General features: G+C 59.0%; 146 protein-coding genes and 4 tRNA genes (1 of these 150 only partly in view). 63 read left to right on the top strand and 87 right to left on the bottom strand.

Annotated features, from left to right (window positions below; all coding sequences use genetic code 11):
* The 5 genes in view from MUO32_RS26675 to MUO32_RS26655 are tightly spaced (at most 7 nt apart) and all read right to left on the bottom strand, a layout consistent with a single transcriptional unit that may run on beyond the window.
* Window positions 1–1,138: the 5' end (the start) of a DUF1983 domain-containing protein gene (locus MUO32_RS26675; RefSeq protein ID WP_257951401.1), read on the bottom strand. It extends 3,455 nt beyond the left edge of the window; 1,138 of the gene's 4,593 nt are visible here — the first part of the coding sequence; it begins with the start codon at window positions 1,136–1,138; its stop codon lies beyond the left edge, outside the window.
* 6 nt (window positions 1,139–1,144) lie between these two features.
* Complete coding sequence (locus MUO32_RS26670; protein ID WP_257951400.1) at window positions 1,145–1,558, bottom strand: hypothetical protein; 414 nt, start codon at window positions 1,556–1,558, stop codon at window positions 1,145–1,147.
* Between the two features lie 7 nt (window positions 1,559–1,565).
* Complete coding sequence (locus tag MUO32_RS26665) at window positions 1,566–2,156, bottom strand: DUF2163 domain-containing protein (protein WP_257951399.1); 591 nt, start codon at window positions 2,154–2,156, stop codon at window positions 1,566–1,568.
* Window positions 2,153–2,806, bottom strand: coding sequence for a hypothetical protein (locus MUO32_RS26660; protein WP_257951398.1), 654 nt, complete (start codon window positions 2,804–2,806; stop codon window positions 2,153–2,155). Before MUO32_RS26660 ends, MUO32_RS26665 begins: the two co-directional genes overlap by 4 nt.
* Complete coding sequence (locus tag MUO32_RS26655; RefSeq protein WP_257951397.1) at window positions 2,799–4,622, bottom strand: hypothetical protein; 1,824 nt, start codon at window positions 4,620–4,622, stop codon at window positions 2,799–2,801. Before MUO32_RS26655 ends, MUO32_RS26660 begins: the two co-directional genes overlap by 8 nt.
* A gap of 57 nt (window positions 4,623–4,679) precedes the next feature.
* Between MUO32_RS26655 and MUO32_RS26650 the strand changes: the two genes are divergently transcribed.
* Complete coding sequence (locus MUO32_RS26650) at window positions 4,680–4,997, top strand: hypothetical protein (RefSeq protein ID WP_257951396.1); 318 nt, start codon at window positions 4,680–4,682, stop codon at window positions 4,995–4,997.
* 89 nt (window positions 4,998–5,086) lie between these two features.
* A complete protein-coding gene (locus MUO32_RS26645; protein WP_257951395.1) occupies window positions 5,087–5,260 on the top strand; it encodes a hypothetical protein in 174 nt (57 codons plus the stop codon).
* A 22-nt stretch (window positions 5,261–5,282) separates the two neighbouring features.
* Here the strand turns inward: MUO32_RS26645 and MUO32_RS26640 are convergent, their stop codons facing one another.
* Window positions 5,283–6,338 carry a DUF2806 domain-containing protein gene (locus tag MUO32_RS26640; protein ID WP_257951394.1) on the bottom strand — a complete coding sequence of 352 codons (1,056 nt, stop codon included), beginning with the start codon at window positions 6,336–6,338 and terminating at the stop codon, window positions 5,283–5,285.
* A 24-nt stretch (window positions 6,339–6,362) separates the two neighbouring features.
* Here MUO32_RS26640 and MUO32_RS26635 point away from each other — a divergent pair, with 24 nt between their 5' ends.
* Window positions 6,363–6,836, top strand: coding sequence for a hypothetical protein (locus MUO32_RS26635; protein WP_257951393.1), 474 nt, complete (start codon window positions 6,363–6,365; stop codon window positions 6,834–6,836).
* Here MUO32_RS26635 and MUO32_RS26630 read toward each other — a convergent pair.
* From MUO32_RS26630 to MUO32_RS26600, 7 genes are all read right to left on the bottom strand, one after another.
* Window positions 6,820–7,074, bottom strand: a complete 255-nt coding sequence (locus MUO32_RS26630) for a hypothetical protein (protein ID WP_257951392.1) — start codon at window positions 7,072–7,074, stop codon at window positions 6,820–6,822. The genes MUO32_RS26635 and MUO32_RS26630 overlap by 17 nt on opposite strands.
* Before the next feature lie 98 nt (window positions 7,075–7,172).
* Complete coding sequence (locus tag MUO32_RS26625) at window positions 7,173–7,637, bottom strand: hypothetical protein (RefSeq protein ID WP_257951391.1); 465 nt, start codon at window positions 7,635–7,637, stop codon at window positions 7,173–7,175.
* Between the two features lie 8 nt (window positions 7,638–7,645).
* On the bottom strand, window positions 7,646–8,110 hold the full coding sequence (locus MUO32_RS26620) for a hypothetical protein (protein ID WP_257951390.1): 465 nt from the start codon (window positions 8,108–8,110) through the stop codon (window positions 7,646–7,648).
* Window positions 8,111–8,133: 23 nt separating this feature from the next.
* A complete protein-coding gene (locus tag MUO32_RS26615; protein ID WP_257951389.1) occupies window positions 8,134–8,565 on the bottom strand; it encodes a DUF4128 domain-containing protein in 432 nt (143 codons plus the stop codon).
* Window positions 8,566–8,765: 200 nt separating this feature from the next.
* Entirely contained in the window at window positions 8,766–9,188 is a 423-nt protein-coding gene (locus MUO32_RS26610; protein ID WP_257951388.1) for a hypothetical protein, read from the bottom strand.
* Window positions 9,189–9,277: 89 nt separating this feature from the next.
* Window positions 9,278–10,315 carry a phage head morphogenesis protein gene (locus tag MUO32_RS26605; RefSeq protein WP_257951387.1) on the bottom strand — a complete coding sequence of 346 codons (1,038 nt, stop codon included), beginning with the start codon at window positions 10,313–10,315 and terminating at the stop codon, window positions 9,278–9,280.
* Window positions 10,315–10,671 carry a hypothetical protein gene (locus MUO32_RS26600; protein ID WP_257951386.1) on the bottom strand — a complete coding sequence of 119 codons (357 nt, stop codon included), beginning with the start codon at window positions 10,669–10,671 and terminating at the stop codon, window positions 10,315–10,317. Before MUO32_RS26600 ends, MUO32_RS26605 begins: the two co-directional genes overlap by 1 nt.
* Window positions 10,672–10,758: 87 nt before the next feature.
* On the opposite strand from MUO32_RS26600, the gene MUO32_RS26595 reads away from it, so the two are divergent.
* A complete protein-coding gene (locus MUO32_RS26595) occupies window positions 10,759–10,926 on the top strand; it encodes a Thivi_2564 family membrane protein (protein ID WP_257951385.1) in 168 nt (55 codons plus the stop codon).
* Here MUO32_RS26595 and MUO32_RS26590 read toward each other — a convergent pair.
* From MUO32_RS26590 to MUO32_RS26550, 9 genes are read right to left on the bottom strand one after another with little or no spacing between them, the layout of a single operon-like run.
* Complete coding sequence (locus MUO32_RS26590) at window positions 10,923–11,417, bottom strand: DnaT-like ssDNA-binding protein (RefSeq protein ID WP_257951384.1); 495 nt, start codon at window positions 11,415–11,417, stop codon at window positions 10,923–10,925. The genes MUO32_RS26595 and MUO32_RS26590 overlap by 4 nt on opposite strands.
* A 48-nt stretch (window positions 11,418–11,465) precedes the next feature.
* Window positions 11,466–11,831 (bottom strand): hypothetical protein, encoded by a 366-nt coding sequence (locus MUO32_RS26585; protein ID WP_257951383.1) that lies wholly within the window; start codon window positions 11,829–11,831, stop codon window positions 11,466–11,468.
* Between the two features lie 11 nt (window positions 11,832–11,842).
* Window positions 11,843–12,781: a DUF2184 domain-containing protein gene (locus MUO32_RS26580; protein ID WP_257951382.1), complete on the bottom strand. Its 939-nt coding sequence runs from the start codon at window positions 12,779–12,781 to the stop codon at window positions 11,843–11,845.
* Between the two features lie 12 nt (window positions 12,782–12,793).
* On the bottom strand, window positions 12,794–13,258 hold the full coding sequence (locus MUO32_RS26575) for a hypothetical protein (RefSeq protein ID WP_257951381.1): 465 nt from the start codon (window positions 13,256–13,258) through the stop codon (window positions 12,794–12,796).
* Complete coding sequence (locus tag MUO32_RS26570) at window positions 13,258–14,403, bottom strand: DUF2213 domain-containing protein (RefSeq protein ID WP_257951380.1); 1,146 nt, start codon at window positions 14,401–14,403, stop codon at window positions 13,258–13,260. The genes MUO32_RS26575 and MUO32_RS26570 overlap by 1 nt, the downstream gene beginning before the upstream one ends.
* Before the next feature lie 2 nt (window positions 14,404–14,405).
* Window positions 14,406–16,235: an anti-CBASS protein Acb1 family protein gene (locus MUO32_RS26565; protein ID WP_257951379.1), complete on the bottom strand. Its 1,830-nt coding sequence runs from the start codon at window positions 16,233–16,235 to the stop codon at window positions 14,406–14,408.
* 7 nt (window positions 16,236–16,242) lie between these two features.
* Window positions 16,243–17,631, bottom strand: a complete 1,389-nt coding sequence (gene terL / locus MUO32_RS26560) for a phage terminase large subunit (protein WP_257951378.1) — start codon at window positions 17,629–17,631, stop codon at window positions 16,243–16,245.
* Window positions 17,618–18,082, bottom strand: coding sequence for a DUF2280 domain-containing protein (locus tag MUO32_RS26555; RefSeq protein WP_257951377.1), 465 nt, complete (start codon window positions 18,080–18,082; stop codon window positions 17,618–17,620). The genes terL and MUO32_RS26555 overlap by 14 nt, the downstream gene beginning before the upstream one ends.
* 24 nt (window positions 18,083–18,106) lie before the next feature.
* Window positions 18,107–18,700 (bottom strand): putative metallopeptidase, encoded by a 594-nt coding sequence (locus MUO32_RS26550; protein ID WP_257951376.1) that lies wholly within the window; start codon window positions 18,698–18,700, stop codon window positions 18,107–18,109.
* Window positions 18,701–18,826: 126 nt separating this feature from the next.
* Here MUO32_RS26550 and MUO32_RS26545 point away from each other — a divergent pair, with 126 nt between their 5' ends.
* Both MUO32_RS26545 and MUO32_RS26540 read left to right on the top strand, forming a co-directional pair.
* Window positions 18,827–19,057, top strand: coding sequence for a hypothetical protein (locus MUO32_RS26545; protein ID WP_257951375.1), 231 nt, complete (start codon window positions 18,827–18,829; stop codon window positions 19,055–19,057).
* Between the two features lie 134 nt (window positions 19,058–19,191).
* Window positions 19,192–19,500 (top strand): hypothetical protein, encoded by a 309-nt coding sequence (locus MUO32_RS26540; RefSeq protein WP_257951374.1) that lies wholly within the window; start codon window positions 19,192–19,194, stop codon window positions 19,498–19,500.
* Window positions 19,501–19,872: 372 nt separating this feature from the next.
* Here the strand turns inward: MUO32_RS26540 and MUO32_RS26535 are convergent, their stop codons facing one another.
* On the bottom strand, window positions 19,873–20,091 hold the full coding sequence (locus MUO32_RS26535) for a hypothetical protein (protein ID WP_257951373.1): 219 nt from the start codon (window positions 20,089–20,091) through the stop codon (window positions 19,873–19,875).
* Between the two features lie 280 nt (window positions 20,092–20,371).
* Here MUO32_RS26535 and MUO32_RS26530 point away from each other — a divergent pair, with 280 nt between their 5' ends.
* Entirely contained in the window at window positions 20,372–20,533 is a 162-nt protein-coding gene (locus MUO32_RS26530) for a hypothetical protein (protein ID WP_257951372.1), read from the top strand.
* A 153-nt stretch (window positions 20,534–20,686) separates the two neighbouring features.
* Here the strand turns inward: MUO32_RS26530 and MUO32_RS26525 are convergent, their stop codons facing one another.
* Genes MUO32_RS26525 through MUO32_RS26490 form a run of 8 tightly spaced genes read right to left on the bottom strand, consistent with a single transcriptional unit; the run spans window position 20,687 to window position 24,704 of the window.
* On the bottom strand, window positions 20,687–21,307 hold the full coding sequence (locus MUO32_RS26525; protein ID WP_257951371.1) for a transcription termination/antitermination protein NusG: 621 nt from the start codon (window positions 21,305–21,307) through the stop codon (window positions 20,687–20,689).
* A 26-nt stretch (window positions 21,308–21,333) separates the two neighbouring features.
* Entirely contained in the window at window positions 21,334–21,603 is a 270-nt protein-coding gene (locus MUO32_RS26520) for a hypothetical protein (RefSeq protein WP_257951370.1), read from the bottom strand.
* Between the two features lie 2 nt (window positions 21,604–21,605).
* On the bottom strand, window positions 21,606–22,145 hold the full coding sequence (locus MUO32_RS26515) for a hypothetical protein (protein ID WP_257951369.1): 540 nt from the start codon (window positions 22,143–22,145) through the stop codon (window positions 21,606–21,608).
* A complete protein-coding gene (locus tag MUO32_RS26510; protein WP_257951368.1) occupies window positions 22,142–22,747 on the bottom strand; it encodes a hypothetical protein in 606 nt (201 codons plus the stop codon). The genes MUO32_RS26515 and MUO32_RS26510 overlap by 4 nt, the downstream gene beginning before the upstream one ends.
* A complete protein-coding gene (locus MUO32_RS26505; RefSeq protein WP_257951367.1) occupies window positions 22,689–23,543 on the bottom strand; it encodes a YdaU family protein in 855 nt (284 codons plus the stop codon). The genes MUO32_RS26510 and MUO32_RS26505 overlap by 59 nt, the downstream gene beginning before the upstream one ends.
* Window positions 23,540–23,926: a RusA family crossover junction endodeoxyribonuclease gene (locus tag MUO32_RS26500; RefSeq protein WP_257951366.1), complete on the bottom strand. Its 387-nt coding sequence runs from the start codon at window positions 23,924–23,926 to the stop codon at window positions 23,540–23,542. Before MUO32_RS26500 ends, MUO32_RS26505 begins: the two co-directional genes overlap by 4 nt.
* Window positions 23,923–24,141: a hypothetical protein gene (locus tag MUO32_RS26495; RefSeq protein ID WP_257951365.1), complete on the bottom strand. Its 219-nt coding sequence runs from the start codon at window positions 24,139–24,141 to the stop codon at window positions 23,923–23,925. Before MUO32_RS26495 ends, MUO32_RS26500 begins: the two co-directional genes overlap by 4 nt.
* Window positions 24,138–24,704, bottom strand: a complete 567-nt coding sequence (locus tag MUO32_RS26490; protein ID WP_257951364.1) for an MT-A70 family methyltransferase — start codon at window positions 24,702–24,704, stop codon at window positions 24,138–24,140. The genes MUO32_RS26495 and MUO32_RS26490 overlap by 4 nt, the downstream gene beginning before the upstream one ends.
* Before the next feature lie 62 nt (window positions 24,705–24,766).
* Between MUO32_RS26490 and MUO32_RS26485 the strand changes: the two genes are divergently transcribed.
* A complete protein-coding gene (locus MUO32_RS26485) occupies window positions 24,767–24,949 on the top strand; it encodes a hypothetical protein (protein WP_050743133.1) in 183 nt (60 codons plus the stop codon).
* A 2-nt stretch (window positions 24,950–24,951) separates the two neighbouring features.
* On the opposite strand, the gene MUO32_RS26480 is transcribed toward MUO32_RS26485, so the two are convergent.
* Window positions 24,952–25,137, bottom strand: a complete 186-nt coding sequence (locus tag MUO32_RS26480) for a hypothetical protein (RefSeq protein WP_257951363.1) — start codon at window positions 25,135–25,137, stop codon at window positions 24,952–24,954.
* A 92-nt stretch (window positions 25,138–25,229) separates the two neighbouring features.
* Here MUO32_RS26480 and MUO32_RS26475 point away from each other — a divergent pair, with 92 nt between their 5' ends.
* The gene (locus tag MUO32_RS26475) at window positions 25,230–25,478 is read left to right on the top strand and encodes a DUF982 domain-containing protein (protein WP_257951362.1); all 249 of its coding nucleotides are present in this window, start codon (window positions 25,230–25,232) and stop codon (window positions 25,476–25,478) included.
* Between the two features lie 8 nt (window positions 25,479–25,486).
* Here MUO32_RS26475 and MUO32_RS26470 read toward each other — a convergent pair whose 3' ends face one another.
* The 9 genes from MUO32_RS26470 to MUO32_RS26430 all read right to left on the bottom strand — a co-directional run bounded on the left by MUO32_RS26470 (window position 25,487) and on the right by MUO32_RS26430 (window position 30,916).
* Window positions 25,487–25,870: a hypothetical protein gene (locus tag MUO32_RS26470; RefSeq protein ID WP_257951361.1), complete on the bottom strand. Its 384-nt coding sequence runs from the start codon at window positions 25,868–25,870 to the stop codon at window positions 25,487–25,489.
* A complete protein-coding gene (locus tag MUO32_RS26465) occupies window positions 25,870–26,535 on the bottom strand; it encodes an HNH endonuclease (RefSeq protein WP_257951360.1) in 666 nt (221 codons plus the stop codon). Before MUO32_RS26465 ends, MUO32_RS26470 begins: the two co-directional genes overlap by 1 nt.
* Window positions 26,532–26,810 carry a hypothetical protein gene (locus MUO32_RS26460; RefSeq protein WP_257951359.1) on the bottom strand — a complete coding sequence of 93 codons (279 nt, stop codon included), beginning with the start codon at window positions 26,808–26,810 and terminating at the stop codon, window positions 26,532–26,534. The genes MUO32_RS26465 and MUO32_RS26460 overlap by 4 nt, the downstream gene beginning before the upstream one ends.
* A gap of 63 nt (window positions 26,811–26,873) precedes the next feature.
* Window positions 26,874–27,266, bottom strand: a complete 393-nt coding sequence (locus MUO32_RS26455) for a hypothetical protein (RefSeq protein WP_257951358.1) — start codon at window positions 27,264–27,266, stop codon at window positions 26,874–26,876.
* A 343-nt stretch (window positions 27,267–27,609) separates the two neighbouring features.
* Window positions 27,610–27,771 (bottom strand): hypothetical protein, encoded by a 162-nt coding sequence (locus MUO32_RS26450; RefSeq protein WP_257951357.1) that lies wholly within the window; start codon window positions 27,769–27,771, stop codon window positions 27,610–27,612.
* Complete coding sequence (locus tag MUO32_RS26445; protein ID WP_257951356.1) at window positions 27,768–28,133, bottom strand: hypothetical protein; 366 nt, start codon at window positions 28,131–28,133, stop codon at window positions 27,768–27,770. Before MUO32_RS26445 ends, MUO32_RS26450 begins: the two co-directional genes overlap by 4 nt.
* Window positions 28,130–29,365, bottom strand: coding sequence for a GapR family DNA-binding domain-containing protein (locus MUO32_RS29435; protein ID WP_374708727.1), 1,236 nt, complete (start codon window positions 29,363–29,365; stop codon window positions 28,130–28,132). Before MUO32_RS29435 ends, MUO32_RS26445 begins: the two co-directional genes overlap by 4 nt.
* A 3-nt stretch (window positions 29,366–29,368) precedes the next feature.
* Window positions 29,369–29,701 (bottom strand): hypothetical protein, encoded by a 333-nt coding sequence (locus MUO32_RS26435; protein ID WP_257951355.1) that lies wholly within the window; start codon window positions 29,699–29,701, stop codon window positions 29,369–29,371.
* A gap of 966 nt (window positions 29,702–30,667) precedes the next feature.
* Window positions 30,668–30,916 (bottom strand): hypothetical protein, encoded by a 249-nt coding sequence (locus MUO32_RS26430; RefSeq protein ID WP_257951354.1) that lies wholly within the window; start codon window positions 30,914–30,916, stop codon window positions 30,668–30,670.
* Window positions 30,917–31,082: 166 nt separating this feature from the next.
* Between MUO32_RS26430 and MUO32_RS26425 the strand changes: the two genes are divergently transcribed.
* From MUO32_RS26425 to MUO32_RS26405, 5 genes are all read left to right on the top strand, one after another.
* Window positions 31,083–31,313, top strand: coding sequence for a hypothetical protein (locus MUO32_RS26425; protein ID WP_257951353.1), 231 nt, complete (start codon window positions 31,083–31,085; stop codon window positions 31,311–31,313).
* A gap of 88 nt (window positions 31,314–31,401) precedes the next feature.
* On the top strand, window positions 31,402–31,719 hold the full coding sequence (locus MUO32_RS26420) for a hypothetical protein (RefSeq protein WP_257951352.1): 318 nt from the start codon (window positions 31,402–31,404) through the stop codon (window positions 31,717–31,719).
* Window positions 31,720–31,756: 37 nt separating this feature from the next.
* Complete coding sequence (locus MUO32_RS26415) at window positions 31,757–32,065, top strand: hypothetical protein (RefSeq protein WP_257951351.1); 309 nt, start codon at window positions 31,757–31,759, stop codon at window positions 32,063–32,065.
* A gap of 183 nt (window positions 32,066–32,248) precedes the next feature.
* The gene (locus tag MUO32_RS26410) at window positions 32,249–33,070 is read left to right on the top strand and encodes a hypothetical protein (RefSeq protein ID WP_257951350.1); all 822 of its coding nucleotides are present in this window, start codon (window positions 32,249–32,251) and stop codon (window positions 33,068–33,070) included.
* Window positions 33,048–33,659 (top strand): hypothetical protein, encoded by a 612-nt coding sequence (locus MUO32_RS26405; RefSeq protein WP_257951349.1) that lies wholly within the window; start codon window positions 33,048–33,050, stop codon window positions 33,657–33,659. The genes MUO32_RS26410 and MUO32_RS26405 overlap by 23 nt, the downstream gene beginning before the upstream one ends.
* Before the next feature lie 186 nt (window positions 33,660–33,845).
* Here MUO32_RS26405 and MUO32_RS26400 read toward each other — a convergent pair whose 3' ends face one another.
* A complete protein-coding gene (locus tag MUO32_RS26400; RefSeq protein ID WP_257951348.1) occupies window positions 33,846–34,163 on the bottom strand; it encodes a hypothetical protein in 318 nt (105 codons plus the stop codon).
* Between the two features lie 108 nt (window positions 34,164–34,271).
* Window positions 34,272–34,751, bottom strand: coding sequence for a thermonuclease family protein (locus MUO32_RS26395; RefSeq protein WP_257951347.1), 480 nt, complete (start codon window positions 34,749–34,751; stop codon window positions 34,272–34,274).
* A gap of 508 nt (window positions 34,752–35,259) precedes the next feature.
* On the opposite strand from MUO32_RS26395, the gene MUO32_RS26390 reads away from it, so the two are divergent.
* From MUO32_RS26390 to MUO32_RS26360, 7 genes are read left to right on the top strand one after another with little or no spacing between them, the layout of a single operon-like run.
* Window positions 35,260–35,658, top strand: a complete 399-nt coding sequence (locus tag MUO32_RS26390; RefSeq protein ID WP_257951346.1) for a hypothetical protein — start codon at window positions 35,260–35,262, stop codon at window positions 35,656–35,658.
* A gap of 17 nt (window positions 35,659–35,675) precedes the next feature.
* Window positions 35,676–36,197 (top strand): siphovirus Gp157 family protein, encoded by a 522-nt coding sequence (locus MUO32_RS26385; RefSeq protein WP_257951345.1) that lies wholly within the window; start codon window positions 35,676–35,678, stop codon window positions 36,195–36,197.
* 2 nt (window positions 36,198–36,199) lie between these two features.
* Window positions 36,200–37,123, top strand: coding sequence for a phage recombination protein Bet (bet, locus tag MUO32_RS26380; RefSeq protein WP_257951344.1), 924 nt, complete (start codon window positions 36,200–36,202; stop codon window positions 37,121–37,123).
* A 2-nt stretch (window positions 37,124–37,125) separates the two neighbouring features.
* Complete coding sequence (locus MUO32_RS26375) at window positions 37,126–37,566, top strand: recombination protein NinB (protein WP_257951343.1); 441 nt, start codon at window positions 37,126–37,128, stop codon at window positions 37,564–37,566.
* Complete coding sequence (locus MUO32_RS26370; RefSeq protein ID WP_257951342.1) at window positions 37,563–37,736, top strand: hypothetical protein; 174 nt, start codon at window positions 37,563–37,565, stop codon at window positions 37,734–37,736. The genes MUO32_RS26375 and MUO32_RS26370 overlap by 4 nt, the downstream gene beginning before the upstream one ends.
* The gene (locus MUO32_RS26365) at window positions 37,733–37,918 is read left to right on the top strand and encodes a hypothetical protein (protein ID WP_257951341.1); all 186 of its coding nucleotides are present in this window, start codon (window positions 37,733–37,735) and stop codon (window positions 37,916–37,918) included. The genes MUO32_RS26370 and MUO32_RS26365 overlap by 4 nt, the downstream gene beginning before the upstream one ends.
* A complete protein-coding gene (locus MUO32_RS26360) occupies window positions 37,918–38,346 on the top strand; it encodes a DUF968 domain-containing protein (RefSeq protein WP_257951340.1) in 429 nt (142 codons plus the stop codon). Before MUO32_RS26365 ends, MUO32_RS26360 begins: the two co-directional genes overlap by 1 nt.
* Window positions 38,347–38,375: 29 nt before the next feature.
* On the opposite strand, the gene MUO32_RS26355 is transcribed toward MUO32_RS26360, so the two are convergent.
* A complete protein-coding gene (locus MUO32_RS26355) occupies window positions 38,376–38,510 on the bottom strand; it encodes a hypothetical protein (RefSeq protein ID WP_257951339.1) in 135 nt (44 codons plus the stop codon).
* 119 nt (window positions 38,511–38,629) lie between these two features.
* Here MUO32_RS26355 and MUO32_RS26350 point away from each other — a divergent pair, with 119 nt between their 5' ends.
* From MUO32_RS26350 to MUO32_RS26315, 8 genes are read left to right on the top strand one after another with little or no spacing between them, the layout of a single operon-like run.
* Window positions 38,630–38,995 carry a hypothetical protein gene (locus tag MUO32_RS26350; protein WP_257951338.1) on the top strand — a complete coding sequence of 122 codons (366 nt, stop codon included), beginning with the start codon at window positions 38,630–38,632 and terminating at the stop codon, window positions 38,993–38,995.
* The gene (locus MUO32_RS26345; protein ID WP_257951337.1) at window positions 38,992–39,708 is read left to right on the top strand and encodes a Lar family restriction alleviation protein; all 717 of its coding nucleotides are present in this window, start codon (window positions 38,992–38,994) and stop codon (window positions 39,706–39,708) included. The genes MUO32_RS26350 and MUO32_RS26345 overlap by 4 nt, the downstream gene beginning before the upstream one ends.
* On the top strand, window positions 39,701–39,940 hold the full coding sequence (locus tag MUO32_RS26340; protein WP_257951336.1) for a hypothetical protein: 240 nt from the start codon (window positions 39,701–39,703) through the stop codon (window positions 39,938–39,940). Before MUO32_RS26345 ends, MUO32_RS26340 begins: the two co-directional genes overlap by 8 nt.
* A 36-nt stretch (window positions 39,941–39,976) precedes the next feature.
* The gene (locus tag MUO32_RS26335) at window positions 39,977–40,612 is read left to right on the top strand and encodes a hypothetical protein (RefSeq protein ID WP_257951335.1); all 636 of its coding nucleotides are present in this window, start codon (window positions 39,977–39,979) and stop codon (window positions 40,610–40,612) included.
* Window positions 40,605–40,787, top strand: coding sequence for a hypothetical protein (locus MUO32_RS26330; RefSeq protein ID WP_257951334.1), 183 nt, complete (start codon window positions 40,605–40,607; stop codon window positions 40,785–40,787). Before MUO32_RS26335 ends, MUO32_RS26330 begins: the two co-directional genes overlap by 8 nt.
* Complete coding sequence (locus MUO32_RS26325; RefSeq protein WP_257951333.1) at window positions 40,784–41,044, top strand: hypothetical protein; 261 nt, start codon at window positions 40,784–40,786, stop codon at window positions 41,042–41,044. Before MUO32_RS26330 ends, MUO32_RS26325 begins: the two co-directional genes overlap by 4 nt.
* Entirely contained in the window at window positions 41,041–41,274 is a 234-nt protein-coding gene (locus MUO32_RS26320; RefSeq protein ID WP_257951332.1) for a hypothetical protein, read from the top strand. Before MUO32_RS26325 ends, MUO32_RS26320 begins: the two co-directional genes overlap by 4 nt.
* Complete coding sequence (locus MUO32_RS26315; RefSeq protein WP_257951331.1) at window positions 41,267–41,956, top strand: hypothetical protein; 690 nt, start codon at window positions 41,267–41,269, stop codon at window positions 41,954–41,956. The genes MUO32_RS26320 and MUO32_RS26315 overlap by 8 nt, the downstream gene beginning before the upstream one ends.
* A 233-nt stretch (window positions 41,957–42,189) precedes the next feature.
* Here the strand turns inward: MUO32_RS26315 and MUO32_RS26310 are convergent, their stop codons facing one another.
* Window positions 42,190–42,423, bottom strand: coding sequence for a DUF982 domain-containing protein (locus tag MUO32_RS26310; protein WP_257951416.1), 234 nt, complete (start codon window positions 42,421–42,423; stop codon window positions 42,190–42,192).
* Between the two features lie 129 nt (window positions 42,424–42,552).
* Window positions 42,553–42,789 carry a hypothetical protein gene (locus MUO32_RS26305; RefSeq protein WP_257951330.1) on the bottom strand — a complete coding sequence of 79 codons (237 nt, stop codon included), beginning with the start codon at window positions 42,787–42,789 and terminating at the stop codon, window positions 42,553–42,555.
* A gap of 181 nt (window positions 42,790–42,970) precedes the next feature.
* On the opposite strand from MUO32_RS26305, the gene MUO32_RS26300 reads away from it, so the two are divergent.
* The 3 genes from MUO32_RS26300 to MUO32_RS26295 are packed head-to-tail and all read left to right on the top strand — an operon-like array spanning window position 42,971 to window position 44,521.
* On the top strand, window positions 42,971–43,201 hold the full coding sequence (locus MUO32_RS26300) for a hypothetical protein (protein ID WP_257951329.1): 231 nt from the start codon (window positions 42,971–42,973) through the stop codon (window positions 43,199–43,201).
* Window positions 43,149–43,505 carry a helix-turn-helix domain-containing protein gene (locus tag MUO32_RS29430; protein ID WP_374708726.1) on the top strand — a complete coding sequence of 119 codons (357 nt, stop codon included), beginning with the start codon at window positions 43,149–43,151 and terminating at the stop codon, window positions 43,503–43,505. The genes MUO32_RS26300 and MUO32_RS29430 overlap by 53 nt, the downstream gene beginning before the upstream one ends.
* A complete protein-coding gene (locus MUO32_RS26295; protein ID WP_257951328.1) occupies window positions 43,391–44,521 on the top strand; it encodes a tyrosine-type recombinase/integrase in 1,131 nt (376 codons plus the stop codon). Before MUO32_RS29430 ends, MUO32_RS26295 begins: the two co-directional genes overlap by 115 nt.
* 124 nt (window positions 44,522–44,645) lie before the next feature.
* Here the strand turns inward: MUO32_RS26295 and MUO32_RS26290 are convergent.
* The 9 genes from MUO32_RS26290 to MUO32_RS26250 all read right to left on the bottom strand — a co-directional run bounded on the left by MUO32_RS26290 (window position 44,646) and on the right by MUO32_RS26250 (window position 50,729).
* Window positions 44,646–44,722 (bottom strand) — tRNA-Arg (locus MUO32_RS26290).
* A gap of 9 nt (window positions 44,723–44,731) precedes the next feature.
* The gene (locus MUO32_RS26285) at window positions 44,732–45,037 is read right to left on the bottom strand and encodes an ETC complex I subunit (RefSeq protein WP_257951327.1); all 306 of its coding nucleotides are present in this window, start codon (window positions 45,035–45,037) and stop codon (window positions 44,732–44,734) included.
* A 336-nt stretch (window positions 45,038–45,373) separates the two neighbouring features.
* Window positions 45,374–45,739 (bottom strand): hypothetical protein, encoded by a 366-nt coding sequence (locus MUO32_RS26280; protein WP_257951326.1) that lies wholly within the window; start codon window positions 45,737–45,739, stop codon window positions 45,374–45,376.
* Window positions 45,732–46,973 (bottom strand): hypothetical protein, encoded by a 1,242-nt coding sequence (locus MUO32_RS26275; RefSeq protein WP_257951325.1) that lies wholly within the window; start codon window positions 46,971–46,973, stop codon window positions 45,732–45,734. Before MUO32_RS26275 ends, MUO32_RS26280 begins: the two co-directional genes overlap by 8 nt.
* Before the next feature lie 622 nt (window positions 46,974–47,595).
* Window positions 47,596–47,865, bottom strand: coding sequence for a hypothetical protein (locus MUO32_RS26270; RefSeq protein ID WP_257951324.1), 270 nt, complete (start codon window positions 47,863–47,865; stop codon window positions 47,596–47,598).
* Window positions 47,855–48,274: a hypothetical protein gene (locus MUO32_RS26265; protein WP_257951323.1), complete on the bottom strand. Its 420-nt coding sequence runs from the start codon at window positions 48,272–48,274 to the stop codon at window positions 47,855–47,857. The genes MUO32_RS26270 and MUO32_RS26265 overlap by 11 nt, the downstream gene beginning before the upstream one ends.
* 11 nt (window positions 48,275–48,285) lie before the next feature.
* Window positions 48,286–48,588 carry a hypothetical protein gene (locus tag MUO32_RS26260; RefSeq protein ID WP_257951322.1) on the bottom strand — a complete coding sequence of 101 codons (303 nt, stop codon included), beginning with the start codon at window positions 48,586–48,588 and terminating at the stop codon, window positions 48,286–48,288.
* On the bottom strand, window positions 48,588–49,127 hold the full coding sequence (locus tag MUO32_RS26255; protein WP_257951321.1) for a metallophosphoesterase: 540 nt from the start codon (window positions 49,125–49,127) through the stop codon (window positions 48,588–48,590). The genes MUO32_RS26260 and MUO32_RS26255 overlap by 1 nt, the downstream gene beginning before the upstream one ends.
* 177 nt (window positions 49,128–49,304) lie before the next feature.
* Window positions 49,305–50,729 (bottom strand): hypothetical protein, encoded by a 1,425-nt coding sequence (locus tag MUO32_RS26250; protein WP_257951320.1) that lies wholly within the window; start codon window positions 50,727–50,729, stop codon window positions 49,305–49,307.
* Between the two features lie 593 nt (window positions 50,730–51,322).
* Between MUO32_RS26250 and MUO32_RS26245 the strand changes: the two genes are divergently transcribed.
* The 7 genes from MUO32_RS26245 (at window position 51,323) to MUO32_RS26215 (ending at window position 55,583) form a co-directional block, all read left to right on the top strand.
* Window positions 51,323–51,763 carry a hypothetical protein gene (locus tag MUO32_RS26245; protein ID WP_257951319.1) on the top strand — a complete coding sequence of 147 codons (441 nt, stop codon included), beginning with the start codon at window positions 51,323–51,325 and terminating at the stop codon, window positions 51,761–51,763.
* Between the two features lie 31 nt (window positions 51,764–51,794).
* Window positions 51,795–52,211 carry a hypothetical protein gene (locus tag MUO32_RS26240; protein ID WP_257951318.1) on the top strand — a complete coding sequence of 139 codons (417 nt, stop codon included), beginning with the start codon at window positions 51,795–51,797 and terminating at the stop codon, window positions 52,209–52,211.
* Between the two features lie 359 nt (window positions 52,212–52,570).
* Window positions 52,571–53,536 (top strand): nucleotidyl transferase AbiEii/AbiGii toxin family protein, encoded by a 966-nt coding sequence (locus MUO32_RS26235; protein WP_257951317.1) that lies wholly within the window; start codon window positions 52,571–52,573, stop codon window positions 53,534–53,536.
* Window positions 53,537–53,644: 108 nt separating this feature from the next.
* Window positions 53,645–54,040: a hypothetical protein gene (locus MUO32_RS26230; RefSeq protein WP_257951316.1), complete on the top strand. Its 396-nt coding sequence runs from the start codon at window positions 53,645–53,647 to the stop codon at window positions 54,038–54,040.
* Window positions 54,041–54,154: 114 nt separating this feature from the next.
* Window positions 54,155–54,994, top strand: a complete 840-nt coding sequence (locus tag MUO32_RS26225) for a hypothetical protein (protein ID WP_257951315.1) — start codon at window positions 54,155–54,157, stop codon at window positions 54,992–54,994.
* A 63-nt stretch (window positions 54,995–55,057) separates the two neighbouring features.
* Complete coding sequence (locus MUO32_RS26220; protein ID WP_257951314.1) at window positions 55,058–55,366, top strand: hypothetical protein; 309 nt, start codon at window positions 55,058–55,060, stop codon at window positions 55,364–55,366.
* Between the two features lie 10 nt (window positions 55,367–55,376).
* Window positions 55,377–55,583 carry a hypothetical protein gene (locus MUO32_RS26215; protein ID WP_257951313.1) on the top strand — a complete coding sequence of 69 codons (207 nt, stop codon included), beginning with the start codon at window positions 55,377–55,379 and terminating at the stop codon, window positions 55,581–55,583.
* Window positions 55,584–55,604: 21 nt separating this feature from the next.
* Here MUO32_RS26215 and MUO32_RS26210 read toward each other — a convergent pair whose 3' ends face one another.
* From MUO32_RS26210 to MUO32_RS26185, 6 genes are all read right to left on the bottom strand, one after another.
* Window positions 55,605–56,207 carry a hypothetical protein gene (locus tag MUO32_RS26210; RefSeq protein ID WP_257951312.1) on the bottom strand — a complete coding sequence of 201 codons (603 nt, stop codon included), beginning with the start codon at window positions 56,205–56,207 and terminating at the stop codon, window positions 55,605–55,607.
* 25 nt (window positions 56,208–56,232) lie between these two features.
* Window positions 56,233–56,709: a hypothetical protein gene (locus MUO32_RS26205; RefSeq protein ID WP_257951311.1), complete on the bottom strand. Its 477-nt coding sequence runs from the start codon at window positions 56,707–56,709 to the stop codon at window positions 56,233–56,235.
* A gap of 208 nt (window positions 56,710–56,917) precedes the next feature.
* Window positions 56,918–57,202, bottom strand: a complete 285-nt coding sequence (locus tag MUO32_RS29350) for a hypothetical protein (protein ID WP_308311339.1) — start codon at window positions 57,200–57,202, stop codon at window positions 56,918–56,920.
* A 192-nt stretch (window positions 57,203–57,394) separates the two neighbouring features.
* Window positions 57,395–57,796, bottom strand: a complete 402-nt coding sequence (locus MUO32_RS26195) for a helix-turn-helix domain-containing protein (protein WP_257951310.1) — start codon at window positions 57,794–57,796, stop codon at window positions 57,395–57,397.
* A 68-nt stretch (window positions 57,797–57,864) separates the two neighbouring features.
* Complete coding sequence (locus tag MUO32_RS26190; protein ID WP_257951309.1) at window positions 57,865–58,134, bottom strand: hypothetical protein; 270 nt, start codon at window positions 58,132–58,134, stop codon at window positions 57,865–57,867.
* A 5-nt stretch (window positions 58,135–58,139) separates the two neighbouring features.
* Complete coding sequence (locus tag MUO32_RS26185; protein WP_257951308.1) at window positions 58,140–58,844, bottom strand: hypothetical protein; 705 nt, start codon at window positions 58,842–58,844, stop codon at window positions 58,140–58,142.
* Window positions 58,845–59,340: 496 nt separating this feature from the next.
* Between MUO32_RS26185 and MUO32_RS26180 the strand changes: the two genes are divergently transcribed.
* The gene (locus MUO32_RS26180; protein ID WP_257951307.1) at window positions 59,341–59,838 is read left to right on the top strand and encodes a hypothetical protein; all 498 of its coding nucleotides are present in this window, start codon (window positions 59,341–59,343) and stop codon (window positions 59,836–59,838) included.
* A gap of 124 nt (window positions 59,839–59,962) precedes the next feature.
* On the opposite strand, the gene MUO32_RS26175 is transcribed toward MUO32_RS26180, so the two are convergent.
* Both MUO32_RS26175 and MUO32_RS26170 read right to left on the bottom strand, forming a co-directional pair.
* A complete protein-coding gene (locus MUO32_RS26175) occupies window positions 59,963–61,915 on the bottom strand; it encodes a DEAD/DEAH box helicase (protein WP_257951306.1) in 1,953 nt (650 codons plus the stop codon).
* A 137-nt stretch (window positions 61,916–62,052) separates the two neighbouring features.
* A complete protein-coding gene (locus MUO32_RS26170; RefSeq protein ID WP_257951305.1) occupies window positions 62,053–62,976 on the bottom strand; it encodes a DUF1837 domain-containing protein in 924 nt (307 codons plus the stop codon).
* Window positions 62,977–63,293: 317 nt separating this feature from the next.
* On the opposite strand from MUO32_RS26170, the gene MUO32_RS26165 reads away from it, so the two are divergent.
* Window positions 63,294–64,253 (top strand): hypothetical protein, encoded by a 960-nt coding sequence (locus tag MUO32_RS26165; RefSeq protein ID WP_257951304.1) that lies wholly within the window; start codon window positions 63,294–63,296, stop codon window positions 64,251–64,253.
* 121 nt (window positions 64,254–64,374) lie between these two features.
* Here the strand turns inward: MUO32_RS26165 and MUO32_RS26160 are convergent, their stop codons facing one another.
* From MUO32_RS26160 to MUO32_RS26145, 4 genes are all read right to left on the bottom strand, one after another.
* Window positions 64,375–65,007, bottom strand: a complete 633-nt coding sequence (locus MUO32_RS26160; RefSeq protein WP_257951303.1) for an enoyl-CoA hydratase/isomerase family protein — start codon at window positions 65,005–65,007, stop codon at window positions 64,375–64,377.
* A gap of 120 nt (window positions 65,008–65,127) precedes the next feature.
* Window positions 65,128–65,346, bottom strand: coding sequence for a hypothetical protein (locus MUO32_RS26155; protein WP_257951302.1), 219 nt, complete (start codon window positions 65,344–65,346; stop codon window positions 65,128–65,130).
* The gene (gene xth, locus MUO32_RS26150) at window positions 65,336–66,142 is read right to left on the bottom strand and encodes an exodeoxyribonuclease III (protein WP_257951301.1); all 807 of its coding nucleotides are present in this window, start codon (window positions 66,140–66,142) and stop codon (window positions 65,336–65,338) included. The genes MUO32_RS26155 and xth overlap by 11 nt, the downstream gene beginning before the upstream one ends.
* A 3-nt stretch (window positions 66,143–66,145) precedes the next feature.
* A complete protein-coding gene (locus tag MUO32_RS26145) occupies window positions 66,146–66,322 on the bottom strand; it encodes a hypothetical protein (protein WP_257951300.1) in 177 nt (58 codons plus the stop codon).
* Between the two features lie 197 nt (window positions 66,323–66,519).
* On the opposite strand from MUO32_RS26145, the gene MUO32_RS26140 reads away from it, so the two are divergent.
* The 4 genes from MUO32_RS26140 to MUO32_RS26125 all read left to right on the top strand — a co-directional run bounded on the left by MUO32_RS26140 (window position 66,520) and on the right by MUO32_RS26125 (window position 69,133).
* On the top strand, window positions 66,520–66,840 hold the full coding sequence (locus MUO32_RS26140) for a hypothetical protein (protein ID WP_257951299.1): 321 nt from the start codon (window positions 66,520–66,522) through the stop codon (window positions 66,838–66,840).
* A 31-nt stretch (window positions 66,841–66,871) separates the two neighbouring features.
* Window positions 66,872–67,498, top strand: a complete 627-nt coding sequence (locus tag MUO32_RS26135) for a hypothetical protein (protein ID WP_257951415.1) — start codon at window positions 66,872–66,874, stop codon at window positions 67,496–67,498.
* Between the two features lie 232 nt (window positions 67,499–67,730).
* Window positions 67,731–68,225, top strand: a complete 495-nt coding sequence (locus tag MUO32_RS26130; RefSeq protein WP_257951298.1) for a GyrI-like domain-containing protein — start codon at window positions 67,731–67,733, stop codon at window positions 68,223–68,225.
* Between the two features lie 125 nt (window positions 68,226–68,350).
* Window positions 68,351–69,133 carry an aminoglycoside adenylyltransferase family protein gene (locus MUO32_RS26125; RefSeq protein ID WP_257951297.1) on the top strand — a complete coding sequence of 261 codons (783 nt, stop codon included), beginning with the start codon at window positions 68,351–68,353 and terminating at the stop codon, window positions 69,131–69,133.
* A gap of 15 nt (window positions 69,134–69,148) precedes the next feature.
* Here the strand turns inward: MUO32_RS26125 and MUO32_RS26120 are convergent, their stop codons facing one another.
* The 4 genes from MUO32_RS26120 to MUO32_RS26105 form a co-directional block, all read right to left on the bottom strand.
* Window positions 69,149–72,409: an error-prone DNA polymerase gene (locus tag MUO32_RS26120; protein WP_257951296.1), complete on the bottom strand. Its 3,261-nt coding sequence runs from the start codon at window positions 72,407–72,409 to the stop codon at window positions 69,149–69,151.
* Window positions 72,406–73,920 carry a DNA polymerase Y family protein gene (locus tag MUO32_RS26115; protein WP_257951295.1) on the bottom strand — a complete coding sequence of 505 codons (1,515 nt, stop codon included), beginning with the start codon at window positions 73,918–73,920 and terminating at the stop codon, window positions 72,406–72,408. Before MUO32_RS26115 ends, MUO32_RS26120 begins: the two co-directional genes overlap by 4 nt.
* Entirely contained in the window at window positions 73,838–74,596 is a 759-nt protein-coding gene (locus MUO32_RS26110; RefSeq protein WP_257951294.1) for an ImuA family protein, read from the bottom strand. Before MUO32_RS26110 ends, MUO32_RS26115 begins: the two co-directional genes overlap by 83 nt.
* A 619-nt stretch (window positions 74,597–75,215) precedes the next feature.
* Entirely contained in the window at window positions 75,216–75,368 is a 153-nt protein-coding gene (locus tag MUO32_RS26105; protein ID WP_257951293.1) for a hypothetical protein, read from the bottom strand.
* Window positions 75,369–75,382: 14 nt separating this feature from the next.
* Between MUO32_RS26105 and MUO32_RS26100 the strand changes: the two genes are divergently transcribed.
* A complete protein-coding gene (locus tag MUO32_RS26100) occupies window positions 75,383–75,829 on the top strand; it encodes an acetyltransferase (protein ID WP_257951292.1) in 447 nt (148 codons plus the stop codon).
* Window positions 75,830–75,931: 102 nt separating this feature from the next.
* Here the strand turns inward: MUO32_RS26100 and MUO32_RS26095 are convergent, their stop codons facing one another.
* The 3 genes from MUO32_RS26095 to MUO32_RS26085 form a co-directional block, all read right to left on the bottom strand.
* A complete protein-coding gene (locus MUO32_RS26095; protein WP_257951291.1) occupies window positions 75,932–76,696 on the bottom strand; it encodes an alpha/beta hydrolase in 765 nt (254 codons plus the stop codon).
* Between the two features lie 195 nt (window positions 76,697–76,891).
* On the bottom strand, window positions 76,892–77,341 hold the full coding sequence (locus MUO32_RS26090; RefSeq protein WP_160857096.1) for a DUF892 family protein: 450 nt from the start codon (window positions 77,339–77,341) through the stop codon (window positions 76,892–76,894).
* A gap of 86 nt (window positions 77,342–77,427) precedes the next feature.
* The gene (locus tag MUO32_RS26085; protein WP_257951290.1) at window positions 77,428–77,904 is read right to left on the bottom strand and encodes a DUF3833 domain-containing protein; all 477 of its coding nucleotides are present in this window, start codon (window positions 77,902–77,904) and stop codon (window positions 77,428–77,430) included.
* Window positions 77,905–78,176: 272 nt separating this feature from the next.
* Between MUO32_RS26085 and MUO32_RS26080 the strand changes: the two genes are divergently transcribed.
* From MUO32_RS26080 to MUO32_RS26070, 3 genes are read left to right on the top strand one after another with little or no spacing between them, the layout of a single operon-like run.
* Entirely contained in the window at window positions 78,177–79,082 is a 906-nt protein-coding gene (locus tag MUO32_RS26080) for a Ku protein (protein ID WP_257951289.1), read from the top strand.
* An 11-nt stretch (window positions 79,083–79,093) separates the two neighbouring features.
* Window positions 79,094–79,906: a Ku protein gene (locus MUO32_RS26075; protein WP_257951288.1), complete on the top strand. Its 813-nt coding sequence runs from the start codon at window positions 79,094–79,096 to the stop codon at window positions 79,904–79,906.
* Window position 79,907: 1 nt separating this feature from the next.
* A complete protein-coding gene (locus MUO32_RS26070) occupies window positions 79,908–80,174 on the top strand; it encodes a hypothetical protein (RefSeq protein WP_160857100.1) in 267 nt (88 codons plus the stop codon).
* A 68-nt stretch (window positions 80,175–80,242) separates the two neighbouring features.
* On the opposite strand, the gene MUO32_RS26065 is transcribed toward MUO32_RS26070, so the two are convergent.
* Genes MUO32_RS26065 through MUO32_RS26050 form a run of 4 tightly spaced genes read right to left on the bottom strand, consistent with a single transcriptional unit; the run spans window position 80,243 to window position 82,534 of the window.
* Window positions 80,243–80,452 carry a DUF2945 domain-containing protein gene (locus MUO32_RS26065; protein WP_160857101.1) on the bottom strand — a complete coding sequence of 70 codons (210 nt, stop codon included), beginning with the start codon at window positions 80,450–80,452 and terminating at the stop codon, window positions 80,243–80,245.
* A gap of 13 nt (window positions 80,453–80,465) precedes the next feature.
* A complete protein-coding gene (locus MUO32_RS26060) occupies window positions 80,466–80,708 on the bottom strand; it encodes a DUF2934 domain-containing protein (protein WP_160857102.1) in 243 nt (80 codons plus the stop codon).
* 48 nt (window positions 80,709–80,756) lie between these two features.
* Window positions 80,757–81,326, bottom strand: coding sequence for a type 1 glutamine amidotransferase domain-containing protein (locus MUO32_RS26055; protein ID WP_160857103.1), 570 nt, complete (start codon window positions 81,324–81,326; stop codon window positions 80,757–80,759).
* 44 nt (window positions 81,327–81,370) lie between these two features.
* Window positions 81,371–82,534, bottom strand: a complete 1,164-nt coding sequence (locus MUO32_RS26050) for a zinc-dependent alcohol dehydrogenase (protein WP_160857104.1) — start codon at window positions 82,532–82,534, stop codon at window positions 81,371–81,373.
* Window positions 82,535–82,806: 272 nt separating this feature from the next.
* Between MUO32_RS26050 and MUO32_RS26045 the strand changes: the two genes are divergently transcribed.
* The 3 genes from MUO32_RS26045 to MUO32_RS26035 all read left to right on the top strand — a co-directional run bounded on the left by MUO32_RS26045 (window position 82,807) and on the right by MUO32_RS26035 (window position 83,823).
* Window positions 82,807–83,016, top strand: a complete 210-nt coding sequence (locus MUO32_RS26045; protein ID WP_202402476.1) for a hypothetical protein — start codon at window positions 82,807–82,809, stop codon at window positions 83,014–83,016.
* Window positions 83,009–83,203, top strand: a complete 195-nt coding sequence (locus tag MUO32_RS26040; RefSeq protein ID WP_257951287.1) for a hypothetical protein — start codon at window positions 83,009–83,011, stop codon at window positions 83,201–83,203. The genes MUO32_RS26045 and MUO32_RS26040 overlap by 8 nt, the downstream gene beginning before the upstream one ends.
* Before the next feature lie 287 nt (window positions 83,204–83,490).
* Entirely contained in the window at window positions 83,491–83,823 is a 333-nt protein-coding gene (locus tag MUO32_RS26035; protein ID WP_160857106.1) for a hypothetical protein, read from the top strand.
* A gap of 27 nt (window positions 83,824–83,850) precedes the next feature.
* Here MUO32_RS26035 and MUO32_RS26030 read toward each other — a convergent pair whose 3' ends face one another.
* The gene (locus MUO32_RS26030) at window positions 83,851–84,879 is read right to left on the bottom strand and encodes a hypothetical protein (protein WP_257951286.1); all 1,029 of its coding nucleotides are present in this window, start codon (window positions 84,877–84,879) and stop codon (window positions 83,851–83,853) included.
* Window positions 84,880–84,915: 36 nt separating this feature from the next.
* Window positions 84,916–87,297 (bottom strand): hypothetical protein, encoded by a 2,382-nt coding sequence (locus tag MUO32_RS26025; protein ID WP_257951285.1) that lies wholly within the window; start codon window positions 87,295–87,297, stop codon window positions 84,916–84,918.
* A gap of 1,010 nt (window positions 87,298–88,307) precedes the next feature.
* Here MUO32_RS26025 and MUO32_RS26020 point away from each other — a divergent pair.
* The 4 genes from MUO32_RS26020 to MUO32_RS26005 all read left to right on the top strand — a co-directional run bounded on the left by MUO32_RS26020 (window position 88,308) and on the right by MUO32_RS26005 (window position 91,296).
* Window positions 88,308–88,754: a hypothetical protein gene (locus MUO32_RS26020; RefSeq protein ID WP_257951284.1), complete on the top strand. Its 447-nt coding sequence runs from the start codon at window positions 88,308–88,310 to the stop codon at window positions 88,752–88,754.
* Between the two features lie 379 nt (window positions 88,755–89,133).
* Entirely contained in the window at window positions 89,134–89,796 is a 663-nt protein-coding gene (locus MUO32_RS26015; protein WP_257951283.1) for a hypothetical protein, read from the top strand.
* A gap of 124 nt (window positions 89,797–89,920) precedes the next feature.
* Window positions 89,921–90,130: a glycosyl hydrolase 108 family protein gene (locus MUO32_RS26010; protein ID WP_257951282.1), complete on the top strand. Its 210-nt coding sequence runs from the start codon at window positions 89,921–89,923 to the stop codon at window positions 90,128–90,130.
* Window positions 90,131–90,744: 614 nt separating this feature from the next.
* Entirely contained in the window at window positions 90,745–91,296 is a 552-nt protein-coding gene (locus MUO32_RS26005; protein WP_257951281.1) for a hypothetical protein, read from the top strand.
* 163 nt (window positions 91,297–91,459) lie between these two features.
* Here MUO32_RS26005 and MUO32_RS26000 read toward each other — a convergent pair whose 3' ends face one another.
* Entirely contained in the window at window positions 91,460–91,768 is a 309-nt protein-coding gene (locus MUO32_RS26000; protein WP_257951280.1) for a hypothetical protein, read from the bottom strand.
* Window positions 91,769–92,491: 723 nt separating this feature from the next.
* Between MUO32_RS26000 and MUO32_RS25995 the strand changes: the two genes are divergently transcribed.
* Window positions 92,492–92,770: a hypothetical protein gene (locus MUO32_RS25995; protein ID WP_257951279.1), complete on the top strand. Its 279-nt coding sequence runs from the start codon at window positions 92,492–92,494 to the stop codon at window positions 92,768–92,770.
* Window positions 92,771–93,014: 244 nt separating this feature from the next.
* Here MUO32_RS25995 and MUO32_RS25990 read toward each other — a convergent pair whose 3' ends face one another.
* Complete coding sequence (locus MUO32_RS25990; RefSeq protein WP_257951278.1) at window positions 93,015–93,353, bottom strand: hypothetical protein; 339 nt, start codon at window positions 93,351–93,353, stop codon at window positions 93,015–93,017.
* 223 nt (window positions 93,354–93,576) lie between these two features.
* Between MUO32_RS25990 and MUO32_RS25985 the strand changes: the two genes are divergently transcribed.
* The gene (locus MUO32_RS25985) at window positions 93,577–94,395 is read left to right on the top strand and encodes a hypothetical protein (RefSeq protein WP_257951277.1); all 819 of its coding nucleotides are present in this window, start codon (window positions 93,577–93,579) and stop codon (window positions 94,393–94,395) included.
* A gap of 15 nt (window positions 94,396–94,410) precedes the next feature.
* Here MUO32_RS25985 and MUO32_RS25980 read toward each other — a convergent pair whose 3' ends face one another.
* The 5 genes from MUO32_RS25980 to MUO32_RS25960 form a co-directional block, all read right to left on the bottom strand.
* Entirely contained in the window at window positions 94,411–95,505 is a 1,095-nt protein-coding gene (locus MUO32_RS25980; RefSeq protein ID WP_257951276.1) for a hypothetical protein, read from the bottom strand.
* Window positions 95,506–95,610: 105 nt separating this feature from the next.
* Window positions 95,611–96,216: a hypothetical protein gene (locus tag MUO32_RS25975; protein WP_257951275.1), complete on the bottom strand. Its 606-nt coding sequence runs from the start codon at window positions 96,214–96,216 to the stop codon at window positions 95,611–95,613.
* A gap of 664 nt (window positions 96,217–96,880) precedes the next feature.
* Window positions 96,881–96,957, bottom strand: a tRNA-Pro gene (locus MUO32_RS25970).
* Between the two features lie 92 nt (window positions 96,958–97,049).
* Entirely contained in the window at window positions 97,050–97,547 is a 498-nt protein-coding gene (locus MUO32_RS25965) for a DUF192 domain-containing protein (protein ID WP_257951274.1), read from the bottom strand.
* The gene (locus tag MUO32_RS25960) at window positions 97,547–98,125 is read right to left on the bottom strand and encodes a cold-shock protein (protein ID WP_257951273.1); all 579 of its coding nucleotides are present in this window, start codon (window positions 98,123–98,125) and stop codon (window positions 97,547–97,549) included. The genes MUO32_RS25965 and MUO32_RS25960 overlap by 1 nt, the downstream gene beginning before the upstream one ends.
* Window positions 98,126–98,320: 195 nt before the next feature.
* Between MUO32_RS25960 and gloA the strand changes: the two genes are divergently transcribed.
* The 5 genes from gloA to MUO32_RS25935 all read left to right on the top strand — a co-directional run bounded on the left by gloA (window position 98,321) and on the right by MUO32_RS25935 (window position 102,085).
* A complete protein-coding gene (gene gloA, locus MUO32_RS25955; RefSeq protein WP_257951272.1) occupies window positions 98,321–98,761 on the top strand; it encodes a lactoylglutathione lyase in 441 nt (146 codons plus the stop codon).
* 345 nt (window positions 98,762–99,106) lie between these two features.
* Entirely contained in the window at window positions 99,107–100,438 is a 1,332-nt protein-coding gene (locus tag MUO32_RS25950; protein ID WP_257951414.1) for a YcbK family protein, read from the top strand.
* Between the two features lie 141 nt (window positions 100,439–100,579).
* Window positions 100,580–100,654, top strand: a tRNA-Glu gene (locus MUO32_RS25945).
* 134 nt (window positions 100,655–100,788) lie between these two features.
* Window positions 100,789–100,863 (top strand) — tRNA-Glu (locus tag MUO32_RS25940).
* A gap of 400 nt (window positions 100,864–101,263) precedes the next feature.
* Complete coding sequence (locus MUO32_RS25935; protein WP_257951271.1) at window positions 101,264–102,085, top strand: Hint domain-containing protein; 822 nt, start codon at window positions 101,264–101,266, stop codon at window positions 102,083–102,085.
* The last annotated feature ends 422 nt before the right edge of the window (window positions 102,086–102,507 follow it).

Raw genomic sequence — 102,507 nt, 5'->3', positions numbered from 1 at the left:
GGTTCCACATCGCCTCGATCGAGGTGAACTGGCCCGACATGTGATTATAGAGCTCGAACGCCGATTTCCGGTATTGCACCTGCTTGGCGCGATCGGCAGGGATATCGTCGGCGGTGATTTCCATGACCGGGATCTGAGGCGCCCCGGCAATAACACCCGAGAGGCCGCGCCGGTTGAGGCCATAGCCAGCCATGGCGTCGTCGAACTCGCGCAGGATCTCGGTATGGTCATCCTCGCCACCGACGACGAGCGAACACTGATAGGTCGGCTTGTCGTCAAGGCGCAGCGTGTCGCAAACGTTCATCGCCACGAAATAGGTGGCAAGGTCCAGCTGCCCGATGCTCTTGCCTTCACCGATCAGCGTGCGCCCGGAGACCAGCGCGCGCAGGCCGAGCTGATAGTTGAACCTATGGACGGCCGGATTAAGCGTGTGGACCCAGGTCGCGGGATCGTCGAGGCGCTGCGGTCCCGAGCCGCCGGCCACCGTCGAATCCTTGCGAGGATCGTATTCGCGCAGGCCGCGCACCACGAACTCGATATCCGGCTTGCCCTTGTCGAACTGCTCCGGCTTGAAGATCCGCTCCACGACGACATAGGCGATGCCGGCATTGACGCTGGTCGATTTCCACGTCGGGCCGAGGGCTGCGGTGTCATCGACGAGCTTCTGGTCTACGAGCTGATCGGGACGGCCATCGTAGAAGCGGATCGAGAACAGGTGATTGCCACCGGCAAGGAAGCCCTCGACGCCGTAGTGCGCCACCTCGTTGCCAATGATCGGGCGCTCAACCAGCGTCTGCTTCTGGCCGTAGAAATAGACATAAGGCTCCAGGCCGTCACACCAGCCGTTCGCCAGCAGGAAGACCTCGGCATTGCACTTGTTGCCCGCCCCCCACTTCCCATAGAACGTCCGCTGCCCCTTGGTCTTCGACGTGCCGTAGATCGTGCCGACCGGCACGTCGCCGCCGAACTGCGTCTCGGCCTGTACCGCCGAATAGGAGCGCTTCTTCGGCCGATTGAGATACGACAGGCCGATCCGCGCCGCGAAGGCGAGACCGCCGGCAATGACGGACGCGGCCAGCGTGGAGCCAGCAAAAAGCGCGCCGGCAATAGCCGTGCCAAGAAAGCTGAAAATCGCCATTCAGGATTATCCGATGTGAAAGGCTGCGACGACGGTGTCGAGCGGGTAGTCCCGCGCGCCGTCAGGGGTCTTGGTGCGGAACCGCGTGCCGAGGCACACGCCGACATGTTCGGCGCCGTCAGCGAGGAGCAGGATCACCAGATCGCCGAAACGCGCTTCAGCGCCACCAAGCACCAGCCTGCCGAGTTCCGTGGCGAGGAATGACACGAGTGAAGAATGGCCCCGGCGACGAAGCGCACGCTGCGCACCGGCAAGCGTCTTGTAGCTGCCGGCGTACTTCCGGGCGCGTTGCGACCCCTCCAGCGCATCAACGAGCGCCAGCCCCATGAAGAAGCAGTCGGACTGCGCGGGGTTGCCATAGGCATACGGCTTCGCCAGCTCCGCGGTGAGCGTAGCCTCGACTTTTCGGAAACGGTTCATGATGCGATCAGCCTGACCTTTGTCCCCATTCCTCGGGGATCGTGGCATTGGTAGCGACGTATTCGAGACCAGTATCTGTGGCGAGATTGTCGAACTGGTGCTCGGCAAGGCTGCGCTTGACGCCGGTGGAGCCCCGAGCCGACCGACCCGGCGGCTGGAGATCGATCGAGAGCGTCAGGGAACGCTCGGCGCCGGTGACGGCACCTTCGTTGAACCGCACCTGGTCGATCTCGTAGATGGATGAGGCCAAAATGCCGACGACTTCATTCGTCTCGGGCACGCCGGCAAGATGAGCGATGATGACCGGGGCATTCTGATAGCTGTACGTCTCAATCTCTGCGACGGCGTCGCCGGGATCACTCACCGGGATGTTCGAGAACACGATCGTTCGGGTGGTGACGGCCACGCCTACCGCGCTCGTCATACTGCCCATCTCCAGAAATCTGTTGGGCAGATAAACCAAACCATTGTGCGTGTAGGGGCGGCCGCCACGGTGATAGCCGACGGTCTTGCCGGGTAGATCGAAGCGGATGAGGTCAAGCCGCGCCAACCGACCAGCATCGACGAGCGCCTCTACAGCGGGATCAAGCGCGCTCATGAAAAGAATACCTCGGTCGCGGAGAACGATGCCTCGCGATTGCCAAGCGACTTCGGCGCCTGCACGCTTCCCGGATCAATCATCATTACAGTGGACGCCTTCTCCAGATGTACGGTTGCCCCGGTCGTGAAGTTCTCCGTGTCCAGCGCGTACATGAATTCGATCGTCGCCACCCCGCCGGAAGTGGCCGTGGCATTCTCCGCCACTCGGTGGAGCGATCGAATGAGCGGCGTCATGCGAAATTCCATGTAGTCGCCGGGAAGGAATTTGAACGCCGCTGGCAGGCCTGAGATTTGGACGGTGCGGCTATCGAGAATATCGTCCAGGGCAGCCTCTCCGATAAACGAGCCACCGCCGGCCTTGCTGCCCGACAGCGGAACACCCTTGTCCATAGCAATCGGCCGAGGCCGTCCCGGATCGTAGGCGAGAAACGGCACGCCGCGCGCATCCGCTTTCATGATGAAGGCATCAAACAATCCCGACTGCACCGGCAGGAGCGAGCTGGTTGAGTATGAGGCCACCCAGTATGGCGTCATGCTCGCCATCATCTCCGAACGGCGACCCTCCATCATGCTTACGTCTGCCGGGCTAACAGGCATGAAGCTCACTTGTGCCCATGGCACGGTCGGTAGATGGATCGGATTAGCCATAGGCGTTATCACCGTTCGTGTAAGCTTCTTGCCGGTTCTTGTTGTTTTGCTTGACGATTTCGACCGCGTTTCTTGACGTATTTCGCATGATGCGGGACTCAACATCCGCCGACATGCGAACCTCGATGACGGTGCGGCCTTCGCGTTCAGAGACAGAGCTTCCGCCTGATTTCGTATGGTCGATAACCGTCTCATCAGGGTGGAGGAGCGCCATGAAACCGCCCTTCCCGTCCATGCCGCCCGAGCGCGAACGCTTGCCGGTATAGCCACCGCCATCGAAGGAGGTGACGCGCATGCCGGCCCAAGGGTCGGCAGAAGCCCCGCCTCCACCACCAAACAGGCTGAAGAGCCCACTGAGAAACCCGCCGCCGCTGGCCGTCCCGCTGTTTAGGTTCACCATGGCGTCGACAAGGTCATCCTCGATTTTGTCGATCACCTTGTCGAGCACGCCCATGGCGATGTCGCCGAACTCCTCCCAGGAGATCTTGCCGTCGTCTAGGGCGTCGCGTAGATCGCCGAAGATGCCGTGCAAGACATCCTTCTGGAACTCCATCGCTTCGGAGGCTTGGCGGGTCTCCTCCTCGACGCGGGCCATGGTTTCGGCCAGCGTCGTCAGTTGCTCACGTTGCGGTCCAGAGAGGTCGATCCCCTTCTGCTGCGCATCGTTGAACAGATCGGTGGTGTAGAGCAGCCTGGCGGCCGCCTCATCGGTCAGGCCTATAGCGTCTTTTTCCGCTTCGAGGCTGGTGATCCGGCGATTCGCAGCGGCGACGATGTCGTCGTAGAGCTGCGTCTGGGATTTCCCGCCTTTTCGACCCTTGCGCCCCTTCCTGCCGAATTCACCGGGGAGGCCATCGAGTTCGATCAGTGGGCGGCGATTGGGTGTCGGGATTTCAACTGTTGGATCCGGAACGTCTGGGTTCTCGTACCCTAGCGGCGCGTTGAGCCCTCGAATGTTGGAAAGCGTCTGCGCAACGCTCATTTGTTTGACGAGCGTTTCCACATTGCCGGCTGCTGTTAATGCAGCATTCCCAAAGCTGTAGAGCGAGCTAGAGAAGGAATCAATTGCTGGTATTCCAGAGGACTTCGCGGCGTCGGCGAGAGCCGTCTGAAGGTTTTTAAGTTCGTCGGTGGGATCGCTGTTGCTTTCAACAGCCTCTTGCAGCGCCTGAAACGCTCTCTCGAGCTCACCGATATTCTCTTGCTCCTCGCCGGCCAGCCTCAGTTTTGAGGTGAGATCGTCGAACCCAACGATCAGATCAGGAAGCGCTTCTCGCGCCGATCGAAACTGTTCATCGGCGAACACCTGTTGAGCAGCGGCATCCTCAGCAGCGGTTTTAGCGCGATCCAAGGTGTCAATATAGGCCTGAAGAGCGGGCGCGGCTTCGCCCCACCGATCGGCCACCTGGCGGATCAGCTCCTCTTGCTCCTTCAATATCTGGTTTGCATCGTCTCCATCATTAAAGGATGCAAAGTAAGCAAGAACTGCACCAGCGGCGGCGCCGGCCGCGATACCGATTGGGCCGAAGCCGAGTGCGAGATCAGGTAGCTGAATGGCTAGCGCTTGCAGCCAATTCCCCGTTGCCGACGCTTGTTGGGCCACTTGGCTTAGCTGCATAGCCATCATGCGCGAATTCTGTGCCGCATAGACACTCTGCTTCCCGACCTGTTCGGCAGCCTTCCCCACATCCCCGAGAGATTTCGCCGTACGCCTTTCTGTCTTTTCCGCAGTCGTCGCCAGACGATCCAGTGCCTCCTCGCCAGTTACGAGACCACGGCTATCGGCCGCTAGTACAAGCGTAGCGAAATCGGTCATGGCTTTACCTTTGGTGGAATCGCGCAGTATCGTCGCGGCAACTAGGAGGATTACGGCATGGATGGTTGGCTAAAGGGACTGATCGCGACGGCGTGCGTGGTCGTTATCGCCGGCGGCGGATATTTTGCTTTCTCGGAGTACCGGAGATCCCAGGAACACGAAGTGGCCAAGGCGGCCGCTGATCGTCGGTCCCTTATCGTTGCCTGTAAGCAAATGATAAGAGACCTCTCAAAGAACGAAACGAAAGACTACAAAGGCGGTTACATCGCTACTTGCATCAACGACGGCTACGTGACCGAACAGGAATTTAAGGACGCTGGCGCTGGTGGCTACCTCGACCCGGTTCGAAGCCTGATAAGATCCGCCGCCCAATAGAAAAGGCGCCCCGAAGAGCGCGTTGCACATCCTGGAAACAATCTCCGCCTCGCAGGCGTTTCAGCGTTTCTTTGGCACAGGACACCCCCATGACTCTCACCCCCGCAATCGAAGAAGCCCTCGACCGCTTTGCCCTTGAGCAGAACATCACCCGAGAGGAAGCCCTCGCGGTCATCGCTGAGGATTGGCTGGTCGGGCACGGCTACCTGCCGGCGGAGAAAGACACCGACCCGGAAGGCGGCGGTGACCCGTTCGGCATTTAATCAGCGTTGGAGACCACTGGGTTTAACTTACCGGGAATTCTTTTCGAAGAACTTCCTCGAAATTGCCCTCAGCATTTTTTCGAAGCAATCGACACCAACGGGCATCCACTAACGCCGGTAACTCTCCAACAATTACATCAAAAAGCTTACCGGCAACAGCTCCATAGTTTGAGGGAAGTATTTCCGATATAGCCGCCGCTTCCGCCGTCAAGATGTACACGGGGACGCCCAACGATTCGTCGCCCGCTCGAACAAGACCGCGTACTTTCTCGTCGAAAAGCGTTAGCTTTCCTCGAACGACATAAGACGACATCTCAAACACCCAGTCACCCCAACGCGCGTAGTGGCTCGGGGATCCGATAGCATCCGCCTGGGCTAGTTTAGTTACGTGCCCCTCGATCCCAGGATCAATAAGCAAACCGGCACCCACCAGTGCTTTCCTTGTCCTGAAATCGATCTCACCACTGATGCAAATCGGCACGGTGTGTTCGAGGCGATGTTTGCAGAGCTCCTCAAATGTTGCAGCGGTTTCGGCATTTAACTCGTCTACAAGCCGCATCATCTTCGGAGAAAACGTTCCCGGTTTACGCACCTCTGACGCCAAAATCCGCCCCCAGCGCTGCCGAAGCTCCTCAGTAGTCGCCCCCGAAGCGTACGTCTCAAAGCGGTCAAGGAATTCTTCCGTCAGTTGCTTCTCGTCATTGCTTTCAGCTTCCGAGGGCGGGCTGAGCCTGAGCTGTTCTGCAGCCTCCTGTACAACCGCGTCGAGATTGCTCTGATCACTAAGCACCTTGCGGAAGTGCCGCTTGAACGCGCGCTCCGCGTAAGCGGGGTCTGCTCCCAGCTTCTGGACTCCATACTGGGTCACAGCTTCGATCAACTGGGTCTCTCCCTTGGTCTTGGCCTTACGCAGTTCTGTTCGGGCTTCCATATGCGCCGCGCCCCATTCCGCGACACTGCCAAATAGTCGGTCAACCGCTGCGACAAAACGACTCTTTGCCTTTGCCTCAATCCCGGTCTCCGTAATGGCCACCGAAACTGAGGTCTCAAGACTGTTTTTATCCGAATCCTCTGACATACCCACCCCTGTGCGTTTTCACGCATGAAAGCAGGATTCGCAGAAAAGTGGAGTCCCACTCGACTCTCGGTTGCCGCCGTGCTGTTTTTGTGGGATTACGTGATGATTTCTGCCGTTGCAGTCGTATTACTATTTGGTCTGGGTATCCCTGCCTTCCTTATTTTTAATTGGGGTTTGGGTGCCGATTCTGAGAGCGCGATAGTCCGCGCCATTGTTTCCATGCCCGGCGGTGCTTTTGTGTCCGGATTTATCGGGTTCATTATCGCCGCATTAACCGAAACCAAGGATGCGATGGGCGAGGTGGTCGGCGATCCCTGGATGGTCTGGGGAGTGATAACGGCTCTCGGAACTATGCTTTTTGCGGTCGGTGGCTATGTCCAGGGACAAAATAAGGCGCATGAGCGTGCCTCACTACTCGTCAGACCTGAAGCCGAAATAGATCCAGAAGAAGCGGAGATCGAGCGGATCAAGTGGGAAATCTCTATGGGCCGCCGATAGACCGTTCTATCGGCGGTATGCAGAACGGGTCTTTGCCCGCATTGAACTCCCGAAGATAGGCGCTGCACATCCTGCGGACCAGGCGGTATTCCCACGGCTCCAGCGCAAGGCCGCAAGCATTGCCGAATGCTGCCAGTTCCTGCCAGTCGGGGATCGTCAGGCCCATTCCTGTGTTTCGGATTGGCCCGAGCTGTTGCAAGGTGTCGAGCAGATAATCGCCGCCGACGAGCTCCACCAACGGAAGCGGTCGCCCAGCGTCGACAAAGCGCTGCGCGCGCGTCTTGCTCTCGTTTTTGACCGTGGATGCCAGCCAGCCCAGTTGCTCGGCGGCAAGGACTAACTGGCGTTCCCTTCCCCCAGGATCGCGGCCCGATCGGTTGCGAAGGAACGAACCTGCTCAGCAAAGGAAAGCTGGGTGCGGCTGCCGTTGACCATCTGGAGCGTCAAGAACCACTCGACATCGGCCGGCGCCGTAGCTGCCTTGCTGCCACGGTTCACATTCTCGAAACCGACGATCAGCGGGGCAATCTCCTTCACGATCTGGTCGTGAACGTTGGAGATGGTGACGGGCTCGCCGGCCGGGCGCTCCTGCTTTATGCGGGCACGCTGACTTTCGAGGATGGCGCTCTGGCCCGTTTCGCCCTCGATGCCGAGCACGAGCACGCGGCAGGGCTTTGCCTCGTCGGGGTTGCCCTTCGCGTCTACGCCGTCATAGAGCAGCTTTCCCGTGCCGGGATGCTTGAGGTGGAGCGCACGCGGCATCTCGGATGCCTTGCGGCTATCGAACTGACCGAAATCCATGGATCACCTCACGGCGCTTCAGCGACGACGCTGTCGCTGTTGGCGCGGATGGAGAAGGTGAAGCCGGCATAGCTCGTCGTGGAGCGCTCGTTGCGCTGCCAGTTGTAGACGATGCCAGTGATGTACTCCACCTCGCCCGAGGCGTCAGGCTCGACGATCTTGAAGCTGTAGAGCTTGTGTTCGCCCTCAACCGCAGCAGCTTTCACCGCCGTCTGACCGGCGTCGCCCTTGATCTCGCGCAGCGCGATTGCGGTTTCAGAGCCGGTCTTGGCGCCCTTGGCCACCATCACCCAGCCGCTCTCGAGGTCGGGAATGTCGATCACGGCATTCGTGCCGCCAACCGGGCCGATCGACACGACGCCGTTGATCTTGATGGGCGAGGTGGTGAAGAGCGTTTCATAGGCGGCCTCGGTGAACGCCGTCGGCGCCCCGGCCTTCATGTAGATGACGTGGCCGATGTCGGAAGTGGACATGCCTTGATCCTTTCAGGTTTCGGTTAACGTTCTGGCCCGAGGGCTCGGTAATCTATCGTGACCGGAGTGTTGGTCCGGTCGACGGTTTGAATTGGTGGTGCAGACCAAGGCTCACCTACGATGGCGATGCGAACGCCGGACGCGACGAAGCGAGCATTGTTGAAATGGGAGATGATCCGCCCCGCGACATCGAGCGGCTTTATCAGGCCCTCATTCGCTCCCCAGAATACGGAGATTTGCAGCATCCCGTTCTTGAGCTGCGGCTCGTCGCCGAGCGTCAGCCGCTCCGTCTTGTTGGGTATGAATGTCACCGCCAGATAGTTCCTTGGCAGCACCTGCCCTGCTAGCGGGAACGGAACCCCAGGATGCGCAATTGGCAATGCCGGACTCAAGACGAGCGTTTCGAGGTGATGGAGAAGTGCGCTGAGGATGATTGCGTCCTCGCTGGTCGCCATATATCAATCCTCCATGCCAAAGCCGCCACTCACGAACGACGAAGTCTATGAACGCCTGCATGTGGCGCTTCTCGCCTTGGGCACTGACGGCGCCGCCACTGATCTGGGAAACACGACCTTGAAGACTGCCCGGCGGGCGATGGCGACGTTGCAAGCTGGCTTCCTCGCCGCCTCGGACAGGGCGGAAGATCGAAATCCGGCTATAATCGACCCTTCGAAGGGGAGCGAGCCTTCGCTTCGGCCACCGCCTCGGCCACGTTAGCCTTCCAGTTCGCTGAAGCTGCACGCGTCCAGCCGACCGGGGCTTGATTGTAATGTCTGCCGAGAGCGTCGACCCCGACGAACCCGTACTCAAGGCGCCGTGCATACTCCATCGTGTAGGCCGCGACGATGCGGTCACCAGCCACCGCGCCCGCGATCTGCAATTGCATGTAAGCGTCGGTGTACTTCCCCATCCCGTCCTTTTCTTCACGGTTAGCGACGGGAGGAGCCTCATTAACCAGAACAACCAGCGAGGCGCGCAAGAACCCGTCCTGATAGGGTACGGTGCGCTGCATCTGCGTGATCGTCTTCTGTGTCGCGAGCCGGAAAACAGCGTTCATCCGCTTCAAAGTTTGCTGCACCCAGGCATCGACTTCGCTTGCGAAGCGAGCCCTCCCCTGAGAGGCGCGGCCAGCGCGGGTGAATATGCCGGTAGTTGGCCCTCGCGCCATCAGTCGATGTCCGCGAGGAAGTCGATCTTCGTTTCCATCCAGCACCGGCAGTTTACTATTTCGCTTGGGCCGCCGGCCGGGTCTCCGGGATGGAGCATCTGCGCGCCCGAAATGGATTGGAACAGGTCTTTGAACCCAACCTGCTTTTGGTTCAGGTTGAGGTGCGTGTCGCGCGTGCGCTTATCGACGAAGGCATGCCAGACCTTAACGACCAGAGACTCGCTGACCCTGCCTTCGTTGATGGCTTGCTGCATAGCCGCCATCTGCCCCTTATTGAATGCGGTCATCGTTTCGGTGCGCGCGATGGTCTCGCCTCGCAGAAGAAGCAGGCTATCGGCGTAACGGGCCGTCATCTTTTCGATCATCTCCGCCGGGATTTTTTGCCCCGTCTCGATGGCCTTAATAATTGTCCTGTCGAACCGCTTGTCGCGGCGGGACATGCCGAAGACCTTTTCCAGCGACTTAGGATCCCCGGACGACAAGCGAAGCCGCAGGCTTTCGACATAGCGCGATTGTGGGGTGGTCAGCCCGACAATCCCACCTTCGCGTCGGCCAGTTACGCGGTTGATACGCCCAACGATATCAAGCGCCGTTCTACGAGGAGCGCGTCCGGCAGCAATCCCGTTGGCCAAGGCTTCGCGGATCGCCTGCCGCTGATCTTCGACGATGTTAGTGATCAGCGTAGAACTATAGAGCCGCAGCTCTTGCGCTGCGGTCGGATGCTCGACGTCAAACCTGAACAGCGCAGTCGAACCGTTGTTTTGGCTGACGCGCGGCACTCTCCTCGCCGCCTCGTTACCGCCTGCTTCAAACGTCTCGTCCAGCTCCTTTTTCAGGGGGCGAAAGGTCGATGCTTCGATGCCGAGTGTTTGAATGGCTCCCTCAATATCCTTTGCTTCAAGTCGGTCAACGATTTCAGCCAGACGGACGCCCGCTTTCAAGTTGTCGATGCTCTTTTCGAACGCTTTCCGAAGCTCAGGCTCCAATCCGTCGAGCAGCCCCCGAATGTGGTTGCCCTGAGATGGTCGTTTTGCCATTAGGCCCTGCCCTGAACTTCGTAGTAGACCACCAGCCCAGCCGGGTTGATCTGCTTAACGTTCTTGATAGCGAAGGTCTGCTCACCGACGCTGATGGTGTCAGCGCGATCGGGGGCTATGCTGAGGCCCTGCGTGCTGACATAGAGCAGCTTGTCGGTGCGAAGGATCAGCGTGCCGTCAATGGCGCGATCCTCGTAATCCATCACGACCAGCATGCACGGGTAGTCCGTTGGCGTCTGCACCGGGTCATACGACGGCCCGGACTGCACGAGGCGCGTCACGGTGCCCTGCTGGCCGAACTTGGCGATGAGGCGCTGCGCAGTGGCCTGCAGGCGAGTGTAGAGCGGGTTTGCCATTTTGCCTCGCCGCCCTTTCCTTTTGTATTCAACGCCATAGTTACGCCTTCACGGTGCAATTCAGCACCGACTTAAGGAGTTGGGGCATTGGCTACATCTGTTCTCATCAGCATTCTGATCACCTTCCTGGTAATCGTGCTGGTTCTCTATCTCATCGGTCGTCTGCCGCTCGACGGCCGCGCAAAGCAGATTGCTCAGGTGGTGGTCATCATCATCGGCATTATCGCGCTGCTGAAATACATCGCAGTGTTCTAAACGACGGCTATGCCCGGGAGGATTGGGCATAGGAAGGGCCACAGCAGCCCCTCAATGACAGTCACGACGGGCGTTGCCATGGCCACCATGTCAGCAACGCTCGTCGACGATGACGCTGCGTATTCGACCTCAAGCTGGCCGACCTTCTCGCGCTTGACCGTCGATGAGCCCGTGACCACCGGCGAAAGGCTACCGGGGTTGGTGAGCTCGAGGAATGCCGCCTCATAAGAGGCGTTCACGATAGCGACCGGAATGGTATCGGCCGGGATCGCCTCACCGTAGTAGGTGGTGGCACCAGTGCGAGGCCATGCCCGCTCCTGGGCAAAGCCGCTAGTGCGGCGCCCGCTAAACCGTGCTTCATACCGATCAATCACCAGAGAACCGCGCTGCATCGCCGCGTCCTTTTGGGCATCGGTCGTTCCATCGGGGAAGACATAGCCGGCCGCGGTCGCGTAGGTCGTGAAATCCGCTCTCGTACCGTATCCGGCCATGTCGTTCTCCTGGGGTGGTCACCCGGCGGTCGCGCGCCGGGCAAAATGTTAGGGCTGGGTTGCCAGTTCTTCGAGAGCGGCGATCATCTCGTCCTTCTTCGTCGGGGTCTTGTCGCCGAGGAGCTTCGTGGCCGCCGACTTAAAGGTCATGAACTGGACCGTCGGGTCATTGGCCATCGCAAGGACCTCCAGTGCCGTCTTGGGCTTGTCGGAACTGTCGGGCGCCGCCTTGGCGGTCCGCACTCCTTCGACCGTGAGGTGGCCAGCGTCCACCCATGCCCTTACGACGGGATGGTCCTCGACGGTTTCCCAGTCGGCCTGATCGACCTCAAGGGAAGCGCCGGCCTCGATGACGGGACCGCCCGGGATGCCGAAGCCACCGGGACGGGTATTCTTGATCGTGAGCTTGCTCATGAGCGTTCTCCTTAAATCCCGTCAAGGTAGCGAGCCGCACCCGGCCGGCGCCATTCAACGCCGCCGAAGCGGAAGATGCCCGGAACTTCGTACTTGAGAAGGCGCTGTTCCGCCTGGAGCCAGCGGAGCGGCATGGGAATGTGCACCTTCACCACGTCCGGCGTGCGGCGGTAGGCGACCATACGCTGGGTATTGCCGGCGCCGGCCGTCTCCAGACCGAAGACGGCGCGGATTTTGAGCGGCTGGCCGGTGCGGATGGTGTAGATGTTGACGCGCTGGATGTGCTCCAGAATCGTGGTGGTCTGGGTCGAGTCGAGGCGACGGGTCGCGATATAGGCATAGCGATCCTGGCTCAGCAGGAGCGTGTCGGCCTGCTCGATGCCGTTGGAGGCAGTGAACACGACGCCGAGCACGTCGTTGACGTCTTTAACGATCTCGTCGACCGTTTTCGTGGGCCACGTTGCCGTGCCACCTGCACCGTTGGGGGCAGTGAGCGCGGTTACTGAGGTCGAGTTCAGCAGGCCGGTGAGGCCGAGCTTGGAGCGGCCGAGGAAGCACAGGTTGTCGACGAACTGCTCGTACTTGCGGCGAGCAGCATCGGCGCGGGTACCGTCCAGGCGAATGCCGTACGCCTGAGCGTGGGCGAGTTCCTGGAGATTGTAGCGGTAACCGATGCCGGCCATGTAGACGCGGCTGTCGCCCTTATCGAGCTTGAAATCGACGAACGGAATGTCGTCGCCATCCGGCGCGAATTCGCGGGCCTGGCCGACATCATCACCCATTGAGAAGAAGTCGATATGCGTCGTCCAATCGGGTGCCGAATTGTCGACCGGCACCAATTCCCGGTACTGGAAGTCCGGATACTGGCGGGCGTAGATACCCGGCTCGATGTAATTCTGCGCGGTGCGCAGGAAGTTGAGCGCCAGAGCGGGCGCGTCGGTAGTGAACATGCTCGTTCTCCTTTACTTGGTGACGCCAAGGCGGAGACGTGCGAGCTGGTTCGTGGTGCTCGTGACGCTTGCCCATTCGGCATTTTCGATGAGTTGGTTCGCCGACGAGTTGGAGACGTTCGTGAACGTACCGGTCGGGGTCATATAGGCGGGGTCGCCCTGCGCGACGGCGACGAGAGCCGTGACCCAGATCGAGCCGGTCTTCATGACGCTGATCTGATCCAACGGCTTGTAGACCTCGCCGTTGGCGAACGGCAGCGTCCGGTCGACGACAGCGACACCGGCGAACTTGCCGATCGCTGCCGGCAGCGCGACGGTGTCCTCGGCGGTCGCGTAGATCACGCCGCGGCCGAAGGGGATATCACCAGACGACGCGCCGACGATCATCGACGTGATGAAGTGTGGCTCGGTGGTGGCGATCATGCCGGGATAACCGGCCGGCGTGTCGCGCGAGTAGGAGACGGTCGGGAACGCCATTATGCGGACTCCTTCTGGTTGCCCTGCCAGGCGTTGCGATCACGCTGCAGCATGGCTTCGTAGGCCTTGCAGGCATCCGTGATGGTGGCCGGGGTGGTGACGCCGTCGGCGACGGCGCGCGCGAACGGATCCGGGTTCTTGTTCGCGTCTTCGGCAAGGATGTCGAAGCGCGCATTGATGTAGGCGTCGGCCTTGCCGGCAATCGCGGCGTCGCCGAGCTTGGCGGAAACGACCGCCTTGCGGATGGCAGCGTCGGTCAGGCCTTCGGTCTTGACGTCCTTGGCAATCGACTTGGCGACGGTGATGAGATCCGCGCGGGCCTGCACCTTTTCGTCGAGAGCCTTTTCGTCGAGAACCTTGGCCTTGAGGGCGTCGATCTCGGCGTCTTTCTTGGCGAGGTCGGCGTCCTTGGCGGCGATGGCCGTCTGGTGCGCTTTCTCGGCGTCGGCGAACTTCGTGTTGGCATCCGCAAGCCGCGACTGCAGCGTGCTGATCACCGTGGCGCCCTGGTCGGTTACTTCGACCGGGATACCATCGACGGTAACCGTCTTCAGGGTCATGATCTTTTCCTTTTCGGGTTGCTGATCATTGGTGACAGGGGCGGCGCCCCACGCGATCGCACCGTCACCGATGCGAGCTTTGGAACCAGCCCGCGCCCGATCCACGATCGCGAGGTGGTTGATCTTGATGTTCGTCTGGGTGGCGTTGAACGCCTCACCGGTGGGCGTCACGCCGTCACCGAATACGAGCTCGCAGGTGTAGCCGGCCGAGAGTTCGCGCTTGCCCGTTTCAACCGCCTGGATGGCCGCAGCGTCCTTCAGGATCAATGGCAGGTGCACCCACTCGCCGTCCTTCTTGGCGGCCGTGCTGACCTCGCCGACGGCAAACTGCTTCCAGTTGTCGGCCGTCACGGCCTCTACCGGGTGATCCATCGTCACCGGGGCATGCGTGAAGCTCTGTAGGCTGGAATCGGCGAAGACCTGATCAGCGGGGCGGTAGACCCGAACGACGGACAGTTCCGGCTTGCCGACCTCGATGCCCGCGTAAAGCTGAATGCCCGTGCGGACAGAGCGAGCCTCGGCAATCAGATAGCCGTCTTCAGTCCGACGCGTTCCCGCGACGGTTACAGCGTCGGTGAATTGCATGGTCAGTCCCCGCGAAGCTCTTCGAAGATTTCCGGGCCGAGTTCGATCTTGCCGCGGAAAGGCTCGACGCTGTTCAAGTCAGGCCCACCAGCGGCGTAGCTGATGGTGATGTGCGGCTGGTAGTCTTCGCGATCGGAGGAAGCGCCGTTGCGCTTCATGTCCTCGTGCCGCCATGACAGGGCGCTTGACGCGAAGGAAAGTACCTTGGCCTCCCCGTTCTCGCCGAACGCTTCCATGAGCCGAGGACCGCCGGCCGGGATGGTCAAGCCACCCTTGCCGTTGTCCGACCAGTTGTCGCCCATCTTCATCCAATCGACAGGGGCGCGGCTGTAGGTGATGGTGACGTGCAGATCCGGGACGATGTCAATGAACCCCTGCGCTTTCGCCCATTTGACGATCTCAGCGGCGTTCAGGACGTCGCGACGAACATAGAGCGTGCGAGGCGCGGCGTCTGCCATGGGTGTCGTTGCCGGCTTGGCGGCTGCCTGTGCCGCGGCTGATGCTGCAAGCTCCTCGTCTGAGGGCTCCTGCTCGCTCAGCTTCCCATATTCCTCGATGGCCGCATCGAGGCCAGGCAGGACCCCATCCTCGACGAGGCGATTGACCAGAGCGTCCGATACGGCCTCGCGCGGGATGATCTCCTGCCCTGCCGTGGTGCCCACCAGCTGGCGGGCGGCGTCGGCCGTGGTCTTGAAGATGTCGGCCCGCTCCTTCTCGCTCATCTGCTCCAGCGGAGCCCAGCGATAGTGGACATCGGGATCAACGACACCGGCCGATCGCTCGATGCACTCGTCGAGGCCGGCCATGGCCGGCTGAAGCTCCAGTTCCTGCATCGACTGGATGCGGTCGTGGTAGTTCTTCATGTCCGAGGTGCCGGTCGAGTTCATGCCGGCGGGTGACTGACCCAGGAGGCGTGTAACCGGAATGTCTGCGGCGCCGGACACGATCTGCATGAAGGCCATGAGAATATCGGTCAGCCCGGCGAGCGACGCGCTCTTGGTGTCGTACTCCTCTTCCTTGTCGAGCAGCAGCGTTCCGTTGATGCCCTTTGACATATTGGCGAGGGTGTAACGCTCAATGATTTTCGAGCGATACACCTCGTTGTTCAATGAAGCCATGAAGTCGGGAATGCGGATGATATCGACCTTCGCCTCGAATACAAGAGACGCGATATTGCCGGCCGTGCTGTCCGCGTTCTTGATGGCGTCGAGCGTGGACTGGAGGACGCTGTCGCCCCAACCCTGCCATGCGTTCGTCGAGATCTCATCGTCGGCCGGCATCGCGCCGGAGAACAGCACCAGGCGCGACGGGTGGATGACGACCTGCTGGCCGTTGTTGCCTGAGAGGGTGTAGTCCCGCGGCTTGCCGTACCATTCCGATTCTGGATCGCGCTCAATCTCGCCCGCGCTCAGCTTGCGACGCGTGATGAGGTTGAGGTAGCGAATGCCACCCTTGCCAATGCGCTCGACCTCCAGCGGCTTCGACGGATCGCCGTCGCCCGTACCGATGTAAATCGCCGCGCCGCCGAAGAGCCGGGCCTTCTTCATGGCCTCCAGCACCTTGCCCTTAACGTTCAGGCGCTTCTCTTCGTTCTCGATTGCTTCAATCTGCGGCTTCTTCGCCTGCCAGTCGCGCCATTTGCGGCAGGCGTCAAGTGCAGGAATGTCCACGATCTTCCTCGGAAGCCATGCGGTGCTGTAGGCGGCGATCAGCTGATCGTCGGTCAACACCGTGTGGGCATAGAAGGTCGTCGCGGACTTGTCTCGGTCGGTGCCCATGCGGGACACCAGGCTCGTGAGGCTATCACGAGCGAAGGCGAGGATATTCCCCATGGGTGCCTCAGAGGTTGGCGAGCGTGAAGGTGCTCGCGTTCAGGAGCGCATTAAAAGCCCGGCTGGTGCTGTCTGCGTCGTCGTCATGCTTCGCCTCTGGGAAGCTCTCCAGCGCCGAGAACCAAGCGTTATTCCATGGCGCGCGCAGCACGAGGATGTTTCCGGCTTCGGCCTGCGCCGAGAACGGTGAGAAGCGCGTGACCTTGTCGCCGGATTCCGGTGTGGCCCGCACGTTGTAGCCGGCCAGCATCTTCGTCAGGCTCGTGACCTGCGATTTACCCGCCTGCCCCGGATCCTGCGGCAGCGATATCTGCGTTTCCTGTCCGTCCTGCGCGGCCGTGTTCTTGATCAGCGTCTCGACACCGCTTGGTGACAGGAAGTCGGTGACGTGGTGAGCCACGATGTACCGCCCGTCGGGCAACCTGCCGATCTTCGTCCCCGCCGTGGCGTCCGGGTCATTTCCTTCAACCTTTGGCGTGGAGGCCAAGTCCCAGCCACGCATCCAGCGCGCGCCGGCCGGAACCGCGTCGACCACCTCGCACCACCCGCGCTGAAACAGAAGCCCGGCCGCCGGCCTGATCTTCCAGTTGCCACCAAGTAGACGTTCCCGTTCGACCGTCGGCTGCGCCATGAGATTCGCAAGATAGCCGGGGTCTGCGACCATGAGCAGAGCGTTATCGCTGAGCTTGGCAGGGATGAAGGTAACCGACTTTGGCGGGATTGGCTCGCCGTTGAGGGGGTTGACGTGGTGAGCAAGCTCCTCTGGGCTGTCAGCCCAAACGATGGAATCCCCGATGCGGATGAACCAGCGAAGGACGCCGGCCCGTTCCGGGATCGAGAACCCGGTCTCCTGATCGATCCACCAGGCTATGAACTCAGCGACCCAGCTATCCGCATCGGGGTTGCAAGTCGCCCGAACGTAAGGACGGACGCCGCACATCGAGCGGTTTCGGCTGAGCATGTACCAGAACTGCTTCGCGCTGAAATGCGTCAGCTCGTCGAAGCAGATGAGCGGGATCTGAGACCCCTGCCAATTGTAGATCGTCTTCTCGTGTTCAAGGTGGGCGAACGCCACCCCTGCCCCGGAAGGAAACGTCCAGCTGAGATCTGGCGCCGATCGCGGGTTCGCGCTCAGGTGTGGATAGAGCTTCTCGCTTTCATCCCAGAGCCCGCCTTCGTTGCGGACCTGTGTCAGGTTGCGGCGAAAGAAGACCGCGCCGAATGCGGGATTGCCCACATGGCGCAAGGGCTCCATGAGAAGCGCCCATGTCTTCCCGCCACCCGCTGCCCCACCATAGATCGCGATATCTGCCGGCGACGAAAGAAAGGTTGTCTGTGGCCCTGGTTGCGGCCGGATGACCGTCTGGGCTGCCGCGCCCTTCTCATCCCCTGCCATTGTCGGGCAACTGGAAGATCGTCACCGGAGACACTGGCACCGGCAAATCCTTTCCGTCCTTCCCTGTCAGCTCGCGGCGATTGGTGTAACTGCCGCCGACTTCCTCGGCTGCCTGCTTGAGCAGCGACGAGGCGAGCACCATGTTGCCTTGCGTCTCTGCCTTATCGGCCATGCGCTGGAGCGCGCGCAGGCGGACGGCGCGGTGACTGATGGCAATCGACGCGGTATCCTCAAGGAAGGTCTTGCGGGTTTCCTCGAACAGTGCCTTCCAGCGGGCGGCGACATTGCGGCCCGCCTTCTTCGTCGGGTCATATGTCTCGACGAGCTGCGGGCTTAGTGTGACGCCGAAATCCTTCTTGACCGAGGCGACGACGACAGACGGCGTATCGAAGCATGCGAGCGCTTGAACCACGTAGGTTTGCTGTTCGCGCGTGAGTTTCGGTTTTACCATCGGTCTATCAAGGTGCCTTCAAGGTCAGGCGACGCGCAGGTTACAGGTCCCGCATGCATGCTCGATGTGAGCGCGGGCAACCTCGGGCGGTCGGCTGGCGGCGTCGATGAGTTCGCGCACACCAGCGGCGTCTGCCCCATAGCGACGAACCACACCGATGAACTGCTCCACGTCATGCCCGCGAATGGTGAAGACCGGGCGACCAGTCATGCTGTTGAACTTCGGGGCGCCGAAACTGTCGACGTCCTGGGCCGCGTGATAGAGCTCATGCTCGACCAGCGCCATGAACTCGGCGTCGCCACAGGCGGCGCAATAGGTGGCATCGAGCGTGATGATGAAGTCCGGAACGAAGCCGAACCATTCCGTGATCTGTTGTTCGATGCGGGCCTTTGCCCACTTTCCCATGGCGCCTTGTGGCGTTCCGGTCTCGCACTGGCCTATGACGCGTTTGCCCTTTCGGGTGTTCTCGACAGCGGCCCAGAGATAGCCGATGTGGGCGTCGGCCAGGTGAGCGTGCTCAGGGTTGGCGACCAGCGAGGCTTCGTCGAGGAATGTGACCTGCACCCACTCCGGCATGTCGGGCGCGGGCGTGAATGGCGTGCCGCCTACCCCGAACATGCTCTCTTCAGGTTGTGGGCGCTCAATCATGGCTTGCTTTCGGATCAGCGCTGCGCGAACTTCTCATGCCGGGCATTTTTCAGGACTGGCATGGGTCAACCTTGGGGGTATGGAATGGATACCGGGATGCAAGCTACCTACCAGGCAGCCCTTAACTCGTTCGCCGAACAGTTCCGCAGTGACCACATCAATGATGTCACTCGCGCTGAAAAACACCTTGACGAAATTGTCGAGCACTTCGGCTTGACGGACGACCCATTCGAGCAGGCCCGTGCAGTACTTCGAGGCGAGGCAACACGAGTTAAGCACCCCAGCGGGTTCGTCTTCGTTGGCAATGGGTTTCTTCCCTTGCCCTAGCCTAAATGGTCGCCTGAAGAGCGAAATGGCCCTGTCTCTACCCTCCACCGAGGGTACAGAGAGAAGCTTCTCTTTCAAATCGACCCTCGCGACCATGCGTTGTATTCTCAATGATAGCCGAGAGGAGGAATGCCATGACATCGATGGATGCAGAGTCCTATGTCGACAACGTCTTTGCACTGATCGAAGAGACTACGCTTCGCAATGTTGCCATTAGCGCCGTCTGCTCTGCATTGCTTGCCGAGTTATGCATAAGAGACAACGTCCCTTCCGACATAATGCTGACGAAAATTTTGTCCGGCGCCATAGACCTAACCAAAGCCAATGAAGCACATCTTGGTCATGTCGACGACACACCAGCAATGCGCGAAATTCGTGACATTCAACGAGCCGCGAACAAGATCATGAAAGTTCGAGCCCTGAAGAGCCCTTCTAGCAGGTAGACGAAAAGCCTGACCCTGAGCCCGGCTCTCGTTTCATGCATGCGGGGTTTAGGAGATACTTCGGTCGGAGAGAATGGGCATCTGGCTCTGGCGATGAAATGTGATCTCCTGGCGGGCTCTCTGGCGCTTATCGCTAGTTTCTAATGTTTGGGCGAACAGTCGCGGAACGATCAATGATCGGTTTACGAACCGGCGCGGTGCACTACACCATTTGGATGATGACGGCTCCAGCGATGTCGCCCGCCACGGTCTTGCCGCTGTGTGCACCAGCGCGGCAATCTGCTTGACCGGCCCGAAGGCTAACGTCTCCCGCCGAGGCGGGTTTTGTTACGGCTGTCCGTGTGGGGTCGGAAACCCGCAGCGGCTTGTGAGCTACCTAGCGGCAATCACATATCTGACGCCGCGGCCAATGCCATAAAGCGCGGCGGCGATAACGAAAAACACGACAACCTTTTCCAAGTCCCGCGAGCCGCTGCCCAACACAAGGCCAAGCGCCCCCATAGCGGCGGAAAGGATCGCGAGGCCAGTAAAGCCCCAGCAAACCACGTTTGCGAGGCGGGTCATCATGGGCGACGCGGTAGGCTCAGACATGGCAAGCTCCAATTGGGACGTTGCCTTATCGCCTACACCAGAAATCCTAACCGGATTGCAAACCCGGAGTTGCTTGCTGGGCTACCCTCCCGGCTTGGGCGCTGGAGCCGGGCGGCTTCATCCCCCAAGTGGCCACGGCTCCGAATGGTGCGGGGCGCAGTGGCTTCTCCTGGGTTTTCAGCTGGTTGCTATGTGAGCCTTGAGATCCTACATAGGGCCTATCGGCTTAGGCGCGCCTGGTGGCGCTCATGCCTTGCCGCAATCCCCTAGGAGAACCATCATGGCACAATCGAAAGACGCCTCGGCGTCTGCCCAGAATTATGATGCCAAGACACTGGCAAAGAAGCACCGGATTTCCGTTGAGGATGCCGGGAAGATCCTTGCAGACCATGGCTCTAATCGCAAAGCGGCAGACAAGGCCGCAAGACGTATAGCCGTCTAAATTGAATGCGGCGCGCTCAACAAAACGAGGCGCGCCGCTTCCTGCTGCCTGAATTTGGGCAATAGTTTTCAAGATGGTGGGGCGCCGAACTTCCCACGTGGGACCGGCGATACCGCTCTGAACATCCCATAAATCAGCCTTGTGGAACCACTTCTACACTGCTTCGGAAAACTCCGCAATATCAAGCTCTACGGGGATCAGCCCGTTCAACGTTTCAATCACAGCTTTTATGGTGTTGCGGCCGGTGGCGTCCGTGACGAAACCGCTCATGCCGGCAAGATATCCATTGCCGCCGACGGTGATGCGCCGCTTCTTCGGGAAAAGCGCCCTCGCCTCGCGGCGGGTCAGCTTCCGATTAAGCTGCTTTTCCTTCTGGATGCGGGCCAGCCGGCGGCGCTCCATCTGCTCGACCTCGCGCTCTTCAGCTTCGCGGATGGATTCGACCGATTCCGCGTTGATCCGCATCGGCATCCCGGCGACCCCGAGGATCGCGGAAACGCCTTCCACCTCGCCGAGGTCGTAGAAGCTGCGCGGCTTGTTCACGAACGAATAGCCGACCAAGAGCGGAAAGCGCTTCACGATGAACTCCTCTGTCTTGTGGTGGCGGATCTCGCGATAGGTCGACGGCATGAAAATGTCGAAGCCCGCGTCCCGCAGATTGCGCTCGATGATGAACTCGCCTTTGCGGTCGGCCGCCTCGCCTACCCTCGGCTTGGCCTGGCGCTGCGTTCCGGGACGGGTCTTCACAGCGTACCAACGTTCATTGCTTGCCATGGTCATGTTCCTCGTGTTGCCGCCGTTCAATTCGTAGTCAGTGCGTCGTCGATCATCGCCCGCCAGATGTCTTCGACTTCCTCGAGCGTAAGTTCGATGTCATCGCGCTCGCTTCGTACAAGCCCTTTCAGGATCATGTTCGTGGTCGGCTCCCGCAGCCCCGCAATCGCAACTCGCGCCATGGCGTGATAGTCGTCCTTGCGGTCCTGGTAGGCTTCCTCGCCGGTCATGCCGTAGTCGCCGCCCTCGTGGACGTGATTGGCGAGAGCCTTCGCTACTTCCTCGATCTTGCTCATCCTCACCCCTCCCCGCGGCAGAGGATCGAAACCCGCGGCATGGTGTGAACCTCGCCGGTGATGTGCGTCCGCTTGACGTGGTGTATGACGATGTCGTCTCCGAGAGTGGTTTCGCCTCGCAGCGCTCTCACTGGATCCGGCAGCCGGTGTTCGGGAAACAGATCGGGCCGCGTTGCAATGCGGGTGTACGCGGTGCTCGGCTTGACGCCGGTGATTTCAGCGATCTTGTTCGCGTTGGCGCCGCCCATCCAGAGACCTGCAGCCTGCTTGAGCCAATATTCCGGCACCTCGACATAGCTGCCGTCTTCCGACTTCTTGCCTGGGTTAAGCCGGCTCGGGAAACGGTCACGAAATTTGCTGGCGACGGCCGAGACACTTCCGCGCGCCACGCCAAGCCGCTCGGCAATGGCAGGGCCGGTGAATCCCTCTCCCCACATCTTCGCCGCAAGCGCGATCTTTTCTTCCGTCCATTCAAACGTGATCCGCTTCGCGGGGACGCCCTTCTTGGTGATATAGGTCTCGAGCTTGGACTCGACGTTCATGCGGCAACCCTCCCTGTGTCCTGCGCCCCCGGCGGCGCCCAGATTTCACCGATGGCCCAGAGAAAAATCGCGCCGGTCGGCAGCCCCTTCTTGACCCGGCCGACCCAGCTTTCTTGCGACGAGCAGTTTTCGACGAGATACCAACCGAGAAGAGAAAGCTCTTCGGCCCGCAACCGGGCGTCGGTCGTGATGTTCTTGAGGAGCTTGTGTTTGCCTGCCTTGATGCCAAGGGCGGCGTTCTCGCGGACCATCCTCGCCCGTTCGGACATGCGAGCCCTGTCGGCGCGCAGCGATTCCGCTTCGGCATTGGCGAGCGCCGCCAGTTCGGACGGGTTGGGCAAGAACGTGACGTGCTTCGAGTACCCGCCGCGCTTGAGCTTGATGAACGCTTTGCGCAGACCGTCGATCGGCGTTGCGGACAGCGCCTCGCGGTAGAGGTCGATCGCGTCATTCTCGCTAACGGCCGACGGGATCATTAGCCCAGCGTCGAGAAGCGCGTTGATGCACCGTGCCACCTCGTCCGGTCCGGACGGGGCGAGCTTTTCAGTGAGGGCGGTAATCTCGCTCTGGAAGGTCGATGACAGGGCCGGCATCGTCTGCATTTTCATCACCGTAGATTTCGCGTTTGACGTTCTGGCGGATGCGCTCATGGCGCTGCATCGCCGCGCTGGGCGGCTTGCCGGGCGGCGGCGCCTGGCCTCGGTGTTCCCATGTGCCGGCGGCCTTGCGCTTATCCATCGCGTCCTGAATGGCCGGGACGAAATAGTCCCAGGATCGCGCTGGACGGCCGAGGCGGGCGGCGACGGAGCGGACGGTCGGAAGGACGTCGAGGTCGATGTCAGCGCCTTGTCGGATGAGTTCCATCACCGGGCCGACGACGAAGCCGGCATGCGGCTGCATCTTGTCGCCGGCTGCGTCCCGCAATTTGCTTTCGAGGGATTGAGGATCGAGGTCAGGCCCAGCGCAGGATGCTGCTGCTTCGTTAGAAGCAGTAGCAGATAGGTTATCGGTTAAAGGTGGCACGCCCGTATCAGTGCTTTTGCTTTGCACATGCATTGCATTTGCATCTCGGGTTTGCTTTTTCCCCTTGCCGTGCCGTGCTTCTGCGGCCGAGCGGCGCTTCTCGATAATCTCGTCGGCTTTCGAGAGCTCCGCGTCGATGCGCTTGTGCGACCAGTCCGGGCCGAAGAGCATCGCGAGGATATCGCGGCTCTCCTCCCACTGCTCGACGGTGAGCTTGGCGATACGCGCAATGACGCGCTCGTTCGCCGGCAGACTGCCGTTCTGCCAGTAGTGCATGATCATGAGCAGGTAGGCGCCATGCTCGGTTGCCGTCAGGTGGCCGGTATCAGCGAGGTAGTCGGCGATGTGAAGCGGCATCCATGCGCGGTTGCTCATGACCCCACCTCAACCGCTTCCAGCATCGCAACAACGGCCGGTCCGCCGAGATTATCGTCCCACTTCGCCCTCACCTCTTCGGCGAGGCTGTCGTCAGACACGACGCCCGCCGCGACCAACGCGTCGGAGACGGGCTTGATGATGTTGTCGATGTCGCGCGCGCGCTTGGTGCACCAGTCGCGCTGGACGGCGATGTAGAGCCGATACGGGCCTTCGATCCTTCCCGGCCGAGCACCAGCAATTTCCCACGAAGCTGCTTTCTTCCAGGCGGCATAGGCCTTGCTCTTTGTGCTCTTGACCTTGCCGTCGTCGACAAAGTGCGAGCGCATGGCGTTGGCCGAGGGCGGCATATCGGTGATGGGGATGCGGATTGCGCCGGTCATCTTGCCCCGCCAATCTGCTGCCGCGCGCGCCGCAGGGTCTCGGCGACGACACGGTCACACCACCGGTTGACGAACAGCTTTTGCTCGTGGTCGAGCGGCTTGTTGTCCATCATCCAGTTCTTGAGCATGTCGGCGTCGGGGTGTGAAATCCCGAGCGCTGAAGCAAGTTCAGGTACATCGGGGCCGTGGGCGCGGAAAGCTGCGGTGAACGTCATGCCGCCACCTCGTCGAACTTGGTCGCCTCGTTGCCGAAGCTGTGCCAGCCGTCGCGGCTTTCACGCGCGAAGACGTCGGCCCGACGGGCATGAGGCATTACCCGATCGCAGAGGGCATAGAACTCATCCGGCTTGCGGCTATGCTCTCGAGCGATTCCGTCAAAGATCGTCTGCGGAATGCTGGCCTGCTTCGGGTTGCCGAGCGTGGCAACCACAACGACCTCGCCAGTCGTGCGGACGCGATAGCCAGTGCCCATGCGGACCTTGCCGGCGGGCGTGGTCTTTCGCCATACGAGAACAGACTTATACTCGAAGCCCCATGCCTTCACGCAGTCGATTGCCAAGGGGAGCTGCGGTGCGGTGGCCCAGCAATACAGAAGGCAATTCATGGAGGCGAGAGAGCCAACGGGCAGCTGCCGCACGTCGTCGTCGCGCATCAGCTCGTATTTCGCGAGCGCCGACTTCTTCGCACCTTCCTTGCTATAGAGGTCGAAACCCCACGGTGGGTCGATGACGATGTGCTCGTAGTGAAGCGGGAGCAGCGGATCGAAGAACCACGTCATGCCGCCACCTCGTGGAACATTTGCCGGCCTGCGCCGGTTGCGTATCCGTAGAGGAGAGCGATATGGCCAATGACCCAAACGATCCGAAGAAGCCCCTGGAAGTTCCTCCGGAAGAGACTCCAGACGATCTGCCGGACATTCCGGAGCGTCCGATTGAAGAACCGGGACCCGATGTCGTTCCGGAAGAGGCACCGGATGTCACGCCCATACCGGGAGAGGAGATTCCGTCGAAGATGATCCGTTAAGGTCATGCGCTCGCCCTCCTGTTCTCAAGGGCGGCGACTTCGGCCTTGAGCCGGCCCAGCGTGCGGCTCAGCGTCTCAATCCGTTTGCGCTTCACGCCGTTGTCGGCGCGGTTCATCGAGTTCCGGAGACGGAAGATTTCCTGCTCCTGCTCTTTGATCTCTTCCTTGAGGAGGTCGACTTCGGTCATGCCGCAAACCTCATAAAAATTTCATAGAATTGACACGGAACCACCCGCACACGATCTGCATTCTTGGCCCCGAACAAACAGGGAAATACGAAATGCTTTCTGTGACTTGGGACCGCGCTCTTGCTATTCTCCTTCCGGGTATGCCCCGTGCGATGACGATCAGTTGCGCTCGAAACGCCATGTTCGTTCTGGCCGAGAAATGGCCGGTGACCTACGGCCGCGCGTTCCAGCGGGCTCTTGCGTTCTGCGCCCGCGCCATGGAAGGCAAATGCTCCCCGTCGCGTGCTCGACTGGCGTTCCTTGCCGCTGCTCGCGAAGCGAATGTGGTTGTAGAGGCGTGAGACCAGGGTCATTGGAACGCCCTCGCGTCATCCTTGAGAGAGACAACCCACTTGCGGATGAGAGCAACATCGGTCGTGTCTCGATCGCCGAGGCCGCGTTCTAGCTCTTCGCAAGCATAGAACAGCGCGTCCTCGCGGGTTTCAGCGAACTTGCCCCACTTTGCGCCTACTCGATAAGCGCCGCCGCCCATGTCAGCGTTGTAGCTGGTCGACCACATCCAAAGCCCATTGCTGTGACGGTGGATCTCGATCTCGGCCCGGTCCCAGGCCATGCGCGGGTGCGGCAGGCGGAACGTGAAGTCGGGATCATCGCGAACGACAGGTCCGTCGGAATCGACGGCGATGCGAACCGGTGGCCGTCGGAGAGCGTCGAATAGGCCAAGCTGGTGCATCACACGGCTCCGCCACGCCTGCGGCCCAGCTCGCTCGCCTTTTGGTCCAAGCGTGCCATGGTCATCAGGACTGGCTTAAGCTCTTCAGGCGCCGTGTCGTAAGCCATCACTCGGGTCGCGCGCCCGCCGTTGAGCCTCGGAAGGACACCCCGTGGAACTGCGATCCAGTTTGTGGGATCGGTATTGAGCCGATCGCCGTCCAAGCACTTCAGGCAATGCCCATCCGGAACGGAGCCGTTGAGCTTTTCCCAAAGATGGAGGTGCTTTAGAGCATAGCGGCGCTCGTATCCGGTGTGAGGGTTTTGCTCGTCGACACTGATCTCAACGTAACCGTCCTTCGACACACGCTCATGACCGAGGAACTTCGTGTTGTGCGGCAACTGGCCAGATTTAAACTGGGTGCGCTGGGCGTTCGGGTGCCGGCCGCCTTTCCCAGGCGAGCATTTCTTACCCTTGTTGAAGGGCTCCTGCCCTTTCGAGAAGCAGCCAGTTCTTCCAGTCTTCCAGCTCCGGCGCTTGCGCAGCGCATGGAGGTTCGCAGCGGTGACGTCATCGCGGCCGAACTCTTTCACAAACTCCGCGTGATAGTCACCGATGACGAGGGCTTTGTTCTCTTCGAGCCAAGCCATTTCAGCATCACTATAGAGGATGTAGCGGCCCTTCATTTTTCGCTCCCGTCGGCGATGGCTTTTCCCTCTAGCGTGTCGGGCTGGCGGAAGATCGTCGGGAGCATCGGCTTGAACCGGTCGCCGTGATTGGCGACGAGAGTTGCAGCCTTAAGCGAAAGGTCCGAGTTGCGGATCAGCTGTTCGCTCACCGCCACGATTGCATCGGTCCGCTTCACCTCAGTCTCGATTTGCTCAGCCGTCAGGTTCTCCTCGGAAAGACGCTCGAGCTGAGAAAAGAGATGATTGTTGAGGTCGATCAGCCTGTTCTTCATTTTCCATCCTCCTGGTTGTCGCAAAGCTCCGGGCAAATCCACTCGGCGGCCCAAGCGGCCTTGTCACGAAGCCACATCGCAATCGTGTGTCTGCGCTCGAAGCTGAGCCATCTGGCGAAGGCGGGAGGTCTTGGCGATGTATTCTGCATGTTCATTCCTCGCTGCCCGCAGTGCCTCGGCTGTCTCGTAAAGCTCGACCATCTGGAAGTGCTCGACCACCTTGCTTTCCTTGTAGCGCCAGGCCTTCAGCCGTCGCTCCGTCCATCTGTTTTCGGGGTCGTCGCGGTGCGGGAAGCGCTTCGAAAGCTCACGGAACGCAGTAAGGAGCATGTCACCGACGGGGCGCCTGCGTCCTCCGATCTGCTCGACAAGAAAATTTGCCGTGGTTACGTCAGCCATTTTCGTTGCATTTCCCTGTTTCAACTTTTCCGATTTTCCGGACAACTTTTCCGACATTCCCGAATTCCTTTCGTTCATCTTGTCCTTGTCGAAAGGAGCTTCCGATGAACTTCAGGAGCACTCACAATGGTGACGGGGAAGGTCTATCGCTTGCCGGCGATGTGTTGCCTTTCCCGTCTCCGGCCCGCCGCGCTGGGCAAACCGCTAATTCAACATCCCCTGGCTCTTCCGCCGCATCTGCCGGGGATCAGGAGGGCGCCGGGGTATCCTCGGCTTCGGTGCCCTCACTTTTCATTCCGGTCGGGATGGCCGCGCACGCTGTCGTGATGAAGCTGCAGGGCGGCTTTCCGAAAATCAGGGTGAGCGGGCAGCTGGGAGGGGGAAGCCGCCCGCTCGATGATCAGCGGGAGGGGGAAGACCGCTGACCAAAGTGGCGCTGGTCGCCTTCGACGGCGCCAGACTGCTCGTTCCGCTCGTCGTCGCGGCCAGCCCAGATAAAGAGCAAGGCACAGGCGCCGGAGAGGATGGTGAAGGCGATGATCAGCCAGACGATCCAGCTCATGCCGCCCTCCTCTTCAGAGGCTCAAGACCGTCTTTCTGGCGCAGCCCATCAACGAACTCGATCACCTTCGACCAGCCGATCGACTTCGGACGACCGCGCTGGCCCGGGGCTTTGATGATGTAGGTTGAGGCTCTGCCGTAAGTGGTGAGCGTGTAGTCCCGCTCTGCGAGGAAGGTCTTCACGGCGAGGTAGTCGCCTGACGTTCCGGCATCGAAGCGGCGAACACCGTTGCGCGCCACGTAGGCTTTCACGATTTCCGAGACTTCGGCGCGGGCGGCCTGCTTGCGCCCGATGCCGTCGGTGCCTTCGACGATACGCTGCGCTACAGCGTCATATCCGGTTGAGAAACGAATTGCCCTCACGCTACGTCCTCCAGAGCTTCGGCCAGCCCGAAAGCGGCCATGATGTCGTCGGCACGGTGCGGGGATTCCTTCGCCAGTTCGGCGGCGATCTTCTTTTCCTGCGCCGGGGTGAAATTGCGGGCGGCGCGCTGCCACTCGATCAGGTCGAGGAGCAGGTCATTCCCGGTGTATTCCTGGACCGGGTACGCGAAGCCGTATTTGCGGGCGATAGCGTAGCGAGCAAAGCCGTCAATGATCACGTTGCCCTGACGGATGATCGGCTGGCGCACTCGGCTGGCGGCGATGTCCTTCTCAAGACGCTCGTACTCAGCCTTGGAATGATCCGGGAAGCAGCTTGCGAACGGCAGGCGCTTCATACCGGTCGGCGGCACGTATTCCATGACGATGCCGTCGGCGGGGAGAGCGGTATTGGCAGCGCCCTCCCCTGTGTTCGAGGTCGGGTCCGCAAGACCTGCGCGCGGTGCGCTGCTCTCTACATCGGTGCCTCCTGTGTTGGCGGCGGCGCGATCTCGTTCTACCGCCTCATCAAGGTCGGTCTCGCGCTCGTCGCTGGTTGGTTCCGTCGCTTCGCCTTGAGTGGCGACGGTGGCTTTCTCGGAAATGGCGACGGTTCCGCTCTCGGTACCGACAACTGTCACGCACTCGTTTTGCACTGTTGCCTGAGCATTCGCGCCCTCATGCTGGGAGTGTACGTTAACCCGCTGCTCCGTTGCCGTTTCCGGCGAATGGGGTACGACGCTTTCTTCGGCCTCGCGCGTCGTCAGCGAGGAAGGAGCGGAGGGGGAGCCGCCCGAACTGGTGATCGCTTCCGCCTCTTCACGGTCGGTCATGATGTTGATGACGGTCAGGAGCGCGGCACGGCCGGCTTCGGTCTGCGTGCCGTCGACAACCTGCTTGATCAGGCGCGGGTTGGCGTCTTCATCATCGACGAACTCACCCGTGATCGGGTCGAAATCTTCCTCATGCGTGTGCGTGGCAACGGGCGTGCCAGATGCGCGGTGATAAGCCGACAGGTAGGTTTCAAAGATGGATTCGGCTTCATCAACTGCGTCAGCGCCGGACTTCGCGACCTTGCGCAAATGGGCGACGAGCTTGCCCATGACGGTCTTGTCGTAGCCTTCGCCCTTAGCCTCGGCGTAGACTTCGCGGATATCGTCACCGATCGTGTCCTGCTCTTCCTTGAGGCGGAGGACGCGGTCGATGTAGGCCTTGAGTTTCTTGTCGGCGCTCATGTCTCAGCCCTCCGCTTTCGGAGCGGCGGTGAATTGCCCCTCCAGAACGCTCAGGAACTGGTTGAGCGCGTTGTGGCCGGTACGGCGCGGGTCGAAACGGATTTCAACCTTGCTGTCATCGATGCTGTGGGGAAAATCGACCAGCGCCTCGATGATCTTTTTGCGCGTCGTCTGAGTCTTATTCTCCCTCTCCGCCATCACGGCGTCGTTGATCGCCTTGGAAAGGAAGATCGCCTTCTCGCGGCCTGTCGTGCCCTGCATTTGACGCAGCTCGACGACCAGCAGCAAGGCTCGTTGAATTTCTTCTTCGTGGATGGTGTGGGTCTCGGTGCTCATGCGGCGGTCTCCTCAGTGCGTGGGAGGAAATCGTCAGCGCAGAGTTCAAGGCCACGCTCACGGGCTGCAGCAATAAGAAGGGGAAGGTGCTTAAATGGGATTATCCCACCAGTTCCACCGTCCTCCTTCTTGCGAGCCCAGTTCGATACGCGCGTGCGGTGGACACCCGCGATGTCCGCGACCTTGTTTGGTCCACCAAGTCTGTCGATGATGCTACGTGCAGGTTCCATGCCCTTTTGTAGCCATTATCGCTACATCATGCAAGCTGTTTTGTAGCGATGTTCGCCACAGACTTGTACGAGAGGACCCGTTACACATCTCGCATGATCTCAACTTGGCTCTTGGAAGCGATGGCCCATAAAGGGTGGACGCAATCGGAATTGGCCCGACGGCTGACCGAGAGGTATCCCGCTTGGTCGAATGACCGCTCCAAGATATACAAGGCCACCAAAGAAAAGCGGAAGCTGTCAGCCGAAGAACTTTATCAGATCGCTGACGTAACCGGACATCCGATTCCAGACTCGGTCATCTCTCTCGCCGGCCCAAATCCCGAAGCTTCTTTGGCGAACGCCCTAGAAGAAGCGCGGTCAGCCGCGACGCCACGGCTGAAGAAAAACGCACCATCCGATCGCGTTCGTGGACGGGCCGCAATCCTGGCGTTGATATCCAGAATTGACGGCCTCACTCCTCGGAACATCGACATTATAATGTCGACCATCATAACGCAGTTGGAAACTAATCCAGCGACCAAATCATCACAGTCCGATGCTGATGATCAACCTTCGACCTCCACTCTCCGCCGTGAATCTTCGTCATCTCGGCGACAATCCTAGCCGCAGCTCTGTCTATGGCGGTTGCCGGCTCTAGTTGAGGACCACCTGCGAGATCGCGAAGCTTTGCGACCGTATCCTCATTTCGAACAGGCGGCGCGGTGGCGTACCGTATCGCCATGATGCACGAGCCCTCCTAGATCGGCTGCATGTTGCTGACTTCCTCCGGCTTTTCGGCGCCATGGAAATAGATAAGCTTAGGCTCTCCGAAGTCGCCGCTTTCCGGGTCCCCCTCCATCACGGTCGCGAACACCATGGGCTTGGTCAGCGCCAGGCGCTCGGCCATCCGCTTCGCATGCATCACGCTATTTACCTGGACTGCGATATCGGCCTTCATGCCGCGCTTAGCCGGTGAGAAGGATTGAACCACGAAAAACTCTGCCATGTTCATGCCCCTTGTGCTTTTTGAACTGGGCGCAACATGCATTGAAAACCAGAACGGAACAAGAACATAATTAGGAAAATAGTCATACTCGTCAACGGCTACCAGATGTTACGACTGCACGCATGGGGAGTCGCTTTTTCTTGTCCGCGAACGGAATCGCGCTATCGTGAAATTGCATCCGGGGGGAAGAGCGATTTCTGAAAAGCGCAAACAGCAAAATCGTTTCGCGACGCGCGACGATGGCACGGGCAGCCTCGCGGTCTACGACATATTCACTGGCTTCACAGCCCAGGTGAACGGAATTCCGCTAGATGGACTTGACGAGACGGTGGCGATCGATGTGTCGAAGCTGCTGAACGCCGAATACATCGCCAGACGCAAGGGGACGACGCATTGAGGGTACTTTACTCATCCCCTCGCCGATGGCTCGCCGTGGGCGTCATTCTCGCCATCCTGCTCGCCACTGGTCTTACCGTTGGCCTGCCATGAGCAAGCATCCTGAATTCATCACTGAGCTCATCCGTGCGGCGAACAAGATCGGTGAGCTCGAGAAAGGTGAAATACTCCGCCTGCTAGGTCGCGCCTACGTGACCATCCTTGAAGGTCGAGAGCAAGCCGGCATCCCTCCCAGCGGTGGCAACCGTGACGCGGCGATCGATGCTAAAACCGCAACTGGCCTCGTTGAGACGCTTTCCGATAACGAGGTCAGGGTACTGCTGCTCGACGCGGCGGAAATGATCCGGACCCTCAAGATCGTACTCGACGCCAAGGATGAGGTTTTGAACGAGGAGAAAGAGACGTGAACGCCGAGTACATCGCCAGACGTAAGGGAACAACGCATTGATCAAGACCATAGCCATTACCGGCATCCTGATATCCGGCCTGTCACTGCCAGCTTCGGCGGCGCTCTCCGGATTTTACGACAGCGGGAAGCAGATCTCGACGATCCTGACGAGCGAGGCCGTAGGGAATGCGCTGCGCCAGGCCCCGATTGGCTCTGTCTCCAACACCGGCACACGCGAGGACGGCGCACACGAATGGGAAGTGCGAACCCAGGAATGCGACCTGAAGGTTTACCTCGTGCCGAACGAGCCGGTGGGGGTCGGAAAGGTGACGTACACGGTCGAAGTACCGCAGGCTTGCGAATAGCGAGACGCAAGGGGACGACGCATTGAGCGGCGTGTTCGATGCTGCGCGAGAGTTGATTGAGGTTCATCTACGCCCGGATGGAGTCGGATGATTCGTTTGAAAACACCCCTCCGCTCAACCGACTGTAACGAAGCCTTTACCAAGCCACATTACCAATGTAGCCTCCTGGAAGGAGGCTAAGCGATGGATGAGCCGCTTCGCAATTGCGAAATCCGACTGATTATCAAGCCTGCTGACGCGCCGGCTGATTCGTCGCGCCTAATTCCAGCGAGAGTTCTGCATCGAACGTTTACGTCGGTACTTAACGCACTGAAGTCAGCTGACGCCGAGCTTCACGGACGGAAGCACCGAAGTGAGTTCTTCATCTCCAATCTAGCCATGTCGTCCAACATACTGGAGATGCGAGAGCACGCGAGAACTAACGGGAGCGCAGTCGAACTGCTGCGAAATGTGGCCGGCTCTGTCTACCGCAGCGAGTTCGGTCGCGCGACGGAGTACCGGAAGCTTGCACAGTCGATAGTCTCGCTTGGGAAAGCGATCGATCCGGCATACCCGGCTGTCGCGGTGTTCGAGACGGACGTGATCCCGTTTGATGAGTTTTTCGCACGCCAAGCTGAGCGACTCGGCAAAGCAATGTCGCCAGATTCGCTGAAAAGTCGGTTCCATGTTGGCGGGGTGCTGGGATCATTCGACGGGACGCTTGGGAACATTGATTACCGAGGCACGACGTGGGTGGGTCACCTGGTTCTACCAGGCGGTGGCGCGCAGATTGAATGCGTCTTCGACAGATCAAAAGGGGAAGACGCGTTCAATCCATACGGCAACAAGCGCGTTACAGTTAGGGGCCGCGCGATTTACACAGGCGATAGCCAACTCCCCGAACGCATGGAGGTTTTTAGCGTCGAGGAAGTGCCGCTGGCGCGAGAAGCGAGCGATATTCGGGGATCACTTGAGGGGAAGCGCTTTCTTGGCGCGATAAACATTGGCAACACGAACATCCAATAGCACCGATCATTTCATCGATACGAACGTGCTCTTAGTTCATGCAAACAATGCCTCGGGCGAGTTTGCAGGCGACATCGCAAAGATCCTATCTGACGCGACGGGTATGAACCCGTCTCGAAGGCTCTGGGTGAGCAGCGTGCTGTTTGCTGAACTGAGACCAAGCAGCTTTGTGCCGGGCACGTTTGCCACCCTTGATGATCTTGTCCGATACATTCGGTCCATCGCTACCGTCGTGAACCCCGACCCCTACACGATGCTTCGCGCCGCCCAACTTCGCGACTTTAAATGGTCGCGGTCGCCATCGAAACGAGCCAAGGATGAGAAGACGCGATGCATGACGCTTGGTGACGCCATCCATTTATCCTCCGCGTTGTACGTGAAAGAGGCAATGAACGTTCCCGACTTGGAATTTCTGACTTTCGACAATAGCGCGGACAAAAGTGTCGAAACCGACCCCGACACAAAGTCGCTTCCTCTATTGGCCCTTGACGAATACACCCACGATATTAGCAGCGATCCAGATGTGTACGCTGTGGTAAGCTTACCTCGCATACGGCCCATGTTGCGACAAAGCACGCTATCAATCTGAATACGACTGCCACCCATCCTTTAGCCCGCCCTCACCGGCGGGCTTTTCCGTGGGCTTGGAGAGAAAGCGGGCGGCCGCTCGCGATATTCCTATCAGCGCAGGCGGCCGCCCCTCCCCGCGAAGCTGTGTGCCGCTTACGAAAAAGGCCCCCTCGCAGGGGCCTCCTCATCTCGAATGTGGTTCGCCTTAGTTGTTGCCGGCCCAATCACAGATACGGGTATCCCCCTCACTGCGGGGCGTCGCGCCGTTCGTCGAGCAATCGGCCTTCATCTTCGCCCGCTGCTCATCTTTCAGCCCAGCCCAGTTCTTGCTCCACTCCGCTTCGGGGCGGAAGGTGCGGGCCTTCGCATCGCTATAGAAAACGTTGGCCGTCGGCTCATCCATCTGCATAGCCTGGTCCATGGCGTTCGTCGTCGAGCCGGCGTTTGACGATGAATCCTGCGCGAAAGCAGTGAAACTTACGAGGGTGGCGGCGGCGGTAATCGTAGCGAGCTTGGTGAACATATTCTTCTCCTCATAGGCGGAATATTCCGCGTGGTGACAGAACACGAAATGGCGCCCAAGGTTCCTCGCTAATTGAGACGGCACTTATGCGGGCGTTTTCGTGGGCGCTCAGCACCAAGGCTCTCGCCTGCCACTCCAGGTCCTGGCCAACCCTTCTGCCACGAGTTGGTCGCCAAGCGACCGCCCATCTCGCACGACAACGCGGAGCTTGCGACCGTACTTGTCTTCGTCTCGCCCCGACGCTACGAGCTCAAATGGGCCGGTATTCAGCAACTCTCGCAGCCTATCCTTAGCGCGATGGCCAAGGGCTCGTTCGCTCTCGCATTTGGGCTCGCCGATTTCAGGTGTGTCGATATCGGCTATGCGGATCTTCACGCCTTCGATCCAGATCGTGTCGCCATCCACGACACACGTTGTGCGGACAGTGCCGACGCAGATTGGAATGTTACCAATCGACTGAAGCGCCGTTGCCGACAGTGGCGCACTCGCTTCAGCACTGAATTTGCCCCAAGCAAGCACACCGGCAAATACAGCACCGCATGTCCCACCGACGATCCACAGGAACAGTCCAGTTGACATCTCGCGCATCAGCGCCCCCCCGGAAGTTGCTTCAATCGCGTGTACACTTCCGCTTGGATGCGCTGACCGTGCCGTTGTGGCAGAGGAATTTCCCATCGCTGGTGCACGACTTGATCCCACCCTTCTTGCCGGAACACGGTTGATTTTTGGCCTCAACAGCCGGTGCTGTGGCAAAGGCCAACGCAACAGCAGCGACGATGACGTGGCGAATCCTCATAGCTCCCCTTCCCTTGGTTGTGGTGGATACTATCCGGACGCTACGTGAAGTCGAGAGCTGGCCCATCAAAAGGGCTCTTCTCAGATCAAGCCGTCTGCCGTGACCGGCGGACTTATTCGTTTCTGCCCCCTCACCGGCCGGACGATCCAGCCGGTTTTTCGTGTGGTGATTCTAGCAGGTTAGAATCGGCCGTCAAAGTTTGTAGCCACTGTCGCTACATTTTTTCTTGCATAATGTAGCTATATTCGCTACAAAACCCTCATCACCTCCCGACCACCGGGAAAGACGAGGAAGCCACCCATGCAGACCGAAGCAGACCGCATTGCCACCCGCGTCGCTCAGGAACTGAGCAAGCCACATGGCTACATGGTCACCCGTCTCTGGGTGATGGACGCCGCCGGCCTCTACTATGCCGGTAAGGGCGAATTCTCTTACGAGCAGGATGACGCGATCCAGTTCGAGGATGAGGCGGAGGCCGAGGAGGCTTCCGAGCGTCACCCCGGCACGACAGTTGAGCGCTTCGAGCGCTGGTCTCGGTATCCAGATCTCGTTGCGGACCCGAAGGATCGCGCCCTCTCTGAAGCCCTCAACTTCGTCCAGCACTGGCGCCGTGACCGAGACGTCAACCTCGCGCCGACGCTCGAGAGCCTTAACCACGTCGAGACTGTTCTGCGGAACGCGATCGCTTCCGCCGCCTGAGACTGTTGGAGCTTCCTATGTCTGCCGCAGAACACTCCATCGCCCGCCAAACTGAATATGCCAAGCGCCTTCTGGCCGATCTGCGCGCCAGCGGAGACGACGGCGACGCCGAACTGGTCGCCGACACCATTGAAGGCGAGACCGGCCTTCATGAAGCAATCGAAGCGGCCCTTGCCGAGATTGACGAGTGCGACGTCATGGTCGCAGGCCTCAAGGCCAAGGAAGCCGAGTTCGCCAGCCGGCGCGCCGCCGCTGAATCGCGGATTGAACGCGTCCGCGCCATGATCGAACAGGCGATGCTGGCGACGGAACAGACATCGTTCCGACTGACCACAGGCACCGTCACGCTGACCAAGCGTGCCGCCGGCCTGATCGTCACCAACGAGGCGGACATCCCCGGAGAGTTCTGGGTCGAGCAGGAGCGCCCCGCACCCAAGCTCGACAAGAAGGCCCTGCTCCGCGCCCTCAATGACAAGCGAACCGTTCCAGGCGCTGGCCTCGACAACGGCAGTTTCAGCCTTTCCGTCCGGAGGAAGTGATCATGAACGCAATCACGAAATTCGACCTGACCGCCCGCCAAGTTTCGTTGGTCAAGGATACCGTTGCGAAGGATTGCAACGCCGACGAGTTCAACCTGTTCATGGAAGTGGCGCGCGCCAAGGGGCTCGACCCGTTCCTCGCCCAGATCATCCCCATGGTCTTCTCCAAGGGAAATGCCGCTAGGCGGAAAATGACGATCATCGTCAGTCGCGACGGCCAGCGCGTTATTGCGCAGCGCTGCGGCGACTACCGACCGGCGTCCAAGCCCCCGCTGTACGAAGCCGACAAAAGCATGATTTCTCCCCTGAACCCGCAGGGCATCATTTCGGCAACGGTCTATCTCTGGAAGCAGGACCCGAAGACCAGCGACTGGTACGAGGTCGCCGGTCAGGCGTTCTGGGAAGAGTTCGCGCCGGTCAAGGACGAATGGTCCGAGGGGCAGGACGGCCGCAACCACAAGACCGGAAAGCAAAAGCTGGACGATTCCGGCAACTGGTGCCGCATGCCACGGCTGATGATTTCGAAGTGCGCCGAGATGCAGGCGCTGCGCGCCGGCTGGCCTGAACAGTTCACCGGCCTCTACGATGAAGCCGAGATGGATCGCGCCAAGGTGCTGGACTTGTCCGCAACTGAGATCGTCGAGCACGACAAGCAGGAAGGCCGTCTCAAAGCCGTCGGCGCCAAAGATGCAATAACCGTAACCTGGGGCGACGGCTGGACGCTCGAAAACGTTCCGCTCGGCCAGTTCGCCGACCGCGCGCTGGAGTTCGTCAAGAACGAGACCCCGGATACCGTCGCCAAGTGGCGCGACGCAAACCGTGAACCGCTCCGAGAGTTCTGGGCACGCAGCCCCGGCGACGCGGTTTCGGTGAAGAAGGCGATTGAGGCCAAGATCGCCGGCAATCACGTTCTGATGGCTGGCTGACCATGGAAAAGCAGCGCTTCACCCTCATCAACGACAAGGTGCGCCGCAACGCGGTCAATGCCGTCATCCAGGCAGCAGAAGGTTGCTCTGTTGCCATCGGCCCGATCACGCGCAGCGGCGGGCAGAATGCGTTCTTTCACGCGATCTGCACTGACCTCGCCCGCTCAAGCCTGACTTGGGACGGGAAGCGTCGAAAGGCTGACGAGTGGAAGGTCTTGCTGGTGTCAGCCCACACCGTGGCGACTGACGGCGAAGTCGATCTCGTGACGGGCCTTGAAGGTGAGCCGGTCAACATCCGCGAGAGCACCGCCCGCATGTCGGTGAAGCGGGCCGCCAGCCTCATCACCTACGCGATTGCCTTCTGCGACGCGAATGGCGTCCACCTGACCGAGACCATTCGTGGCGGCTTCCACGAGGCTGCGAACGATAGGAGAGTGGCATGATCGCCTCCCTCATCGCCTACGCGCTGAGCGCTCTGTGCGTTTTCTTATCGACCGCCAGCTTGGTCTTGTCGTTCACCCGCACGGGCACCGAAAGCATTGTCGCCCTCGGCTGCGTCTTTGTCTTCGGCATCGTCGCCTGGGGCTTCGCTTTCCTAGGGAGCGTCACATGACCGAAGAACAGCGCCGCATGCTCGCCGCCATGGTCAAGAAGCACCCCGATATGCGGGTGAAGACCCTGATGGGCAAGATCGAAACACAGATCAAGGTCACCCAGCTCCGCAACGAGATCGGCTGCCGCCCCGAGCGCGCAGAAGCGCAGAAGGAAATGCTTTCCGGACTGGAGTGGATGTGATGGCTATGCGCATAAACACCGCGGCATTCCGCACCGAGCCCGAGCCGCCGAAGCGCCGGCCGAAGAAGCGCAGCGACTATCTCGCGTTCCTCCACGAGCTGCCGTGCGTCGTCACCGGTCGCATGGGTGTTCAGGCTGCCCACCTCTCCTACGCCAATCTTTTCCATGGCCATTTCGGTCGGGGCAAGCAGACCAAGGCGCCGGATCGTTTCGCCCTGCCCCTCTGCCCCGAAGAGCACGCCGCGCAGCACGCCATGAACGAGCGAACCTACTGGGAAAGCAAGGGCATCGAGCCGCACGCGCTGGCAAACACGCTGTTCGGGCTCTGGAACGACTACGACGAGCCCGAGGCCCTCACCTATTGCACAAACCGCATCATGCAGGGGCTTGCGATTGCCGGTCGGCTGTCAGCTAGGGGGCCAGCATGACCGAGGTGCAGAACAGCTTGGCCGGTAGATCAGGCGCGAGAGTTGGTCGCGAGGTACTTCGCGATGATCAACTGCTCAACCCGCACCGTGGCGCGATGGAATGTGACCGCGAACGCCACAGCCTTCTTGATGAACCAGCCGGTGATCCGATTTCGAACTTTCATCTGGCTACCTCCATCGCATTTTGCGGACAATCTGCGGAAGAAATGCCGGGGGGTGAATTTTGTTCCCACTCAACTTGTGGTGACGCATGAACTCCCCCTCAGAGACCATAGAGAAGGCAATGGAAGGCGTGACACATCCCGACGCGCCGGAGTGGATCGCTGTTGCTCAGGACGGCAACGGCCCGAACGGCGGGTTCTGGACCTGTGCCGCCGCGACCACCGAAAGCCCCCGCTATATCCGCGCCGATATCTACGCCGCCCTCGCCCTCAAGCTAGAGGCGATGCAGCGGGAGACGGCGGAACTGCGTTCGCTTCTATCCCGAGCTGAGGAATACATCATCGACGGCGTCACCAATGCGAAGGCCGACGCCGAGATGAATGCGGCATACCCCACCAGAGCCACACGATACAACGCAGCGCTTGAGGAAGTGCGTCAGCTTCACGCCGATGTTTCCCGCACCCTCATCCAGGGAGAGAAGCCATGAAGATCGAACTGAAGCCGTGCCCGTTTTGCGGCGGCACCAACATCTGCCCGAGCAGTTGGGATATCCAGTGCTACGATTGCAAAGCCACGGTACCCGGCGAATTCCATCTATCTGCGCCATTCTGGAACCGTCGCGCCGCTCTTGCTGAACAGACGCAGCAGGGGGTGGATGAAGCCGCGATCATGAAGGCGTACAACGCTGGTTTTGAGGCGTCGTCATCCGGGTTCAACTTTGAGTATTGCGAAGACTATGAGCAGAGCAACGAGTTCACGGCAGAACGCGCAGGAACCGTTCGTGAAATCGCCGCCGCCCTTGTCGATGTCCCGGCGGTAGAGAGCGAGCCGGTGGCGTGGCAGCCAAAATATAAGCAGGATGTGATTGATCATCACCGGATCATTGGTGACGGCCTGTGGGAATACGCAATGACCGTCTATCCGACCAAGGCACAAGCCGAAGGTTATGGATACGGTGGTCACGAAGCTCGCCCCCTCTACGCCCACCCTCCCCGTTCCCTCTCCAACGAGGGACGCGAGACAATCAATCTGACCGTCAAAGAAGCCGAGAACCTGGCGGCGCGTCTCGAATTCGAAGCCTTATGGGATAAATGCGACGGCTACCACTCCATCAAGAACCAGCTTCTAGCCCTCTCCACCCGTAAGGGCTCCGCAGGGGATGGTTCCGCCACAGGTACGACCGGAGGCGACCATGGCTGAAAAGCACACCGTGCATTGCCGCGCTGGCGGCAAAGTCGTGATCGACGGCGACCGTGTCGAGATCCACCTTCCGGGTCCGATCGTGGTTCGCCGGCAATCATGGACCATCCATCTGTCGCCTGCCGAAGAGGCGCGCCGATCCATTTCCCACAACACCATAAGCCAGCCTGAAAAGATGCTCGAAGAGGCATTCCAGGCCGTGCCGCAAGTCGTTCACCACGAGGAGGACTGACCATGGCCACCATCGACGCGACCGGGGGCCAGGACAATGGCTGATCGTCCCATCCTTTTCAGCGCGCCGATGGTCCTTGCGCTGCTCGACGGCCGCAAGACCCAGACTAGGCGCATCGTAAAGCCCCAGCCTGATCAGCTGCTGGAGGGGCAGTTGCCGAAGCAGCTGCGAATTACTGTCGACGATCGCCTTTGGGTGAAGGAGAACCACGCCATCGTGCCCCGCACCGCTTATCGGATGAGCGAAGGCGTGCAGCAAACATTGCGCCCTGACGATGACCACGACGCAGCCGTCTACGCTGCGGATTGGGAACGTTCAAAGCCGGGCCGCTGGCGCCCGTCGATCCATATGCCGCGCTGGGCATCCCGTCTGACGCTGACCGTCACCGACGTCCGCGTCGAGCGGTTGCAGAGTATCAGCGAGGTAGATGCTGTCGCTGAAGGTTGTTTCAAAGGAAAAGCGTCAGGCCGCGTCTTCAACAATTCAGCGGCTATGCACCTAGGCGGGGACGAGTGGGCGACCGCGCGCGATTGGTACGCCGATCTTTGGGAGAGCATCAACGGCGACGGTACGTGGGACGCAAACCCGTGGGTTGCCGCCTACACCTTCACCGTCGAGCGCCGGAACATCTATGCGCCCGCCCTCTCAGCGAAGGACGCCGACCATGGTTGATCTCGTGAGCATCCCGCACGACCCCACTCCAGAAATGGAGACGGTCGGCGCCGGCGAACTGGCCCGGCTCGCCGAGTCCGGCCTTGATGACCGGGAGATCTGCGACGTCATCTATCGCGCCATGGTCGATGAGTTTCTGTACCCCACCACAGCAGCGAAAGGCGGTGCGGAATGATCCTCACGAAGGAGATGGTCCTTTCAGCCGTCGACAAGGCGTGCAGCCCATCCACAAACTACATCCGCGACCAGCTTCGCAGGGAGAACCAAACCGGGTTTTCGCCCGCTCTCGTTCTCTCCAGGCTGAAAGCTCTTGAGGCCGACAAGCTCTTGACCCGCTCCCGATATCCCAACGGCTATTACGGATACACTTGGAAGTTCACGGAAGCCGGCCGCGCCGCCATCAACGCCAAATCTGGAAAGGATCAGCCATGACCATGGCTTACATCCGCAACGCCTATCGCGTACCGGCGAAGCGCGGAGGCCGGGTGGAATACACCGGCAACAAATCCGGTTCACGCCTCGGCACGATCATCGGCACCTATAGTGCCAAGCTCAAAATCCGTCTGGACGGCGAGAAGCACGGCGGAAGCTACCATCCGACTTGGAAGCTCCGCTATCTCGATGCGGCCGGCGACGTGCTGCCAGGAGGCGACCATGGTTGATCAGCTGCAGTATCGCCCGTTCGATTATGACGACTGGGGCATGATCCGGAACGGCGATGGTTCTATGCATGCCACTGTGCGCCGGCCGGAAGCATTCGAAGGCGAATTCGATCAGCACCGCACAGAGCAAACGGACCCGTTCGCTGACCTCGCACGGCGCATCATCTTTTTTGACCAGCTGGAACAAGAGAACGCCGAACTGCGCACCGGCATCAAGCGTCTGTCTGATGAGGAGGAGCTTTGCGCCGAGACCACAGGAAACGATCCGTTTTCCATGGTCTACCTCGCCGCGAAGCTCGCGAAAGCCGAGGCCGAGGTAAAGGCACTCCAGATCGACGCCAGCAATCATGCTGCCGACGCCGAAACCGTGCGCCGGGAGCGCGATGCTCTGATCCTCGCCAAGGGCTTTGAAAAGATCGGCTACGTCACCGCTGGCGAGCTTGCCCACCTTCGCCTCGGCGTTTCGTGCATCGACCTCTTCGGCGAAATCGCTCCTGCCGGCTTCGAGATGGTGCCTGTCTTCGTCCCGGCCGCCCTCAATGCAAATGGTCCGGCAAGCGTTGGAGCGCTTCCGGACCGCGGTTCAATCTCACATAGGGATATGGATACGGAAATGAACGAGGCAACGAATACCACGGCCATGAAGGCCGCGCCAGATGTATGCGGAGGTGTGAACCAATGAACGACAACCTCGCTATTCTGGGGCGTCGACGGGCTCTGACGGCGTCGCTCGGTTACCGGACGACGGACGCTGCAGACGAGCTTCCTTCAGTTTACGTGTCTTCTCGTCCCGCGCTTTCTTTTCCGCTTCTGCGATCTCCCGGGCAACGCGTGCGCTCTCATCAAGATCACCCCACAACGACCGATATGCCGGACCAGGTGTATTCGTGCTCATTGGAGATGCTCCGGCGTTCGTCAGTTCATGTAGCAATGAACTTCTTTAGCGGCAGCAAGGAAGTCGCGACGAGCAACCTCGGCATCGGCGCGGCCTTCAACCGCTGCCTTGCACGTAACTTTCGCTTTGACAAAATCGGGGCCAGAGCGATTGGGCCAGTTGTCAATGAGATAGATCAGCGCTTCGAAGGGCCCTTCCACTTTTCGGGTCCCAATTGTCCCAAGCTGAATTTCGATTGGCTCTTTCCATTCCATCTTCAACATTGGCGCCCTCCCATATTTTCGCCTGAAATGCGGGACTGGCAGATTCGTTCCAAGGCAGATCCGAAAAATCTACCCGTGGGATCTACCCGCAATGTGATCGGCAATCATCGCCTATCGAAATCAACTTGCGCCGTCGCGCGTGTAGAACATGCGCGCGGACATCTCGATGATCGATCGATGCTTTCGCGGGTCGAAGTGCACGGCCGGGAAAGTCTCAAAGAGATACTTTGCAAAGCTCTCCTTGCTTTCCTGCGAATTATCGAACCACGGCTGCTCTATAATTTCGTCGAATACCTCCTTCAGCGCGCCCAGTTCTTCGGGCTCGAATGTGCCTCTGGAGAAAAAGTTGGTGGCCATATCAACCTCCTCAAACCGCCTTCCGCGCTAAAAATATATCGCCCTATTAGCTTGTTCAATATCGATCCGCGCGATGCCACCACAGAAGCAACTGGAGCCGCTGCCATCCGCAATATGGGAGGGGGCGCTTTGATCGATCCACCCGCCTGCGGTAATATCCAAAATTTCTCGGAGGCCGGTCATGGTTCAGATCAAGAAGCTTGAGTGGAAAGCATCGTCTGGCGGCAAATGGCTGAGAGCCAAAGGTCCTGGAAGGACTTACGAAGTCGAGGCAAAAAGCAAAATCCGCGATGAGCTTCAGGACCGAGCTCAGGCTGACGTTGAAGCAGTCATCCGCTCATGGATCATTGAAGGCGACGATGATGTCCCGGCCGGCCGCGACGCTCTGGAGAAGGAGCAAGGCGATGGGTGAGGTATCGGCCGATCTTCTGACGCCGGATCAGGCGGCGCAGCTCCTCACCATTTCAACAAAGACCTTGCGCGAACACGTCAGGGCGGGAGAGATTGCATTCATCCCGACAGGCCGGGGTGAAAAGCGCGTTCGGATGGGCTTTGATCGCAAGGACATCCTGGACTTCATCGAAAGCCGCAGGAAACGAGCATGTCCGTCTACAAGCACGCAAAAAGCCCCTTCTACCAAATTGAGTTCCAACTCAATGGTCATACTTTTCGAGGATCTTCAAAGACCCGGAACAAGAAGGAAGCCGAAGCCCTAGAGCGAGCTTGGCGCATAAAGGCTATGGCTGAGATTGAGGAGCGGCGCCGGTCCACCACCGGCCCGCTCACCCTTTCTATGGCAGCCGGGCGGTACATGACAGAGGTCATGACGGGCAAGGCGTCTGAGGGCGATACCTATCGATCGCTCGAGCGATTGATCAAGTCGATCGGTGGCGCCACGCGAATGGACCAGGTCACCGATGTCCATGTGGCGAGCTTCATTGCCAAGCGACGAACAGATAACCGATACGGGAAAAAGAAAAAACACGACGACAGTGCTATGGGCACTGTCTCCAACGCTTCGATCAACCGTGAGACGGCGGTGTTGAAGCGGCTCTTCATGAGGGCGCGCAGGACCTGGAAGCTTACCTTGTCGAACGAGCCGGACTGGCGCGGGCATATGCTGCCGGAAGAAGCCGAGCGAGTTCGTGAGATCCAAGAGGACGAGGCCGACATTCTCTATAGCGGCCTTCGAGACGATTACCTGCCATGGCTTGAATTCGCGCATATGAGCGGCCTGCGGCTCAACGAGACCCTTTTGCGCTGGACATCAGTCAACTGGAAAACTGGCCAGATCCGCACGAAGGGCAAGGGGAACAAGTGGGTTGTGACCCAGATCACGCCATCGATTCGCGCAGTTCTCGAGCCCCTGATCGGCCACAATCCCGAATTCGTCTTCACCTACGTCGCAAAACGCTCGTCCAAACCCGGAGGAAAAATACGCGGCCAGAGATATCCCCTTACTTACTCTGGCATCCAGAGCCATTGGAGACGCTTCAAGGACAAGAGCGGGATCACCGACCTGCGGATCCATGACATTCGTCATGATGCAGCGTCGAAGATCGTTCGCGAGACAGGCAACCTAAAGGTGGGGCAAAAGCTGTTAAACCACAGCTCAATCTCGGTGACGGCGAAATACGCTCATGTTCTCGACACCGAGGTTGCCGATGCGATGGAGCGAGTAGCCAAAACAAGGGAGAATCGGAAAGGCGGTATGAAGGGAAATGGCCAGTGACGTCCGGGAGTTTTCCGGGACTCGTCGTGCCGCTTTCGGGATTTCGTCGCCGTTTCGTTCCCTTATTCCCCGACTCGATGGCAACAGCGGCAGAGAAATAAAGGAACAATATCAAACAATTGAGTGGCGACCCCTGCAGGGCTCGAACCTGCGACATTCTGCTTAGAAGGCAGATGCTCTATCCAGCTGAGCTAAGGGGCCGAAGGACTTTCAGTGGGTCCAAGGCTGCGTGCGGCTGAAGCGGAAATTGTCCGGATAGGCGCAGCGCTTGCGGGTCGCCTCCTTAGGCTCGATCAGGCGAAACTCGATCCCGTTGCGCTCGGCATAGGCAATCGCGTCTTCGCTGGTTTCGAAGGAAAGCTTGATCTGCTGGTACATGTCGCCGGAGCTCGTATAGCCCATGATCGGGTCGATCGTCCGCGGCTTCTCGGCATCGAACTCCAGAACCCAAAGGTTGGACTTGGCCTTGCCCGACTGCATGGCGGTCTTGGCGGGACGATAGATCTTCGCGGTCATCGAAGCAGCTCCAGAATTCTCGCATAAAGGCACGCCGTTCCGCCGGCGCGCGTCCGAGAATGCATAACCCAGATTCCGTAAAGGGGGAATGACCGGAAGAGCATTTGGCATCGAAACGCCCGCCGATGGTCGGAGTGGAGAGATTCGAACTCCCGACCCTCTGGTCCCAAACCAGTGACACGCTCGGCGTTTCCTGGATTCTTGGTACCCGTTGAGGTGCGTTAGTTCCCTTTCGTTCCCCGACCGTTCCGTTGATACGGTGGCGGTTAGGTGGCGGTGCCACCCAACAATCGACCGGTTCTGTGAACAGTTGTCCACAGAATGTCAAGTCCAACATCAATGCGCTCGGATGGAAACGTGGCCTTGCTGTTTCGCTGCACGCCACTTCTCAGCGATCTGGAAGTGCCTCTCAGTCTCTTGGTCCGGCACAAGATGCGCGAGGTTCAGTTGGAAAAGTCCATTCAGATCACCCACGATGACGACGTCACGTGGCAGATGGTCAGCGATTTCTTGCCTGACAAATCGGGTATCCGCGCCGATCTTCTTCAGGAAGCCCGCCGTCCTCGCAATACGGTTCCAGACATCTTCGTCCTCGATCAACGCTTCTAGACCATTGGAGGACAGTCTCGAAACAACGAACGATTCAAGGGAGTCCAGCACCGCCTCCGCACGCAAAGCGTTCTTCAGAGTGATCTCAGCCATGTGCGCCAGTGCCTCCTACGACTTTCAGTTCGGGTTTCGCACCGGGCCTCGGCCGCCGGGGCTGTTTCGCGTCTAAGACACGGTGGACGGGTGAGTATTCCCCGGGGATGACGTGCGAATAGACCTTTTTAATCATCTCCGGCTCCGCCGACAGGTAAACGCCGACGTCATCAACGCTGACGCCTCCCTGAAGGAGAATCGTCGCAGAGGTGTGCCGCAGCGAATGCCGGTTAACGAGTGCCGCGCGCTCTTCCGACAGCACCTTGTTTTTAAGTGTCCAGAAGCCTTTTCGGCAGTCAGCTGGACGGCCTTGATACTCACAGAGATACTTCGTCCCACGAGTCTTCCCGATGCCGTGGTGCCAGATTTTCATCAACGCCAACAACCGCTTCGGGATTTTGACCGGGTCAGCCTGCTTGTTGTCAGGAACAAACTCCCCTTCAGGGCGGCGATAGAAGATGCCGCTTTTGAGGTCGATCCACGGCCGTCCCTTTTCGAGGACAAACGATGCCTGGATGATGCGATTGGCTCGACTCCCCGTTAGAACCGCCACCAGGATGAACTTCGCGATATGGGAGGCCATGCGATAGGTCTTCTTCCCATGCCATGTGTGCCGTGTGCGCATAGCCCCTTTGTACATCGCGATGACCTCGTCGACGTCGAAGTAGTGCATCCGCGGCTGAAGGCGCGGGACCACGAAATTTAGCTGCTTGTCGTACTTCTTCAGCTTGCCCTCGGATGCCGCGAAATTGATCATTGACCGCAAGAGGATGAGTTCGTTCCGTACGACGGACACGCTCTTTCCCTCCTGGTACTTGGTGGAGTTCTTCCGATTGATCTCGGACACCATCTTCTCGCCCCAGAATGCCGTCAGGCGCTCAACCTGGCTGAGAAACTCCCTGCGACGAGGTTTCGTCATCTTGCCGATTTTTTCCTCGTGCTCGAGGAGGTAATAGACGATCAGCTCACCGATCTTCACGAACTCGGCTTCGACGTTGACCAGCCCCTGTCCGGCCTGATGCGCGTATTTGGCAGTCTTGTATTCGTGCAGTTTCAGCTCCGCCTCCGCGGCGGCTACCTGAGCTTCTTCAGGATTGCCGAAACCGCATCCTGTGCTGTGACGGGCTTCGCCGTCGGCGATGATGAAGGTGCCACGGTGAGTGAGACGGCCGGACGCGTCGTAGCGGGCGTTGCGCTTGATGAGGTACGGTCCGTAGTGTTTTTGCTTCGGCATGCTTCAAGCCACTCCTCGATCTGCGCCAGTGTCGTTTTGTTCTTCGAGCTGGTGTTCGTAGTTCCCAAAAGCCCGGCATTGACGGCTGCGCGCAGCGTCTTCGCCGACACGTTCGGTCCGGGGATGCTCAGACTGACGTTGTGATACAACTCACCCCCTAGCACTGGCAGGCATGCCGCCTGTTCGAGGGACAGCGGCTCGTTCAGATGGGGAACATGACGGCCAAAGCCACGTTCGACCCTGCGGAGGTCCCCGACTGCGTCCATCAGACGGTTGAGGACTTTGGCATCATCACGTTGCCACTGCCGCACGTTGGCATCCAACTTCTCCGTCTGGGCATTCATGCGATCGATTACCGCATTCCAGTCTGGCCCTGCTGTCTTCGTCTCACCCATATCATCTCCAACTCGGCACTTAGGTGGCGGCAAAAAGCGCATCAGGAGTTCGCTTTGTCAACAACTATTTCACAACCGGAGATAAATTCTTAAATCAGTTTACAAATGTAGCAGAACGGCCAATTTCTGCGACATTTGTAAATTGATTTCAGTAGCTTGTCGGAGTCTTTAATTAATCGAGATGAATTTAGTAGAATTGGAACTACCTTCTCGAAGAATTCAAGAATTCAACCCTTCCGGGTGTCCGTTGAGTTCTTGATTTTCGAGGTCCAGAGTTCGGCGAAAGGCTCCCTCAGGTCTTCGTATGCATCGGCGGACCGGTGCGGCGTCAGGCGCGCGCCTTCGACGTATCGGCGAAGTAGAGCCTCGGTCTCTTGGCGCAGCGGTTCGGGGATCGCCACGTCCAGCGGCAGGCATGCGTTATTGAAGCGGACCGAGTACCAGATGTATTCCGCCGCAGCTCCCACGACGTCGTGGATATCGGGTTCAGGCCGCATGACGTCGCACCTTCATCCCACGACGGGCTTGGCATTCCGGGCATAGCGGGCGACGGCCCTCGGGCGCGTCAACGAGCCACCCGGGCTTGCCGTCTTCATAGCACGTCCACGCCGACAATAGTCGTGCCTTAGCGGTCACCTCTTGCATCCTGTCGAGCAAGGCGGTGTCGAATTCGACGACGTCTCTGATCTGATCGTGAATGCCGCCGCCGTCCAATGGCACCACACCGACGTCGATGCACATCATCCCGTGCTGATCCTTATAAAGCGCCCCAATGCGGATGTCGGGGTGCAGCGCCGTCAGGGCTTCGATTGCCGTCGACGCCGGCTCAAGCCATCCGCCCGAAATCTGGACGAGGCACGGCTGGCTCAGATAGCGCTCGTACTTCGACGCCAGGACGTGTGACATCAGGCTCTCCATCAGTTTCGAACTCCAAGTTCGGCCGTCGCGGCGGATGCACGGGCAATGATGTCGTCGATGAGCTTCATGCCGGGGTCGGACACCAACTCGCGAGCGCAAGCGATCTGGAACGTGATGTCGCCCTCGGCGTCCCGAAGAATACCGATAACGATCGTGAATGCGCGAACCTCGGTCGGCAGGTCACAGAACTCCTGCATTGCCTGATGAACAGCGGGCATCCATTCGTCCGGGACGGCAACGCGTGCGCCGGGAGAGATCATCGCACCGTACTGTGCGTTCAGTTCGTGATCGGGTTTCGTCATCAGATCATCCCTTTCGTCAGCTCGGAGAATGTTCTCGGCGCGTAGCCGACGTCGGCGCAATCGACACCGACGTCGCGGCTACGGCCCATTGCAGGCAGGTTGCCATGCGAGTGTCCGTAAAAATGGAAGCTGCCCTTATGTGAGCCAGGCCACGTCCGGTGCGCGTAGTGAGAAAGGTAGACGCGGTGACCCTCGTCCGTCGTCTCGAGGGCCGACGTCGGCGAGATCATCCAGTCCAAGCGAGCGAGCGTCGGATGGATTTTGTTGACCTTCGCATAATCGTGGTTGCCGAGGATGAGGACCTTGGAGCCCTTGAGACGGGAGAAGATATCCCGGACACGATCCTCGTCGCCGAGGTTCATCGAGAAGTCGCCCAAGTGGTAGACGATGTCGTTGTCGCCGACGACGGCGTTCCAGCGGTCGATGAGCGCCTCGTCCATTTCCTCGGTCGAGGCAAACGGACGGCCTGGATGCGTCAGCATCAACTGGTGGCTGAAGTGGGAGTCGGCGGTGTAGAACTTGCGTCGATAGAACGACATAGAAGGCTCCTGCGAATGTAACAATAGCGTTGGCGGCCCCGTGGGCGGTCAGTTCGCTATGGCTATTCGCAGTGCGTTCATGTCTTTCGGCTCCGTGTTCTGATCTGGTTGTGCCGGGCACCGAGTCTGCAGTCAACGCGGGGGCCGCGTATCCGGTTAACAGAGTGCGATCGACGATCAGAAAGGTATGTCGGCGTTGTCACAGTCGGCGGAACCCAGGAACTCCGTTGGCTCGGGCATGCCGTAGTCGTAGTTATCGACACCGGTCATTTCATAGACGTCGTCTTCGACCTCGGTCTTCGGGACCTGAGGCTCGGCAACTAGGATCGGCGTCTTGAGTTTCGTCGGTCGGGGCTTGGCGACGCCGACGTCTTCCGCGACGTTGAACGTGCCGAACCGCGAGAAGTCACGCTTGTCGAGCCAGTATTCGAGCACGTCGTCCGCTCCATGCGTGTCGATCAGAGCGATGAACTCGCGCCCGGATAAACCCACAAAGGTGTCGTCGGCATACGATGTGGCACCACGGACATCCATTCTCCACTGCTCCGCGACCATCAGTACGCTGCTGCCGAGCCATGTTGCCGCCTGTCGGAGGCGCGTGATCGTCGGGTAGCGCTCCGCCGGAACAGACATGATGCCCGTGTTGTCGGCTTTGACCTGATCCAGCGCTTCCTTTGTGAGACCCTTGGGCTTCAGTTCCTTCAGACGCTTCGCGGCGTTGCCGAGTTCAATGAGAACGGCGTCGTCGGAGCCGCAACCCACAATGAACGAAATCTTGAAACGGCGGCGGGGTCCCGAAATCGCAAGGAGATCGTCCCGGACGCGACCGATGACGTCTTCGATAACGTTGGACTTTGTGTTGTCGAGACCGAGCGCGGCCGCGAACGTTGCCCTGTCGCCGCCCAGCAGTTTCCGATGCGACCAGTGCTTGCCCGCCTCGTAGGAAGCCTTGATGAAAAGACCGGTGGTGAACTTCGACCTGAAGTGCGCAATAGCGTTGATGTCGATCCAGCCGTAATCCCGGGAGTTGATAACTGCCATGCGAAGCACGTACGGCAGCGCGAACGTAACGACGCCATCGGCGATATCGAACGAGGCGATCATCGGCATGGCGACACGCCCATGCGCACCCGGCTGGTTGACGTGGAGCGACATCGACAGAGAAGCCAGCTTCTCGATCGACTGGATAATGCGGCTGGCGCGTGCGACGCCGAGGAAGTCCTGCAACGCCGCGAGTGTGATCGTAGCCGTGCCTTCCTCAATCCCGTGATGACGGGCCTGAGCGAACAAGCGCCAGAAGACGGCAATATCCTGTGCGTTGAGCGCCTTGACGTCTATACGGAGGGTCTCGACGACCACCCGGGGAATTTCGACTCGCGGCGACGTCTTCTCGTTCGAGATCGAGGTTTCGAGGTCGAGGTCGGCGGCCTTGATGCCCGCGCGCTGATATCCGCGGATGATGTTCGACCCGGAGTTTTGCCAGATGTAGTCGCAAGGCAGACCGTGCTCATTGTACGCAGACAGCCAAGTCCCGCGCTTGCCGTACAGCGGATGCCGCGGCTTAGCGATTTCGTCCAGATCGGTTGGCTGTTGAGTGTTCATCTTGTCTCCCCTGTAACAATGATTGCCGTCGGCGAAGCCTAGCGCAAGTGTATCGGACAAGATTTTCTGAGAGTTGGCGATAATAGTCAGTGATCACGGCGATTCATACCGACGGCCGACGGTGGTATGACTGAAAACTATATGCTGGTTTCTTAGAGCGCTGGATTCTGGTTGCTAGAAGCCCTTGCGATAGCGCATCGAAGTCATGGGTTCGGAAGAAACCAAGACTCTGGTTTCAAGGGCTTCGCGAATAAGAAGAACGGGGCGCTTCGCTTGTTCTGGTTTTGTCAGCGTGCCCAGTGGCGGAGCCTGAAGCAAGCGGAAAGCGGAGCGTCGACAACAGTGAGCGTCAGCGCAGGTTGATAGCAAGACACTGTCGTCCTCGGGTTCAGAGTTCTGTCGACTTTGGTTTCCCACTTCCATGACCACAAGGATACAGTTCTTGAACGAAGTTTGGCGGAGCCGTCGTTTCGAGGCGCACAAAAATGCAAAGTTACATGTAACCAAAATAATTATGGCTACATGTAGTTTTCGATTGTGGGATGTTCCGCCGACGGGCAAGCTCTAGGTATTGGACGCCGCGGGAGAGAAAGATGGCAGCCACTACCTTGGAAATTTCGATGCTTGAAGAACTGATCAGCGAGCCGTCAGCAACGAGGAGACGCCCAGGTCGTCCGAGACGTCAGGACCGTACCGGTGAAACCGAGGACGAGCGTAGGTCTCGGAAGTCCGCCGAGCAAGCCGAAAGGCGGAAGAATCAGAAAGCAAAGTCCGAGGAGCGCGGGTCCGTCCTCCGCGACGCCGACACAACCCGACAGGCGTTGGCCGACGCCGCGATGATCCTGCTCCAACGCGGCGGTCCCATCGCTGACGAGATCGAGGCTATGCTCGCCGAGGTCTTCCGGTATGAGGTCGGCGCGCCGATGTCGATCCGCGCGGAATGTGTGAACCTGAGCCTGAAGCCGAAGTACCTGTCGTATCCGGAGATGAGCCGCGAGGAACGCGTCAGACGGATCAAGCTCGCGATGCTTTGAGATGATGTGAGTTTGGGACACGGATGTCCCATTGTCGATTTATGACGACGTGCGGCGGCTGGGTCTCTCGGCCGCCGTTTTGTCTCATGCATCGAAACGCCGTTTCATGGGGTTCGAAACCGCGTTTGGGGAGATCGCAGTCATGCCAAGGGAATTCTACAAGACAACAGAGCGGCAGCGCACGTCGGCCCAGCGCACCAGGAGCGGACGGAAGGCTGTCGGGAAACCGCAACCGTCGGCGATCGACGAGGCACTGTCGGCAGCCGTGAAGGCGGCGCTGCGATCACTGAAAAAAGACGGCGACGGTCAGGTCCTAAAGTCCAGCTTGCTCAACCGCATTTTCGACCACGCTATCGACCATCTGGTCGAGGTCCGCGCACTCGACCGCGAGCAGTCCCGGATCGCTCTGACTGCTCGACTGATCAAGCGCCGTCGGTATGTCGCCTGATGTTCGATTTCGGATGATGCTGGGGTCATCCTTTCTCTTCGACCTACGCTGGCGGGCTTCCCTGCCTCGCGTTTCAGTGCGTTTATCCGATTTCCCCCCATTACTTCGCAAATGTGAATCGGCGTTACCCGGATAAACGGAGTTTCCCAATTTGACGGCTGCGGCCGCCGACACCATGATCATCGACGGGCTCTGCAATCGACTGTGAGGGGTCCCCCGCCTGGAGACAGGTCCACCCGGAATGGGAGATATCGTGAAGAGGTCGTCGAGTTCGCAGGGAGGTTTCGGCCTCCCTGTTGTTTTTGTACCTTGCATCGCCGACGGCCACTGTTTCCTCAAAGTCTGGGGAGACATTCGACATGCCGCACTTCAACATTTCCGCCGAAGCACTCGGTCACAAAATCAAAGACGCCGCGCGCCGGCACAATCTCGACACCGCGAAATTCGCCAGCCGCTACGCCGCGCAGCGCGTACTCGACAAGCTCGATCTATACCTGACGCCGTTTTTTATCACAGGCGGACAGACGGTCGATCCACGTCTCCGGGAAACCGCCGACGCCGACATCGTCGCCCTCCGTAGGGTTTCGAACCGCGAGATGCACACGGCCTTCAAATGCCTGGTGCGCGACGTCAAGAGTGAGGGAGTCGAGATCATCGCACTGTCCGACACTCCTCGCGAGATCGCCTTTACGTTCGGGAACCCGGCTGATCGTTGGCAGATCACTGCCATGGCGGGCGGCATTCGTGCCAATTTCGGGCTGGACGTCGGCTGGTCTAACGGCTGGGGATCGCGACCTATCGAGCACATCAAGGCTCGGGAAATCCCGTCGCTCATGAACGGTGTTCCGGCATTCCGCGCGGCGATGCAACCGCAGTCAACGTCCGTCGCCCAGAAGGTCCTCGCCGTGCTCATGCAGCCGTCCACCGATTTCCGGGTCAAGCACCTGGCCGATGTCGTAAGTCCACATATCTGGTCGCCGCGACCCGATCCCCGGATGATCGCGCTCGAGATACACCGCATCTGTTTTGACCGCGGCATTCCGATGTCCTCGGTGTGCCCGCAGTATCCGGAGAGCCTCCGGTGGTCGGCAATGGAGAGGCTTGAGAAGACCTGGGATAGCGACGCCAACGCATCGCGGACGGGTCTGACCCTGTTCCAGGCCTGGGCCGACATCAACGCGCTGTGGGCCGACGTACATCATGAACTCGAGCGCGGGATAGCTGATGACTCGCGCCGATCCAAAAACATGCGCATCCGGCCAAGACTGTCTGAAGTACAGGTCCCCGCAAAGCGACCTACAACGGCACGTTCGGTCAGGACGTAACCGACCGAGCAAAGAAATATACAGTAAAATATACAAAGGGGTTGCTTCATTCCGCCGATGGAGCAACCCTTGTTACGAGGGCAACATTCCGCCCACTGGGGAACTACTATGAAGACTGCATTCTACACACTTCTTGAGAACGAAACCCGTCCGCACACCATCTTCGGCAACATCCACCGTCGGCAGAACGAGATCGAATGCGCTCGTGTCAAAGCTGGATCGACAGCGTTTGAGACGCTCAACGACGAACAGGTTCTTGATCTCTTGATCTGCTCCGCGTTTGCTGCACGTGTCTCGAACAGCGAGGGGCGCACCGATATTGACGTGTTCAGCGCCGCCGTTGACCGCATCGACGCTCGCCCGCACAGGAGGACTTACGAGGTCCTGGGGCGGGTTCTCGGGAGCCGCATCATCGGCCCGGAGCAACATGACGAATACAGAGCAATTATGATCGGCAGCATGATTGCTCTTCATGCTGCCTTGGCGACAGACGTCGCCGCCTGAGCACCCCGTTTACCAGGAAACGAACAGAGCCGCCCACGGGCGGCTTTTTTCATGCATCACCCCGGACATCATCATTCCCAGAGACTATGTCGACTGCGATGGGGAGTGAGCGCGATGATGGACTACACTGACGACGAGCGGATCGGCATCAAAATCCTTCTCAATGAACTGGACGCAGAGCCCATGCGCATGGTCCACCAGGTCATCCCTGAACTCATTTCGGAATCGATCGGCAGGCATTTCATCAAGTGGGCGCGTCAGATCGACCGCGACGTCGAAGCGGGTGCGGATGCTCCGCCACCGTCGCGAGACATGCGTAGCTTCGATGCTACGCACCGGAGATGGACGATCTTCGCCGATCAGTTCCTCGGGACATATCAATACGAACTCGTAGAGGTGATTGACTGGCTCCTGCTCGCGGGCGCGGAGCATCACGCCTGGCTTGCTAGAGTTGACGACAAAGGGCGGCCGCTCAAGCTTATGAAATGCGGGACTGTTGAGGCGCTGTACAACGAGTCGGTAAAATCCATGCGCGGCCGCCATCCGCAGCACAAGACAAAGCGCGACCTCTCGGCCGACGACGAGCGTTTCGTCGCCGATCTCGGTGCAGGCTATTCAGTCGTCGAGATGTTGTCCCCAGCCGCCCTGGACGTCGAAAGCTTCAGGATGCGTCATTGTATCGGAAACGGTTCGTACGACCGTAAACTACATCACCCGGGGTTCTACTTCTTCTCGGTCCGAGACGCATCCGGTCAACCGTGCGCGACCGTCGAGCTGACGCCGAAACTGATCGACGGTCAATTCACGAGCGTCATCCGGCAATTCCAGGGGCCGCGCAACACAGCTCCCGAACCCTTCCTCGTCGACCTGTTCATGTCCGCCGTCGACGACATCATGACGTATGGCGTGCCTGTCGCAACGTCTGCGCCACGGCCCTCCGTCGGCCGATTTTGATCCTGTCGTCCGCCAACACCACAATGACTGTAGCCGCCATGGGAAGCGGCAGGGGAGATCACGATGGAAGAAGAACTCGACGTACTGGTCCTGAGCCTGGAGGCAATCGAAGCATACGACGGCTTCTCTCCGCGACAGCGCGAGCAGATCATGCCTTATGTGCGCGGCCTGGCGACGTACAAAGCCACGCGGCCGGGTGCCGCCCTCGAAACCAACGTCATCGATCTCGAGCAGCACACGATCCGCCGCAAACTCGAGGCCGCTATCAAGACGTCGCGGAAATCGGCGCTTGCCGATGGTCTGCGTGTGCACCAGGCTTATGCGTACAGTGTGAACGAATTCGGAGACGTCGAGTATCCGGACATCGACTGACGGAGAGCAGATGCCGCGAAAATCAAAGCCCGAACCAATGCTGACCAGATGGGGCCGCCCGTGGCGTCACGACGACGCCCAGCTCGCCGACCAGTTAGAACGCGAGGCGGACGATCTCCGCAACCGTCTGCGCTATGCGGACAACGGCCGCGAACGAGAACACATTCTCGACGACATATCCCGGATCGAGCGCACGCTCTGCCACATGTGCTGCTAACCCCGCCGAGTGCGGGGTCTTTCATTTGCGGCAGTCTTTTCCCGTCTCGGGATGCTCCCAACCCGACTTGATCGCGGCAACCCTGGCGTCGCGCCCCGGATGGGATTTCGAGGCCCGCCCCGCGAGGATCGGCAGCACGCTCATGGCCGCATCGAGGGGCATCCCCGCCTTGCGCATAGCCGCAGCGGCGAAACGGTCGGCCTCAAGTTCGAGGCTCGGATCGCCATGCTTGCCGAGGTGCCCGCAGTAGTGATGTCCAAGTTCGTGCGCGATGATCATCTGCGCCCCGTTGCCGCCGACCTCCGACGATAGCCTGCGATCGTATAGGATCAGCCGATTGCCGTCCTGAACCGTCGCCAAGGCATTCAGTCCGATCTCGGCGTTCATGGGATAAATCTGGCACTCCTCGCCGACCTTCAGCTCCATGGCGTCGCAGAGATCGAAGAACATGTACATGTAGTCTTCGAACGCCGGAACCGCCCATACTCGCTGCTTCCCGATGATCATGTGCATCGCGGGCGCAGTCTCGTCTACCGTGACCTCAACGCCGTCCTCGGCGACGGCCGTAGACAAGTGGAGTGAGGCGAGAACGAGCAATGACAGGTATATTTTCATCGTTTTCATTTGCCTCGGATCGGCTGTCGCTGCATCAAAACTTCCACCAAATCAACGCCAGCAATAGTGGGATCAACCACCAATATTTCATGAAAGTCTGCTTCGAGGTTTCGAAATCATTCGAAGCTTTGAGCTTGCGGGCGTCTACTCCCGTTAGCACCTCAATTTTGAAGCCCTCAATGGTCTGCTTCTTCTCGCCGTAGACAAATTTTTCTCCGTGGACGATCTCGTTCACACGCCCGACAGCCCCGTCGTCAGGGTCTTGATCGGTTGCCTTTCGCACCCAGAGGATATCGTCGGCGTCCGTAAGCTCTCCGATGTCTTGGCTTCGGAATCTGACCGTGTATGGCGGCAGGTCTGAAATCAGCTCTCCGGTTTCGTAGTCCCTTCCGATCCTGAACTTCCAATCGATCTCGACTTGGTCGTCTAGCTTGAAGAACAAACGACCAGAGTGTTCAGCGCTTTCGCGCCAATGGTCATTTATTTTCGCAAATACAATACGTCGCGCCACGTCCAGTCCCTCAAATGCCCCTCGGCATTAACACCATGATTCCTTGCGGCCCGTCCACGTGTGCGCCAGCCCCTCGCTTACCAGCACGTCACCGAGGCTCTTCCCGTTGCGGACCAAGACCCTGAGCTTACGGCCATATCTGTCCTCGTCGCGCCCCTCCCACGCTCTCGTCTCGAAAGGTCCAGCGTTTACTAGCTCTATCAGCCTTCTAGTTGCCTTCTCCGAGGGCCTTCTCGGCTGCGCATTTGGGCGACCCAATCTCAGGCGTGTCGATATCGGCGATCCTCACTTTCATTCCGGAATGCCAGAGAGTGTCGCCATCGACGACGCAATGCGCCCTCACTGCGCCAACACACCGGGCAAACGGTTTAACGGATACTTGGGCAACAGAGCTTTTCGGCGGCACATCGTTGTCGGTGACAAGATACATCACTCCCGCGCCCGAACAGAACGCGATCGTCATCGAAACCGCTATCAATTGCTCGAATGCCATATTTGCCTCCCTGCAATTCTCGACACCACGTTAACCCGGACAGGTTGAGGCCTCGGAAACGGGTCGCGGACAATTTGAAAAATCGCGCTGGCGAAAACGATGGGTACCGTCGGCGGGAACACAATCACCCGAATGCCGAAGACCCCGTCCTCGCCAACGGGGTCTTCGTTTTCTCAATCTCATGTCAGGAGATCAGAAGCCGACGAACTTGCCGTCGGCCTTATCGATGACTTCGACGCCTTCGGTCTTCGCCGACTTCCACGCCTTGCCGACCCGCCGCGGCACGGCATCCCGCAGCTGCATCATCGTCACCACGTCGCGCGCTGGGTCTGCGATATCGATCAGGGCGTCCAGGCGACCGAGCGCGTGGAGCGCCATGGCCAGCGTATTGATGCCAATTCCCGGATCGCCGCCCTCCAGGCGGTGCAGCGTCGCCCTCGAAATCCCAATCCGATCCGCGAAGTCCTGGGCCGTCATCTTGCGCGCACGGCGAGCGAGGGAGATGTCCTCACCGAGTTTCCGAAGACCGCGTTCGACGCGCGGGTGGACGACGTTGCCGCCTTTCGTCGTGGGGATGTTGGGATTATCGGCCATGTCTCATACTCGATACGTTAGGGCGCGTAACGTCTCATATATGCGACACAAGTCAACGGATTTCGATGTCAGGGCTTTGGCGTGAACATGCTGTGCGACAGGCGATAGGCAACGTAGCCGATCGCGATGCAGCCGAACGTCGCGAGCCAGAATAGGAGGCTGAGGTCCGCACCCGTACGGCACCTGTCACCGATCCTCTCGACGATCTCGCAGACGCGCTCGAGTTCGGCCCCGAGCTTCCCGAACATGCCGCGGGTAATCCAGAATGCCACGCCGAAGGCGATCAGGCCAACGATGGTCTGGCGCTTGGAGTTGGTGATGGGGAACTCGTTGAACATGGGCGTCAGTTGCCTCCTGGCATCAGGCTCTTGAGCCATTCGTTGCCGTACATGCCGATAAGCCAGCCCACCAGGCCTGGGCCGAGCAATCTGAATATACCTGTTACAGAGCCCGCGCCGATCATCTTCGCCAGTTTCCATAGCGCGGTCATGTGCGCTGGATAGTGATGGTCCTCATCAATGATTTGCCGTCTGGTCCATCGGAGCCACTTGATGCGCAGGCTCTGTGTCCATGACGGCTTGAGGTCTATGCTGCTGACATAGGCGTAGGCCATGAGATCACGCATGTCCTGACGGACACCGAGATATAGGTCCCAGTAGTCCATAAACCCAATGCGAAGGATGATGGCGTCTTCGTAGACATTTGCGACGTCGGACTTCACGGGATACATGATCACGGCCATCTCGCCCGACGGCCCGCGGCTGTAGACGAGCGACGGTCCAGACTCGCGGGCGATAGCGCCTTTCTCGGTGCGCCTCCCGCTCATGGGCCTGTTTCCAAACCAGACCTGCATCCATCCAGGTACTTTCTTGTCCGTAGATACGTAATGAGCGACGCTGCGGTCGAACTCGGCAAAGCCTGGTGTTTCGACAAGCCGCCGCTTGATCACCCTCTCACCGAGCCTGACGAACTCGTCGGAGTCCTTCTCCCACTTCTGTCGCTCCTTGTAGGCTTCCGCCCATATGTTTTTCGTCGGCGTCTCGGTCATGCCATCCCCCATTGTCCCCAAGCGCTGCTAACACAACCCCAGGGTTTCGGCATCAAGATTTTCGTCGGCCGATTTGTCCCAGTCGTCGGCAGGTCACACCATTGAAGGAGACAGAGACAAATGGAGAGTTTGATGTCTGAGACTGAGAAGAAGCAGGCAACCTCTTGGATGACGGGGACCCTCCCGATAAAGCGGACGAGCTGGAGCTATCTCGTAAATAATGGCGGCCAGATTTCGACCGCCATCCGTCTCCATTCCCGAAAACCTCGACGATGCCGGATATTCGCGGCAGACGTTTAAAATTGCCCGTTCCGCAAGCGATGTCCGCTAACCCTTTGCTTTAATGCGCCGTTATAAGCCAGCCGCGTATGGCTTACGTGTCGAAACGAACCAACGGAGGCGACATGTCTAACATTCTTCCCGAGCGAATAGGTGCGACCTTGTAAGCTCGGGGCCCGGCTTTTCGCACCGATGCCGGGCTATAAAGGACTTTGGCATGACCAAGGTGAATACGTCTGCCCGCTCCGTCTCGCGTCGCGTTTCTAAGTCTAAGAAGAAGCCGACGCACTTCGAAGCGGCACTCCAGGTGGTGCAGGCTTCCGCTGACCGTGTTGAAACTCTGCTCGACGGTGTTCACGTCGCTGCAATGGTTGATCCGGACGGAAAGTATCTTCAGCCCGTGCTCTTCTTCGCTCGCAATGCAACCGCATTCGGCGAAGGCGAGAAGGTGGCCACGGACCACTTCGAAGCCACGAAGGGTCTCGACGGGGAGATTAAGGGTTTCGATCTGTCGTCGACCCTCGGTCCCTTGACGAAGTCGGAAATCGCCGCTCGTTTCCTTGGCGACGAAGAAACGATGAAGAACGCACTCACTGTTTTCGCTGCGTGCTTCAGCCTGGCGCATGAAGGTTATGGCAACGCTGCCGCGAACGACCATGCGGTTGGACAGCTTGCAAAAGTGTTCGACATGCTCGGAGTGCAGACGAAGTCCTAACTGACTTCGAGACGTAACATTCGACAAACCAAGACCCCGGGGGAACCTCGGGGTCTTTTCGCTATGCCGTTTTAGCCGGCGGAGATCGCTGCGCTGAATCTTTGAGCGGAGGCGATCCGATTCTCTACTGGTTAGGCGTGATTCCCTCCGCGAAATGCTTGAGGATGTACTTATCAAACCGTGACAAGCTTTGGATCGTGAACAGGCTTTCCAACCCGATCTCGTTAAATCTGGCGATGGCGTCGCGGATGTTCACGGAGCTGTCGGCCAGATCGATCACGCCGCTGTCTTGAAGCTTTTTCGAGATCATCCTTGGAAGACCGTACTCTTCAAGGTGGTATACGGTACCCGGAAGGAAGGCTCTGGCCAGCCGCGCGATAAAACGGGACACGTCCACTTTCGGATCAACTATGATCTTGTATAGCTCGTTCGCGTCGCTCACGAGGGCGGAGAGTTTGAAGGTCACCGTCCTCTCGATCTGGAAGAATTCGTCGATCGTGATCCCTTGGCCATTCAGGCTGGCGAGAAGCTGAGAAAGCGGCGTACTCCAGTTCCGGTGTATCGCCTTCGTAACAGCAACTATCTTGCCGTATTGTGCCTCCCATCCGGAACCCTTGAAGTTTATGAGCTTATAAAGGATGTGCTCCCAGCGGTCAGGATCGTTCGAGTTCAGATAGGCAAAGCCATTCCAGTTCTCCGGATTGAATTTCATGTCTGCCGCCAGCGACAACAGGAACGTGGAATCACTATCCTGCAGCACATTTTCGCGTTGAAGCCTAGCCCATTCATCCCGGCCGAGTATGTCGATCATTGAGTTCTTGAACTCGATAACCCGCTCCAGCTGTTCAGAGGTAAGGCGCGAGCCGTCCCGATCCGCGTCGAGGTCACCGAGAATTTGCTCGGGAAACTCTATGGCCAGCTGGGTCTCCTCGTCTTCAGGCGGCGGCTCGAGAAGATAGATGTCACCGACGAAATGCTTGAACATGCGGCCACCTCGGCCGATGATGTTCTTGTAGGTGAAGTCCTTGAGTTTGGTGTTCCCCACCCGATTGCGCCAGATGACCACGTTCTGCGCCGAGGTGTTCACTCCCTCGATAATCGACGAGGTGGAGACAATGTGATCCAGACCGCGTTCGTGTTCGAAAAGCTTGACCTGAATTTGGGTCAGGCACCGATGCATACTGCCATTGTGGACCCCCAGCCCCCGATCGATGACGTCAGGGAGCTGCCAATCCATTCTATAATTTGTTCTAAGCCAGTCCGCGAAGTGGCGAGTAAGTGGACGATCCACCGGAGTCATCCGCGCCTTGACGAGGTCGCATACCTTGCGGATATCGACGTAGGTTCCCGCGTAAATGAGAGACTTCGCATTTCGAGGTCCGATGATCTCGATCAGTTTTTCACCCTTTTTCACTTCGTCGCCGTCTATCTCTCGATAGAGATCGTGCTTGTTCAGATACACGGTATTGAAGTTGAGGAGTTCGACGAACTCCATGTCGTCGGTGAAGACGCTGCGTCCGAGAGTTTTGACATTGGGCGCAAGGTAGTACCGCTGATCCGCTTTGGCTGACAGTTTCATGATCGCTTTGACGAGCGCGGGTGATCGAGCCTTGTCGTGTTTCGCGCTCGCCTTATAGAACTCGTCGACGACCAAAAGGTCGATCCTGTCGAGCTTTCCGAGATATCCAAAGGCCCGTTCCTGCGGGAAAATAAGGATGTTGCGATCACCTAATGGCGTGTCCGGCGCTGTTATGACGGCATAGTCACGTCCGAATTTACGAAATATTCGCCGACGGGTTTCATCCATCAAAGCTATTGTAGGCACGATAATCACGACAGTCTGAGGCCTCTTGGCCGCGATGAAGGCGTCGATAATGAAGCTCTTTCCGAAACTTGTAGGAGCGCTGACCGCGACATTGGTTCCCTCAAGGAGCTTCTTCAGCACATAGGACTGCTCCCTGTGAAGGGTCGCCTTTCTGTCCCCGACATCAACCGAAAATGCCTCGGCAAGGAACCTTTGGTCCCAGCTTCCGCGCTCTATCTCCATGTACGGGAAAAGCCCGGTCGCCCGGATCATGTGGTTTACGAGCTCAGGGAAATCCCTCTCGTCTTCGCCTATGGACGCAAGCAGTCGTATTAGCAGGTTACGAGCCTCGACCTCGTTTCCGCGCTGAATGTGGGCGTTGATGTCCTGACATGTAGAGAATACCTCCATCAGGCCTGATCCTTATAGAACGATACATTCTTCGCGAAGATGTCGACGATGAGTTGCTTGTTCGGAACAGGAAAAAGTATTAGATGGAACTTGATGTCTTTATATTTATAGACTCCACTTGATTTCCCGATCTGTTTCGAAAAGTAGGACTCCGCTCTTTCCTGGTGATGTTCGATCAACTCGTCTTTGTATGCTTTCGACATTTCCGTTTTTCCGGAAGTGATCGAGCATTCATGCAGAAGCATTATAGGGACGTGAATTCGCGAACGTAGTTCGTCTATGGAGGACCGAGTATCCAGTACCGATTTTATTTTCGCGACCAATACCGGGTCGATGGAAAGGAGATCGAGGTCGGCGATATTGGTGATGATCGTGTTTTCTTTTTTAAGCTTGGCGGTCGATAGCATTTCGAACACCGAACCGACAACGGCGTTCAGACGGGCGTCCGCGATCGAGTTGTAGAATTTCGCCTCACCGAACCAGAGCTGGAAATCTGAGCCGTCGATGACGATGTGGACGCTGTCTGCGCCCTTTGCGTTGTCCTGGGAGTTCTGCTTGTAGAAAATCTTCGGAACTACTGGCAAAGCGTTGAAGTGATGCCGCATGACGCCGTAGAGAAAAATCTCGGCGATCTCGCTGCCCTGACCAGCGATGTCGTTGTCACTCAGTCTGAGATTTTTCGCCGCGGCGAGTAACGCGCTGTGGCTCTGGTCTTGCAGTGCCATCCTCTCGCGCTGTGAAAGTGCCGTCTGCGCGACGTTGTCCCAGAGATAACTCTGAAATTTCTTATAGCGCCAAGACCCGTCTTCGAAATCATTGAAGAAGGATAGGCAACGTTTGTTGAGGGCCGCTTTCAAATGAGCCACAGTCGTGACGTCTGATAGAGCCTCGTCGATCAAAGTTTCGAAAGTGAATTTTGTCAAAGATTAACAGTCCGATGTGCTTTTCGGTAGACATCACAGCAGACGCCCACCTCACGCAAGCTGGAGTTGTTATTCCACACAGAAAAAGCTCTTTATGCCATTGTCTCTTGCGCTCGCGGTTGTTCATCGCTCCGACACTACAGCCGAACTCATAAGTCTCTGAGGATATGTCGGCGACGAGCCGGCAGCAGACGGGGGCGTTCGGCTGCCTTGCACCATCTGAAATGGACCGCCGAGCCGTAGAACATGCAGCATGAGGAAGTTAAACTCGAATAGCTGCAATAAAAACGCGTATCACGCTACGAGGTGGGAAGAAAATGCAATCGAGGACTGACGGGGAGCAAAAAGCTCAATTTTTTAAATCCATGGGCCTCAAGTTCAACAAGTGCTTGAGTCCCGAAATGTCATGCACCAATGCCGCGATTCGCGCTCATTCCGTTCAGAAATCAACGGCCCTGTCATTTATTGAGGAACACGGCCACGTGTGCGGGCTGAAGCTAAAGGTTGGCAACGGGGAACCCGTCTGCGAGTTCGAAAAAGTTGGTCGCAACAATGCATCTACATTTACGGGCTTCTGCAATGCGCATGACACAGAAATTTTTCTCCCCGTCGACACCAAGCCGCTCGATCTTGGTGACGCGGAACAGTTGTTTCTCATAGCTTACCGCTCTATTACACGCGAGTTGCATGTAGTTATGGAAAGTGCGGTCAAATTACAGACACTCCATCAGACGCATGTGAATTTAGGTGTCGTCAAACCCAACGAGCCGACGGCCTCAGCCGCCGCTCCTGTAAATGCTATGTTCAAGTCGTGGCTGGTCTGGCGCTACCGTCTGATGCACTACGACATGAATCTTGCGAAAGGTCGATATAGGGAAATAGCACACTCTATATTCAAGATTTCGGGTCGCCGCGCCGCGCTCGCGTCGTCATCATTCTTCCCCACAGATGAGAATCCGCACAATAAAAAGGCCGTCAGGATTGCGTTGAACATGATCCCGCTCTCCGTTGACGAAACAGCCGTCATTTTCAGCTACCCCAAAGTGCATTCTGGCCCTGCCCGAAAGCACATCGCTCCCGTGATGATGAAAAGTGGTGAGGACCAACTGCTGGCTCTCTCCACTCTCGCACTCGACACGACCGAAAACTTTTTCATTCGGCCGTCCCATGTCGATAGCTGGTCGGACGAGAAAAAGGCTTTCATTCAAGAGGCGTATTTTTCAACTGTTAAGGATGGGGCATTCTTGAAGCCCCATGCCAATTTGATGCTATTTTGAGCATCGATCGGCGGCACGGATCGCAAGAGCAATGTGATCACGAGCGACTCGACGAAAGTACTAACAATAAATGGGATCATTCGGCTACTGTGCGCCGATATCAGCCGAGAGCGGTCGGCAGTCAGAAACCATAAAGGAGGGTTTCGAGATTGCGCTCTCCGTCACGTGTCTGGGCCGCTGCCGCAAGTGCCACTCGCGTCAGTTCGCGTGCCGCTGGCTTCTCGAACGTCTCTCCTAGCAGGCGGTTCTGCTCGAGCAAAGCGTCCAGAGGATCAAGCTGGGTGGCGTCGATAGCTGCCTTGCCCGCGGCGATGACACCTGGAGGAAGCCTTGCGATGTTACGTGCCAACCTGGGAATGAAGGCGTCAAGCTCGCCGTCCGGCAACGCGCGATTGATCCAGCCATACCGCTCTGCAGTGTGTGCGTCGAACAGGTCGGCTCCCAGAATGGCCTCCAGAGCTCTGCCTCTTCCCATCAACCGAGGCAGGTGCACTGTCGCCCCCGCCCCGGGGATGATGCCCGTCGGGGCCTCCATCTGAGCGAGGTATCCCCGTTCGAGGCTGGCGAAACGCATGTCGAGCGATTGGAGGAATTCCGACCCGCGGCCGCGTGCATAACCTCGCAGTTTGCCGATCGTCACCTGAGGGAGTTTACGGATTCGCTCGAACAGGCGCTGCATCGGGTTCAATCGCTGATCTTCATCTTTACCGACCGCCAAACTGGCGAACGTCGACGGGTCATCAACGAAGTTCATGTCACCGTGAGGCATACGAGGTCCGCACCGACTTGTTCTGGAATCAGGTGTGTGCTCGCGGCCAAGTGTTATTGGGACGCTGCGGAGTTTCGACCTCGAAGTATCGCCCCCTTGCCTGCCCTACATCTTGGCTGCAGGCCAATCGTTCGCTGGTTCTTCGACAGCCTGCTCCGAGAAGGTATCGGCAGGATCGGGGTCACGGTAGTCGGCCATCTTCAAGCGATCCATCTCGCTGGCAATCGCCGCATATACCTCCGCTTGTCTTGCACCGCGGGTCACCGCCTTGTCCACCAGCTGCGCTAGATCGTCGGCGAGTGTAGCTTTCCATTCATCGACCATTGCGTTTTCTCCTTGCCGTCCGGTTATTCGAGAGTTCGATCCACACTGGGGCGTGGTCGCTCGTATGCTCCCACCCGCGTACATGCTTATCGACGCCCGCTTTTGAAAGGCGAGCGGCGACATCGGGACTGATAAGGAAGTGGTCTATGCGCAGACCAGCATCTCGCGCGTAGGCATTCCTGAAATAGTCCCAGAACGTATAGATGCGCTCACTTGGATGGAGGTGCCTGACTGCATCTACCCAGCCCTGGCCGACAAGTTCACGAAAGGCTCCGCGGACCTCGATGCGAAACAGGGCGTCGTCTAGCCATCGCTCTGGTTTGTAAACGTCCAGCTCTGTCGGCATGACATTGTAATCGCCCGCGAGGATGACAGGCACTTCGAGCTCCAGAAGCTCGGCGGCGTAGTCCGCAAGGCGTTTGAACCAGGCAAGCTTGTATTCGAATTTGGAACCCGGGTACGGATTGCCGTTCGGAAGATAGAGGCATCCGATTACCATGCCCTCGACAGCTGCCTCGATGTAGCGGCTCTGACTGTCGTCCAGATCATCCGGCAGGCCTTTACGTGTCAACAGAGGCTCTGATCCCTTCGCCAGGATGGCGACACCGTTCCAGCTCTTCTGGCCATGCCAAACAGCGCCGTACCCTGCGGCTTCTATCGCCTTCGCTGGAAATTTGGCGTCCGGGGCTTTCAACTCCTGAAGACACACGACATCGGGAGACGCCTCGTCGAGCCAGCGTAAGAGGACTTCGAGGCGACCATTGACCCCGTTGACATTGTAGGTCGCGATTTTCACGGATCAGCGCTTGCGATCGCCTTTGTCACCTTCGCCCGATTTGGCCTCGTGCTTGGCGTCATGCCGCTTGTCAGCCGACAAGGAACGGCTGACATCCACGGATTCCTTGAACTTGCCGTCCTCGTCCCGGCGCACGTAGCGCTTGTCGGTTCCGGTATCGATTAGCTCGCGTTTCGACATGGGTCTGTCCTCCATTGATTCATAGTCGAGATCGCGGCGGATGGGTGGGGCGCTCGCCTGCCTATTCGTTGGCCACGGTGAGAAAGCCGAAAAATCACCGTGTTCACCATCCCCATCGCGTCGGCTTGACACGCCGCGACCTCGTGCATGGAAACCTATGGCTCACTGGAAAGTTCCTACGAAGACAGGAGGTTGACGTGAGCAAGTACCCCGATACGCCAGACGGCAGATATTTCGTCGTACGCGGCCGCCTCTGGCGCAAGAGCAACCCCGCGCTCGCCGAGGACGACCGTCAGCGCCTGGTCAACGACCTCATGTCCGCGCGCCGCGCTGTGCGGGACGCGAAGGGAAACTCGGACGAGATCGCGAAGGCCCGCAGACGAGTAGACGATGCAAAGGTCGCTCTTGGCGAGCGCGGCCCGGTGTGGTGGCACGACGGAACACCCGATCTCAATCGACATATGATCAAGAACACGCCTTACGTCGGCTGGTATTCCCGGCTCGCCGATGCTCGTTGACTTCACCCGCATCGGCACACATTTCTCCCGTATGACGAAAGACAAACCCAGCGATATCGAACTCCTGAGGACGTGGACCTTGACCCCTGCCGCCACTCTAGGATCAGCGGTGCGCGCGAAGGGCACTCTGCTGGAGCTGCGCGCAAGGCTGCCCATGTCGTCGAGGAAGTCGCTCGTTCTCGAGAGCGGCGAGATCGTGCTCACGATGCCGTCGTCGGCTAAAACCGAGTTTCAGGCGGCCGTCGGTATAGTTTCGACGGCCATGAAAGACATCGAAAGCCTGCCGGTCATTCCGCGGGAAATCCAGGACATCCTGACAATCAAGCAGGGCGAGAGGCACCGCTGGCTCGCCGACGGACGCCTCCCCAGCGCCGGAACGCGGACCGTGCGACTGGCGGGGCGTGCCAAGCAGATTACCTTCCACGTCTTCGACCCCCGTGTCGTAGAGGAACTCCTGAACAACGGTACGGTCGACGAGTGGCGAGAGGACGACATCGCGGCTGCGGCGGAAAACAGGCGTCGGGCGGCGTATAAGGCGAAGCTGACACGCTCTTTGAAAAAGCGGGCTAGGAAATCGGCGGTGAGCGGGAAGTCGGAGGACCTGTCCCCATCCCTGGATGACTGGGCCGAATTCGACAGCGCGGGGTTGCTGCGGTAGCGGCCTACAACACGGACGGCGGGTCGGCCGCCTTCTTGCGGGCCGGCAGTTAATCCGCGCGATCCATGGCGATCATGGTGGAGGAACCCTGTTGATCTCACGGATCAGGCGTGCGTGTGGGCCCGATGCCGCCCTCGGGCCACCCCATGTTCGACCTCGCGACTAATCGCATTGCGGTGTCGGTTCACGGTCTCCTCGTTCGTCCTTGATCAAGTATTTGAGGAGAGAGATCATGTTGACGATGCCGCAAACTATCGAGCTCGGACCTAAACCATACGTTGCCGTCCGCCTTCCGGTAACGATCCCTTTCGCCGAGGAGATGGACCCCGCGTTCGACGAACTGTTCGATGCATTCAAAAGGGCGGGTGTTGAACCGGACGGAATGGAATTCGTGAAATTCAACCTCATCGACATGCCCAAGCTCGAAATAGAGGTTGGAATGACGACGGATGCCGCGATCCCGCTTACCGGACGCCTCGTGAGCGGGACGTTACCGCAAGGCCGGTTCGTTAGCATGACATATACGGGGTCTTATGACGGCCTCTACGATGCGACGGCTATGCTGATCGGCTGGGCAAAGGAGACAGGTGTCAAGTGGGATGTCGAGAAGACACCCCGCGGGGAGCGTTTCGCCTGCCGACTTGAAGTACACGAAAACAATCCTTCGATTGAAGCTGACCCTGCAAAACTCGTGACAACGGTCCTTATCAAGATGGCTGCTCACTGAAGCCGCATTGGTGGACGTTGAACGTGGCAGTAAGACACCGGTTGGGGCTGGCGGCGATCGCCACGCCTAAGCGCCAATTGCGGTCACACGTTTTGATATAGTATTCACGTCGAAATGGAGTTGCGATGCAGTCAGTGCTGAACCAATCTGAGCAAGTCCCGGCCGCATTGGCAGCGCTGCACGACAGCCTCGAAGACTGCCTGCGTGCGGTCTATCTGCATGGCTCGGCAGTTTCCGCGGGGCTTCGGCCTCAAAGCGATATCGACCTGCTTGCGGTCATCGATCGTCAAATGACCCAGAGCGAAAGAACGACGCTTCTTTCGTCGCTCCTCAAGCTTTCTGGTCGCCATCCGTCAGCGCCGGGGGGCCTGCGCTGTCTCGAAGTCATGGTCTTCACCCGCCCCGACCTGGCCTCAGGGCATTTTCCAGCCCGAGCCGAGTTCATATTTGGTGAATGGCTTCGTGATGCTCTTGAGGCAGGCGAGACGCCTATGCCGGTGCAGAATGTTGAATTCACGCTCGTTCTGGCCCAAGCCCAACAAGAAGCTATCGCGCTATTCGGACCGGATCGAGATGCAGTTCTGCCCATGATTCCAGTGAGCGACATTCGAAACGCCATGCGCGAACTGCTCCCTGAATTGATGGGAGCAGTTCGCGAGGATACCCGCAATGTTCTGCTGACACTGGCACGAATTTGGTACACTGCGAGAAACGGCACCTTCGTCAGCAAGGACGAAGCTGCCAGCTGGGCAATACCCCAACTCAGTGATCGAAGCGCCTTGATATTGGATTACGCGAAGCGGGCGTATCTTGGTGAAGTCGGCGACAACTGGAACAGGGATCAAGATGGGATAGAGCGTTTGGCGGAAGAGCTGACGACAAAGGCCAGTGACGCAATGTCGGCTTAGGACCGCATGCCGCCGTCAGTGGAAATTCCGGGACCGCACTTTAAGCGTATCGATGTGCAGATCGGGGACGTATATATCCCGAGCCTGCACCGCAGGTTTCGGATTGTCCCGCAGGTCAGGCCCGCCCCCGTATTTGACTTGATCGCCGCGGCCATGCGGGAGGGGGAAGTCCCCGTCCCGTTCACCCAGGCTTGATAGGTCGCTCGAGAAGTCGAACAGCCGCTGGGCAACCAGATGGACGACCTCGCCTTCCCGCTGAATCTTACCGTGGATGCCCATCATGGACGCCGTCATCAGCACCCGTCGCTGGCGTTCGAACAATGACGGCCATACGACGGCATTCACGATCCCCGTTTCGTCTTCCAATGTTAGGAACATGACGCCCTTGGCCGAACCCGGGCGCTGCCTGACGAGGACAAGGCCTGCTGTCCAAAGCCACCTCCCGTCTCTCTCGCTCATAGCTTCTGCGCACGTGACAATCCGCTTGGCCTTGAGGTCGTCGCGCAGGAAGGACATCGGGTGCGCCCTTAGGGTCAGCCCGGTGTGGGAATAGTCCTCGACAACTTCTCTGCCCTCCGTCATCGATTTCAGGATGACCTCGGGTTCCTGCGTTTCGGAAACCGTCCGCGCCTCCCGCTTGGCGGCGGCTGCCCAGAGTTCCAGTGGCTCATCGCGCAGCGCTTTGATGTCCCATAGCGCCTGACGGCGTTCGAGTTTCAGGGACGGCAGAAATGCGTCGGCTTCCGCAAGTTTCACCAGGCTTGCCGTCGGCACGCCCGAACGCCTCCACATATCGTCCGCGCTTTCGAAGGGGTGATCCGCGCGGGCGAGGACGATCCTCGCGGCGTCGTTCTGCGAAAGTCCTTTCACCACCCGCATGCCGAGGCGAACGGCGAAACGGTCCGTCTCCCCGATCCGCTCCATCGTGCAATCCCATCTTGAAGCGTTTACGCAGACGGGGCGGACTTCGACACCGTGCTGCCGGGCGTCGGTGACGATCTGCGCGACCGAATAGAACCCCATCGGCTGACTATTGATCAAGGCGGCGCAGAAGACGTCGGGGTGCCAGCATTTCATCCATGACGACGCATAGGCAATGAGAGCAAAACTCGCAGCGTGGCTTTCGGGAAACCCATAGCTGCCGAATCCCTCGAGCTGGCTGAATGTCCTCTCGGCGAAATCGGCCGTGTAACCGTTTTTCACCATTCCGCTGACCAGTTTGTCCTTGAATTTGCTGACCCCGCCCGTGAACTTGAACGTGGCCATGGCACGCCTGAGCTGGTCCGCCTCGCCCGCAGAGAACCCGGCGCAGACCATGGCCACCTTCATCGCCGACTCCTGAAAAAGCGGTACTCCGAGGGTTTTTCCGAGAACGGCTTCCAGTTCGGGCGTCGGGTATTCGACCTTCTCCTTGCCCTCGCGGCGTCGAAGGTAGGGATGCACCATATCGCCCTGGATCGGCCCGGGGCGGACGATCGCCACCTGCACGACCAAATCATAAAATGTCCTCGGTTTCAGCCGCGGCAGCATGGCCATCTGCGCGCGGGATTCGATCTGAAAAGTCCCAAGCGTGTCGGCTTTGCGTATCATCGCGTAGGTCCGCTGGTCTTCCTGCTCGATGTCGGCCAGTCCCATCGAGACGCCCTTGTACTCGGCGAGCAGCTCGAACGAGCGCGCCATGCACGAGAGCATGCCGAGCGCCAGGACATCGACCTTCATGAATTTCAGGGCCTCGATATCGTCCTTGTCCCACTCGACCACCTGTCGGTCGTCCATCGCGGCCGGCTCGATCGGCACCAGGTCGTCGAGGCGATCCTGCGTGAGGACGAAACCGCCGGGATGCTGGCCGAGATGTCGTGGCGCGCCCATTAGCTGGCTCGCGAGATCAAGTGCGAGCTGGAGACGGTAGTCCGACGCATTCATGTTGTTCTCGCGGAGCTGCTTCTCGCCAACGCCATCCTTCGACCATCCCCAGATGCCGGACGACAGCTGGCCGATCAGGTCTTCCGGGAGTCCGAGAGCTTTGCCGACATCGCGCAGCGCGCCCTTCGCCCGGTAGCGGGTGACGGTCGAGCAAAGGGCGGACCTCGAGCGGCCGTAGGTCTCGTAAATCCACTGGATGACTTCTTCACGCCTGTTGTGTTCGAAGTCCACATCGATGTCCGGCGGCTCGTTACGCTCCATGGATACGAAGCGTTCGAACAGGAGGTCGCCCGTCTCGGGATTGATGGAGGTGATGCCCAGGCAATAGCAGACCGCCGAATTCGCCGCGCTGCCTCTACCTTGGCACAGGATATCCTTGGACCTCGCGAACCTGACGATGCTGTAGACGGTCAGGAAGTACGGGGCGTATTTCATCACCCGGATCAGTTCGAGTTCGTGAAGAATAGCCTTGCGGACTTTCTCGGGGATGCCCTCGGGGTATCTGTCAGCCGCACCTTCCCAAGTGAATTTCGTCAGCGACTGCTGCGCATCGAGACCCGGTACGATTGCTTCCTCGGGATACTGGTACTGGAGTTCGGACATATCGAACTTGCAGCGATCCACGATCTCCCGTGTTCGCGCCAAAGCCTCCGGATACTCGGAGAACAGGCGATGCATCTCCTCGGGGAGCTTGAGAAACCGGTCGGCATGGCGCTCGCGGTCGTAGCCGATGTCGTCGATCGTCGTGCGGTTTCGGATGCAGGTCACGATGTCCTGCAGCTGGCGACGGCTGGGGTCATGAAACAGGACGTCGTTGGTAACGACCGTCTTGACCTTGTGCCGGATTGCCATGTTCGAGAGGTTGTGCAGACGAAGTCGATCATTGGGGCGACGACGAAGGCAGAGGCTCACATATGCCCGATCACCGAATACGGCGGCGATTTTGCGTAGCTGTCCCGCGCAGACATCGTCGGCTTCGTCCGGGACAAGGACAGCGATCAGGCCCTCGCTGTATGCTTCAACGTCTGCGAGATCGAGGATGCACTTGCCCTTGCCTCCTCGAGATTTCCCAAGCGACAGCAGGCGGGTCAGTCGCGAGTATGCAGGCCGATCGGTCGGGTACACGAGGATCGACATGCCGTCCGCGAGGTCGAGACGGCAGCCGACGACAAGACGGACCTTCGTCGTCTTGGCAGCCTCCCATGCGCGTACGATGCCTGCAAGGCTATTGCGGTCCACGACGCCGAGCGCGTCGATGCCAAGGTCGGCGGCCTTCGTGAACAGTTCCTCGGCGCTCGACGCGCCGCGAAGGAACGAGAAGTGCGTGGTAACTTGGAGTTCGGCGTACCTCATCCGAAGACACCGTGAATGAACCAGAGATGGGAGCCTGTCTCGAGATCGACGCCATCGCCGGCGCGGTAGACCCAGTATCGCTCCCCCTGCTCGTCTTCGACGACGAAGTAGTCGCGAACCGCCTGCATCTCGCGGGGGCGTTGCCACCATTCGCCGAATATCCGCTCGGGTCCGTCCGCCCGCTTCACGCGGCGACGCTTGCCACGCCAGGTGAAGACCGCAGGCGGCTGGTCCGGCAGGAGCGCGGTGACCTCGATACGTTCGGGGTGCGCGAACAGGCGCGAGGGCCTCGGCCATTTCACGGCCCAGTCCGCCCCGGTTTCCGGCGCGGTGGGCGCGATCCGCATGACGGAACGTTCGGGTACATCCGATGCGACGGGCGACAGGCGATACAGGCGCTGACCCCGGTTGGCGAGGACATCAATGACGGGCGTGATATCGACGACATCCTCTTCTATCAGCGACGACGCCACCTGCCTTTCTTCGAGGACCTCGGTCATGACGGCGACGAGGTCCAGACGCTCGATGCCGAACCCGGGGTCGATCTTTTCGATCCGGTCGCAAAGGAGCTTGGATAGACGGGCGGGATCGCGCACGGGCTTGGCAAGGCCAGCCCGCAGGCACTGGCGGGTGTTGTCGACGCGATGGATCACGAGGTCAGACCGTCGGACACCAAGCCCGCGCTGCTCGAGTTCGGCGGTCAGTTGTCCGACGAGGCGGCGGACATACTTCTCGATCGTTTCCGCCGCGCCGATCGGTTCCTGGAAGTTCTTGGAGACCACGACGAGGTCGGGGGTCCGCAGCGGCTCGATCGGTTCCGCGACCCGGCCAAACAACTGGTCCAGCCGCCTCCCCGGCTCGGGGCCGAAACGCAGGGTCAGCGGTGCGCGCGGCATGGCCGACAGTTCACCGACCGTTTCCACGCCAAGGACATGTAACCGCTGAATAGTGTCGGGTGGCAAGCGAAGGCAATGGATCGGCAGGCCGACGACGGCATTGGCCACTCCGCCAATGGGAACGACCGTGGTCTCGGCAGTCGTCAGTCGCGCGATCGCGTGAGCCGCACCCCACGTGTCCGCCACTGCGGCCCTCCCCGTCAGGCCACGCCCGCGGAGCATGTTCACAAGCCCTGTGATCATCATCTCCTCGCCGCCACGAAGATGATCCGCGCCTTCCGTGTCCATGACAATGCCGTCGGTACCATCGACAGCGACGACCGGGCTGTATTGTCGGAGAGCCCAGAGAGCCAGGCGCTCGAGAGCGGCGGCATCCGCGACGGGGTCGGCATCCATCATCGTCAGGCCAGCAATGACGGCCTGCGCCTTGCTCGCCGACATACCGATACGCAGGCCGACTTTCCGCGCCGCCGTGTCGGCCGCGGAAACCCATCGCTTTGTCCCGGACCGGGAGATGACGACAAGAGGCTGGTCAGCTGGCACGGCTCCCTCTCCATGACGACGTATCCGGTCGGTCGGCAGAAACGGGAAGTAGACAGATACGACCCTTGGCATCGGTGGCTCCTATTTCGAACTCGGCACACTCGCCCGCTTTGACCCGCATCAGTTCAGCCAGCCAGCGCGCCCTCCCCACGCCCGCCACTGGTAGCGGCTCCGACGGCAGAACGCTTACGCGCCACCTTGTCGTCGAGGCGGTTGGGTTCCCGTAGTCGGATGCCTCGGTTTGTCTTCGCCACCTTCTGACGACAAGACCCATCGTCCCCGTCTTCTCGGCCGCCAGATGAAGACGTCGGGAAGCTGTCATAGGCAGGCGAACCAGCTCCCCGACGACGGCCGCGAAGCCGCCGAACGACAGCCCTTCTTCCATTGACGCCAGGACATCCTCGTCCTTGTCGCCTTCGCAGTAAACAACGCGATCTGGATGCAAACCCGCCTGCGAGACGGACGGAGCAAAGAGATCGGGACGCGTCAGGCACCAGAGGACCTTTCCTTTTGACCTCGCGGCTATTCCCGCGGCGAACAGGGCGGCGGCCGCGCCATCGACAGTACCGGAACCGCCGCCAGCGACTTCGTGGATCGCTCCGCAGACCAGGCCTCCGCCCGGCAGGCGATCATCGATATCCGGAACGCCGAAGGGCAACACGGCGGCCTTGCGCGTCGAGCCGCCCTCAAGGTGGGCGATGCGTTCGCGTAGATCATCGATTAGCCGTGAAGTCCGGGCGTGCGACATCGATCACGGACCTCCTTCGGTTCGCGTTGGACAGGACTTCATATCCTGAAAAATGGTTGACGTTCTTCTTCTGTTCCCATCTAAAAGCAGAGTCAAGCCGGCTGAATCGGACGATCCCAGGCAAACAGAGGGCCATCTTCGTCGAAAGCCTAGATGAATCAGGACTCTAAGGAGAAGCGCTAAGTGACCGGCGTTATTGAAGATTTTTTCCGACGGCGAGATGCAGCCTTGTCAAAAATGCCGAGGAAGTTCATTTTCCACCTCAATCTGCCGAGGCTCACCGACCATGACGCGCTCTATACCATCGGGAAAGGACTTGAACGCCTATTCGGGATCGCTGGGCGAAGCTCTCGACGCAGGCGGATGGAAGCCGCTCGGACGACGGATCAAGATAAAGTGGTCGCCAGTGACCCCGCCACTGCGCCGCTCGCCGCAAACGCACGACACCGGACCAAAGTAGACTGCAGTTTCCTCAGCGGCGGGCATATGCGTGCAGGCTAATTCAACGCTCAGGACCCTCAAGGGTCCGGTTATCGCGGTCGAATGCAAGTGTTGCCGTATGTACGGCGAGCTGGACCGGAAAGACGTCGTGAAGCGCTATCGTGCGAGTATCACGTTGTCACGCCTGCGCCGTTGCCTTGTCGGCGCTTGCGATAAAATGTGCGCCGAAGACGGCGACAAATGCCAGGCGCGGGTGACGGCTCTCGTAAAATAGGGCCATCACACCCCGCTTGACCGCGCGTGTCGGGTTTGGGTAATCGACGGCGAACATCGGATACCTTCTCAATGGCAACCTACATCACCCGGGCATCACGCGTCGCCGATCTCCAACGCAACTTCGAGATTTGGCAAACAGCAGTCGAGGCAACCCACGACTTCCTTTCGGACGAGGACAGGGCGGCGATCGCTGACTTGGTACGTGACAAGTTCCTTCCAAACGCTGAGCTTACCGTTGCTGTGGACGATAGCGACATCGCGCATGGATTTCTTGCTGCAACGGGCGACCATATAGATGCTCTCTTTGTCCACGCAGACAGCCGCGGAACGGGGATCGGAAGCATGCTTCTCGAAGATTTCAGGGCGGAGAGAGACAACGTCACGGTCGACGTCAACGAACAGAACCCGCAGGCCTGCAAATTCTACGAGTCCAAAGGTTTCAAGACGACTGGGCGTTCCAGTCTTGACGATGCGGGTCGCCCCTACCCCATCGTCAACCTGCGCTGGAAATCCTGATAAATCCAAAGGTGATGACTTGAAGCTGCCAATGGGCGGTGATCAGAAACGGGACCCGCCAGCTCTCCTGGTTGGACATCGGCCGCTCGGTGTGCCAGTTGGTTAGCCGTAAAGCCGATTCTTCAGAAAGCTGGCCGCTTCCCGCGCCTGCTCCGACGAGATCGTATGGCCGACGTTCGGGAAGATTTTGAGCGTGACATCGTAGCCAGCGGATTTAAGCTGTCCGCTTGCCGCCACGGATGCCGTCGATGGTATAGTCCCGTCGGCTCCCCCATGTATTAGCAAGACCGATGTGTCGGATGACATCGATGTTGGGGGCAACGGCATGAGGCCAGCGAAGCTTACGAGCGCGCCGACTTTCCACCGTCCCGAGGTGACGGCGTCGAGTGCCATGATCGCCCCCTGCGAAACGCCGACAAACGCGACGTTCTGCAGGTCGTTCTGAAACCCTTCACGCTGGATGATGTCACCGACCAGCTCGTCGAAAGCACGACGCGCGGCTTTGATGCGATCCGGACGGAGGACCTGGTTATCGACAGTGAACCATTGCCGTCCGCCGGACCGATGGGCGAACGGAGCGTCGGGAGACACGAATTCCGTCTCGCGTAACGTTGCTTTCCATGACTCTCCGATCGCAGCCATAACGGAGCCGCGCCCGCGTATACCGTGGAAGAATATCACCAGACGGCGGGCTTGCCGGGACTCCGACGCTGCACCATTGACTTCGGCATTACTTCCCTGAACACGGCGGCCAGCGGCAACATCAGTGCGTTCCGATGCCACGGCTTTCATAGGATGGGACAGCGATGTCATGGCCATCACAAGTGCGATGGCGGATTTTAGGAAATTCCGTGATCTCGACTTCAACTTGATATCCCTGAAAGAGGCCGCAACTGGCGGCAGGTCTGTCATTCGCCTGGACACGCGAAGGGCGCTCGACCCGATCAAGGGGAGCGCCCTTCGGACCCGGACAGCCACGAACGCGCGACGGCATCGTCACAGCAGGTGGTTATCAATCGGGGTGTGAGCCCTAGATGAGAACTCGATTGCTCGATTTCAAGATCACAACGCTTTCGCCGTCGTCTCGAACCACTCGCGATGACGCTGCTCGTCGTGCAATGCCTTCAGGAAGAAGGCCTTCGACTGCGGGATGGCATCCTCGTGCCGGGAGGCCCGCTCGTATGCCGTGACAGTATCGTCTTCGTTCGTCTTCATCGCTTTCAGGATCGCCGAGTCCCCGAACAGGTCCGCCAGCGCGATCTTGCCCGTGGTCAGCATCTGCTTCATGTCGCCCTCGGTCGGCGCGTCCGTGCCGATTTCGCGTGCCATTTCGTTGAGAACCTGAAGATGCTGGAGGTGGTCGTCACGGAAGGTGGAGACATGCGCGCTGAGCTGTTTGTCGTCGAGACGCTCGATCACGGATTCGTACGCGGCGATGGCGTCGTGTTCGAGATAGATGAGGTTCGTGACAAGCTTGTCGATCGTGGATTCGTTTCCGACCATGGTAACCATTGAATACTCCTCGTTTTGGAATGGCAGGACGCAAACCGAGGCGGCCGCGATAAGTTCCCGCGTCAGGCCGATCGGAGGCTCGCAGCTCAGTGCCGTTCGTAGAAGGCCTGGATCGTTGCAAACTCGATGCCAAGCTTGGTCAACGAAGCATGGGCCGTCATGTGGTTCTCGTCGTGGAGAAAGAACCAATCGTTGAAGCCGAACTTCGTCTTCGAACCGTTGGCATCGGGCACCTCTCGATGATATTTCCACTGAAACGCGTTGCCGCTTTGCCTGCCTTGGGCGGTTCCGTTGATCAGCGTCTCGCGCCCTTCATAATTGCCGTCCCCGCGGTTGATGATGGTCCACGTGAGGATGTCGCGGTGGCCATCTTCGAACGCGTATGTCTCCTTGAGCGACAGAGTATTGGCAGACGCCTCGTATCGGCCTTCGGCCTCGATCGTGAAACGGTTCTGAAGGCTGCCCATGCGACTGAGCGTGATCCCCCACCCCCGCAGCGAACCCGAGAAGAAATTCTCCAGCACGAAGAGCGGGCGTTGTTCGGCGAAATCGTCAATGTTCACTAGAGGCCTCCATCGTTGGGATGGATAATGAACCTTGAAATCCGCATCGTGTTCCAGCCGTTGTAACTTAGCTTTCCGCGCGGATACCGTGGGGGCGGCGTTTGCCAGCGGCTGTCAATCAACCAGTGCCGAGCAGGAACTCAGGCCTGACACCCGTTGAGGCAGAGGTGCCCCTGTGTCCCTAAACCACTGAAAACAGAATCGTTTCGAGTCGGAACGAATCGGCCCCGTAACGATTGAGTCGCGAATCAGTCGAGTCGGAGTTTTGCGTCATGGCAGGGCAGAGAGCGCAGTGGAAAGGGTTCGTGAAATTCGGCGAGGTTTCCTTCGGGGTCGCGCTCTACACGGCGGCCTCGACGTCGGACAGGTTGACTTTTAACACCATCAACAAGGCCACCGGGAACCGGGTCAACCGCGTTTTCATAGATAGCGAAACCGAAGAGCCAGTCCCGAAAGAAGCGCAGGCAAAAGGCTTCGAGATCGAGAACGGCCAGTACATCATGATCGACCCCGAGGAGGTGGCCGCGACGATCCCGGAGAGCAACAAGACGCTCGAGGTCGATGCTTTCATCCCCTGCGCCGACGTCGACGATGTCTACTTCGACAAGCCCTATTACCTTGCTCCGGACCGAATGGGTTCCGACGCCTTCGCGGCGCTCAGGGACGGTATGCGGAAATCCAAGGTAGCTGCCATCGCCCGCACGGTTTTGTTCCGCCGCGTGCGCACGGTCCTGATTAGGGCGCACGGCAAGGGTTTGATCGCGACCACCCTGAACTACGACTACGAGGTGCGCTCGTCGAAGAAAGCCTTCGAAGACATGCCCAAGATCAAGATCGAGGGCGAGATGCTCGATCTGGCAAAACACATCATCTCCACTAAGAAAGGTGAGTTCGATCCCGCGGCTTTCGACGATCGATACGAGAACGCACTCGAGGAGCTCGTCAAAGCGAAGATCGAAGGAAAGGCCCCGCCGAAAAGAAAGAGGGTGGAGGTATCCAAGCCGTCCGACCTTCTGGCCGCGCTACGCGAAAGCGCGGGCATTTCCGCCAAGTCGGACGACAAGCCGAAACGCATCGCCGCCAATGCCAACAAAGGTGCTGGCAGGCAGCGTGCGGCGCGCGGGGCGGCCACGAAGACCGCCTCTTCGAAGGCCGCCCCGCAGCGCAAGTCGGCGTAGGAGGTTGAGCGATGCCCCGCCCCTACTGGAAAGGCTACCTCAAGCTTTCTCTTGTCACCTGCCCGGTCAACATGACCCCGGCCACGTCAGAGTCAGAGAAGGTCCGCTTTCACACGCTTAACAAGGAGACGGGCAACCGGGTTGTCTCCCAGTATGTCGACTCCGTCACTGGCAAGATGGTCAAGGACGAGAACGAAGCGAAGGGATATGCCCGCGGCGAGAATGACTACGTCATCCTAACCGAAGACGATCTGGACTCGGTCGCTCTCGATACCGTGAAAACCATAGATATCGATAAATTCGTTCCCGCCGACAGTATCGAGTGGGTCTATCTCGAAAAGCCCCACTACCTGATGCCGGACGACGCGGTCGGGAACGAAGCGTTTGCAGTTATCAGGGACGCGATGAAGTCCGACAAGGTCGTCGGAGTGTCGAAGCTCGTCATCGGCCGTCGCGAACGTGCCGTGATCCTCGAACCGCGCGATGACGGGATCGTGCTCTGGTCGCTCAGGTTCGGCGACGAAGTTCGTCCTGAAGAGAACTACTTCGACGGCATCGACGACGAGGCCGATCCCGACCTGGTGCCTTTGGTCCAGAAGCTGATCAAGCAGAAGATGGAGCGCTGGACACCGGATATGGTGGGCGACCCCATACAGGAGAGCCTTCTCAAACTCATCGCGGAGAAGAAGAAGGCCTTGAAAAAGCCCACGAAAACCAAGGCTCGGAAAAGCGATCCTGAACCCGCCTCGAACGTCGTCAACATCATGGACGCCCTGCGGAAATCGCTCGCCGCGGACCTCAAGAAGAGCAGGAAGGCAGGCTGATATGCACCTGACCGACACCACCGTTTCCAGAGACGCCATCGACAGGTGGACAGTTCGTTTTATCAGCGACGATGGTGACGAGGTATGCGTGACCGTGGCCGCCGCTCAGGAGCTCGATGCCGAAAGCGTCGTTGATCGCGCCCGGACGATGTTGGTACAGCTTACGGCATTCGGCACGCGCGGAGGCGGGCGAAGTGCCAACGCATACGATGCCGCAAGCAATGGCAACTTCGACGATGACGAGCCGATCATGGATACGCGACATTGACATGATCGCGTGGCGATCTCTTAGCCCGTCCACATCCGATGACCCTGCGCGCCGTGAACAACTACGAGCTATGTTCTGTCGAGGGCTTCAGGCCGATGTGCACCCCTTTTGCCCGACTTGGAACTCTCGACGATGATCTGTGGATCAGCCTTTGACGCTTTAACCTTATGACCCTTGATTTCGGTATCCAAGGTCTGCTTTTTCACGACCTTACCTTCCGTCCGGCCCTGGCTTGTTTCCCAAGTGACCCGATCGCCCTTTTTCAAATTCGTGTTCACGTTCGCGTCCCCTTCAATCCGGGCTGATAGTTGATGGCGGCCTGATGTCGGACGCGCTCTGAGCGGTCTTACCGTCCTTCTTGAACACGTTGTCCGCTTTCTGGTTCACCTTCGTGACGTCTTCGGACTGCTGCTCACTTAGCTCGCCCTGTTCCTCGGCGCGCCGCCAGTGCTCCTCATGCGCGCCCTCCGGACGCCCTTCGTCTTCCCAGATTTTATAGGCGCGTTCGCGACGCTGCTGTTCTCTGTCTCCCATCGTTCAAACTCCTCTCGTGTGGATGGACGTTAAGTCACGCATCAGCTCTCAAGCGCTCCGTGCCTGCTCTGGATGCATTCCTTCCCCGAATTCTTCGACGATCTTCGCGCAGAATGCCGGGAGATCGTCAGGATTGCGGCTTGTGACGAGCCCCTGATCACAGACGACTTCCTCGTCTACCCATGTGCCGCCCGCATTCTCGATATCCTTGCGGACGGTGGGATAGGACGTCACCGTCCGGCCTTGGAGAACATCGGCTTCCACCAGCAACCAAGGTCCATGACAGATCACGCCGACGGGCTTTGCCTGCTCAAAGAAGGATTTGACGAGGGACACCGTGTCCGCGTCGGCTCGGAGCTTGTCTGCTCCAACACAGCCACCGGGGATTACCAGGCCATCGAAGTCGCTGGCTGAAACTTCGCTCACCAGCCGATCGACCGTATAGCTGCCACCGGGATCGAGGTCGCTGTTATTGGTGCGGGCTTCACCTTCCTTTAGTCCGATCACCGTCACCGACGCTCCGGCGGCTTCCACTGCCTTTTTAGGCCTTGTAAATTCCGGCTCTTCCGTCCCACGCGGTGCGATCAGGATCGCGATCTTCTTGCCTTCGAGTGTCATTCCGTTCTCCATGTTGTCGATGCGTTAATTAACGACCTGCTTGATCAACCGTTGGGCCGGATCACCACTTTCACGCAGCCGTCTGACTTATCCCGGAAGGTCTTGTAAGCTTCCGGGCCTTCTTCGAGGCCGATCCTGTGAGTGATAAGGAACGAGGGATCGATCTTTCCCTCGACGATCAACTTCATGAGCGGCTCCAGGTAGCGCTGGACGTGCGTTTGACCGGTCTTGAGGGTAAGCCCCTTGCCGACGAAAGCACCAAGCGGCGTCGGGACAGCCGGGCCGATGAACACCCCGGGTAACGATACCGTTCCGCCGGGACGGCATACCATGATCGCCTGGCTAAGCGCGTAGGGACGCTCGGTAGAGGTCAGCGTGGATTGCAGCGACTCCATGATACCGCCAGCACCATGGCTTTCCAGGCCGACCGCTTCGATGACAGCATCTGGGCCCTTGCCGCCCGTGATATCGAGGATGCGTTGTTGAAGGTCCTCGTCAGCGTAATCGAGTGTCTCAGCGCCGGACTGACGGGCGAGGTCGAGCCGTTCGGGAACGGTGTCGATCGCGATGACGCGCTCGGCTCCAAGGAGGAAGGCGGACTTGATCGCGAAAAGGCCGACGGGGCCGCAGCCGAAAACGGCGACCGTCTGTCCGCGCTGGATATCGCAGTTTTCCGCCGCCATGTACCCTGTCGGGAAGATGTCCGAAAGGAAGAGGACCTGCTCGTCGCTGAGACCGTCCGGCACCTTGATCGGGCCGACATCGGCATAGGGCACACGGAGATACTGGGCCTGACCACCGGGAAAGCGGCCGTAGAGTTCGGAGTACCCGAACAAACCCGCCGTTGGATATCCGATCTGCTTGGCCTGTTCGGCCCCATTCGGATTAGACCGTTCGCACAGAGAATAATGACCCCATTGGCATTGGCGGCATTCGCCACAGGAGATTGTAAACGGTACCACGACACGGTCGCCGACCTTTAGTTTCGAATTGCCACGACCGACTTCAACGACTTCGCCCATCGTCTCGTGACCCATGACATCGCCATGGTGCATTCCCGGGACGAAGCCCCCGTAAAGATGAAGGTCGGAACCGCAGATCGCACAGCTTGTCACTTTGATAATCGCGTCTCGGTCGTCCTGGATAATGGGGTCCGCGACTTCCTCGCAGCGGATGTCGCCGCTGCCGTGCCAGGTCAAAGCCTTCATATTCGTCTCCTCGCCTTCTTTTGGTTGTCTACGACCGGACGCCGCGTCAGAGCCCAACATCGCGCTCCTCCCCTGCAAAGGCCGGGACAGAGTGCAGAGTCTGGAGGCGCGCGAGGGGTGTCTCCAACCCACTCAACCGTGGCGCACCCATAATGTTCCAAGGGAACTTCTTGGCTCGCACTCGGTGCGCTACCGAACGGAAGGCCAGCGTGGCGGGGAACATTGGTGGAGAGGTTGGGTTATGGGTGGAGGTCAAACACGGTAGCTTCGACATGGGTATGGATAAGCCGCGCGATGGCGCGCCCGGAACGACGGATCAATCACCGAGATGGGAGGGGCCTGAAGAAACTCGGCCGCGAGGGTACCTTCCTGCGAAGGACGATCCGGACATCGAGAAAGATGCAGTCGGTGAAACCAACAAGTCGCCCGAGCGAAATCGCCCTTCGGATGCCTTTAAAACCAAGAACCACGACGATGGGTAGGATGGAGCCTGACAAGGGCGCGTTCGCTCAGTCACAAGCGGACCCAAAAGCCGATAGCGTTGCGAGTGCCAAGCCGACCGTCGTAACTGGATCGGAAGATGCGACGGTCAACAGAACGCCACCTGGCAAGAAGCGGGAGAAAGACTGGGACGTCGGATTTGACGAGACGGCCTCTGATCTTTCGTGACGAGGAATTTGGGAAGCACAAGGCGGTCGGAACAGTTCCGCTTAGCGGCCCCAGGCAGGCGGTTGCGTTGAAATCGAAACGGGCTCGGTTTGCGATCCACATAACGTGAAAACCGGGTGAAACGGAAACCAGCTAGATCGAAATCCGCCGATGGAAAGCATGGCGATTATGGCGCGGGTCGAGCCATTCAAACCCGGGGTGCCGGCAGTCCGAAGAATTGGCCGAGGAGACGGTGGCTCGACGTGAGGCGCGCAGAGTCCGAACTGGGTGGGAAGTAGCGTGCTAACATGACCGAGAACACCTGTGCGATCCCGACACCGGAACAGCGCAAATACCTGGAAATCAAGGGGGCCGCCGAGCGCGCGATGCTCGACAAGGTCTTCAACGCCATCGACGACGCAGCCGCCGAGGTGGCGGAAGGTTTCGCGAAAGCGGGCCTCGAGTTCGAGCCGACCAGTCGCGACTACTTCACGTTCGCAACCCAACAGGTTCTGTTCGTGCGCCTGTGTGGCGGTGATCCTGACACGCTGAAGGGCGGCGATCCCGAAGTCGGCCAGCGTATCGTGAACAACGGGCAGCACATCATCGATCACTACTGGCGGCACGCCGACAAAGACTAGGAAAACGACAGAGACTTCATCGGCCTCTCACCTCAGCGCTACCTTGAAGAAATCCTCCAGCGCCCTGCGCGAACCCGCAAGACTGTAGCGACCGATCTCGACACCGAAGCTATTCAACACGGTCAACTGTGTTCCGGTTGCGAAGGCTGCCCAAAATTTCTGGATCGCGACCGGGTCAGTCGGGAAATCGAACGCATAGGCGTTTGTTTCGATGTCCGCATTTACAAACAGGCTGAAGGGGTCATCATTTCCGTGGGCGAAGCGCAACTCAAGCTGTGTCGAGGTCCCTGAAATACTGCCCTCGGGCACCATGATCTCGACGAACGTCTGTGATCGCTGCGGATAGTGGGCGATACGCAACAACGGCATCATGGTGTTGCTCTCGAGGGCGATAAAGGGCTGCCTTGTGTGCGTATTCACGAAGACGCCGACGAGCCAGCTCTGACGCAACCACGTCTCGACGGGAAGCAAGTGGGGGACGGACTGAGCCTTGCTAGCGTCTCGGATATTGATCGAGTTTCGTTCCAGTTCCTCGGGAGTGAAGACGTACATATCTCCGGGCGGCGTGCGGAGCATTCGGGAGACAAGATAGCTCGGCGCATTGAACGTAACGAGGTCCTCGTAGATGCGGCCGATGGCGGTTTGCGTGAGGGAGGGGTCATCAACTCCGGACACCTGGTGAACCCCGAGCTTTCCCTGCGCGATCCTTTCACGGCCAGCCAAGAATATGAACGCACACGCCGAATGACATTCGCTACCCGACGGCACGATGGTGTTCAGTCCGGCGGCTTTAATCGCCCGCGCTATCTCCAGAGCGGGAAAGACCCGTCCTCCGGGACTGTTCAAACTGACGGACTTCAAACCCGTGCGACCTGCGAGAGCCGCGAAATCGGCCGCAACCGCCGGGGTGATCTCGCCGTCAATACATGCCGTGGAACCGTCTACGCTCAATGATACGGGAGCAACCGCCTGCGCCCGCACTGGCAAAGGTAGGAATGATACGAGTGCGCTGGCCACAATGACGATGCCAAGCTTGGTGGAAATCGATAAACGCAAGCTTTTCCCCTTCGTTGTCGCGGTTCGTACGCGCGATCACAGATTCCAGCCAGTGGGCAATTTCGATCTCAATGACGACCAACCTTCCGATACCTTTTTACCCACTGCCGTAGTTTTCGAAGGCTCCGACCCGAGAACCTCGAGAAGCCCCGTCAACTCTGTCTCGACGGCAAGGGGGTGAACCTTGGCCGCATCCATGGCAGCTAGGCAAGCTCGTGCCTTCGCTGGCTGGCTGAGCGTCGGAATTGTCGTCTCGATATCGTACGTGACTTCACGGAGAGACACGATGTCGTCCGCGAAGCGCGCGTCGATCCAGTCGTTGATCTCGGGAAGCGTGCCGGGAACGGCGGATTTCTTCGCCTCCAGCATCGCGATCTTGGCCTGAACAGCCGCCAGAAGCGCGGTACGGAACCGCTCGATGGATGCGTCGAGGTCGGCAAGCCATTCGGAAGACAGCAGTCGCGTCGCCTGCTCTCTCGTCCAGCCCGCGCCGACCAGTGCACTTACACCACCGACACCACTCAGGACCAGCGCCCCGGCCGGGCCAAAAGCCATCAGGCCGATAGCCTTGCCAGACAGCGCGCCAATAGCCGAAAGTCCACCTTTGACGCTGGCATCCATCACGACCGTAAATGGCAGGTCCGACAGGGGCATGCGGCCACGCCAGACGCTGTGGAGGTTTCGCGCCGAGGAAACTGCCATGGCGAAGAACGGAACGTTCAGGTCACCCAACGCCTCGGCGGCTCCGAGGGAGGTGGTCATGACGAGGTCGGCGACCTCGCGATCAAATCCATCGACATAGAAGACGAGTTTCGTCCATTCTTCTCCGCTGTTGATCACCGCCTCCGCCAATTCGGCATTGGCGTACACAGGCATGTCGGGATATTTGGCGAAATGCGCTCGCAAGCCGTCTAGGCCCTGTAGGCATTTAACCTGAAACGGGACACCGTCTACGAGGAGATCAAAACCCGCGTTGTTCGAAGTCTCTGGAAAACTGACCACGTGGCCGGCTTCGGAAAGACGGGCGGCCACCAACTGTTCGGAAACATAACCGCGCAGATTATTGCCTACGCCCGCCGCTGCTGCCTCGCTCATCGATCCGACACGTTCGGCAAACACACCGAACTTAAAGATGTCTCCGAGGTCTTCCGATCGCGAGAAGTCGGCCGCGGCGAGAACTATCGGATCGATGGACACCGCGTTGTAGAGCACGTCACCTGCAGACAGAGCCGTTACAGCAGCCATTTCCAGCGCATCGCCGCGGCTCTTCGAGAATACGCCCGCAAGCAGGTCGCTTTGCCGCTCGGAGACGAGCGCTCCGGTCCTCAGATCGCCGAATGCATTTGGCAAACGTCCGCCCGTTGTCTTTGCGATGGCCGCGTTGCGAAGCATGGTTTCGGCCATAGTGGACGGGGATACCGACGCTAGGTCGGCTCTGGCCGCGGTTCGGAAATCGTTCAGTACGACCGCCAGACCGTCTCGTTCTGCCGACAGCCCGCGAAGGGACAACTGGACCGAGACGATAGCGGCGAGCTTGGCCGCCTGCCCGCCGTTTACGTAGTTGTTTGCCAGGTATCCGATGCCGATGACGGCCGGGATACTGAATAGCGGGTTCGCGAGCATGAAGAGCGTCGAAACCACGGCTGGTCCGCTCATGAAAGGGATAAACGCCGACGCCTGGGCAGCGAGGATGTAGGCGCTGAACCCGGCCAGGTTTACGCCCATGCCGATGGAGAACGCCGCGGTTCCGGTGGCGAGCACGGTAAAGGCTGCCCGATCTCCTGCCGTCAGGGCGTCCCGCATAGCGTCATCCCGCAGTTCTGGTGGCAGGCTTCGAATATGGTCACGGACGCGCTGGCCGAGCGCGCTTGCCAGTTCTTCCGGAATCTCACCGGATGTCGCTGCCTCGGCCACTGCCCTGGCGACGAGTTGCGCTTGATCGGCGACCAAGGACGCGAAATCCTGGTGGGGACGGCCGCGTAGCGTCTTCACTGTCTGCCAGGCTTTCTGGATGCCCGTCCGCGATGCATTCTCGCTGTCTTCGGGGACAGGCACGGACATCACCGACGATGCCTTGTATGCCACGCCCGCGCCAACCGAATTGGCCCTTCTCGACGACAGTGGAAGGGAAGCGTCGAGGTCAAGAGCCTCCGCGATCCTAACCCAAAGGCGAATCCTCAGCGCGCGGTCTGAGATATTGGACGCAAACAATTCGTCGGCAGCGAGTTTTAGACGGCGGGCGAAAGCCGTGGCATCTGACGACTCGGCATTCTTCTGAAAGCGGGACAACGTATCGCTGACGCGGTCCATCGACATGGACAACAGCGTTGTGGCCTCGAAGCTTGCGATGAGATTGCACAGTTCGCGGCGATCAAGCGCCCCGAGACCCGCGAAAATCGTCCATGGCGGTACGTACAATTCTTTCCCCCTCAAGCACCCGCATCTTGATGCCGGATTGCTTCCGGGCTGTCTAATGATTTCCCGAGTTGGCGCAGCCTAATCCAGTCTGAATGGGTCGCGTGTTCTCAGTTCTTCAGCTTCAAGGTCACAACCTTACTCTGTCCGCCTACACGCTCATCCCTCGAGTATGCCGGAAGCCTCTGCCGTATCGCTAAGCCAAGCGAAGGCCGTAATGTCTGGCATCGAAATCGGCTGCCTGTTTCAACAGGTGAGGCCCGAGCTGCACAAGGTGGGCTCTAGGCTCGGCCATGATCACCCGCCGACGCTTCCACTGCCTTGCGGAGCATCCCCAAGGCGGCCTTGTCCAGCTTTCCGCTTGCGGCGACGCCCCGCGGGGCCGCACCCTTGTCCGCCGCCGGCTTTATCTTCCTCGGCGTGAATGTTGACTTCTCGAAAGACGCTCGGCAACCCTCATTCACGACCTAGTACCAGACGGGGTATCAGTTCCCCAGTCATCCATGGGCTGCATCTATACGTTTGCGTGAGCCTAACCGAAAACGCTTCAAAACCATGGCGCAAAATTGATTGACGAACAGCGGTATGCGCACATCTCCCTTCACACGCTGGAAGCTAACTAAAGTTAACTTCGCATATCTCCCATGGATAAATTTCAAGCTGGCTACCGATAACATTCATTATCGGCACTTAGCTCGGAGACGTATCCCGAGCTCACCACAGGCTGCTCGCTGGCAAAACGCTTCTCCTCGATACCATGATTTCAACCCTCGCTGATCGCGGGGATTAGCTGGCGGACCTGTGGATTCGACCGCATGATTAAATAGCTGACAGACGCATTGCCGGACAGTTTACCACATCCGTTTACATAACATTTCCAGATACTTCGTATGTAAAAGAGGTCGAAACTAACTGAGGAGTCTTGTGTGGCTGATCATCTCTCAAAGCTTATAGGTGCGACCCTGTAAGCTTATGTCCCGGTTTTCGCACCGATCCGGGCTGGAGAACTTGGCATGGCCAAGCCGACTACCTACCGCATCCCTGAACATGACATCGCGGCGGCCTTCACCGCGATTGCCAAGTTCAAGGATGAACTCCTTTCTGGCACGGCGTCGCCTGTCTTGAAAATCAATGACCCCGTCGTTGTTTTCACGGCCGATGAAATCGTCGCTGGACCGCGTGCGAAACTTGCGAAGTATTTCGCAAAAAATCCGCACACGTATATGGAGATCGATCCGGACGATGGTCTCGACTATCACGATCTGCTCGACATTTTCTTCTGCGATCCTTTCGCTGAAGAAATGCAGAAGTCGATGGGGCTGACCATGGTGGTTCTGCGCGAAGCGCAGGCAGCACTAGCCAACTCCGAACTGGCCGCGTTCAAGTTGGTACAGGAAGCAGAGCGCAAGTTTGTTTTGCCGATGCTGTTGAAGGCAATGGCGTACACCGCCAATCGCTAGATCGAGGTTCCGACACAGGACCCCGGAGGCAACTCCGGGGTCTTTTCATAAACAACCGCGGGTTAGCTCTCCCGGGAGTGCAGCCCTATTGCAACGCTATACTTTCACATCGATGATATATTCGTGAGGGCAATAACGTTCCTCAGATGTCGTGATGTCCAAGAAATGTCCAAATTACGCAAGACGGCCCAATTTCATTTTCAGAATCTCTTGAAAGGACACGCGTTTTTCCACGTATGTCTGGTGAATAAAAGTACTGCCAAAAAATCTTCAAAATATAATACCTGCAAAAATTAATTTCATACTTTCCGGAATTATCTTGTGCACCTCGCCACCTAAGGCAATAGTATAATTATATAAGATGTCCGGGGAGACGAAAATGGAATTTAATACTTGGTACGAAAACGCCGACATATCAGTCAAGCGCAATGGCGTATGGTACGACGAAGAAACTGGCATAGCCTTCATTTCAGATACCGACGCCCTGGAAAAGGCAGAGCAGCGTGCCGCGACCGAGATGGCAGCCGATGCCCGTAAGGCCGCCAAGATGCTCGGCGGTAAGGCGTTGCAGGGCGGGTCCGGCAAACAGAAGAAATGGGCCGAGGAACTTCGTGCAGGGGTAATCGCGAAACTGACGTCGGAAACGGCTGAGAAAGTCCTGAAGCAGTTCCAGTTCCGCGACACGAAATGGTGGATCGACAACCGGGCATCGTTCTCGATCACGCGAAAGGCAATCTGGCCAAACACTGGCAACGTCACGACTTTCAGCCCGACTGAGCAAATGGAATCGGCATTCCAGAAGCACTTCGACAGGCCTCGGATCGTGGCATTCCAGAAGCCGCTGCGCGATGTGCTTCAGACCTTCGAACGTCGGGTCTCGTCGCTGGCGGCTCATCCGTTCGAGCGTAGGATCGTACTCCCGTCCGATAGCGTCCTGATCGACGAATGCAAGAAAGTCCTTGCGACAGACTGCACCGAGATGAAGGTTTTCGACGGTCTGATGACGCGCCTCGTTGCCAGAGCTGAAGCTCTGGGAATCTGAGGATATTATGGACGAAGCCGGATCACGGTTCAGAAGGTGGCCTTTGCGCCACCTTTTTCCTTTCCGTTGGGTCTCAAGCGCCGTCCAGCCCTGACAATCGAGGTATTCCAGTGAGTACCTCGCAATGGTCGCATCGACCTATCCGTCCGCCATGAAGCACCACCGCCGCGATGAAGGCGGTCACGTCAACCACCCGAAGTACCCCGGTGACGCGACCAACTTCGGCATCACCCAGTCGGTGTACGAGACCTTCCGGAAGCGCAGTGGACTTCCGATCCGATTCGTCAAGCCTATCTCCGAAGATGAGGTCTCGACGATTCACATGACGCTGTAGGCCGAGAAGGTCAGCTATGACGACCTCCCTGCGGGCGTGGATTACGCGACCTTCGACGGTGCGGTGAACTCAAGCGTCTCCCGTGGTGGGAAATAGCTCCAGGCGTCCGTCGGTACCGACGGTGCTGTCGGCAACCTGATCCGTCCCACGAGGGCTGAGGTCTTGACGATGTCCGCGAAAGCGAAACGAGACGTCGTGACCCATAACGCCTGAGATGAAGAGCGTGGATGCTGGAAGCCATAATTTCCGCCGGCGGTCTTGATGCGCGCATGTGCCGACCGCATCATGATTATAGCAGACGAGGTTCTTGGTCTCCCCAGTCCACGCCGCGTAAGCTGAAAATGTCCATCGACTAGGCCCGGGGGTTTAACTCGGGCCTTTCTTTTTGCTGCCGACGTAGAAAAGTTGCCACTTAGGCTCCCCTGTCCATCTCCTGAACGACATCCCTGCGAAACCGTTAAGCATTGATGTGTTTCGAAGCCACAGTGTTCACTAATTTTGCGGCACTTCAAAAATATTGTTCGATCTATACATCGATATATACGACATGCCGACGGGATTTGTTTTTGCAATAACTTAGTACAGCATCCCTGTAGGCACATAGGGAGACCACAATGCTGAAAACAATATCCGCCGCACTCGCCGCCGCTGCGAGCAAGATCATTGGATCGATACCGACCATCGGAAAGTGGTTCGACGACATCGTGTCGATGCCGCTCCGGACGCTTTTCAGCGGCGGTCGCGAGGCACCGTCTTACACACCCGATATTCCAGCGTCTGATTACGTCGATGTCCTGAAGAATGCTCGCGAGGCCGCGACATCACAGGCGACGAAATTCGACCGGAACATCATGGAATCTATCCTCGAGTACTGCCGCGCGCACCCCGACATTCGAGCGACTATGAAGCTACCCACCAACCTCGATCCTCGAATTCAGGCACGGCTACTGACGATGAATGACGCCGCTCTGCGAGCGCTGGCAAGAGGCGGCGCGAGCCAGCTGAAGAGGTTCCTCGAAGGCATTCCAAGTGACCAAATCAAGCTTGTCGCCGCGAACGACGGCGTGCCTACGATGTCGCCCCGCGACCACGTACTCTGGAAAGTGCGCGCGAATGCGGAGAAGGATGCCGAGCCTTTCGTTCCATTGAGAGCGATGAGCCTCTAACGATAAAGGCCGCTTCAGTTGGCGGCCTTTTGCTTTGTATTGTCTACGACGAGACGAGGTCGAGGCATCAACTTGAGCCATTGAGCGTGGCACTCGGGATGCTCGTATGCGAGGTCTCCAAACTCCCGACGAAGCCACTGCCATTCGCGATCCGTGACGTCGCTCATGCGCGCCCTACCAAACCGTTGATGACCGCTTGGCGCTGAGCGCATGCCGTTCGAAGACCAGCGACCTCCGCCTCGAGTTCCGCAATCAGTTCGACAGCAACACGGGCGACGTTCTCGATTTCACGGGCATGCGTAGATGCTGCATAGAGCGCGTCATGATAGCGGCGCTGATAGCGAGCCTCAGCCACGGCATCCAGAGCGTCAGATACGCCGCGCGCAAGGCACATCGCGCCGCCAGCGATCACCATCATCCCGGCCGCGTTACCCATCGCCACGGTGTGAGCGGGAGAGCCAAAATTCGCCATATGCCTGCCTCCGTCGTCGTTGTCGGAGGGTGTTGTGCCGGGCTCCAAGGACTCCGGCAAGTCGACACCAGTGATTTTGGCGATCGAAGAGTTAACGGAGCTCATTTAAGGGTGCTACGGCATCGTTGTGGAAGGAGATATCATGAGACGCCCTTTGCTCGTTCAGCTTTGGCTATCCGGTCTACAGGACAGCGACGGGGTCCGCCGTCATCATATCATGCGGACCTATGCTCACGAGCCTGCAACTGTTCGAGAGATGCTCGCGGAGCTAGATGAAAAGCGCGAGCGGGAGGCCCCCGTTAAGACCGCGTACGTGCTTGCGGTGTTGACGGTCGTCTTTCCGATTAGCCTGCTCGCGTGGTTAGTCACGCGGTAGTCGGCCCAGGATGACTTTGTTGCCCGCTGTGTTTCCGCAGGCACGACAGCGAAGGCGGGTGGCGACCTCGGATAGAATGATACTCGAGCGCCCGCGCTGGAGTTCCCAGCGATCCAGCCAGGCCTCTCGCTCGCACTTGGCGCAGCGGCCGCCGATGCATTCCCATTGCATCATACGTGTGACGTCGGCCATCACGTCCATGGCCTCGCCGACGTAGGTCGGCTGCCCGCAGTCCTTCCGTCCACCGGTCAAATCGATGCCTTTTCGGTGTTTCATTTGTTCATGTTTAGTTCTTGTTTTTGCCGTGAGTCAACCGTGCTACGTTCGCGCATTGCGGGAGGACTGCCGTGAAGAAACCGAAGCCTGCGAAGCCGAAGCGGAAGAAAAAATTCAAGACCAAGGGGCCGGATTCGAAGTATGCGAAGCCGTTCAACCCGGAGGGATATCGCATCCTGACGACGGGACTTCGCGGTAAGCTGAAAGATGCCCGCATTCTCGAGGATCAGACCGCCGATATCTCGCAGTACGAGGATGATCGCGAGCCACAGGTTCCAGGTAAGACGATCCGGAATCCATTCAAAGCGTATCCGTGGCGGTCGACGCCATTCAACACTGCAAAAGGTTAGAATGTCATACGAGACCGACGTTGACGATATCGTAGCGGTCCAAGCTGGCTTGGCCGATTTCTGGAGCAATTCTCACGGATGGGCACCTGATGACGGAGCCGCGCTCCTTGCGTCTGCCCGCCTAGACTGGACGCCCTCTCTTGCCCGCTCCCTTAGCCGTTGGGCGGAGCCAGTAGAATTGCCCGATGGCGACCTCATCCTAGCATGGGCTAACCTTGGCAGCATACTCGAAAGCTCGCTTCGGCTATTCCTCGGCGTCTACATCACGGATTACAGGAATTCGAGGGAGGACCTCGAAGCTATCAATGCCATCGAGCAGAAGGGTGCCAATCAGGGCCAACCTTATCCGCCGAGTAGCATCCAGTTCGAAAAAATCAGGCAACTGATGAGCAGAAGAGAAATCTTTCCGGCAGATGACCTCACTTTCGTTGGCCTTATCCAGGCTCGGCGCAATGCAATACACGCCTTCAACAACAGGGAGATCGGCAGCGCCTCCGAGTTTCGCTCGGCGGTTGCGACCTATCGGGTCTTCATCGCCGATCTCGCGACGCGTCTTCCATATCCCCAGGGATTCGGCTTCCATTGGCTTGATCGCGCTGGATCAATTCGGTTGGGCCGCTCGTAACCTTCTTCCCGAACTCCCCTGAGGTATCTCTTTGGATAAGCTTCTCCGCAATGCCATCGACTCAATCGAGATTGGCGTCGAAGACTTCCAGTCGAATGACGAACGACGTGCGCTATCCGCCGTCCGTAACGTCTACGCAGGCGTCCTTCTACTCTGTAAAGCTGTGTTATGGCGTCATTCCATGGATACCGACGGCTCCCTAATCTACACAAAGGTCGAGCCGAGAAAGCTTCCTAGCGGAAAAATTGAATGGCAGCCGAATAAGAATAAAACCGTTGAGGTCCAAGATATTAAGTCGCGCTATAAGCTATTGGGCCTCACGCTCGACTGGGCAAAGCTGGACGAGTTGAGCAGACATAGGAACACGATCGAACACTACTACCTTTCAACGCCCGCCTCGGCCGTAAAAGGGGTCCTCGCGAACGCAATGCCACTTATCAACACGATCATGCGCGACCAGTTGCAGACAGTTCCGGAGCATGAGTTCCGAACAGAGTGCTGGAAGGTTCTACTCGACAACGCGGAGATTCAGGCAGAGATCGCCCGTGAATGCGAAGAGACCTTCTCTAAGCTGGAGTGGCCATCTACAGAGGTGGAGTTCCCGATCAAGCACCTGGCCTGTCCCGGTTGCGGATCAGGCCTGATCAGGCAGCAGGACCCTGACAATACCAAGCCATGCGAAATAGAGTTCGCCTGCCGTTCATGCGGTGACGATCAATTCGATAGCGGAGACTGCATGGAGGCGGCATTGGACGAGGAAGCCGCGGCCCTCTTTTACATCGCGATGACCGATGGTGGGGAGCCCCCGCTTGCCTCCTGTTACGAGTGCGGCAGGAACACTTACATCGTTGATGCAGGCGAGTGCGTGGCGTGCGACGCCGCAGCTCCAGGAGACTGCCTCGTCTGCGGCGAAGGCATCAACATCCACGACTATAATCCAGACCACCCTGGCCTGTGCGGCTATCACGCCAACCAAGCCGAGCGTGCCGCGAGAGACTGACAAAGTAGCCGACGCCTAGTGGCGTCGGCCGTCTATCGTCGGCGCATCAATCGACGGCAAGTGTGACGTCCGCAACTCTTCAGGGATCGGGAGCCCGTTGAACTCCTTGTGGCCGCGGATGGAGATCGTGCCGCCTTTGCGCTCGAACTCGAATTCGACGGGCGAGCGTTCGTCTGCTGCCCACTGTCTGAACCGGTTGACGTTCACCTGACCCAGGAACCGCAGCTCGTGCGCCAGCGCATCGTGGACGCTTTGCATTGACACCAAGATGCGCCGGAGTTCCTTAGCGACAGCCGTGCGCTCCATAGGAGGCATCTGCTGCACAATGGACTCGTTGACATGGCCGACCTTGCGGAGGTCGTCCGCGAGCTTCTCAAGGATCGGGCTAAGCGCCTTGCGATCAGGATTCAGCGCCTTGTATCCCTCGAGCTGGAAAAGAACGGTGTCAATGCGTTCTGTCACCTCTTCCGGCTCTCCGTCGGCTCCAACTTTGACCGTCTTGAACTTTTCCGTCACGCGCAACATGCCGTCCCGGATATTGCGCCAGAGCTTGACCTGCAACGACACCTCGATGCGGTTCTGGATACCAGGGAAGAATGTGTCCGCTTGCTTCGCGACCTTCAGCATTTCGTCTGTCGCCGACCGCCACTGCCCCAGCTTGTCCGCACACCGAAGGATATACTCGAGTTCGCTTTTTTCCCTCTCGCGTCGCCTGAGGTCAGCAATGGCGTTTTCGTGTCCTTCTTGGTTGAGGGAGCCGAAGCAGTCTGGTCCGATGAGCCTGATTGCTTTCTCGTCCGGGAAGTAAGCGATAAGTCCTCCGTCACGTCCGAACTTGCGGTGATCTGGAGAACAGCAAGGGCACGGAGCCCAGTTCTTGGATTCCACCTGTCCTTTGCGAAGGTAAAATCGGCCGACATAGTTCGGGGGGGTTCCGCTCTTCGGCGGCGGAGTGTGGCTGTGGCCGTGCCACATCCACGGATCATGTCCGGCTTCGATGAAGGCTTTAACTTCTTCAGTAACCTCATCACTGGGACAGGTATCAAAAATGGGTTTGTTGATCTTCGCTGTTTCAGGAACCTGTACGTAGTTCGCAGAAAGCTTCGACAATGGCGAATCACTCGGTTGTTGACGATTGCTCTACTTATCAGGTTTCGCTTTTGTTCACGAGTCTCAACCCACGCTATACCCAGATTTCCACATACTCGCTGTGATTCAGTCGTTCCATCTAGCCAGGAAATCGACATCGGCGCGGTATCCCCAATTCGCGGTGTCGCATGTGCATCCCGGGAATGGAAAGATCGTCGCCTCATCGATAGGGATCGTCTTCCCATCCATCGGACCGCAGATGGCGCAGTGCATGTTCAGGACGTCGTATTTCATCCCCTTGAAGACCTTGTCACCGACGAGACCCGCCGCCTTCGTCGACTGGATTGTCTGATATCGCTGGAACGTGAACGTGGCGCGCAGCAGCACCGTCTCATGTGCCTTGAGCGGACATTCGAGGCCTGCCTCCGTCAGATCGTGGAAAGCCTGGCGAGAGAGAAATGCGTTCGACCGCACGCCGATAGCTTTCTTTTCGTCTTTCGAGAGCTGCTCGCCTCTTCGGTATTCGGTGAGCGTCTGGCGCGGGTGGATTTCCATTTCGTCGGCTAGGAACCCGACAATCGTGTCTTCGGCCTCGGCTTTGATGAGACCGAGCGCCGATATCGCCTCCCGAACCGCCTGACGCTTGATGTCGGCCGCCGTCGGGATCGGGTCGGCAGGTTTCGGTTCCGGCGTCGGAGCCGCTGCTGACTTCTTCTTGCCGAACGGCCACATGTGTCCCCCACGCCAGCTCGCCGCCGGCTATTTCACGATGCTTCGCTGTCTGTCAGGATAATCGTGTGATGGCCGTAGCTCAACGGTAGAGCAGCCAACGGCCAGATGTGCCGCAGGTAGTCGGTTCGAATCCTTCCTGCCATCACAGAGCGGCTGCGGTCGCAGCGGGCTTCGGCCCTAACGTCTATCCGCCTGCGGGCGGGGCCAGAGGCGGCTCGTGCATGGTGGCCTCGGTAGTCGCGCACTACCTGGAACCGGGATTACCCGCTGATGTATGTCGGCGGTTTGACGATCCTCTCGAGCCGCCCAACGCGCTGATGTAGCTCAGCTGGATAGAGCGCCAGCTACTTTTTCCGGGCGTCCTTCTGGAGCCGCGTCGCGTATTCCAGAAGCTCGATCTCGGTCATACCGTGGCTTCAGGAAAACGGCCCTCGGCCGCGATCACGGACGTCGCTGTCTTGAATCGCTCGCGGGCTTCCGTGGCTCTGATCTGGCGCTCTTCGTCGGTCATCTCGGCAATGTCCCGGATACGTGACCGTAGCGCAACCGTCGAGCGCCACCGATTCCGAGGTGGCGCAAACCGTATCGGTGGCGGTTTCGGTGGCGGTAATTTTGGGAAGCGACTGTGTCTTGCCGTTTTATCGAACCTTTTCAAGTGGTTCGATGGTCGGAGTGGAGAGATTCGAACTCCCGACCCTCTGGTCCCAAACCAGATGCGCTACCAGACTGCGCTACACTCCGTCCGTCCCGGCGATGGGGAGATACACGCATCCGCCCGTCGCCGCAACAGCAAATGGCAGGTTTTCCCTGACCTTTGAAAGGTTTTGATCGCGTTACTGCGCCTTGCGCAGCTTATCCATCAATTCGTTCTGCACGCGGTTGCCCGCACGGATGCCGAGGCGCTTCACCGTGCCGCCGTTCAGCTCAAGCACATAGTCGACCGGCCCTTGCGAATCGATGATCGCCTCGGAAAGCGGCTCGGCGCTCTCCTTGATCGCGCGCACCTTGCCGTCCTTGGCGATGAACAGCATGTCGAGAGGAATATAGGTGTTCTTCATCCACATGAAGACCTGTCGCGTCTCGCCGAAAGCGAAAAGCATGCCCTTGTCGTCGGCCATCGCCCGACGGTTCATCAGGCCCTGCTCGCGCTGGCGCGGCGTCACGGCAAGCTCCACCGTGAAGGCATGGCTCTTGCCGCCCTTGGTGACGATGGTCAGCGGCTGCGTGTCGAATTTTTCATCCGCAAGGGCGCTGCCAGACAAACATAGAAAAAGCGCCAGAAAGGCTCCTGCCAGGCGCGCGATACCGAAATCCCGCGCGAAAAGCCGCATCAGTGCGCTCTGTTGCCGGGCAGCGGCATGTCGGGGTGGATTTCGGCGGCCATGAGGCCCTTGTCCCCATCGCCGAAGCGTACCAGCACAACCTGCCCCGGGCGAAGCTCCGTCAGGCCGAAACGGCGCAACGTTTCCATATGGATGAAGATGTCTTCGGTGCCCTCGCCGCGCGTCAGGAAGCCGAAGCCCTTGGTGCGGTTGAACCACTTGACGAGGACCCGCTCCAGCCCGCTGGAGGGCGTCACCTGCACATGCGTCTTCACCGGCGGCATCTGCGAAGGATGCACGGCTGTCGACTGGTCCATGGAAAGAATGCGGAAGGCCTGATAGCCGCGGTCACGCTTCTGGATGATCGCGACGACGCGCGTTCCCTCCAGAACCGTCTGGTAGCCGTCGCGGCGCAGGCAGGTGACGTGCACCAGCACATCCTGCATGCCATTGTCCGGAACGATGAAGCCGAACCCCTTGGCGACGTCGAACCACTTGATGACGCCGGTGATCTCGATCAGATCGACAGCGTCATTGCTCTGGTCATCACGCTCCGTGATTTCCTTTGAAGACACCCTGTCCACCATGACCTACCAGCCCCTCGATTACGCGTCACATGAGTTACGGTTAACTGATTCTTGAGGATCAGAATAACATTGTCCCGATGCGGATGCGCAAGCCCCTTTGAAAGTTTTGCTGGCTCCATTGGTAGGCCGCAAGGCTTGCCTCAAGCTGACAAAAACCTCATCTTTCCAGCGATTCCACATTTCGAGGATATTCCAATGCGTTATCTCCACACGATGGTCCGCGTCAAAGACGTCGACAAGTCGCTGCATTTCTACTCGACGCTTTTCGGGCTCGAGGAAGTGCGTCGTTATGAGAACGAAAAAGGCCGATTCACACTGATTTTCCTCGCGGCCGCCGAAGATGTCGCGACGGCGCGTGAAAACGCGGCTCCCTGCCTGGAGCTCACCTATAACTGGGATACCGAGGACTATGCCGGCGGCCGGAATTTCGGCCACCTCGCTTATGAAGTCGACGATATCTATGCTCTTTGCCAGAAGCTTATGGACAATGGCGTGACGATCAATCGCCCGCCGCGCGACGGCCACATGGCTTTCGTGCGCTCGCCCGATGGCATCTCCATCGAAATCCTCCAGAAGGGCGACAACCTGCCGCCGGCCGAGCCTTGGACCTCCATGGGCAATACCGGCGCCTGGTAACTCCCCTCGACGCAAGCCCCGGGCAAAGCTTGCACCTTATGTTCTACCCTACGAACCATCGTTTCGCCGTATTTGACCGGGAATTTCTTGCCTTTCCGGTCAATCGCCAGCGTGAGGGGGCGTTCTGGCCGTTTTGAGCCGGATGCTTCCCGTTCTGCGTTTCACGGCTTCGTTCGCTTCGGCCTTTACACAAGGAGCCGAAACGATAACATCGCGGCAACCGCAGTTCGGCCCCGGCACGTCCAAGGGCTTTGTCTTGCGGTTGCGACTGTTTGAAGAAATGGCCCGATCGGCGGCAAGACCGAGGGCCCAAACGTCGAAAGCGGGGGAAAGCCTTTGCAGGACATGCAAGGAAAGTGGCTCGGCCTGAAGACGCTGCGGTATGGATTGCTGCTGGCCGTTTCGGTTGCCACGCTCTCGGGCTGCGTTTCCGCAGTCTCCAACGATATGCGTGCGGATATGAAGCCTGCGCAGGAAAGCGACGAAACCGTCGCGGATGCCGGCACGGACGAGACCACGACGCCGGTCACGAAAGCCTCGGCCGCAAACGGCACGTCGCAAGACACCTATACGACCGCGAATGCCGGCAATGCTGGCGCCATGGACGCCCAGCAGGGCGGGACGGACGGCGACAGGGCGGGACTTGTCATGCAGTCGACCACGCTGAATGCCGGCCGCTCGAGCATCTATGGCAATGGAACGCAGGCAGTCGACACAAGCAACGCTTACTCCACGACGGGCGGCACCAATGCCGCCGTCAACAGTCTCTATGCCGGTGGCGCACAGGCCACCGACCAGTCGGGCCGCCTGCCCGTCGAGGACATGCCGCCGGTTGATTCGTCCGCACAGCAGCAACAGCCGCTTGAAACGCTCGGCGACGAGCAGTCCGTCGTGCTGCCGGACACGGTGCCGATCCCCAAGACAGCACGCATGGCGCTCGTCGACGAGGCGGCAACCGGCAACGCGGCGGACATTGCCCTTGCCGGGGAAGCGCAAGCCGGTGCGGCCATCGCCGAGCCGGAAACCATCGCCCAGGCAACGCTTGGCGAAACCCAGACCAAGACCCAGCCGCGCAAGACCCTGACGCTCGCCTCGTTGTTCAGCGGCAAGCGCGATGCCAAGACGCAGTTCGATGGTGAACGCTTCTCCGAAAAACCGCGCCGGGTTCTCAATCGTGATACCGCCGGCACGACGCAGAAGGCCTCGCTCGGCACCCTGCCCGGCGTTTCCACCGCAAGCTCGATGTTTTCGACGCATCATTCCGAGGCCGACGAGGTCGAGGACGATTCTCCCCAGTTCAAGGAGGTCGCCTCGCTGGCCGGTCTCGCGCGCCTGGCACCGAACGGGCTCTGGCTGCAGACCGAGAAGGTGAAGACGGGCTGTTTCAAGCCGGAACTGCTGCAGGTGCTGAAGACAATCGAGTCGCACTATGACAAGCCGATCATCGTCACGTCGGGCCTGCGCGACGTGAAGGCCAACCGCGCAAAGCAGTCGCTGCACACGCGCTGCGAAGCGGCAGACATTCAGATCGCGGGCGTCACGAAATGGGAATTGGCGGAGTATCTGCGCAGCATGCCGGACCGTGGCGGCGTCGGCACCTATTGCCATACCGAATCCGTTCATATCGATGTCGGCCCGGAACGCGACTGGAACTGGCGCTGCCGCAGGCGGAAATGACCCATTGAGCGCAAGCTCTTGGAAACGAGTGGTTTTCCGGTCTGGTGAAGCCGTGCGAAGGCGGCTTTTCATTTTTTTGTCACAAGCGCTTTTTCCCGCTTGCGGAAGGCAAAACGCCCTTCTATAAGACGCCCACCGCACGCGCCCTTCGTCTATCGGTTAGGACGCCAGGTTTTCATCCTGGAAAGAGGGGTTCGACTCCCCTAGGGCGTGCCACGGTTCCCTCCCCCTGAAATCGTTGTATCTCCGAACGGAAAACCACCGCGTTTCCGCCGTTGAAAAAGTTGCATCGAATGCGATTTTTCGTCTTGCGCATCTCTCCGGTCCCGACTAGAAGACGCCCACCGCACGCGCCCTTCGTCTATCGGTTAGGACGCCAGGTTTTCATCCTGGAAAGAGGGGTTCGACTCCCCTAGGGCGTGCCACTTCTCCTCAGCAAAATCAGTGCATTGAGCACGATGTGCCGAAATCCGCACGGTAAGCGCTACGCCGTGTTTGCAACTTTTCCCCCCAATCCATAAAATCTCTCGGGCGCGATGTCGTGCGATCTGTCCCTCAAGGACATGCGCCACTCGGGTGCTGCTCCGCACCTGCTAGCCAGTGATGAACGCCTACATCTTTGGTGCTAGAAACGGCGAGGCTTACGCCATCTGCCCTAGGCTCTTCCATCAAATAACATGTGTCTCTCCCCTTTCAGATGACCCTGCACCTCAGATTTCGCGTGGGACAATTGGAGCAACTCTCAATTCTTCTCAATCGCCAGTTCGCGCAAACTGCGGTCTATTTGAGCTGCACATATAAGAGCTCACGGCACAGGAGGCGGCCATGTCGTTAGATCCAAAGACTGACATGCGGTTCAATCGAGCAAGACGCCACTTTCTGGGTCTGTCCGCAGCCACAGGTGCCCGTCTTGCAGCCATGAGTACCCTGGCGGCCACGTTGCTTCCCTCGTCTGCCCAGGCGCTAGGGCGGAAGTGGTGGAAGGGAGACGGAGGAGGCAATGGCGGTATGTGCTTCCTGGCCGGAACTTTGATTCGCACGGTTGCCGGCGAAGTATGCATAGAAAACCTTCGCATCGGCGATCTGGTCGAAACGGTGAGTGGCGAGGCCAAGCCCATCAAATGGATCGGATACCACACCTTCCGGCGCGGAACCCGTCACTGGAGCAAAACCGCGATGCCGGTTCGCATCGCCCGCCATGCCCTTGACGAAAAAACGCCGCATCGGGATCTCTATGTGTCACGGGGTCATGCGCTGTATATCGATGGCGTCCTGATCCAGGCGGCCGATCTCATCAACGGAACCTCGATCACCCAGGCGGTGCCGGAAGATGTCAAAACGCTCGACTACTTCCATATCGCCTTCGAGGCTCACGAGAGCATTTTTGCCGAAGGCGCCGCAGCCGAATCGCTGCTGCTCAAGGATGACAATCACGAGATATTCGCGAATTTCGCCGAATACTCCCGCCTTTATCCGAACGATCCGCACCCGGCCATGACCCCGTTCGCACCAACCGTCGCCTACGGCGGACGTGAGCACCTGAAGGCGTTGATCCGTTTGGTTCTACCGCGATTTGCTCCAACGCGCGTACCTGCGCAACGTCTCTATGAGAGGGCCGCTGAACGCGCAGCGAATTCGGCGGCATAGATAGCCTTCATAGCGATTCCACAGCGAATGCCGCCGCGCATATACGTGCACGGCGGTCAAAGCGTGTGTTCAAGATTCGACGACGAAAGCTCATTACTCAAAGACATCGCGTTGCTGTTTGCTGGTCCATTCTTTCATGAAATTCACTTGGCTCGTTCGCTCGCGCCCGTCGAGGCCACCGCGCCGTGCTGGTTCGCCATCGGTCTAAACCTCTTCCTCTCGTCGAGTTTAGTGAGACGGCTTCAGGCCGTGTTTTTCTCAACGTGTTGCTGCGCGAGAAAATACGCGCGCATCCAAGCGGAAAAACATAGAAAATCCTGCATTTAGGACTTGCACGAATCCATCCGCCCCACTAGAAAACGCCCACCGCACGCGCCCTTCGTCTATCGGTTAGGACGCCAGGTTTTCATCCTGGAAAGAGG

The sequence above is a fragment of the Shinella sp. CPCC 101442 genome, assembly GCF_024704725.1.
Taxonomy (GTDB): domain Bacteria; phylum Pseudomonadota; class Alphaproteobacteria; order Rhizobiales; family Rhizobiaceae; genus Shinella.
Note: the sequence above shows the minus strand (reverse complement) of the source record. Positions and strands in the feature narration are given on the sequence as shown.

Excerpts from the sequence above, each read along its gene's own strand:
- MUO32_RS26230 (WP_257951316.1), top strand. The coding sequence starts at position 53,645 with ATGAAGACTGCATTCTACACACTTCTTGAGAACGAAACCCGTCCGCAC.
- MUO32_RS26430 (WP_257951354.1), bottom strand. The coding sequence starts at position 30,916 with ATGGCAGAGTTTTTCGTGGTTCAATCCTTCTCACCGGCTAAGCGCGGC.
- MUO32_RS26545 (WP_257951375.1), top strand. The coding sequence starts at position 18,827 with ATGCAAGCTACCTACCAGGCAGCCCTTAACTCGTTCGCCGAACAGTTC.
- MUO32_RS26370 (WP_257951342.1), top strand. The coding sequence starts at position 37,563 with ATGATCGCCTCCCTCATCGCCTACGCGCTGAGCGCTCTGTGCGTTTTC.
- MUO32_RS26500 (WP_257951366.1), bottom strand. The coding sequence starts at position 23,926 with ATGACCGGCGCAATCCGCATCCCCATCACCGATATGCCGCCCTCGGCC.
- MUO32_RS26035 (WP_160857106.1), top strand. The coding sequence starts at position 83,491 with ATGACCGAGAACACCTGTGCGATCCCGACACCGGAACAGCGCAAATAC.
- MUO32_RS26165 (WP_257951304.1), top strand. The coding sequence starts at position 63,294 with ATGCAATCGAGGACTGACGGGGAGCAAAAAGCTCAATTTTTTAAATCC.
- MUO32_RS26235 (WP_257951317.1), top strand. The coding sequence starts at position 52,571 with ATGCCGCACTTCAACATTTCCGCCGAAGCACTCGGTCACAAAATCAAA.
- MUO32_RS26295 (WP_257951328.1), top strand. The coding sequence starts at position 43,391 with ATGTCCGTCTACAAGCACGCAAAAAGCCCCTTCTACCAAATTGAGTTC.
- MUO32_RS26515 (WP_257951369.1), bottom strand. The coding sequence starts at position 22,145 with ATGAACGTCGAGTCCAAGCTCGAGACCTATATCACCAAGAAGGGCGTC.
- MUO32_RS26580 (WP_257951382.1), bottom strand. The coding sequence starts at position 12,781 with ATGTTCACTACCGACGCGCCCGCTCTGGCGCTCAACTTCCTGCGCACC.
- MUO32_RS26460 (WP_257951359.1), bottom strand. The coding sequence starts at position 26,810 with ATGAAGAACAGGCTGATCGACCTCAACAATCATCTCTTTTCTCAGCTC.
- MUO32_RS26330 (WP_257951334.1), top strand. The coding sequence starts at position 40,605 with ATGGTTGATCTCGTGAGCATCCCGCACGACCCCACTCCAGAAATGGAG.
- MUO32_RS26665 (WP_257951399.1), bottom strand. The coding sequence starts at position 2,156 with ATGAGCGCGCTTGATCCCGCTGTAGAGGCGCTCGTCGATGCTGGTCGG.
- MUO32_RS26525 (WP_257951371.1), bottom strand. The coding sequence starts at position 21,307 with ATGGCAAGCAATGAACGTTGGTACGCTGTGAAGACCCGTCCCGGAACG.
- MUO32_RS26590 (WP_257951384.1), bottom strand. The coding sequence starts at position 11,417 with ATGGCCGGATACGGTACGAGAGCGGATTTCACGACCTACGCGACCGCG.
- MUO32_RS26160 (WP_257951303.1), bottom strand. The coding sequence starts at position 65,007 with ATGAACTTCGTTGATGACCCGTCGACGTTCGCCAGTTTGGCGGTCGGT.
- MUO32_RS29435 (WP_374708727.1), bottom strand. The coding sequence starts at position 29,365 with ATGAGCGCCGACAAGAAACTCAAGGCCTACATCGACCGCGTCCTCCGC.
- MUO32_RS26265 (WP_257951323.1), bottom strand. The coding sequence starts at position 48,274 with ATGTCACACGTCCTGGCGTCGAAGTACGAGCGCTATCTGAGCCAGCCG.
- MUO32_RS26670 (WP_257951400.1), bottom strand. The coding sequence starts at position 1,558 with ATGAACCGTTTCCGAAAAGTCGAGGCTACGCTCACCGCGGAGCTGGCG.
- MUO32_RS26535 (WP_257951373.1), bottom strand. The coding sequence starts at position 20,091 with ATGTCTGAGCCTACCGCGTCGCCCATGATGACCCGCCTCGCAAACGTG.
- MUO32_RS26570 (WP_257951380.1), bottom strand. The coding sequence starts at position 14,403 with ATGCAATTCACCGACGCTGTAACCGTCGCGGGAACGCGTCGGACTGAA.
- MUO32_RS29430 (WP_374708726.1), top strand. The coding sequence starts at position 43,149 with ATGATGTCCCGGCCGGCCGCGACGCTCTGGAGAAGGAGCAAGGCGATG.
- MUO32_RS26245 (WP_257951319.1), top strand. The coding sequence starts at position 51,323 with ATGGCAGCCACTACCTTGGAAATTTCGATGCTTGAAGAACTGATCAGC.
- MUO32_RS26350 (WP_257951338.1), top strand. The coding sequence starts at position 38,630 with ATGGAAGGCGTGACACATCCCGACGCGCCGGAGTGGATCGCTGTTGCT.
- MUO32_RS26180 (WP_257951307.1), top strand. The coding sequence starts at position 59,341 with ATGACCAAGGTGAATACGTCTGCCCGCTCCGTCTCGCGTCGCGTTTCT.
- MUO32_RS26175 (WP_257951306.1), bottom strand. The coding sequence starts at position 61,915 with ATGATCCGGGCGACCGGGCTTTTCCCGTACATGGAGATAGAGCGCGGA.
- MUO32_RS26495 (WP_257951365.1), bottom strand. The coding sequence starts at position 24,141 with ATGACGTTCACCGCAGCTTTCCGCGCCCACGGCCCCGATGTACCTGAA.
- MUO32_RS26385 (WP_257951345.1), top strand. The coding sequence starts at position 35,676 with ATGTCTGCCGCAGAACACTCCATCGCCCGCCAAACTGAATATGCCAAG.
- MUO32_RS26000 (WP_257951280.1), bottom strand. The coding sequence starts at position 91,768 with ATGGCGAATTTTGGCTCTCCCGCTCACACCGTGGCGATGGGTAACGCG.
- MUO32_RS26015 (WP_257951283.1), top strand. The coding sequence starts at position 89,134 with ATGGAATTTAATACTTGGTACGAAAACGCCGACATATCAGTCAAGCGC.
- MUO32_RS26105 (WP_257951293.1), bottom strand. The coding sequence starts at position 75,368 with ATGTTCGCCGTCGATTACCCAAACCCGACACGCGCGGTCAAGCGGGGT.
- MUO32_RS26225 (WP_257951315.1), top strand. The coding sequence starts at position 54,155 with ATGATGGACTACACTGACGACGAGCGGATCGGCATCAAAATCCTTCTC.
- MUO32_RS26320 (WP_257951332.1), top strand. The coding sequence starts at position 41,041 with ATGACCATGGCTTACATCCGCAACGCCTATCGCGTACCGGCGAAGCGC.
- MUO32_RS26455 (WP_257951358.1), bottom strand. The coding sequence starts at position 27,266 with ATGTCGGAAAAGTTGTCCGGAAAATCGGAAAAGTTGAAACAGGGAAAT.
- MUO32_RS26300 (WP_257951329.1), top strand. The coding sequence starts at position 42,971 with ATGGTTCAGATCAAGAAGCTTGAGTGGAAAGCATCGTCTGGCGGCAAA.
- MUO32_RS26485 (WP_050743133.1), top strand. The coding sequence starts at position 24,767 with ATGGCCAATGACCCAAACGATCCGAAGAAGCCCCTGGAAGTTCCTCCG.
- MUO32_RS26325 (WP_257951333.1), top strand. The coding sequence starts at position 40,784 with ATGATCCTCACGAAGGAGATGGTCCTTTCAGCCGTCGACAAGGCGTGC.
- MUO32_RS26360 (WP_257951340.1), top strand. The coding sequence starts at position 37,918 with ATGGCTATGCGCATAAACACCGCGGCATTCCGCACCGAGCCCGAGCCG.
- MUO32_RS26280 (WP_257951326.1), bottom strand. The coding sequence starts at position 45,739 with ATGGCTGAGATCACTCTGAAGAACGCTTTGCGTGCGGAGGCGGTGCTG.
- MUO32_RS26080 (WP_257951289.1), top strand. The coding sequence starts at position 78,177 with ATGGCAGGGCAGAGAGCGCAGTGGAAAGGGTTCGTGAAATTCGGCGAG.
- MUO32_RS26465 (WP_257951360.1), bottom strand. The coding sequence starts at position 26,535 with ATGAAGGGCCGCTACATCCTCTATAGTGATGCTGAAATGGCTTGGCTC.
- MUO32_RS26145 (WP_257951300.1), bottom strand. The coding sequence starts at position 66,322 with ATGTCGAAACGCGAGCTAATCGATACCGGAACCGACAAGCGCTACGTG.
- MUO32_RS26195 (WP_257951310.1), bottom strand. The coding sequence starts at position 57,796 with ATGGCCGATAATCCCAACATCCCCACGACGAAAGGCGGCAACGTCGTC.
- MUO32_RS26250 (WP_257951320.1), bottom strand. The coding sequence starts at position 50,729 with ATGAACACTCAACAGCCAACCGATCTGGACGAAATCGCTAAGCCGCGG.
- MUO32_RS26435 (WP_257951355.1), bottom strand. The coding sequence starts at position 29,701 with ATGAGCACCGAGACCCACACCATCCACGAAGAAGAAATTCAACGAGCC.
- MUO32_RS26660 (WP_257951398.1), bottom strand. The coding sequence starts at position 2,806 with ATGGCTAATCCGATCCATCTACCGACCGTGCCATGGGCACAAGTGAGC.
- MUO32_RS26420 (WP_257951352.1), top strand. The coding sequence starts at position 31,402 with ATGAGCAAGCATCCTGAATTCATCACTGAGCTCATCCGTGCGGCGAAC.
- MUO32_RS26215 (WP_257951313.1), top strand. The coding sequence starts at position 55,377 with ATGCCGCGAAAATCAAAGCCCGAACCAATGCTGACCAGATGGGGCCGC.
- MUO32_RS26400 (WP_257951348.1), bottom strand. The coding sequence starts at position 34,163 with ATGTTCACCAAGCTCGCTACGATTACCGCCGCCGCCACCCTCGTAAGT.
- MUO32_RS26090 (WP_160857096.1), bottom strand. The coding sequence starts at position 77,341 with ATGGTTACCATGGTCGGAAACGAATCCACGATCGACAAGCTTGTCACG.
- MUO32_RS26005 (WP_257951281.1), top strand. The coding sequence starts at position 90,745 with ATGCTGAAAACAATATCCGCCGCACTCGCCGCCGCTGCGAGCAAGATC.
- MUO32_RS26625 (WP_257951391.1), bottom strand. The coding sequence starts at position 7,637 with ATGGATTTCGGTCAGTTCGATAGCCGCAAGGCATCCGAGATGCCGCGT.
- MUO32_RS26395 (WP_257951347.1), bottom strand. The coding sequence starts at position 34,751 with ATGCGCGAGATGTCAACTGGACTGTTCCTGTGGATCGTCGGTGGGACA.
- MUO32_RS25960 (WP_257951273.1), bottom strand. The coding sequence starts at position 98,125 with ATGGTGGACAGGGTGTCTTCAAAGGAAATCACGGAGCGTGATGACCAG.
- MUO32_RS26040 (WP_257951287.1), top strand. The coding sequence starts at position 83,009 with ATGGGTAGGATGGAGCCTGACAAGGGCGCGTTCGCTCAGTCACAAGCG.
- MUO32_RS26115 (WP_257951295.1), bottom strand. The coding sequence starts at position 73,920 with ATGCCAAGGGTCGTATCTGTCTACTTCCCGTTTCTGCCGACCGACCGG.
- MUO32_RS26555 (WP_257951377.1), bottom strand. The coding sequence starts at position 18,082 with ATGGTAAAACCGAAACTCACGCGCGAACAGCAAACCTACGTGGTTCAA.
- MUO32_RS26340 (WP_257951336.1), top strand. The coding sequence starts at position 39,701 with ATGGCTGAAAAGCACACCGTGCATTGCCGCGCTGGCGGCAAAGTCGTG.
- gloA (WP_257951272.1), top strand. The coding sequence starts at position 98,321 with ATGCGTTATCTCCACACGATGGTCCGCGTCAAAGACGTCGACAAGTCG.
- MUO32_RS26130 (WP_257951298.1), top strand. The coding sequence starts at position 67,731 with ATGTTGACGATGCCGCAAACTATCGAGCTCGGACCTAAACCATACGTT.
- MUO32_RS26345 (WP_257951337.1), top strand. The coding sequence starts at position 38,992 with ATGAAGATCGAACTGAAGCCGTGCCCGTTTTGCGGCGGCACCAACATC.
- MUO32_RS26390 (WP_257951346.1), top strand. The coding sequence starts at position 35,260 with ATGCAGACCGAAGCAGACCGCATTGCCACCCGCGTCGCTCAGGAACTG.
- MUO32_RS26210 (WP_257951312.1), bottom strand. The coding sequence starts at position 56,207 with ATGAAAACGATGAAAATATACCTGTCATTGCTCGTTCTCGCCTCACTC.
- MUO32_RS26260 (WP_257951322.1), bottom strand. The coding sequence starts at position 48,588 with ATGACGAAACCCGATCACGAACTGAACGCACAGTACGGTGCGATGATC.
- MUO32_RS26110 (WP_257951294.1), bottom strand. The coding sequence starts at position 74,596 with ATGTCGCACGCCCGGACTTCACGGCTAATCGATGATCTACGCGAACGC.
- MUO32_RS26575 (WP_257951381.1), bottom strand. The coding sequence starts at position 13,258 with ATGGCGTTCCCGACCGTCTCCTACTCGCGCGACACGCCGGCCGGTTAT.
- MUO32_RS26135 (WP_257951415.1), top strand. The coding sequence starts at position 66,872 with ATGACGAAAGACAAACCCAGCGATATCGAACTCCTGAGGACGTGGACC.
- MUO32_RS25935 (WP_257951271.1), top strand. The coding sequence starts at position 101,264 with ATGTCGTTAGATCCAAAGACTGACATGCGGTTCAATCGAGCAAGACGC.
- MUO32_RS26655 (WP_257951397.1), bottom strand. The coding sequence starts at position 4,622 with ATGACCGATTTCGCTACGCTTGTACTAGCGGCCGATAGCCGTGGTCTC.
- MUO32_RS26315 (WP_257951331.1), top strand. The coding sequence starts at position 41,267 with ATGGTTGATCAGCTGCAGTATCGCCCGTTCGATTATGACGACTGGGGC.
- MUO32_RS25985 (WP_257951277.1), top strand. The coding sequence starts at position 93,577 with ATGGATACCGACGGCTCCCTAATCTACACAAAGGTCGAGCCGAGAAAG.
- MUO32_RS26520 (WP_257951370.1), bottom strand. The coding sequence starts at position 21,603 with ATGAGCAAGATCGAGGAAGTAGCGAAGGCTCTCGCCAATCACGTCCAC.
- MUO32_RS26510 (WP_257951368.1), bottom strand. The coding sequence starts at position 22,747 with ATGCAGACGATGCCGGCCCTGTCATCGACCTTCCAGAGCGAGATTACC.
- MUO32_RS25950 (WP_257951414.1), top strand. The coding sequence starts at position 99,107 with ATGCAAGGAAAGTGGCTCGGCCTGAAGACGCTGCGGTATGGATTGCTG.
- MUO32_RS26615 (WP_257951389.1), bottom strand. The coding sequence starts at position 8,565 with ATGGCGACCAGCGAGGACGCAATCATCCTCAGCGCACTTCTCCATCAC.
- MUO32_RS26100 (WP_257951292.1), top strand. The coding sequence starts at position 75,383 with ATGGCAACCTACATCACCCGGGCATCACGCGTCGCCGATCTCCAACGC.
- MUO32_RS26075 (WP_257951288.1), top strand. The coding sequence starts at position 79,094 with ATGCCCCGCCCCTACTGGAAAGGCTACCTCAAGCTTTCTCTTGTCACC.
- MUO32_RS26470 (WP_257951361.1), bottom strand. The coding sequence starts at position 25,870 with ATGCACCAGCTTGGCCTATTCGACGCTCTCCGACGGCCACCGGTTCGC.
- MUO32_RS26640 (WP_257951394.1), bottom strand. The coding sequence starts at position 6,338 with ATGTCAGAGGATTCGGATAAAAACAGTCTTGAGACCTCAGTTTCGGTG.
- MUO32_RS26375 (WP_257951343.1), top strand. The coding sequence starts at position 37,126 with ATGGAAAAGCAGCGCTTCACCCTCATCAACGACAAGGTGCGCCGCAAC.
- MUO32_RS26185 (WP_257951308.1), bottom strand. The coding sequence starts at position 58,844 with ATGACCGAGACGCCGACGAAAAACATATGGGCGGAAGCCTACAAGGAG.
- MUO32_RS26255 (WP_257951321.1), bottom strand. The coding sequence starts at position 49,127 with ATGTCGTTCTATCGACGCAAGTTCTACACCGCCGACTCCCACTTCAGC.
- MUO32_RS26335 (WP_257951335.1), top strand. The coding sequence starts at position 39,977 with ATGGCTGATCGTCCCATCCTTTTCAGCGCGCCGATGGTCCTTGCGCTG.
- MUO32_RS26155 (WP_257951302.1), bottom strand. The coding sequence starts at position 65,346 with ATGGTCGATGAATGGAAAGCTACACTCGCCGACGATCTAGCGCAGCTG.
- MUO32_RS25990 (WP_257951278.1), bottom strand. The coding sequence starts at position 93,353 with ATGGAAGCCGAATCCCTGGGGATATGGAAGACGCGTCGCGAGATCGGC.
- MUO32_RS26480 (WP_257951363.1), bottom strand. The coding sequence starts at position 25,137 with ATGACCGAAGTCGACCTCCTCAAGGAAGAGATCAAAGAGCAGGAGCAG.
- MUO32_RS26505 (WP_257951367.1), bottom strand. The coding sequence starts at position 23,543 with ATGAGCAACCGCGCATGGATGCCGCTTCACATCGCCGACTACCTCGCT.
- MUO32_RS26565 (WP_257951379.1), bottom strand. The coding sequence starts at position 16,235 with ATGGGGAATATCCTCGCCTTCGCTCGTGATAGCCTCACGAGCCTGGTG.
- MUO32_RS26310 (WP_257951416.1), bottom strand. The coding sequence starts at position 42,423 with ATGGAATGGAAAGAGCCAATCGAAATTCAGCTTGGGACAATTGGGACC.
- MUO32_RS26450 (WP_257951357.1), bottom strand. The coding sequence starts at position 27,771 with ATGAGCTGGATCGTCTGGCTGATCATCGCCTTCACCATCCTCTCCGGC.
- MUO32_RS26120 (WP_257951296.1), bottom strand. The coding sequence starts at position 72,409 with ATGAGGTACGCCGAACTCCAAGTTACCACGCACTTCTCGTTCCTTCGC.
- MUO32_RS26600 (WP_257951386.1), bottom strand. The coding sequence starts at position 10,671 with ATGGCAAACCCGCTCTACACTCGCCTGCAGGCCACTGCGCAGCGCCTC.
- MUO32_RS26585 (WP_257951383.1), bottom strand. The coding sequence starts at position 11,831 with ATGAGCAAGCTCACGATCAAGAATACCCGTCCCGGTGGCTTCGGCATC.
- MUO32_RS26050 (WP_160857104.1), bottom strand. The coding sequence starts at position 82,534 with ATGAAGGCTTTGACCTGGCACGGCAGCGGCGACATCCGCTGCGAGGAA.
- MUO32_RS26645 (WP_257951395.1), top strand. The coding sequence starts at position 5,087 with ATGACTCTCACCCCCGCAATCGAAGAAGCCCTCGACCGCTTTGCCCTT.
- MUO32_RS26285 (WP_257951327.1), bottom strand. The coding sequence starts at position 45,037 with ATGACCGCGAAGATCTATCGTCCCGCCAAGACCGCCATGCAGTCGGGC.
- MUO32_RS26125 (WP_257951297.1), top strand. The coding sequence starts at position 68,351 with ATGCAGTCAGTGCTGAACCAATCTGAGCAAGTCCCGGCCGCATTGGCA.
- MUO32_RS26305 (WP_257951330.1), bottom strand. The coding sequence starts at position 42,789 with ATGGCCACCAACTTTTTCTCCAGAGGCACATTCGAGCCCGAAGAACTG.
- MUO32_RS26055 (WP_160857103.1), bottom strand. The coding sequence starts at position 81,326 with ATGACACTCGAAGGCAAGAAGATCGCGATCCTGATCGCACCGCGTGGG.
- MUO32_RS26475 (WP_257951362.1), top strand. The coding sequence starts at position 25,230 with ATGCTTTCTGTGACTTGGGACCGCGCTCTTGCTATTCTCCTTCCGGGT.
- MUO32_RS26650 (WP_257951396.1), top strand. The coding sequence starts at position 4,680 with ATGGATGGTTGGCTAAAGGGACTGATCGCGACGGCGTGCGTGGTCGTT.
- MUO32_RS25975 (WP_257951275.1), bottom strand. The coding sequence starts at position 96,216 with ATGTGGCCGTTCGGCAAGAAGAAGTCAGCAGCGGCTCCGACGCCGGAA.
- MUO32_RS25965 (WP_257951274.1), bottom strand. The coding sequence starts at position 97,547 with ATGCGGCTTTTCGCGCGGGATTTCGGTATCGCGCGCCTGGCAGGAGCC.
- MUO32_RS26605 (WP_257951387.1), bottom strand. The coding sequence starts at position 10,315 with ATGGCAAAACGACCATCTCAGGGCAACCACATTCGGGGGCTGCTCGAC.
- bet (WP_257951344.1), top strand. The coding sequence starts at position 36,200 with ATGAACGCAATCACGAAATTCGACCTGACCGCCCGCCAAGTTTCGTTG.
- MUO32_RS26490 (WP_257951364.1), bottom strand. The coding sequence starts at position 24,704 with ATGACGTGGTTCTTCGATCCGCTGCTCCCGCTTCACTACGAGCACATC.
- MUO32_RS26275 (WP_257951325.1), bottom strand. The coding sequence starts at position 46,973 with ATGCCGAAGCAAAAACACTACGGACCGTACCTCATCAAGCGCAACGCC.
- MUO32_RS26190 (WP_257951309.1), bottom strand. The coding sequence starts at position 58,134 with ATGTTCAACGAGTTCCCCATCACCAACTCCAAGCGCCAGACCATCGTT.
- MUO32_RS29350 (WP_308311339.1), bottom strand. The coding sequence starts at position 57,202 with ATGGCATTCGAGCAATTGATAGCGGTTTCGATGACGATCGCGTTCTGT.
- terL (WP_257951378.1), bottom strand. The coding sequence starts at position 17,631 with ATGGCAGGGGATGAGAAGGGCGCGGCAGCCCAGACGGTCATCCGGCCG.
- MUO32_RS26410 (WP_257951350.1), top strand. The coding sequence starts at position 32,249 with ATGGATGAGCCGCTTCGCAATTGCGAAATCCGACTGATTATCAAGCCT.
- MUO32_RS26550 (WP_257951376.1), bottom strand. The coding sequence starts at position 18,700 with ATGTTCGGGGTAGGCGGCACGCCATTCACGCCCGCGCCCGACATGCCG.
- MUO32_RS26020 (WP_257951284.1), top strand. The coding sequence starts at position 88,308 with ATGGCCAAGCCGACTACCTACCGCATCCCTGAACATGACATCGCGGCG.
- MUO32_RS26355 (WP_257951339.1), bottom strand. The coding sequence starts at position 38,510 with ATGAAAGTTCGAAATCGGATCACCGGCTGGTTCATCAAGAAGGCTGTG.
- MUO32_RS26270 (WP_257951324.1), bottom strand. The coding sequence starts at position 47,865 with ATGCGGCCTGAACCCGATATCCACGACGTCGTGGGAGCTGCGGCGGAA.
- MUO32_RS26635 (WP_257951393.1), top strand. The coding sequence starts at position 6,363 with ATGAAAGCAGGATTCGCAGAAAAGTGGAGTCCCACTCGACTCTCGGTT.
- MUO32_RS26010 (WP_257951282.1), top strand. The coding sequence starts at position 89,921 with ATGGTCGCATCGACCTATCCGTCCGCCATGAAGCACCACCGCCGCGAT.
- MUO32_RS26060 (WP_160857102.1), bottom strand. The coding sequence starts at position 80,708 with ATGGGAGACAGAGAACAGCAGCGTCGCGAACGCGCCTATAAAATCTGG.
- MUO32_RS26530 (WP_257951372.1), top strand. The coding sequence starts at position 20,372 with ATGGCACAATCGAAAGACGCCTCGGCGTCTGCCCAGAATTATGATGCC.
- MUO32_RS26620 (WP_257951390.1), bottom strand. The coding sequence starts at position 8,110 with ATGTCCACTTCCGACATCGGCCACGTCATCTACATGAAGGCCGGGGCG.
- MUO32_RS26365 (WP_257951341.1), top strand. The coding sequence starts at position 37,733 with ATGACCGAAGAACAGCGCCGCATGCTCGCCGCCATGGTCAAGAAGCAC.
- MUO32_RS26220 (WP_257951314.1), top strand. The coding sequence starts at position 55,058 with ATGGAAGAAGAACTCGACGTACTGGTCCTGAGCCTGGAGGCAATCGAA.
- MUO32_RS26045 (WP_202402476.1), top strand. The coding sequence starts at position 82,807 with ATGGGTATGGATAAGCCGCGCGATGGCGCGCCCGGAACGACGGATCAA.
- MUO32_RS26540 (WP_257951374.1), top strand. The coding sequence starts at position 19,192 with ATGACATCGATGGATGCAGAGTCCTATGTCGACAACGTCTTTGCACTG.
- MUO32_RS26070 (WP_160857100.1), top strand. The coding sequence starts at position 79,908 with ATGCACCTGACCGACACCACCGTTTCCAGAGACGCCATCGACAGGTGG.